General features: G+C 71.4%; 101 protein-coding genes, 2 tRNA genes and 1 riboswitch (1 of these 104 only partly in view). Of the genes, 40 read left to right on the top strand and 63 right to left on the bottom strand.

Annotated elements, in window-relative coordinates; translation table 11 throughout:
• The 4 genes from ACFYY1_RS09730 to ACFYY1_RS09715 form a co-directional block, all read right to left on the bottom strand.
• On the bottom strand, positions 1–1,533 hold the 5' portion of the coding sequence (locus tag ACFYY1_RS09730) for a glycoside hydrolase family 3 protein (RefSeq protein ID WP_388582932.1). The gene continues 9 nt to the left of window position 1, outside the view; only the first 1,533 of its 1,542 coding nucleotides appear in the window; the start codon lies at positions 1,531–1,533; its stop codon lies off the left edge, out of view.
• A 7-nt stretch (positions 1,534–1,540) separates the two neighbouring features.
• On the bottom strand, positions 1,541–2,371 hold the full coding sequence (locus tag ACFYY1_RS09725; protein ID WP_388582931.1) for a carbohydrate ABC transporter permease: 831 nt from the start codon (positions 2,369–2,371) through the stop codon (positions 1,541–1,543).
• Positions 2,368–3,360 (bottom strand): carbohydrate ABC transporter permease, encoded by a 993-nt coding sequence (locus tag ACFYY1_RS09720; protein ID WP_388582929.1) that lies wholly within the window; start codon positions 3,358–3,360, stop codon positions 2,368–2,370. The genes ACFYY1_RS09725 and ACFYY1_RS09720 overlap by 4 nt, the downstream gene beginning before the upstream one ends.
• A gap of 98 nt (positions 3,361–3,458) precedes the next feature.
• Complete coding sequence (locus ACFYY1_RS09715) at positions 3,459–4,742, bottom strand: extracellular solute-binding protein (protein WP_388582928.1); 1,284 nt, start codon at positions 4,740–4,742, stop codon at positions 3,459–3,461.
• 279 nt (positions 4,743–5,021) lie between these two features.
• Here ACFYY1_RS09715 and ACFYY1_RS09710 point away from each other — a divergent pair, with 279 nt between their 5' ends.
• The 5 genes from ACFYY1_RS09710 (at position 5,022) to ACFYY1_RS09690 (ending at position 11,766) form a co-directional block, all read left to right on the top strand.
• Positions 5,022–5,786 (top strand): GntR family transcriptional regulator, encoded by a 765-nt coding sequence (locus ACFYY1_RS09710; RefSeq protein WP_351078635.1) that lies wholly within the window; start codon positions 5,022–5,024, stop codon positions 5,784–5,786.
• A 225-nt stretch (positions 5,787–6,011) separates the two neighbouring features.
• Positions 6,012–6,266, top strand: a complete 255-nt coding sequence (locus ACFYY1_RS09705; RefSeq protein WP_388582926.1) for a DUF3311 domain-containing protein — start codon at positions 6,012–6,014, stop codon at positions 6,264–6,266.
• Positions 6,263–7,897, top strand: coding sequence for a monocarboxylate uptake permease MctP (gene mctP / locus ACFYY1_RS09700; RefSeq protein ID WP_388582925.1), 1,635 nt, complete (start codon positions 6,263–6,265; stop codon positions 7,895–7,897). The genes ACFYY1_RS09705 and mctP overlap by 4 nt, the downstream gene beginning before the upstream one ends.
• A 155-nt stretch (positions 7,898–8,052) precedes the next feature.
• A riboswitch (cobalamin riboswitch) is annotated at positions 8,053–8,194 on the top strand.
• A 141-nt stretch (positions 8,195–8,335) separates the two neighbouring features.
• A complete protein-coding gene (locus ACFYY1_RS09695; protein WP_388582923.1) occupies positions 8,336–10,747 on the top strand; it encodes a ribonucleoside-diphosphate reductase subunit alpha in 2,412 nt (803 codons plus the stop codon).
• Complete coding sequence (locus ACFYY1_RS09690) at positions 10,747–11,766, top strand: ribonucleotide-diphosphate reductase subunit beta (protein WP_266729798.1); 1,020 nt, start codon at positions 10,747–10,749, stop codon at positions 11,764–11,766. Before ACFYY1_RS09695 ends, ACFYY1_RS09690 begins: the two co-directional genes overlap by 1 nt.
• Here ACFYY1_RS09690 and ACFYY1_RS09685 read toward each other — a convergent pair.
• On the bottom strand, positions 11,763–11,975 hold the full coding sequence (locus ACFYY1_RS09685) for a hypothetical protein (RefSeq protein ID WP_388582921.1): 213 nt from the start codon (positions 11,973–11,975) through the stop codon (positions 11,763–11,765). The genes ACFYY1_RS09690 and ACFYY1_RS09685 overlap by 4 nt on opposite strands.
• Positions 11,976–12,056: 81 nt before the next feature.
• Between ACFYY1_RS09685 and ACFYY1_RS09680 the strand changes: the two genes are divergently transcribed.
• Both ACFYY1_RS09680 and ACFYY1_RS09675 read left to right on the top strand, forming a co-directional pair.
• Positions 12,057–13,031 carry a GlxA family transcriptional regulator gene (locus ACFYY1_RS09680; protein WP_388582919.1) on the top strand — a complete coding sequence of 325 codons (975 nt, stop codon included), beginning with the start codon at positions 12,057–12,059 and terminating at the stop codon, positions 13,029–13,031.
• 115 nt (positions 13,032–13,146) lie between these two features.
• Complete coding sequence (locus ACFYY1_RS09675; protein ID WP_388582917.1) at positions 13,147–15,063, top strand: family 20 glycosylhydrolase; 1,917 nt, start codon at positions 13,147–13,149, stop codon at positions 15,061–15,063.
• A 69-nt stretch (positions 15,064–15,132) separates the two neighbouring features.
• On the opposite strand, the gene ACFYY1_RS09670 is transcribed toward ACFYY1_RS09675, so the two are convergent.
• From ACFYY1_RS09670 to ACFYY1_RS09630, 9 genes are all read right to left on the bottom strand, one after another.
• Positions 15,133–15,864, bottom strand: coding sequence for a D-Ala-D-Ala carboxypeptidase family metallohydrolase (locus tag ACFYY1_RS09670; protein ID WP_388582915.1), 732 nt, complete (start codon positions 15,862–15,864; stop codon positions 15,133–15,135).
• A 236-nt stretch (positions 15,865–16,100) separates the two neighbouring features.
• Entirely contained in the window at positions 16,101–16,739 is a 639-nt protein-coding gene (def, locus tag ACFYY1_RS09665) for a peptide deformylase (protein WP_388582913.1), read from the bottom strand.
• 182 nt (positions 16,740–16,921) lie between these two features.
• On the bottom strand, positions 16,922–17,914 hold the full coding sequence (locus ACFYY1_RS09660; RefSeq protein ID WP_072483827.1) for a hypothetical protein: 993 nt from the start codon (positions 17,912–17,914) through the stop codon (positions 16,922–16,924).
• Positions 17,915–18,005: 91 nt separating this feature from the next.
• Positions 18,006–19,271 (bottom strand): HD-GYP domain-containing protein, encoded by a 1,266-nt coding sequence (locus ACFYY1_RS09655; RefSeq protein WP_388582911.1) that lies wholly within the window; start codon positions 19,269–19,271, stop codon positions 18,006–18,008.
• Positions 19,268–20,722: an HD-GYP domain-containing protein gene (locus ACFYY1_RS09650; protein ID WP_388582910.1), complete on the bottom strand. Its 1,455-nt coding sequence runs from the start codon at positions 20,720–20,722 to the stop codon at positions 19,268–19,270. The genes ACFYY1_RS09655 and ACFYY1_RS09650 overlap by 4 nt, the downstream gene beginning before the upstream one ends.
• Before the next feature lie 137 nt (positions 20,723–20,859).
• A complete protein-coding gene (gene rsrA, locus ACFYY1_RS09645) occupies positions 20,860–21,180 on the bottom strand; it encodes a mycothiol system anti-sigma-R factor (RefSeq protein ID WP_124716484.1) in 321 nt (106 codons plus the stop codon).
• On the bottom strand, positions 21,177–21,833 hold the full coding sequence (locus ACFYY1_RS09640) for a sigma-70 family RNA polymerase sigma factor (protein WP_266729806.1): 657 nt from the start codon (positions 21,831–21,833) through the stop codon (positions 21,177–21,179). The genes rsrA and ACFYY1_RS09640 overlap by 4 nt, the downstream gene beginning before the upstream one ends.
• A gap of 273 nt (positions 21,834–22,106) precedes the next feature.
• Positions 22,107–22,784 (bottom strand): alpha/beta family hydrolase, encoded by a 678-nt coding sequence (locus ACFYY1_RS09635; RefSeq protein ID WP_388582908.1) that lies wholly within the window; start codon positions 22,782–22,784, stop codon positions 22,107–22,109.
• Between the two features lie 25 nt (positions 22,785–22,809).
• Positions 22,810–23,625, bottom strand: coding sequence for an SOS response-associated peptidase (locus tag ACFYY1_RS09630; protein ID WP_388582906.1), 816 nt, complete (start codon positions 23,623–23,625; stop codon positions 22,810–22,812).
• A 78-nt stretch (positions 23,626–23,703) separates the two neighbouring features.
• Between ACFYY1_RS09630 and ACFYY1_RS09625 the strand changes: the two genes are divergently transcribed.
• The 4 genes from ACFYY1_RS09625 to ACFYY1_RS09610 all read left to right on the top strand — a co-directional run bounded on the left by ACFYY1_RS09625 (position 23,704) and on the right by ACFYY1_RS09610 (position 27,258).
• Positions 23,704–24,417, top strand: a complete 714-nt coding sequence (locus tag ACFYY1_RS09625) for a M50 family metallopeptidase (RefSeq protein WP_388582904.1) — start codon at positions 23,704–23,706, stop codon at positions 24,415–24,417.
• 90 nt (positions 24,418–24,507) lie between these two features.
• The gene (aroA, locus tag ACFYY1_RS09620) at positions 24,508–25,824 is read left to right on the top strand and encodes a 3-phosphoshikimate 1-carboxyvinyltransferase (protein WP_388582902.1); all 1,317 of its coding nucleotides are present in this window, start codon (positions 24,508–24,510) and stop codon (positions 25,822–25,824) included.
• Positions 25,825–25,827: 3 nt separating this feature from the next.
• Positions 25,828–26,844 (top strand): ribosome small subunit-dependent GTPase A, encoded by a 1,017-nt coding sequence (rsgA, locus tag ACFYY1_RS09615; protein ID WP_388582901.1) that lies wholly within the window; start codon positions 25,828–25,830, stop codon positions 26,842–26,844.
• A 90-nt stretch (positions 26,845–26,934) separates the two neighbouring features.
• Positions 26,935–27,258 (top strand): multidrug efflux SMR transporter, encoded by a 324-nt coding sequence (locus ACFYY1_RS09610; protein ID WP_114246542.1) that lies wholly within the window; start codon positions 26,935–26,937, stop codon positions 27,256–27,258.
• Here the strand turns inward: ACFYY1_RS09610 and ACFYY1_RS09605 are convergent.
• Entirely contained in the window at positions 27,188–27,871 is a 684-nt protein-coding gene (locus tag ACFYY1_RS09605) for a TetR/AcrR family transcriptional regulator (protein ID WP_388582898.1), read from the bottom strand. The genes ACFYY1_RS09610 and ACFYY1_RS09605 overlap by 71 nt on opposite strands.
• Before the next feature lie 140 nt (positions 27,872–28,011).
• On the opposite strand from ACFYY1_RS09605, the gene hisN reads away from it, so the two are divergent.
• Positions 28,012–28,812 carry a histidinol-phosphatase gene (gene hisN / locus ACFYY1_RS09600; RefSeq protein ID WP_376311987.1) on the top strand — a complete coding sequence of 267 codons (801 nt, stop codon included), beginning with the start codon at positions 28,012–28,014 and terminating at the stop codon, positions 28,810–28,812.
• A gap of 176 nt (positions 28,813–28,988) precedes the next feature.
• Positions 28,989–29,393, top strand: a complete 405-nt coding sequence (locus ACFYY1_RS09595) for a cyclic nucleotide-binding/CBS domain-containing protein (RefSeq protein ID WP_388582897.1) — start codon at positions 28,989–28,991, stop codon at positions 29,391–29,393.
• A gap of 75 nt (positions 29,394–29,468) precedes the next feature.
• On the opposite strand, the gene ACFYY1_RS09590 is transcribed toward ACFYY1_RS09595, so the two are convergent.
• Positions 29,469–30,920 carry a catalase gene (locus ACFYY1_RS09590; protein ID WP_388582896.1) on the bottom strand — a complete coding sequence of 484 codons (1,452 nt, stop codon included), beginning with the start codon at positions 30,918–30,920 and terminating at the stop codon, positions 29,469–29,471.
• A 161-nt stretch (positions 30,921–31,081) separates the two neighbouring features.
• Between ACFYY1_RS09590 and ACFYY1_RS09585 the strand changes: the two genes are divergently transcribed.
• From ACFYY1_RS09585 to ACFYY1_RS09570, 4 genes are all read left to right on the top strand, one after another.
• Complete coding sequence (locus ACFYY1_RS09585) at positions 31,082–31,501, top strand: Fur family transcriptional regulator (protein ID WP_388582895.1); 420 nt, start codon at positions 31,082–31,084, stop codon at positions 31,499–31,501.
• Between the two features lie 324 nt (positions 31,502–31,825).
• On the top strand, positions 31,826–32,536 hold the full coding sequence (locus tag ACFYY1_RS09580) for an ABC transporter ATP-binding protein (RefSeq protein ID WP_351262008.1): 711 nt from the start codon (positions 31,826–31,828) through the stop codon (positions 32,534–32,536).
• Entirely contained in the window at positions 32,533–33,396 is an 864-nt protein-coding gene (locus tag ACFYY1_RS09575) for an ABC transporter permease (RefSeq protein WP_388582893.1), read from the top strand. The genes ACFYY1_RS09580 and ACFYY1_RS09575 overlap by 4 nt, the downstream gene beginning before the upstream one ends.
• A gap of 103 nt (positions 33,397–33,499) precedes the next feature.
• A complete protein-coding gene (locus tag ACFYY1_RS09570) occupies positions 33,500–34,609 on the top strand; it encodes an ABC transporter substrate-binding protein (RefSeq protein WP_388583477.1) in 1,110 nt (369 codons plus the stop codon).
• A 52-nt stretch (positions 34,610–34,661) separates the two neighbouring features.
• On the opposite strand, the gene ACFYY1_RS09565 is transcribed toward ACFYY1_RS09570, so the two are convergent.
• The 4 genes from ACFYY1_RS09565 to ACFYY1_RS09550 all read right to left on the bottom strand — a co-directional run bounded on the left by ACFYY1_RS09565 (position 34,662) and on the right by ACFYY1_RS09550 (position 40,241).
• Positions 34,662–34,735, bottom strand: a tRNA-Met gene (locus tag ACFYY1_RS09565).
• Between the two features lie 100 nt (positions 34,736–34,835).
• Entirely contained in the window at positions 34,836–36,956 is a 2,121-nt protein-coding gene (locus ACFYY1_RS09560; RefSeq protein ID WP_388583475.1) for a tetratricopeptide repeat protein, read from the bottom strand.
• Between the two features lie 213 nt (positions 36,957–37,169).
• Positions 37,170–37,243 (bottom strand) — tRNA-Met (locus ACFYY1_RS09555).
• 52 nt (positions 37,244–37,295) lie between these two features.
• Positions 37,296–40,241, bottom strand: a complete 2,946-nt coding sequence (locus ACFYY1_RS09550) for a UPF0182 family protein (RefSeq protein WP_388583473.1) — start codon at positions 40,239–40,241, stop codon at positions 37,296–37,298.
• Positions 40,242–40,378: 137 nt separating this feature from the next.
• Between ACFYY1_RS09550 and ACFYY1_RS09545 the strand changes: the two genes are divergently transcribed.
• Positions 40,379–40,939: a PPA1309 family protein gene (locus ACFYY1_RS09545; protein ID WP_388582892.1), complete on the top strand. Its 561-nt coding sequence runs from the start codon at positions 40,379–40,381 to the stop codon at positions 40,937–40,939.
• A gap of 31 nt (positions 40,940–40,970) precedes the next feature.
• Here the strand turns inward: ACFYY1_RS09545 and ACFYY1_RS09540 are convergent, their stop codons facing one another.
• The 4 genes from ACFYY1_RS09540 to ACFYY1_RS09525 all read right to left on the bottom strand — a co-directional run bounded on the left by ACFYY1_RS09540 (position 40,971) and on the right by ACFYY1_RS09525 (position 44,226).
• Positions 40,971–42,059, bottom strand: coding sequence for a PDZ domain-containing protein (locus ACFYY1_RS09540; protein ID WP_388582890.1), 1,089 nt, complete (start codon positions 42,057–42,059; stop codon positions 40,971–40,973).
• Between the two features lie 143 nt (positions 42,060–42,202).
• Complete coding sequence (locus ACFYY1_RS09535) at positions 42,203–42,373, bottom strand: hypothetical protein (RefSeq protein WP_388582888.1); 171 nt, start codon at positions 42,371–42,373, stop codon at positions 42,203–42,205.
• Between the two features lie 128 nt (positions 42,374–42,501).
• Complete coding sequence (locus tag ACFYY1_RS09530) at positions 42,502–42,963, bottom strand: molybdenum cofactor biosynthesis protein MoaE (protein ID WP_266729826.1); 462 nt, start codon at positions 42,961–42,963, stop codon at positions 42,502–42,504.
• Positions 42,964–43,083: 120 nt separating this feature from the next.
• Positions 43,084–44,226, bottom strand: coding sequence for an SDR family oxidoreductase (locus tag ACFYY1_RS09525; protein ID WP_388582886.1), 1,143 nt, complete (start codon positions 44,224–44,226; stop codon positions 43,084–43,086).
• Positions 44,227–44,418: 192 nt separating this feature from the next.
• Here ACFYY1_RS09525 and ACFYY1_RS09520 point away from each other — a divergent pair, with 192 nt between their 5' ends.
• A complete protein-coding gene (locus tag ACFYY1_RS09520; protein WP_388582885.1) occupies positions 44,419–45,873 on the top strand; it encodes a zinc-dependent metalloprotease in 1,455 nt (484 codons plus the stop codon).
• On the top strand, positions 45,870–46,415 hold the full coding sequence (locus ACFYY1_RS09515) for an NUDIX hydrolase (protein WP_388582883.1): 546 nt from the start codon (positions 45,870–45,872) through the stop codon (positions 46,413–46,415). The genes ACFYY1_RS09520 and ACFYY1_RS09515 overlap by 4 nt, the downstream gene beginning before the upstream one ends.
• 81 nt (positions 46,416–46,496) lie before the next feature.
• On the opposite strand, the gene ACFYY1_RS09510 is transcribed toward ACFYY1_RS09515, so the two are convergent.
• From ACFYY1_RS09510 to ACFYY1_RS09495, 4 genes are all read right to left on the bottom strand, one after another.
• A complete protein-coding gene (locus ACFYY1_RS09510; protein ID WP_388582882.1) occupies positions 46,497–47,252 on the bottom strand; it encodes an AIM24 family protein in 756 nt (251 codons plus the stop codon).
• Positions 47,253–47,271: 19 nt separating this feature from the next.
• Complete coding sequence (locus ACFYY1_RS09505; RefSeq protein WP_388582881.1) at positions 47,272–47,949, bottom strand: AIM24 family protein; 678 nt, start codon at positions 47,947–47,949, stop codon at positions 47,272–47,274.
• An 11-nt stretch (positions 47,950–47,960) separates the two neighbouring features.
• Entirely contained in the window at positions 47,961–49,598 is a 1,638-nt protein-coding gene (locus ACFYY1_RS09500; protein ID WP_388582880.1) for a TerD family protein, read from the bottom strand.
• Between the two features lie 107 nt (positions 49,599–49,705).
• Positions 49,706–50,329, bottom strand: coding sequence for a M48 family metallopeptidase (locus ACFYY1_RS09495; RefSeq protein ID WP_388582878.1), 624 nt, complete (start codon positions 50,327–50,329; stop codon positions 49,706–49,708).
• Positions 50,330–50,549: 220 nt separating this feature from the next.
• On the opposite strand from ACFYY1_RS09495, the gene ACFYY1_RS09490 reads away from it, so the two are divergent.
• Both ACFYY1_RS09490 and ACFYY1_RS09485 read left to right on the top strand, forming a co-directional pair.
• The gene (locus ACFYY1_RS09490; RefSeq protein ID WP_388582876.1) at positions 50,550–51,695 is read left to right on the top strand and encodes a ThiF family adenylyltransferase; all 1,146 of its coding nucleotides are present in this window, start codon (positions 50,550–50,552) and stop codon (positions 51,693–51,695) included.
• A 41-nt stretch (positions 51,696–51,736) separates the two neighbouring features.
• A complete protein-coding gene (locus tag ACFYY1_RS09485) occupies positions 51,737–53,146 on the top strand; it encodes an ABC1 kinase family protein (RefSeq protein WP_388582874.1) in 1,410 nt (469 codons plus the stop codon).
• A gap of 39 nt (positions 53,147–53,185) precedes the next feature.
• Here the strand turns inward: ACFYY1_RS09485 and ACFYY1_RS09480 are convergent, their stop codons facing one another.
• The 5 genes from ACFYY1_RS09480 to ACFYY1_RS09460 form a co-directional block, all read right to left on the bottom strand.
• Entirely contained in the window at positions 53,186–53,407 is a 222-nt protein-coding gene (locus ACFYY1_RS09480) for a hypothetical protein (protein ID WP_388582873.1), read from the bottom strand.
• Positions 53,408–53,613: 206 nt separating this feature from the next.
• Positions 53,614–53,937 carry a hypothetical protein gene (locus ACFYY1_RS09475; protein ID WP_124717384.1) on the bottom strand — a complete coding sequence of 108 codons (324 nt, stop codon included), beginning with the start codon at positions 53,935–53,937 and terminating at the stop codon, positions 53,614–53,616.
• 32 nt (positions 53,938–53,969) lie between these two features.
• Positions 53,970–54,338, bottom strand: a complete 369-nt coding sequence (locus ACFYY1_RS09470; protein ID WP_124716511.1) for a WhiB family transcriptional regulator — start codon at positions 54,336–54,338, stop codon at positions 53,970–53,972.
• A 174-nt stretch (positions 54,339–54,512) separates the two neighbouring features.
• Positions 54,513–54,848: a hypothetical protein gene (locus ACFYY1_RS09465; RefSeq protein ID WP_266729838.1), complete on the bottom strand. Its 336-nt coding sequence runs from the start codon at positions 54,846–54,848 to the stop codon at positions 54,513–54,515.
• Positions 54,849–55,013: 165 nt separating this feature from the next.
• Positions 55,014–57,209, bottom strand: coding sequence for an ATP-dependent DNA helicase UvrD2 (locus tag ACFYY1_RS09460; protein WP_388582870.1), 2,196 nt, complete (start codon positions 57,207–57,209; stop codon positions 55,014–55,016).
• Positions 57,210–57,616: 407 nt separating this feature from the next.
• Between ACFYY1_RS09460 and ACFYY1_RS09455 the strand changes: the two genes are divergently transcribed.
• Positions 57,617–57,871, top strand: a complete 255-nt coding sequence (locus ACFYY1_RS09455) for a mycoredoxin (protein ID WP_388582868.1) — start codon at positions 57,617–57,619, stop codon at positions 57,869–57,871.
• A gap of 75 nt (positions 57,872–57,946) precedes the next feature.
• Here the strand turns inward: ACFYY1_RS09455 and nudC are convergent, their stop codons facing one another.
• The 5 genes from nudC to ACFYY1_RS09430 all read right to left on the bottom strand — a co-directional run bounded on the left by nudC (position 57,947) and on the right by ACFYY1_RS09430 (position 68,319).
• Positions 57,947–58,894, bottom strand: coding sequence for an NAD(+) diphosphatase (gene nudC, locus ACFYY1_RS09450; protein ID WP_383714851.1), 948 nt, complete (start codon positions 58,892–58,894; stop codon positions 57,947–57,949).
• Positions 58,895–58,938: 44 nt separating this feature from the next.
• A complete protein-coding gene (locus ACFYY1_RS09445; protein ID WP_388582866.1) occupies positions 58,939–60,333 on the bottom strand; it encodes a dipeptidase in 1,395 nt (464 codons plus the stop codon).
• A gap of 132 nt (positions 60,334–60,465) precedes the next feature.
• The gene (locus ACFYY1_RS09440) at positions 60,466–63,963 is read right to left on the bottom strand and encodes a UvrD-helicase domain-containing protein (RefSeq protein ID WP_388582865.1); all 3,498 of its coding nucleotides are present in this window, start codon (positions 63,961–63,963) and stop codon (positions 60,466–60,468) included.
• Between the two features lie 64 nt (positions 63,964–64,027).
• Complete coding sequence (locus ACFYY1_RS09435) at positions 64,028–67,483, bottom strand: ATP-dependent helicase (protein WP_388582863.1); 3,456 nt, start codon at positions 67,481–67,483, stop codon at positions 64,028–64,030.
• Between the two features lie 401 nt (positions 67,484–67,884).
• Positions 67,885–68,319 (bottom strand): MGMT family protein, encoded by a 435-nt coding sequence (locus ACFYY1_RS09430; RefSeq protein WP_388582861.1) that lies wholly within the window; start codon positions 68,317–68,319, stop codon positions 67,885–67,887.
• A 245-nt stretch (positions 68,320–68,564) separates the two neighbouring features.
• Between ACFYY1_RS09430 and ACFYY1_RS09425 the strand changes: the two genes are divergently transcribed.
• The 3 genes from ACFYY1_RS09425 to ACFYY1_RS09415 all read left to right on the top strand — a co-directional run bounded on the left by ACFYY1_RS09425 (position 68,565) and on the right by ACFYY1_RS09415 (position 74,853).
• Complete coding sequence (locus tag ACFYY1_RS09425; protein ID WP_388582859.1) at positions 68,565–71,366, top strand: lysylphosphatidylglycerol synthase domain-containing protein; 2,802 nt, start codon at positions 68,565–68,567, stop codon at positions 71,364–71,366.
• Between the two features lie 187 nt (positions 71,367–71,553).
• Positions 71,554–73,158, top strand: coding sequence for an alpha/beta hydrolase (locus tag ACFYY1_RS09420; protein WP_388582858.1), 1,605 nt, complete (start codon positions 71,554–71,556; stop codon positions 73,156–73,158).
• Positions 73,159–73,272: 114 nt separating this feature from the next.
• Positions 73,273–74,853 (top strand): alpha/beta hydrolase, encoded by a 1,581-nt coding sequence (locus tag ACFYY1_RS09415; RefSeq protein WP_388582856.1) that lies wholly within the window; start codon positions 73,273–73,275, stop codon positions 74,851–74,853.
• 77 nt (positions 74,854–74,930) lie between these two features.
• Here the strand turns inward: ACFYY1_RS09415 and moeZ are convergent, their stop codons facing one another.
• The 12 genes from moeZ to ACFYY1_RS09355 form a co-directional block, all read right to left on the bottom strand.
• A complete protein-coding gene (gene moeZ / locus ACFYY1_RS09410; protein WP_326767695.1) occupies positions 74,931–76,109 on the bottom strand; it encodes an adenylyltransferase/sulfurtransferase MoeZ in 1,179 nt (392 codons plus the stop codon).
• Positions 76,110–76,194: 85 nt separating this feature from the next.
• The gene (locus tag ACFYY1_RS09405; RefSeq protein WP_388582855.1) at positions 76,195–77,025 is read right to left on the bottom strand and encodes a spherulation-specific family 4 protein; all 831 of its coding nucleotides are present in this window, start codon (positions 77,023–77,025) and stop codon (positions 76,195–76,197) included.
• Complete coding sequence (locus ACFYY1_RS09400; RefSeq protein WP_388582853.1) at positions 77,013–77,978, bottom strand: NAD-dependent epimerase/dehydratase family protein; 966 nt, start codon at positions 77,976–77,978, stop codon at positions 77,013–77,015. The genes ACFYY1_RS09405 and ACFYY1_RS09400 overlap by 13 nt, the downstream gene beginning before the upstream one ends.
• Before the next feature lie 152 nt (positions 77,979–78,130).
• Complete coding sequence (locus ACFYY1_RS09395; protein WP_388582852.1) at positions 78,131–79,489, bottom strand: hypothetical protein; 1,359 nt, start codon at positions 79,487–79,489, stop codon at positions 78,131–78,133.
• 127 nt (positions 79,490–79,616) lie between these two features.
• Positions 79,617–81,461 carry a DUF3492 domain-containing protein gene (locus ACFYY1_RS09390; protein ID WP_388583471.1) on the bottom strand — a complete coding sequence of 615 codons (1,845 nt, stop codon included), beginning with the start codon at positions 81,459–81,461 and terminating at the stop codon, positions 79,617–79,619.
• A 190-nt stretch (positions 81,462–81,651) separates the two neighbouring features.
• Positions 81,652–83,244, bottom strand: coding sequence for a dipeptide ABC transporter ATP-binding protein (locus tag ACFYY1_RS09385; RefSeq protein WP_388582851.1), 1,593 nt, complete (start codon positions 83,242–83,244; stop codon positions 81,652–81,654).
• On the bottom strand, positions 83,241–84,230 hold the full coding sequence (locus ACFYY1_RS09380) for an ABC transporter permease (RefSeq protein WP_388582849.1): 990 nt from the start codon (positions 84,228–84,230) through the stop codon (positions 83,241–83,243). The genes ACFYY1_RS09385 and ACFYY1_RS09380 overlap by 4 nt, the downstream gene beginning before the upstream one ends.
• Positions 84,227–85,210, bottom strand: a complete 984-nt coding sequence (locus tag ACFYY1_RS09375) for an ABC transporter permease (RefSeq protein WP_388582847.1) — start codon at positions 85,208–85,210, stop codon at positions 84,227–84,229. The genes ACFYY1_RS09380 and ACFYY1_RS09375 overlap by 4 nt, the downstream gene beginning before the upstream one ends.
• Positions 85,211–85,212: 2 nt before the next feature.
• The gene (locus ACFYY1_RS09370; RefSeq protein WP_388582845.1) at positions 85,213–86,937 is read right to left on the bottom strand and encodes an ABC transporter substrate-binding protein; all 1,725 of its coding nucleotides are present in this window, start codon (positions 86,935–86,937) and stop codon (positions 85,213–85,215) included.
• A 226-nt stretch (positions 86,938–87,163) separates the two neighbouring features.
• Positions 87,164–87,259, bottom strand: a complete 96-nt coding sequence (locus ACFYY1_RS09365) for an Ms4533A family Cys-rich leader peptide (RefSeq protein ID WP_323138501.1) — start codon at positions 87,257–87,259, stop codon at positions 87,164–87,166.
• 168 nt (positions 87,260–87,427) lie between these two features.
• Positions 87,428–88,765, bottom strand: coding sequence for a DUF3152 domain-containing protein (locus ACFYY1_RS09360; RefSeq protein ID WP_388582843.1), 1,338 nt, complete (start codon positions 88,763–88,765; stop codon positions 87,428–87,430).
• An 8-nt stretch (positions 88,766–88,773) separates the two neighbouring features.
• Positions 88,774–89,739, bottom strand: coding sequence for an alpha/beta fold hydrolase (locus tag ACFYY1_RS09355; protein ID WP_388582841.1), 966 nt, complete (start codon positions 89,737–89,739; stop codon positions 88,774–88,776).
• Positions 89,740–89,848: 109 nt separating this feature from the next.
• Here ACFYY1_RS09355 and ACFYY1_RS09350 point away from each other — a divergent pair, with 109 nt between their 5' ends.
• From ACFYY1_RS09350 to ACFYY1_RS09335, 4 genes are all read left to right on the top strand, one after another.
• Positions 89,849–90,064: a hypothetical protein gene (locus tag ACFYY1_RS09350; RefSeq protein WP_356088467.1), complete on the top strand. Its 216-nt coding sequence runs from the start codon at positions 89,849–89,851 to the stop codon at positions 90,062–90,064.
• Positions 90,065–90,232: 168 nt separating this feature from the next.
• Positions 90,233–90,874, top strand: a complete 642-nt coding sequence (locus tag ACFYY1_RS09345; RefSeq protein ID WP_030915445.1) for a TetR/AcrR family transcriptional regulator — start codon at positions 90,233–90,235, stop codon at positions 90,872–90,874.
• 141 nt (positions 90,875–91,015) lie between these two features.
• Positions 91,016–91,243: a DUF3107 domain-containing protein gene (locus ACFYY1_RS09340; RefSeq protein ID WP_388582839.1), complete on the top strand. Its 228-nt coding sequence runs from the start codon at positions 91,016–91,018 to the stop codon at positions 91,241–91,243.
• A gap of 189 nt (positions 91,244–91,432) precedes the next feature.
• Positions 91,433–91,705, top strand: a complete 273-nt coding sequence (locus ACFYY1_RS09335) for a hypothetical protein (protein WP_388582838.1) — start codon at positions 91,433–91,435, stop codon at positions 91,703–91,705.
• 35 nt (positions 91,706–91,740) lie between these two features.
• Here the strand turns inward: ACFYY1_RS09335 and ACFYY1_RS09330 are convergent, their stop codons facing one another.
• Positions 91,741–92,475 (bottom strand): ferritin-like fold-containing protein, encoded by a 735-nt coding sequence (locus ACFYY1_RS09330; protein ID WP_388582837.1) that lies wholly within the window; start codon positions 92,473–92,475, stop codon positions 91,741–91,743.
• A 484-nt stretch (positions 92,476–92,959) separates the two neighbouring features.
• On the opposite strand from ACFYY1_RS09330, the gene ACFYY1_RS09325 reads away from it, so the two are divergent.
• Positions 92,960–94,816: a DEAD/DEAH box helicase gene (locus ACFYY1_RS09325; RefSeq protein WP_388583469.1), complete on the top strand. Its 1,857-nt coding sequence runs from the start codon at positions 92,960–92,962 to the stop codon at positions 94,814–94,816.
• 126 nt (positions 94,817–94,942) lie between these two features.
• Positions 94,943–95,794, top strand: a complete 852-nt coding sequence (locus ACFYY1_RS09320; RefSeq protein WP_388582835.1) for an alpha/beta fold hydrolase — start codon at positions 94,943–94,945, stop codon at positions 95,792–95,794.
• 26 nt (positions 95,795–95,820) lie between these two features.
• On the opposite strand, the gene ACFYY1_RS09315 is transcribed toward ACFYY1_RS09320, so the two are convergent.
• Positions 95,821–96,708: an NYN domain-containing protein gene (locus ACFYY1_RS09315; protein ID WP_266729865.1), complete on the bottom strand. Its 888-nt coding sequence runs from the start codon at positions 96,706–96,708 to the stop codon at positions 95,821–95,823.
• A gap of 221 nt (positions 96,709–96,929) precedes the next feature.
• Between ACFYY1_RS09315 and ACFYY1_RS09310 the strand changes: the two genes are divergently transcribed.
• Complete coding sequence (locus ACFYY1_RS09310; protein WP_266729866.1) at positions 96,930–97,082, top strand: hypothetical protein; 153 nt, start codon at positions 96,930–96,932, stop codon at positions 97,080–97,082.
• 76 nt (positions 97,083–97,158) lie between these two features.
• Here ACFYY1_RS09310 and ACFYY1_RS09305 read toward each other — a convergent pair whose 3' ends face one another.
• From ACFYY1_RS09305 to ACFYY1_RS09295, 3 genes are all read right to left on the bottom strand, one after another.
• A complete protein-coding gene (locus ACFYY1_RS09305; protein WP_388582832.1) occupies positions 97,159–97,764 on the bottom strand; it encodes a MarC family protein in 606 nt (201 codons plus the stop codon).
• 153 nt (positions 97,765–97,917) lie between these two features.
• A complete protein-coding gene (locus tag ACFYY1_RS09300) occupies positions 97,918–98,784 on the bottom strand; it encodes a PHP domain-containing protein (protein WP_388582830.1) in 867 nt (288 codons plus the stop codon).
• Positions 98,785–98,874: 90 nt separating this feature from the next.
• Positions 98,875–99,513, bottom strand: a complete 639-nt coding sequence (locus tag ACFYY1_RS09295; RefSeq protein WP_388582829.1) for a DUF6758 family protein — start codon at positions 99,511–99,513, stop codon at positions 98,875–98,877.
• 156 nt (positions 99,514–99,669) lie between these two features.
• On the opposite strand from ACFYY1_RS09295, the gene ACFYY1_RS09290 reads away from it, so the two are divergent.
• A complete protein-coding gene (locus ACFYY1_RS09290) occupies positions 99,670–100,902 on the top strand; it encodes an MFS transporter (RefSeq protein ID WP_388582827.1) in 1,233 nt (410 codons plus the stop codon).
• 85 nt (positions 100,903–100,987) lie between these two features.
• Here the strand turns inward: ACFYY1_RS09290 and ACFYY1_RS09285 are convergent, their stop codons facing one another.
• Entirely contained in the window at positions 100,988–101,572 is a 585-nt protein-coding gene (locus tag ACFYY1_RS09285; RefSeq protein WP_388582825.1) for a suppressor of fused domain protein, read from the bottom strand.
• A gap of 417 nt (positions 101,573–101,989) precedes the next feature.
• Between ACFYY1_RS09285 and ACFYY1_RS09280 the strand changes: the two genes are divergently transcribed.
• Together ACFYY1_RS09280 and ACFYY1_RS09275 are read left to right on the top strand one after the other, a co-directional pair.
• Entirely contained in the window at positions 101,990–103,105 is a 1,116-nt protein-coding gene (locus ACFYY1_RS09280) for a magnesium and cobalt transport protein CorA (RefSeq protein WP_388582824.1), read from the top strand.
• A 35-nt stretch (positions 103,106–103,140) separates the two neighbouring features.
• Complete coding sequence (locus tag ACFYY1_RS09275; protein WP_388582822.1) at positions 103,141–103,668, top strand: hypothetical protein; 528 nt, start codon at positions 103,141–103,143, stop codon at positions 103,666–103,668.
• A 51-nt stretch (positions 103,669–103,719) separates the two neighbouring features.
• On the opposite strand, the gene ACFYY1_RS09270 is transcribed toward ACFYY1_RS09275, so the two are convergent.
• Positions 103,720–104,481 (bottom strand): hypothetical protein, encoded by a 762-nt coding sequence (locus tag ACFYY1_RS09270; protein ID WP_388582820.1) that lies wholly within the window; start codon positions 104,479–104,481, stop codon positions 103,720–103,722.
• Between the two features lie 202 nt (positions 104,482–104,683).
• On the opposite strand from ACFYY1_RS09270, the gene ACFYY1_RS09265 reads away from it, so the two are divergent.
• The 3 genes from ACFYY1_RS09265 to ACFYY1_RS09255 all read left to right on the top strand — a co-directional run bounded on the left by ACFYY1_RS09265 (position 104,684) and on the right by ACFYY1_RS09255 (position 107,735).
• Positions 104,684–105,958: a magnesium transporter MgtE N-terminal domain-containing protein gene (locus tag ACFYY1_RS09265; protein WP_388582819.1), complete on the top strand. Its 1,275-nt coding sequence runs from the start codon at positions 104,684–104,686 to the stop codon at positions 105,956–105,958.
• Positions 105,948–106,505, top strand: a complete 558-nt coding sequence (locus tag ACFYY1_RS09260) for a DUF1003 domain-containing protein (RefSeq protein ID WP_388582818.1) — start codon at positions 105,948–105,950, stop codon at positions 106,503–106,505. The genes ACFYY1_RS09265 and ACFYY1_RS09260 overlap by 11 nt, the downstream gene beginning before the upstream one ends.
• 96 nt (positions 106,506–106,601) lie before the next feature.
• Positions 106,602–107,735, top strand: coding sequence for an Mrp/NBP35 family ATP-binding protein (locus tag ACFYY1_RS09255; RefSeq protein WP_388582816.1), 1,134 nt, complete (start codon positions 106,602–106,604; stop codon positions 107,733–107,735).
• A 63-nt stretch (positions 107,736–107,798) separates the two neighbouring features.
• On the opposite strand, the gene ACFYY1_RS09250 is transcribed toward ACFYY1_RS09255, so the two are convergent.
• From ACFYY1_RS09250 to sigE, 5 genes are all read right to left on the bottom strand, one after another.
• Positions 107,799–108,458 (bottom strand): hypothetical protein, encoded by a 660-nt coding sequence (locus ACFYY1_RS09250; protein WP_388582814.1) that lies wholly within the window; start codon positions 108,456–108,458, stop codon positions 107,799–107,801.
• 120 nt (positions 108,459–108,578) lie between these two features.
• The gene (locus ACFYY1_RS09245; RefSeq protein ID WP_388583467.1) at positions 108,579–109,064 is read right to left on the bottom strand and encodes a sec-independent translocase; all 486 of its coding nucleotides are present in this window, start codon (positions 109,062–109,064) and stop codon (positions 108,579–108,581) included.
• A 99-nt stretch (positions 109,065–109,163) separates the two neighbouring features.
• Positions 109,164–110,900 carry a S1C family serine protease gene (locus ACFYY1_RS09240; protein WP_388582812.1) on the bottom strand — a complete coding sequence of 579 codons (1,737 nt, stop codon included), beginning with the start codon at positions 110,898–110,900 and terminating at the stop codon, positions 109,164–109,166.
• 110 nt (positions 110,901–111,010) lie between these two features.
• On the bottom strand, positions 111,011–112,042 hold the full coding sequence (locus ACFYY1_RS09235; protein WP_388582810.1) for a zf-HC2 domain-containing protein: 1,032 nt from the start codon (positions 112,040–112,042) through the stop codon (positions 111,011–111,013).
• Positions 112,039–112,800, bottom strand: coding sequence for an RNA polymerase sigma factor SigE (gene sigE, locus ACFYY1_RS09230; protein WP_388582808.1), 762 nt, complete (start codon positions 112,798–112,800; stop codon positions 112,039–112,041). Before sigE ends, ACFYY1_RS09235 begins: the two co-directional genes overlap by 4 nt.
• A 182-nt stretch (positions 112,801–112,982) precedes the next feature.
• Between sigE and ACFYY1_RS09225 the strand changes: the two genes are divergently transcribed.
• Positions 112,983–113,648 (top strand): O-methyltransferase, encoded by a 666-nt coding sequence (locus ACFYY1_RS09225; RefSeq protein ID WP_388582806.1) that lies wholly within the window; start codon positions 112,983–112,985, stop codon positions 113,646–113,648.
• Positions 113,649–113,737: 89 nt separating this feature from the next.
• On the opposite strand, the gene ACFYY1_RS09220 is transcribed toward ACFYY1_RS09225, so the two are convergent.
• A complete protein-coding gene (locus ACFYY1_RS09220; RefSeq protein WP_003966491.1) occupies positions 113,738–113,905 on the bottom strand; it encodes a DUF3117 domain-containing protein in 168 nt (55 codons plus the stop codon).
• Positions 113,906–114,027: the final 122 nt, after the last annotated feature.

The following is a 114,027-nucleotide window of genomic DNA, read 5'->3' as shown; positions in this document are numbered from 1 at the left end:
CGGGCCGTCCGTGCCCCTGACGGCGATCTCCGCCGCCGCGAGGCCGCAGACCCGGGCCGCGCCGTGGGTGGCGATGTGCAGGGCGCCCCGGGGAGCCGCCTGCGGTACGCCCATCTCGACGACGACCGTGTCGGGTCGCTCGGCCACCAGGGCATCGAGCGCCTCGCCCATCCAGGCGTGCCGGTGGACGTCACGGACCACCACGACGACGCGCCGCTCCCCCGCGGCCCGCAGCACCGCGGCGGCGGGCGCCTCGGTCTCGCTGCTGTACGTGTCGGTCTCCGTGCCCGGCAGCAGCCGGCCCAGCTCCGCGGCGACGCCCCACGGGGTCTCGTCGCCGACGGCGATGTTCGAGGCGGAGGTGAACGCGGCGACGTACGCGGGCTCGGTGAGCGGGGCGGCGGATCCGGTCACCAGCACCGCCCGGCGGGCGGCGACCAGGCCGATGTCGGAGCCGATTCCGGTGCCGGGCGCGGTCCCCTCCTGCGTTGCCGCACCCGGCCCCGAACCGGTCCCCTTGACTCCCTGCGTCCAGGACGCGAGGGCGCGTACCCGTGCGGCCGCGTCCGCGAGCCGCTCCTCGGGGAGTTCACCGCTGCGCACCGCCCGGACCAGCGCGTCGCGCAGCCGCAGCACCGTGCCGTCGTCCTCCAGGCCGCCGCCGACGCACAGCGCGTCGGCCCCCGCGGCGATCGCCAGGACGGAGCCCCGCTCGATGCCGTAGGTCGCGGCGATGGCCTGCATCTCCACGGCGTCGGTGACGATCAGGCCGTCGTAGCCCAGCTCCTGGCGCAGCAGGCCGGTGAGGATCTGCGGGCTGACCGTGGCGGGGCGGTCCGGGTCGAGCGCCGGCAGCAGGATGTGCGCGCTCATCACGCACTTGGTGCCCGCCGCGATGGCGGCCCGGAAGGGCACCAGCTCACGGGCGTGCAGGGTCTCCAGGTCCACGTCGATGCGCGGCATCGCGTGGTGCGAGTCGATCGCGGTGTCGCCGTGCCCCGGGAAGTGCTTGGTGCAGGCGGCGACCCCGGCGGCCTGGAGGCCCTCGATGTACGCGGCGGTGTGCCGGGCCACGAGTCCGGTGTCGGCGCCGAAGGACCGTACGCCGATGATCGGGTTGCCCGGGTTGGAGTTGACGTCCGCGGAGGGCGCCCAGTTGAGGTTGACGCCGCATTCGGCGAGCCGACGGCCGAGCTCCTGGGCGACCGCGCGGGTCAGGGCGAGGTCGTCGACGTGGCCGAGGGCGAGATTGCCGGGGAACGAGGAGCCGGTGCGCACTTCGAGGCGGGTGACGTCACCGCCCTCCTCGTCGATGGCGACGAGGAGGTCCTCGCGCCCGGCCCTGAGCTGGGCGGTGAGCGCGGTCACCTGCTCGGGCGTCCGGATGTTGCGGCCGAACAGGGCGACGGAGGCGAGCCCTTCGTCGACCCGGCGCAGCACCCAGTCCGGGGCGGTGGTGCCGGTGAAGCCGGGCTGCAGGACGGCGAGCGCGTCGCGGGTGAGGGTGTCCGTGGCGGATATCAGGGTGGTCATGGCGGCGTTATCCCTTCACGGCACCGTCGGTGAGGCCGCTGACGGCCTTGCGCTGCAGGAAGACGAACAGGATGAGGATCGGGATGGCGAAGATCGAGGCCGCCGCCATGGTGGCGCCCCAGTCGTCGCCGAACTGGCTCTGGAACTGGGAGAGCCAGAGCGGCAGCGTCTTGGCCTCGGGGTCCTTGTTGAGGATGAGGACCAGCGGGAATTCGTTCCACGCGGTGATGAAGCCGAAGAGCGAGGTGGCCATCAGACCGGGGGCGAGCAGCGGCAGGATCACCTTGACGAACGCCTGCGGGCGGGTGCAGCCGTCGACCATGGCGGACTCCTCCAGTTCCTTGGGCACCGCGGCAACGTAACCGCGCAGCGTCAGGACCGTGAAGGGGAGGACCATCACCATGTAGAAGAGGGTCAGCGGGACCAGGCTGTTGAGCATGTCCGCGTCGCGGACCAGCATGTAGATCGCGATGACCATGACTTCCCACGGCGCCATCTGGGCGATCATGAAGACCAGGATCATGCCCTTGCGGCCCTTGAACCGCATCCGGGCCAGCGCGAACGACGCGAAGAGCGCGATGATCAGCGAGAAGGTCACGGCGAGCAGGGTGACGGTGAGCGAATTCCCGACCAGTTTCAGGAAGTTCGGTGCGTTGTACGCCGTCTTGAAGTGCTCGAACGTGACGTCGGTCGGGAACCAGACGGGCGTCTCGGTGATGATGTCGCCGGTCGGCTTGAACGCCGTGCTGAACATCCAGTAGACGGGGAAGACCAGGCCGACGAAGAGGATGATCGCCGTCGCGTTGGGCCAGATGCGGCCGAACAGTGAGCGCTTCACAGCTCGTCCTCCTCTTGCTTGAGAACGATGCGGAGGTAGTACGAGGTCAGCCCCAGCATGATCAGGATGGTCAGCAGCGAGATCGCCGCGCCCATGCCGTAGTGCTGGTTGCCGACGCCTTCGACGAAGGCGTAGACCGGCAGGGTCTCGGTGAGGCGGTTGGGGCCGCCCTCGTTGAGGGTGAAGATCTGCGGGAACGCCTTGAAGATCCAGATGACTTCGAGGAAGGTCGTGGCGTAGAGGAAGGGCCGCAGGAACGGGAACGTCACCGAGGTGAAGCTCTTCCAGACGCCGGCGCCGTCGAGCGAGGCGGCCTCGTACAGTTCCTTGGCGATCGTCGTGGTCGCCGCGTACAGGTTGATCGCCACGAACGGGATGGACTGCCAGACGATCAGCAGGGTGACCACGAAGAACGTGGAGAACTGCGATCCGGTCCAGTTGTACTCGGCCATCGAGTGCCAGCCGAGGTGGTCCAGCACGTAGTTGACCACGCCGAAGCGCGAGGCGAACAGCCACTGGAACACGGTGGACGCGGCCACGACCGGCATCGCCCAGGCGAGCACCAGGCCGATCATCAGGGTGAACCGCATCCTCTTGCCGAGGCGGGCGAGCAGCAGTCCGATCAGGGTGCCGAAGACCATGGTCAGGACGACGTTGACGCCGGTGAACACGATCGTGCGGAGCGTGACTCTCCAGAAGTCCTCACCGGTGAGGATCTCCTGGTAGTTCTTGAAGCCGTTCCACTCGGTGACATGCTGGATCAGCTGTCCCATATTGAGGTTCTGGAACGACAGCAGGACGTTCTTCACCAGGGGATACCCGAGGAAGAGCGCCGTCACCGCTAGTGCGGGGACCATCAACAGGTACGGCGCTGCGCCGATGCCCGGCTTCCGCTTGCTGCCCCCGTGCTGCCCGACGGGTGGTTTCCCGTCCTGCCCGCGGACTGCGGCCGTCCTGGCCACATCCGAGGGTTCGGTCTGCACTGCCATGCTCGCCATCTCTTCCAACAAAGCCCTACACGGAACGGTGCGTACAGCCGGGGCGGCGGGTCGGGACCCGCCGCCCCGGCGCGGGACGCGCTACTGCACTACTGCTGCTGGCTGAGGCGCTTGTTGAGCTCGCCCTCGACCTGCTTGGCGGCGTCGGCGGGCGACTTGCCCTGCAGAACCAATGTCATGTAGGTCTTGATCGGGTTCGGCGGGTTCTCGACCGGCGCCCACTCCGGGATCAGCGGCGTGGTGCCACCGGACTTGGCGGCGGCCGGACCGGCGGCCTCGGCGGCGGGCTGGCCGACGGTGTACTTCTGCATGGCGTCGTTCTTCGGGGACCAGCCGGCCTCCTTGATGAGCGCGCCGTCGTTCTCCTCGGAGAGCGCGATCTTCAGGAACTCCTTGGCCAGGTCCTGGTTCTTGCTGCCCGCGGCCACGGCGAGGTTCGAGCCGCCGAGGAAGACGCCCTCGGGCTTGTCGGCCGTCTCACCGGGGATGGTGAAGAAGCCGATGTCGTCCTTGAGCTTCGGGTTGGCCTTGATGGCCGTGCCGGCCTCGTAGCCCATCGCGATGATGGCGCCGGTCTTGCCCTTGGCGAAGACCTCGGCCTGCTGCGGGGTGGCCTCGTCCTTGTCCTTGGGGGCCTTGGAGAAGGCCTGGTACTGCTTGTAGACGTCCATGGCCTCGGCGACCTTCGGGTCGGCCAGGTTGGAGACGTACTTGTCGCCTTCCTTCTTGACCGGCGAGACGTCCTTGCCGACGAGCAGGCCGTCGAAGAAGTACCAGTTCTGGCCGGGCAGGTAGATCGGCTCGGCGTCGCCCTTCTTCTCGATGGCCTCGAAGGCCTTGAAGAGGTCGGCGCGGGTCTTCGGCGTCTCGGTGATGCCGGCGTCCTTGAAGACCTTCTTGTTGTACATGACGACGCGGTTGCCCACGTACCACGGCAGGGCGTACTGCTTGCCGTCGAAGACGGAGGGCTGGTTGACGCCGTCGGCCCAGGCGGAGCCGATCTCCTTCTTCAGGTCACCGAGGTCGGCGAGGCCGCCGGTCTTGGCGTACGCGGGGGTCTGGGTGTTGCCGATCTCCAGGACGTCCGGCGGGTTGGACTCGGAGAGGGCGGTGGTGACCTTCTGCTGGATGCCGTTCCAGTCCTGGACCTCGATCTTCAGCTTGGCCTTGGTCTTCTTCTCGAACTCCTCGGTGACCTTCTTGGTCCACCCGTCCGGGTTCGAGCCGGACATCGTCCACACCGTCAGGGTCTGGCCCTTGTACGCGTCCGGACCGGCCTTCTTGCCGCTGTCGCCGCCGTCGTCGGACCCGCACGCCGCGAGGCCGATCATCATGCCCGCGACGCCGATCGCCGCGATGAGCTTGCGCTTCACGCCAAACCCTCCTCAGGGATACTGCAACCCCGCCCACCGCGAAGACATTCGACGAGTACTGCTGGGGCTGGACCTGGTCTTTAATGGTTTAGACCAGTACGGGGAGCTTGGCCTAGACCTTTAGGGGTGTCAAGGGTGTATAAGAAGTGCACTCGCGTCCGTTATAGGACCGACACCTAAGGGAGGGCGACCAGCCGTGACCGGACCGTGCCACCATGTGAGCCGCGACAGACGGAGGAGCCGGTGACGGCAGCAACGCAAGCGCCGGGAGGGCGGACCATGGGTGCCGACGGGGGCAGTACGGAGAACGAGACGGGCGCGGCCACACGGACGGCGCGCGTCCCGAAGTACTACCGGCTGAAGCGACATCTGCTCGACATGACGGACACCATGCCGCCGGGCACCCCCGTGCCGCCGGAGCGGACCCTGGCCGCCGAGTTCGACACCTCGCGCACCACCGTGCGCCAGGCACTCCAGGAGCTGGTCGTCGAGGGCCGGCTGGAGCGCATCCAGGGCAAGGGCACCTTCGTGGCCAAGCCGAAGGTCTCGCAGGCCCTGCAACTCACCTCGTACACCGAGGACATGCGCGCCCAGGGCCTGGAGCCGACCTCCCAGCTGCTGGACATCGGCTACGTGACGGCCGACGACACCCTGGCGGGGCTGCTCGACATCACCGCGGGCGGCCGGGTGCTGCGGATCGAGCGGCTGCGACTCGCCAGCGGTGAGCCGATGGCGATCGAGACCACCCACCTTTCGGCCAAACGCTTCCCGGCGCTGCGCCGTTCGCTGGTGAAGTACACCTCCCTCTACACCGCGCTGGCGGAGGTGTACGACGTACGGCTGGCCGAGGCCGAGGAGACCATCGAGACCTCGCTGGCCACCCCGCGCGAGGCCGGGCTGCTCGGTACGGACGTGGGCCTGCCGATGCTGATGCTCTCCCGGCACTCGCTCGACGGGCAGGGCGAACCGGTGGAGTGGGTGCGCTCGGTCTACCGCGGCGACCGGTACAAGTTCGTGGCGCGCCTGAAGCGGCCCACGGACTGAGTCCGTACCCTCGATCGGCCCCCGTGGAACGCGTCACTCCGCGGGGGCCTTTCGCACACCTTGGTACGGACCAACACCCGCATATTTGGCCGGATTTCGAGCATGCATACCCACTCGGCCGACCGTTGCCGGACCGCAATGCGGACGGGGGGTGACGGTGACCGGAAACCTCCCCTAGATTTCCTGCGCATTACAAGGTGCTCAGCGAGGGGACGGAGTCGCCACATGCCAGCAGAACCCGAAGGAAAACCACCCACCGTCACACCGGTGCGGGTGGTCATCGCCCTCTGTCTCGTCGCGCCGTTCGTGGCGATGCTCTGGGTGAGTTCGTACGCGAAGGTGGACCCCACCTTCATCGGCATTCCGTTCTTCTACTGGTACCAGATGCTCTGGGTGCTGATCTCCACCGCGCTCACGATGGTCGCGTACAAGCTGTGGCAGCGTGACCAGCGCGCCCGCAAGGGAGGTGCGTCGGCATGAAGGACGGTGTGAACGGCGTCGCGCTCGGCGTCTTCGTCTTCTTCTTCGTGGCCGTCACGGTCATGGGCTTCCTGGCGGCGCGGTGGCGCAAGGCCGAGAACGAGGCCAGCCTCGACGAATGGGGCCTGGGCGGCCGTTCCTTCGGCACCTGGGTCACCTGGTTCCTGCTCGGCGGCGACCTGTACACCGCGTACACCTTCGTCGCCGTGCCCGCGGCGATCTACGCGGCGGGCGCGGCGGGCTTCTTCGCCGTGCCGTACACGATCCTGGTGTACCCGCTGATCTTCACCTTCCTGCCGCGGCTGTGGTCGGTCTCGCACAAGCACGGGTACGTCACCACCTCGGACTTCGTCCGCGGGCGGTTCGGCTCCAAGGGCCTGTCACTGGCGGTCGCCGTCACCGGCATCCTCGCCACGATGCCGTACATCGCACTCCAACTGGTCGGCATCCAGGCGGTGCTGGACGTGATGGGCGTCGGCGGCGGCGAGACCACCCACTGGTTCATCAAGGACCTGCCGCTGCTGATCGCGTTCGCGGTGCTCGCCGCGTACACCTACTCGTCCGGGCTCCGGGCGCCCGCGCTGATCGCCTTCGTCAAGGACGGGCTGATCTACCTGGTCATCGCGGTGGCGATCATCTACATCCCGATCAAGCTCGGCGGCTTCGACGACATCTTCGCCAAGGCGAACGAGGCGTTCTCGCAGACCAACCCGGCCACCGGCAAGCCGCGCGGCGCGCTCGCACCGGGCGAGGCGGGCCAATGGGGTTACGCCACCCTGGCGCTGGGCTCGGCACTGGCGCTGTTCATGTATCCGCACTCGATCACGGCGACGCTCTCCAGCCGCAGCCGGAACGTGATCCGGCGCAACACCACGATCCTGCCGCTGTACTCGCTGATGCTGGGCCTGCTGGCACTGCTCGGCTTCATGGCCATCGCCGCCGGGATCAAGGTGGACAACGGACAGCTGGCCATCCCGCAGCTGTTCGAGAACATGTTCCCGGACTGGTTCGCGGGCGTCGCGTTCGCCGCCATCGGCATCGGTGCGCTGGTGCCCGCCGCGATCATGTCGATCGCCGCGGCGAACCTGTTCACCCGCAACATCTACAAGGACTTCCTGAAGCCGGACGCGACCCCGGAGCAGGAGACCAAGGTCTCCAAGCTGGTGTCGCTGCTGGTCAAGGTCGGCGCACTCGCCTTCGTCCTCACCATGGACAAGACGGTCGCAATCAACTTCCAGCTGCTCGGCGGCATCTGGATCCTGCAGACGATGCCGGCCCTGGTCGGCGGCCTGTTCACCCGCTGGTTCCACCGCTGGGCGCTGCTCGCCGGCTGGGCGGTCGGCATGGTGTACGGGACGGTGGCCGCGTACGGGGTCGCCTCGCCGACCCAGAAGCACTTCGGCGGCTCGTCCAAGGAGATCCCCGGGATCGGCGAGATCGGCTACATCGGCCTCACCGCGTTCGTGCTGAACGTGGTGGTGACGGTGGTGCTCACCTTCGTCCTGAACGCCGTGAAGGCACCCGCCGGGACCGACGAGACCTCCCCGGCCGACTACACCGCCGACGCGGGCGACCCGGGTGTCGAGGCGGAACTCCCGCCGGCCACGGCGGGCGCTCCGGGCGGCCACTGACGACCGCGCCCCACGGCCTGCGGACGGCCCGTCGAGCCCCTTTCCCCAAGGGGTGCGACGGGCCGTCCGCCGTCTGTCCGAAAGGGCCGCAGAACGCATCCTGTGGTCCCGGCGTTTGCCGACCGACACAACATGTGGGGGCTGCCTCTTCGGGCAGCCCCCACATGTATGCTCGTCCTCGCTGTCGCCGCAGGGGAATCCGGTGCGAATCCGGAACTGTCCCGCAACGGTGTATTCAGTGCGCTTTTGTGCACCCCCGAGTCAGTCCGATGACCTGCCGGCAGCGCATCCGGCTCGACCGAACCGGATGCCCAGACGTCCGGGCCTCGCGGTTGGGCCGGTGGACGCCGTGCGAAGCGCTGCCCTGCTCCGGGTCCGCGCGCCCGCAGGGCTGCCCCGATCCCCGCCGGCCCCGAGCCGAGCGAGGGAGAGCACCACGTGACCATCGCGCCAGCCGATCCGGCATCAGTCGCCGCGTCCGCCGCAGCCGAGTCCGAGGCCGCCGCACAGGACGGACCGGGAACCGCACTGCTGCGGACCCTGACCGATCTGACCGCCGACCTGCCCGACACCGACCCCGGCCGGGTCGCCGCCGCCGCACTGCGCGGCCGCAGCGCCCGCGCCGACGAGGCCGAGCTGCGGGCGCTGGCCACCGAGGCCGCCGCGGGGCTGATCTCCGAGGACCCCGCCTACTCCCGGCTCGCCGCCCGGCTGCTGACCCTCGCCATCGCGGACGAGGCGGCCGGCCAGGGCGCGGTCTCCTTCTCCGCCTCGGTCGCCGTCGGCCACCGCGAGGGCCTGATCGCGGACCGGACCGCCGAGTTCGTCGCCCGGCACGCGGCCGCCCTCGACGCGCTGGTGGAGCGTTCGCTGGCCGACGGCGCGGACGACCGCTTCGGCTACTTCGGGCTGCGGACCCTGCACAGCCGCTATCTGCTGCGCCACCCGCACACCCGCCAGGTCGTCGAGACGCCCCAGCACTTCATGCTGCGGGTCGCGGCCGGGCTGGCCGAGGACGATTCGCAGCGCGCCCTGGACGAAGTGGCGGCGCTGTACGGGCTGATGAGCCGGCTCGACTACCTGCCCTCCTCCCCCACGCTCTTCAACTCCGGCACCCGGCACCCGCAGATGTCCTCCTGCTATCTGCTGGACTCCCCGCTGGACGAGCTCGACTCGATCTACGACCGCTACCACCAGGTGGCCCGGCTCTCGAAGCACGCGGGCGGCATCGGTCTGTCGTACTCCCGCATCCGCTCCCGCGGTTCGCTGATCCGGGGCACCAACGGGCACTCCAACGGCATCGTGCCGTTCCTGAAGACGCTCGACGCCTCCGTCGCCGCGGTCAACCAGGGGGGCCGCCGCAAGGGCGCCGCCGCCGTCTACCTGGAGACCTGGCACGCGGACATCGAGGAGTTCCTGGAGCTGCGCGACAACACCGGTGAGGACCAGCGGCGTACCCACAACCTCAACCTGGCGCACTGGATCCCGGACGAGTTCATGCGCCGGGTCGACGCGGACGGCGACTGGTCGCTGTTCTCGCCCGCCGACGTGCCCGGCCTGGTCGACCTGTGGGGCGACGAGTTCGACGCCGCGTACCGGGCCGCCGAGGCCCAGGGCCTGGCCCGCAGGACGATCCCGGCCCGTGAGCTGTACGGCCGGATGATGCGCACTCTCGCCCAGACCGGCCAGGGCTGGATGACGTTCAAGGACGCCTCCAACCGGACCGCGAACCAGACCGCCGAGCCGGGCACCGTCGTCCACTCGTCGAACCTGTGCACCGAGATCCTCGAAGTCACCGACGACGGCGAGACGGCGGTCTGCAACCTGGGCTCGGTCAACCTCGGCGCGTTCGTCGCCGACGGCGCCATCGACTGGGAGCGGCTGGACGCCACCGTCCGCACCGCCGTGACCTTCCTGGACCGGGTCGTCGACATCAACTTCTACCCGACCGAGCAGGCCGGCCGCTCCAACGCCAAGTGGCGCCCGGTGGGCCTGGGCGCCATGGGTCTTCAGGACGTCTTCTTCAAGCTGCGGCTGCCCTTCGACTCCCCCGAGGCCCGCGCGCTCTCCACGAAGATCTCCGAGCGGATCATGCTCGCCGCGTACGAGTCGTCCTGCGAGCTCGCGGAGCGCTCGGGCCCGCTGCCGGCCTGGGAGCGGACACGTGCCGCGCGCGGTGTGCTGCACCCCGACCACTACGACACCGAGCTGAACTGGCCGGAGCGGTGGGAGGCGCTGCGCGCCCGGGTCGCGAAGAGCGGGATGCGCAACTCGCTGCTGCTCGCCATCGCGCCGACGGCGACGATCGCCTCGATCGCGGGTGTCTACGAGTGCATCGAGCCGCAGGTCTCCAACCTCTTCAAGCGCGAGACGCTCAGCGGTGAGTTCCTCCAGGTCAACGCGTACCTGGTGGACGAGCTGAAGCAGCTCGGGGTGTGGGACGCGCGCACCCGTGAGGCGCTGCGCGAGGCCAGTGGCTCGGTGCAGGGCTTCGCCTGGATCCCCGAGGATGTGCGGGCGCTGTACCGCACCGCGTGGGAGATCCCGCAGCGCGGCCTGATCGACATGGCGGCGGCCCGTACGCCGTTCCTGGACCAGAGCCAGTCGCTGAACCTGTTCCTGGAGACGCCGACCATCGGCAAGCTCTCCTCGATGTACGCGTACGCCTGGAAGCAGGGGCTGAAGACGACGTACTACCTGCGCTCGCGCCCGGCGACCCGGATCGCCCGTGCCGCCTCCGGCCAGGCGGCGGCCGCCGCCCCCATCCCCGTACAGCAGGGCTCGGCGCCCGACGCGGACGCGATCGCCTGCTCCCTCGAAAACCCCGAGTCCTGCGAGGCCTGCCAGTAATGAGCTCCACCAACTCCGAGAAGAACCTGCTGGACCCGGGCTTCGAGCTGACCCTGCGGCCGATGCGCTACCCGGACTTCTACGAGCGCTACCGGGACGCGATCAAGAACACCTGGACGGTGGAGGAGGTCGACCTGCACTCCGACGTCGCCGACCTCGCCAAGCTGTCCCCCGGTGAGCAGCACATGATCGGCCGGCTGGTCGCGTTCTTCGCGACGGGCGACTCGATCGTCTCCAACAACCTCGTGCTGACGCTGTACAAGCACATCAACTCCCCCGAGGCGCGGCTGTACCTGTCGCGGCAGCTGTTCGAGGAGGCCGTGCACGTCCAGTTCTATCTGACGCTGCTGGACACCTACCTGCCCGACCCGGACGACCGCGCGGCGGCGTTCGACGCGGTCGAGGAGATCCCGTCGATCCGCGAGAAGGCGCAGTTCTGCTTCAAGTGGATGGATTCGGTCGAGAAGATCGAACGCCTGGAGACGAAGGCCGACCGCCGCCGTTTCCTGCTGAACCTGATCTGCTTCGCGGCGTGCATCGAGGGGCTGTTCTTCTACGGCGCGTTCGCGTACGTCTACTGGTTCCGCTCGCGGGGCCTGCTGCACGGTCTCGCCACGGGCACCAACTGGGTGTTCCGTGACGAGACGATGCACATGAACTTCGCGTTCGAGGTCGTGGACACCGTCCGCAAGGAGGAGCCGGACCTCTTCGACGACGAGCTCCAGCAGCAGGTCACCGACATGCTGAAGGAGGCCGTGGCGGCGGAGCTGCAGTTCGGCCGCGATCTGTGCGGTGACGGGCTGCCCGGCATGAACACCGAGTCGATGCGGCAGTACCTGGAGTGCGTCGCCGACCAGCGGCTCACCCGGCTGGGCTTCCCGGCGGTGTACGGCTCGGAGAACCCGTTCTCGTTCATGGAGCTCCAGGGCGTGCAGGAGCTGACGAACTTCTTCGAGCGCCGGCCGTCCGCGTACCAGGTGGCGGTGGAGGGCTCGGTCGCCTTCGACGACGACTTCTAGATCCTGGCCCAGCTTCGGAGGTAGGGGCGCCGCGCGGCCGTGACGGGCCGCGCGGCGCCCGCCGTTTGCGGGGGTCCGTCGCTCCGGGCCCGTTGTGCGGCGCGCAGCTCGCGGTCGATGCGGCGCTCACGGGCGAGCCCGGCGAGGGCGGGCAGCAGGAAGAGGGCGATAAGTGCGGCTATGCCCAGGACGTTCTGGAATGTGTTCATGGCTCTACTCTCGTTCGCGCGGGCACATTGCGGCAGTGGCAGGACTGTCATGGAGCATCGAATTACTGCCACACTGGCGCCATGCTGAAAAATGTCGCCGTTCTGCTGCTCGACGAGGTCCACCCCTTCGAACTCGGCGTGCTGTGCGAGGTCTTCGGACTCGACCGCAGCGACCAGGGACTGCCGGTCCACGACTTCGCCGTGGTCTCCGCCGAGGGCCCGGTGCTGCGGACCCACGCCGGTTTCACCATCAGTACGCCGCACGGCCTCGACCGGCTGGACGAGGCCGACCTGATCGCCGTACCGGCCGGCAGCCACTTCAGCGACCGGGAGTACCCCGAGGAGGTCCTCGACGCACTGCGCCGGGCCGTGGACCGGGGGGCCAGGGTGATGAGCGTCTGCTCCGGCGCGTACGTGCTCGGCGCGGCCGGGCTGCTGGACGGGCGCCGCTGCACCACCCACTGGCGCCACGCGGCGGCGCTGGCCCGCCGCTTCCCCCGGGCCGTCGTCCAGCCCGACGTGCTGTACGTGGACGAGGGCCAGGTCATCACCTCGGCGGGCACGGCGGCCGGGATCGACGCCTGCCTTCATCTCGTCCGGCAGGCGTACGGCCCGGACGCCGCCAACGCGCTCGCCCGCCGCATGGTGGTGCCGCCGCACCGGGACGGCGGCCAGGCGCAGTACATCGAGCGGCCGCTGCCCCGCACCTCCTGCGACACCGTCGGCGAGACGCTGGTCTGGATGGAGCGCCACCTCGACCAGGAGATGACCGTCGAGCAGCTCGCCGCCCAGGCCCACATGTCGCCGCGCACCTTCGCCCGCCGCTTCCAGCAGGAGACGGGCACCACTCCGTACCGCTGGCTGCTGCGCCAGCGGGTACTGCTGGCGCAACACCTGCTGGAGACATCCGATGAAACGGTGGACACGATCGCCGGGCGCACCGGGTTCGGGACCGCCGCCGCCCTGCGCCACCAGTTCGTACGCTCCTTGGACACCACGCCCAATGCGTACCGCCGCACCTTCCGTGGCCCGACCACGATGGCCGGCGCGGCCTGAGCTGCACATCATGCGTCACAGGTCTGACGTCGGGTCGATCGTCCAACTCTTCGCCACACCTGTCCATGGACCGCGACCCGGCCGACCCAAGAGGGTCATCGGCATGGACATGCAGATGACAAGACGAAGGACCATCGGGGCCGTGGTGGCCGCGCTCGCCGCCGCGCTGCTGCCCTGGCAGAGCGCGGCGGCCGGGGACACCGCCTCGGCCGCACCCCCGCCCGAAGTGCTGCCCTCGCTGCGGCAATGGCAGCCCGCGGAGGGCGAGTTCACGCTGGCCGACCGGGCACGCATCGTGCTGGACGGGGTGCGCGACAGCCGTACGACCGCCGACGCGCGCCGATTCGCCGGTGAGCTGGCCACCTCCGGGCGGGCCTCGGTGTCACGGGGTGCCGCGGCGGCCCGTACCGGCGATGTCGTACTGCGCCAGGACCCGTCCCTGAAGGGCTCGTTGGGCGCGGAGGGCTACCGGCTCGACGTCGGCGACCGGGTCACCGTCACGGCCGCGACCTCCACCGGTGTCTTCTACGGCTCCCGGACCGTCCTGCAGTTGCTGAACGACGACGGCAGGGCCGCACGCGGTTCGGCGACCGACGTGCCGGCGTACCGGGAGCGCGGCGTCGGTGTCTGCGCCTGCTACATCAACGTGTCCATCCCGTGGTTCGAGCGGCTGCTGAAGGACATGGCGTCCCAGAAGCTCAACCAGCTGTGGATCGAGGCCAAGGTCAGGAGCGACACCGACCCGGCGTCGGCGTTCTGGGGCTACTACACGAAGCCGCAGGTCCGCACCCTGGTCGCGCTGGCGAAGAAGTACCACGTCGAGCTGGTGCCGGAGATCAACTCCCCCGGCCACATGGACACCTATCTGGAGAACCACCCGGAGCTCCAGCTCAAGGACAAGGACGGCATCGCCTCCCCGCCCCGGCTCGACATCTCCCGGCCCGAGGCGCTCGCGTACTACACCTCGATGGTCGACGAGGCGCTGGAGGTGTGGGACACCCGTTCCTGGCACATGGGCGCGGACGAGTACATGATCGGCTCCTCGTACCCGAACTATCCGCAGCTGCAGACCGCCGCGACCGCGAAGTTCGGTGCGGACGCGACCCCCGACGACCTCTTCGTCGACTTCATCAACCAGGTCGACGAGCACGTGAAGGCCGGCGGCCGGTCGCTGCGCGTCTGGAACGACGGTCTGGCGGGCCGGAACGGCGTGGTCCCGCTGAACCGTGACATCACCGTCGAGCACTGGCTGGGCGGCGGCGCCATCCAGAAGCCGTCCTCGCTGCTCGCCGAGGGCCGCCCGGTCATGAACTCCGCCTACGCCCTCTACCTGGTGCGCGGCGGCTACACCACGCAGACCCGGAAGCTCTACGAGAGCGACTGGACCCCGCTGCGCTTCGAGGGCGAGACCCTGCCCGCGACGGCGGCGAACCTCACCGGGGCCAAGATCAGCCTGTGGCCGGACAGCGCCGCGGCCGAGACCGAGAACGAGGTGGAGGCGAAGACCTTCATGCCGCTGCGCTTCCTGGCACAGGCCACCTGGGGCGGCCCGAAGCCCAGCGGGACGTACGACGGGTTCGAGGCGCTGGCCAGACGGATCGGCCACGCGCCGGGCTGGTCGAACACCGACCGCACCCCGCTGGCCGACGGCACGTACCGGCTGACCGCCGGGGAGCGGGTCCTCGCCCCCGGGGCGGACCCGGGCGTCCTTCTGGTCCGCGACGGCGCGGCCACCTGGACGCTGACGGCGACCGCCGACGGGTACTACACGGTGCGCGCGGCCGGGACGGACCAGTGCCTGGACGCGGTGCGCGGCAAGAAGTACCTGGGTGCGCCGCTGGAGGTCGGGGCCGAGCTGTCGCTCGGCACCTGTTCGGCGACGGCGCGCACCCAGCGCTGGCAGCTGGAGCCCGGGGCCGGGGCGCTGACCCTGCGCAACGCCATCTCGCAGCTCTCCCTGACCCGGCGGGCCGCGGACGACGCCGCGGTCCAGACGACGGGCGGTACGCGGCTGACGGCGGTACGCGGCTGACGGCGAAGCCCACCCGACCGTCCCGCGCACAGGTGGGGCCCGCCGGTGCCGGCGGGCCCCACCCGCGTGTCAGATGCCGCAGCTGGGCGCGGACCAGAAGTGGCTGGGGCCCTGGTTCACGTGGACGTGGTCGTTGTGGTTCGGGTAACCCGGGCCGAGGATCCCGTTGAACCCGTGGTTACGGGCCTGCTGGGCCAGGGTGCAGAAGGCGATCCCGCCGAGGTCGGCCGCGTCGCCGTACAGATGACGGCTGTTCGACGCCCCGCCGACCGCGCTGTTGCAGGACGTGGAGCGGAAGCCGCTGTTGACGGTGATGGGGCGGTCGCCGAGCGCGTGGCGCAGCGCCTCCAGCTTCCACATGGTGCTCAGCGCGTTGGCCTTGGCGGTTCCCGCGGCGACGGCACCACCGGCCCAGGTGCTGTTGCAGTGGTTGAGTTCGGCGTACGTGAAGTGCGCCGGGGTGCAGTCGTTGTCCTGGAGCTCGTAGATCTTGGCCTGGGTGGCCGGGCCCGCGATGCCGTCGGCGGCGAGGCCGTAGGCGGCCTGGAAGCGCTTGACGGCGGCGGTGGTGGCCGGTCCGTAGGAGCCGTCGATGGCGAGTACGGAGTTGTAGCCGGGGTAGCCGGCCACCCGGATCTGGAGCTGGACGACATCGTTGCCGGTGGCGCCGGGGGACATCGTGCGGGTCCAGGTGTAGCAGCCGTCGGCCTGTGCGGTGCCGGCGGTCGCCATGGCACCACCCAAGGCGAAAGCCATGGTCATGACAAGGCCGAGCAGAAGTCGTGCGGTTCGTCTGAGCATGTGGGGCTCCCCGCTGTGACGGAAGTGTGGTGAGAGAGCTTGTCGGACGAGTCGACGCGCGTCAACCGCCCAGGTATGAACGGCAGTTGACGCGCGTCCCCGTGCGGAAACCGGCGCGGGGACCGGTGTGTCCCCGCGCGGAAACCTGGTGCGGAGACCGGTGTGGAAACCGCTGGGCCCGGCACCTCGCGATGCGTGCGAGGTGCCGGGCCCAGCAGTGAAGACCGGGTGCGCGCTCAGTCGTTCGGCACGACCTCGTAGCGCGGCGTGTTCTCCGCCATCTGCCGCAGCGCGTCCTTGCGGTCCCGCTTCGAGAGCCGGTCGATGTACAGGTAGCCGTACAGGTGGTCCGTCTCGTGCTGGAGGCAGCGGGCGAAGTAGCCGCTGCCCCGGACCTTGACCGGGTTGCCCTCGGCGTCCTGTCCGCGGACCACCGCGTAGTCCGGGCGGGCCAGCGAGGCGTACGCGGTCGGAACGGAGAGGCAGCCCTCGTTGGAGTCGTCCAGGATCCGGTCCTCGGGCGCCAGCTCTTCGAGCACCGGGTTGCAGATGGCGCCCACGTGCCGCACACCGTCGTCGTCCGGGCAGTCGTAGACGAAGACCTTGAGGTCGACGCCGATCTGGTTGGCGGCCAGGCCGACGCCCTCCGCCGTCCGCTGGCTCGCGAACATGTCGTCGATCAGCCGGCCCAGCTCGTCGTCGAACTCGGTGACGTCCTTGCACTCCTTGTGGAGCACCGGGTTGCCCACGACCGTGATCGGACGGGAGGTGCCGCGCTCGCGATGCGCCGCCTCGCGCGCCTCACAGTCCTCGGTGTCCACGACGAAACCCTCGTCGTCGACGCTGATCTGCTCGTCCGTCTCCTGCTGCGCCATGTCCGCCGTACGCCTTCCTCAAAACCTGAAACCCGGAAAACCTGAGAACCCGGAAATCTGAAACCTGAAACCCGGCCCTGGGCCCGAAGTCCGGCCCTGCCCGAGACCAGGCCGTCCGGCAGTTCCGGGGCCCGGGCACCCGAGCACCGCGACCCGGTGCCCGTACAGCCTACGGGCACCGGTCAGCAGACTTCTTCGAGATCCCGCCACTCGCGGCTGTCCGGGCTGTCCGCCACCCAGCCGTCCAGCAGACCGCGCACCAGCCCGGCCGGTGCCGCTATCCCGCACTCCCGCTCGGGCACCCACAGCTCACCGGCGGTGCGGTGGCCCAGCGGGCCCGGATGGCCCGGCTCGCTGTGGTCGTGCGGGTCGAGGTGCTCGCCGTCGCCCTCGTCGCTCTCCATGCGGCTCTCCGAGCAGGCCCGGCAGAGCAGTCGCACGGAGGACGACCAGTCCTCGGCGGCGAACCCGGCGTCGGACGCCAGCTGCTCCAGCGCGTCCCGGTCCGCCTCGGTGGCCGCTTCGAGCAGCACCACCCAGGTCGGCACGGGGGACGGCGCCCACAGCTCGATCTCGTCGAAGACCGGGTAGGAGGGCCCGGCCGCGGTGACCCGCTCGCCGTGCGGCACCCCGTCGTGCAGGACGACCTCACCCCAGCGGCGGCCGGACGACGGCAGCGGAATGGAGAGCACCTCCATCCGGGCCGGATCGAGCCTGCGGCCCCAGACGACCTCGGCCTCGCCCTCTGGCGACAGCCGCACCGCGGCGCTGCCCAGCTCCATGCCGACCGGCTCGCTGTTGGCCGCCGAGGTGTGCTGGCCGGCGCCCGGCACCTTCAGGCCGTACGCCTGCCAGGCCCGGCGGGCCAGCGGCCAGTCCTGCAGCGCGGTGGCGGCGATCCCGACGTTCCACCAGTCGGGAGCGCCGGATTCCTTGTCGAGCAGCGCGACGGCCCGCAGGCCGGCGGCTCTCGCCTGTTCCCAGTCGTGCCGGAACTTGTGCAGCAGCGCCAGGTTGAACCATGACTCCGAGAGCCAGGGTTCCAGGTCCGCCGCACGTGTCAGCAGCGCGCCCGCGTCCTCGTACCGGCCGTCGCCGATCAGCGTGAACGCGCGGTCCGTGGCCTGCCGCCAAGAGGCGGAGGGCCGATGCCGTACCTTCCCGAAGATCCTCACGATTCCCGCCTGTCCCGACTGGACACCCTCGTTTTCCGCTCTTCTTCGCATCCAACCATGCCGGGCCGGACGCCCGCTCATTACCCATGGGTTACCCGGGCAGGACCGGGGCCGGAGCGCCCCGGGCGAGGACCCTGGCCAGTGATTCCACGACTTCGGGCTGATAGTCGTGGGCGGTCCCGAGCCTGAGTTGTTCCAGCGCGCCCAGCGGCCCGATGAGACTTTCCCCGCACAAGTCGTCGTATGCGTTGACGGCTCTGACGATCCTGGCGGACAACGGCTGCTCGCGGTAGGGGTCGGCCTGCCGTTCCACGACGACGGCGACCTCGGGGTCCACCCCGGTCTGGCGGACCACGGCCCCGCCGAGCAGCGCGATACGGCGCTGGTCGGCGGCGGGCAGGGTGGCGGTCGCCCCGTCCGGGACCGGGTCGACCAGCGAGAGCTGGCCGATGTCGTGCATCAGGGCGGCGTGCTCCAGCACGGTCAGCCGGCTCCCGGAGAGCCCCAGCTCACGGCCGACGGCCCGGCAGAGCACGGCGACCCGGCGGGCATGCCCGTGCGGGGTGTACCCGGCGATCTCGGTGGACCTGGCGAGCGAGGCGATGGTCTGCCGGTAGGTGATGCGCACGGCGACGAACCGCCGGAACGAGACATGGGTCAGCAGCAGCGGTACGCACAGGACGGGCAGCGCCCACAGCCCGGCGACGGCCACCCCGAGGGCCATCACGACCCCGGTCGCGCAGACCGCCGGCCCGATGCCCAGGAGACCGCGCAGCTCGTCCCGCAGCAGCGGCGGGTAGGGGTGGCGGGTGCGCGCACGCAGCAGCAGCGCCGCGAGCACGGCGTCGCACAGGGCGGTCAGGGCGAGGATGAGCAGCAGGACGAGCACGTAGTACGGGCCCTCGCCGGACCAGCCCTCGGCGCGCCCGCTGTTGTACAGCGGCTGGAAGCACACGGCGGCGAAGGTGACGGTCAGCACGCGGCGGGCCACCCGGTCGGGGGCGGGCCCCGTGCCCCGGGCCACATGGGGCACACAGGCCACGAGGTTCGCCGCGACGAGCACGGCGACCACCTGGAGGACGCCGTGCCCGGTCGGTTCGCCGCCGCTGCGGCCCAGCAGGGCGTACGCGAGGGCTCCTGCGGCGCCGAGCGGCGCGGGCTCGCGCTCGCCGGGCAGCGCGCCCCAGCGGGCCAGTTCACCGATGGCGATGAGCACCCCGAAGGCGAGGGCGTGGCCGGGCTCGTGGATGCCGTTCCAGAGGGTGTGGCCGAGCCCGGCGGCGGCGGTCAGGGCCGCGGCGGCACGGACGGTGAGGACGGTGGCGGGCAGCCGGGTCCCGGCCCCGGTCCGGGTCATCGGCGGCGGTCCGCGGGCGACTGCGGTCCGGGCACCGCACCGAGCCCGTCCGCCGGGGGCTGCGGCGGCGGTACGCGGTCGAGCCCGCCGGACGGCCCGGGGCGGCCCGATGCGGCCTCTGCGCTCCCGCCCCGGGGCCCGGGAACCCCCGGCCCGTCCGCCGTCCCGGCCGTCGTCACCGCCGACCAGCCGTGCCGTTCGAGCCCGCGCGCCAGCGCCCGGACCATCCGCGGGTCGAACTGGGTGCCCGCGCACCGCTTCAGCTCCTCCAGCGCGGCCGGCACCGGCCTCCCCCGCCGGTAGGACCGGGTCGAGGTCATCGCGTCGAAGGCGTCCGCCACCGCGACGACCCGGGCGAACTCCGGGATCTCGCGCCCGCTGAGTCCGTACGGGTAGCCGCTTCCGTCGAGCCGTTCGTGGTGGTGCAGGATCGCGGCCCGCGCCTCGCCGAGGAAGCCGATGCCGCGGACGATCTCGTGCCCGTACTCCGGATGCAGTTCGATCACCTGTCGTTCCTCCGGCGTGAGCGGACCGTCCTTGCGGAGCACCCGGGTGGGGACGCCGAGCTTGCCGACGTCGTGCAGGATGCCGGCGAACCGGACGACCTCCAGGCGGCCGGGATCCATGCCCAGTTCGCGGGCGATGAGGACGGAGGCCCGCCCGACCCGTTCGCTGTGGCCCCGGGTGTACGTGTCCTTGATGTCGACGGCCTGCACCAGCGCCCTGATGGTGGCGCGGTGGGCGGCGTGCTCGCGGTGGTACTGGGCGAAGACCCAGCAGGAGATGTACATCGGCAGCAGGACGATCAGCGCGGACAGCGGACCGTACGGACCGCGCCACAGGACCGCCATCATCAGCCCGGCGAGTCCGTGCACCAGATGCGGTCCCAGCGAGCGCGGCAGCAGCCCGCTCCAGGCCCGCCGCAGGGGGAGCCGCTCGGCCACGGCCAGGATGGAGCCGTCCAGCCCGGTCAGCACGAGGCTGAAGGCCAGGGCGGCGGCGCAGGCGGGCAGGATCGCGTACGGCAGGTCGGGGAGCCGGCCGGGGCCGCCGAGCGTGGCGGTGCCGCCGAACAGTCCGTGGACCGACGAGGCCGCCCAGACCGTGACGGCGAGCTGCGCGGCCCGCCAGACGCGCCGTGCGGTGAACGGCGGCTGTTCGACCCGGCCGACGAGCGATCCGGGGACGGCGACGAGGGCGGCGGCGGCGGGCGGCAGCAGGAAGGCGGCCGCCAGCAGCAGCGGAAAGAACGATCCGGCGCGGATCGGCACGGAGCTGCCGGGGAAGGGGCGGCGCCCCGGGAGTTCACAGGCCAGATAGAGGCCGGTGAGCAGTGCGACGGTGACCCACGGGGTCCCGGCACCGCTCCGCAGCGCGGGAAGCACACAGCACAGGGCACCCAGCACGACCGCCGCGATGTACGCGCGCGCCGCCCCGCGTGTGGCTCTCACCCGCTCGGCCCGCCCCCCAACATGGTCAATGGAGGCGCCAGGCTAGCGAGTTGTGGAACCGGTCGAGCGTCAATGAGCCCGATTAGCACATTCGGGTGATTCGGTGGCGGCGGCCGGTACGCGCCGGCCGCCGGGTGTCACTCCTTGGCGGCGGTCGGCTGTCCGCTCTCGGCCGCCGTCACGTCCTGCTCGGGCACGGCCTGCCCGGAGCGGATCAGATCGATCCGGCCCATCACCTTGGACCGCAGATCACTGGGCACGTCGTCCTGGCCGCAGCAGCGCTTCACCAGCTTCTTGACGGCCTGTTCCAGGCCGTACTTCTCCAGGCACGGGGAGCACTCCTCGAAGTGCACCTCGAACTTGGTGCAGTCGCTGTCGGGCATCTCGTGGTCGAGGAACTCGTAGAGATGATCGAGGACTTCCGAGCAGTCCGTCTCGTGCGGCTCTCCGCAGCTCATGAGCCCGAGCCTTTCCGATCGTCCGACTCTCCGGCACCGGCCGGGACGAGCCCGCGCTCCCGGGCGTAGTCCTCCAGCATGCCGCGCAGCTGGCGGCGGCCCCGGTGCAGTCGGGACATCACCGTACCGATGGGAGTCCCCATGATGTCCGCGATCTCCTTGTAGGCAAAGCCCTCGACATCGGCGAGATACACGGCGATGCGGAACTCTTCGGGGATCGCCTGCAGAGCGGACTTCACGTCCGAGTCGGGCAGGTGGTCGAGTGCCTGCGACTCGGCGGAGCGCAGACCGGTCGACATGTGCGACTCGGCGCGCGCCAGCTGCCAGTCCTCGATCTCCTCGGCGGCGCTGCGCTGGGGTTCGCGCTGCTTCTTGCGGTACGAGTTGATGAACGTATTGGTGAGGATGCGGTACATCCACGCCTTGAGGTTGGTGCCCTCACGGAACTGGTGGAAGGAGCCGTAGGCCTTGGCATACGTCTCCTGCACCAGGTCCTCGGCGTCCGCGGGGTTGCGCGTCATGCGCAGCGCGGCCGAGTACATCTGGTCGAGGAAACCGAGCGCGTCCCGCTCGAAGCGCGCGTTGCGCTCGGCGGACGTCTCCTGTGCGCGGCCGTCGTCGGTCCCTGTGTCGGTCCCAGTGACCGGACCCACCTCCTCCAACGCTGTGACGGAGCCGAAACCGGACCCGCTCGAATCGGAGAATAGTCGACCTTGCTTCGATACGGGCTGTCGTTCCGATCCGCCCGGGGCCCGCTCGGGAGTGGTCCTGGCCGCGTGCAGCACCGTCCACTCCAGGTCAGCGGCGTTCGAGCGGCGCGGGCAGATGGTCGAACCCATGCGACGGACTCCCTCTCCACGTACGACGTTGATGAACCGATGTCACCGACAACAGTGGCCCCTCGCCCAACATTCCCGGGGTGCACGTCACACGAGGGCCGACAGCCAGCCGGTCACGGCGGCGGTCAGGATCCCCATCGCCTCGTCCTGTCCGAGGCCGGCCTTCTTCGGCACGGAGAACCCGTGGTCGGCGTACGGCACTTCGGCGAGCTCGTACTCCCCCGGAGGGAATTCGGCGGGCCGCCCGAACGGGTCGTGGCCGCCCTGCACCACGAGCGTGGGCACGCCGGAGCCGAGCAGCTCGTCCGCGCGGGACTTCTCCGGCTTGCCCGGGGGGTGCAGCGGGAAGCCGAGCGCGAGGACGGCGTGGGCGCCGAGCTCCGCGGCGGTCCGGCAGGCCACCCGGGCCCCGGCGCTCCGCCCGCCCGCCACGACGGGCAGTCCGGGCGCGGTGAGCGCGGGCCACAGCCCCCGCCACCCGGTGTCCAGGGTCTTCGGGGCGGGCGCCAGCCGCTTCCCGGCGACCCGCCACGGCTGCTCCACCAGGGCCACGGTCACCCCGTGGGCGGGCAGCGCGGCGGCCAGGGCCACCAGGTCGCGGGCCTCGATGCCGCCGCCCGCGCCATGGCCGAGGGCCAGCACCTGGCGGGCGCGGCCCGCCTTCGTCGTGCCCGTCGCGGGGAACCAGGTGATCCTGGCCGGTCCGGCGTCGGTGTCGACCGTTTCGGCCGCCTCGGGCCCGCGGCCCGTCTCTGCAGTACTCACGTGCCCCATCCTCCCCGCCGGGAGCTCAGAACAGGGTGCCCACTTCCGGCGCGGCCAGTTCTTCCAGCAGTTCGGGGCCGTTGTTGCGGACGTTGCTGACGGCCGTGGCCACCGGATAGGCCCGCATCAGCCCGCCCGGCGGCGGTGCGAGCAGCGCCTTCAGCTCCTCGACGTCGGTGCGCGCGGGGTCGAGCCAGTCGTCCCAGCGGTCCGGGGTCAGCATCAGCGGCATCCGGGGGTGGATGTCGGCGAGCGTGGCCGGGCCGTCGGCGGGGGCGACGGCGAGCGGGGTGGTCTCCGCCTCGGTCGTGATCACCGTGCACGTCACCCACCAGGCCATCGGGTGGTCGTCGGGCAGCGTCCGGTCGCGCCAGAACTCGTACAGCCCGGCCATCGCGAAGACCGATCCGTCGGCGGGGGTCACGAAGTACGGCTGCTTGCGCGGGCGCTTCTTCTTCCCCTTCTCCTCCAGCTGCCGTTCGTCCGCGCCGGTGACCCACTCGTAGTAGCCGTCGGCGGGCAGGATGCAGCGCCGGGAGACGAAGGGGCGGCGGAAGGACGGCTTCTCGTGGACGGTCTCCGCGCGGGCGTTGATCATCCGCGCGGCGCCCTCCGGGGACTTCGCCCAGGACGGCACGAGCCCCCATTTCAGCGCGCGCATCTGGCGAACCGGACGCTGGTCGTCTGCGTCTTTGAGAGGACGCTCCAGTACGGCGTAGACCTCCTTGGTGGGCGCCACGTTCCAATCGGGCGCCAGGGCCTCGGCCGGCTCCCACTTCTCGACCTGGAAGAGTCCGGTCAGGTCCTCGGGCCGCCGACTCGCTGCATACCGTCCGCACATGAGTGCCAGACTGCCACGACCGTCACACCGGCAGGACGCCGATACCGCAAGCCGACACCGCAAGGAGCCGCCCGCACCATGGACAGCACCGAACTGGGCAATCTGTGGGACCGCGTGTTCGGCACCCAGCCCGCCCCCGAGCAGTGGCTGGTGGTGGTCACCGGCACGCTCGCGCTGATCGCCGTCGTACCGAACCCGATATGGCGGCTGACCCGCAACGCGATCACCATCGCGCACGAGGGCGGCCACGGGCTGATCGCGCTGCTCACCGGCCGGCAGCTGTCCGGCATCCGGCTGCACTCGGACACCAGCGGCCTGACCGTCAGCCGCGGCAGGCCGACCGGGATCGGCATGATCCTCACCGCGGCCGCCGGCTACACCGCCCCGCCGCTGCTGGGCCTGGGCGGCGCGTGGCTGCTGGTCGACGGCAGGATCACCCTGCTGCTGTGGGTGGCCACCGCGCTGCTCGCGGTGATGCTGGTGATGATCCGCAACGTGTACGGGGCGCTGACGGTGATCCTCACCGGCTCGGCCTTCCTGCTGGTGTCCTGGCTGGCCTCACCCGCCTGGCAGTCGCTGTTCGCGTACACCGTGGTCTGGTTCCTGCTGCTCGGCGGCGTGCGCCCGGCCTTCGAGCTCCAGTCCAAGCGGCGTCACGGCGGTGCGCCGGACTCGGACGCGGACCAGCTGTCGCGGCTGACGGACGTGCCGGCCGCGCTCTGGCTGTTCCTCTTCCACGCGGTGTCGCTCTGCTCGCTGATCGGCGGCGGGCGCTGGCTGCTCGGCATGTGAGACATGCGGGGCCCGGCGGCGGCCGATGGCGGCGGCCACGCCCGCCGGACGGCTCCGACGACCTGCGCGAAGGCCGTTAAAGTGAGATCCATGACCGAAAGCTCCGTGCACCCCGCTCTCTGGCCCGCCCCGCATGCGACCGGGGCGGTCGACGCGACCGTCACCGTGCCCGGATCGAAGTCGGTCACCAACCGCGCGCTGGTCCTCGCCGCCCTCGCCGCCGAGCCCGGCTGGCTGCGCCGCCCGCTGCGCTCCCGCGACACCCTGCTGATGGCCGAGGCGCTGCGCTCGATGGGCGTGGGCATCGAGGAGGGCGTGGGCCCGGACGGCTCCGGCGAGGCGTGGCGGGTCATCCCGGCCCGGCTGCACGGCCCGACCACCGTCGACGTCGGCAACGCCGGTACGGTCATGCGCTTCCTGCCGCCGGTCGCCGCCCTCGCCGACGGCCCGGTCCGCTTCGACGGCGACCCGCGTTCGTACGAGCGCCCGCTGACCGGCGTGATCGACGCGCTGCGGGTGCTCGGCGCCCGGATCGACGACGAGGGGCGCGGCTCGCTGCCGATGACCGTGCACGGCAGCGGTGCGCTGGACGGCGGTCCGGTGGCGATCGACGCCTCCTCGTCCTCCCAGTTCGTCTCGGCGCTGCTGCTGTCCGCGCCGCGCTTCAACCAGGGCGTGGAGGTGCGTCACACCGGCGCCCGGCTGCCCTCCATGCCGCACATCCGGATGACCGTCGACATGCTGCGGGCGGTCGGCGCGCAGGTCGACGAGCCGGAGACGGGCGGCGAGCCGAACGTCTGGCGGGTCTCCCACTCCGCCCTGCTCGGCCGTGATCTGACCATCGAGCCCGACCTCTCCAACGCCCAGCCGTTCCTCGCGGCCGCGCTGATCACCGGCGGCCGGGTCACGATCCCCGACTGGCCCGAGCACACCACGCAGCCGGGCGACGCGCTGCGGGAGATCTTCACCACGATGGGCGGCTCCTGCGAGCTGACCGAGCGCGGTCTCACCTTCACCGGTTCGGGCCGGATCCACGGCATCGACGTCGACCTCGGCGAGGTCGGCGAGCTCACCCCGGGCATCGCGGCCGTCGCGGCCCTGGCCGACTCGCCCTCCACCCTGAGCGGCGTCGCCCATCTGCGGCTGCACGAGACGGACCGGCTGGCCGCGCTCACCAAGGAGATCAACGAGCTGGGCGGCGATGTCACGGAGACCGCCGACGGTCTGCACATCCGGCCCCGCCCGCTGCACGGCGGTACGTTCCGTACGTACGACGACCACCGGATGGCGACCGCGGGGGCGGTCATCGGCCTCGCCGTCCCCGGAGTGGAGATCGAGAACGTGGCGACGACCGCCAAGACCCTGCCGGACTTCCCGCAGATGTGGACCGGAATGCTCGGGGCCTGAGACATGCGCCGCTACGGCAAGAACCCCGACGAGGACGACATCCGGGTCCGCCCCAACCGCAAGGGCAACCGGCCCCGTACCAACATCCGCCCGAAGCACGAGGACGCCGAGGACGGCATGGTCCTCACCGTCGACCGGGGCCGTCTCACCTGCCTCGTCGACGGCCGCACGGTCATGGCGATGAAGGCCCGTGAGCTGGGCCGGAAGGCCGCCGTGGTGGGTGACACCGTCTCCCTCGTCGGTGATCTCTCCGGCGACAAGGACACCCTCGCCCGCATCGTCCGCATCGGTGAGCGCCGCTCGGTGCTGCGCCGGACCGCGGACGACGACGATCCGTACGAGCGGGTGGTCGTCGCCAACGCCGACCAGCTGGCGATCGTCACCGCCCTGGCCGATCCGGAACCCCGGCCGCGGATGATCGACCGCTGTCTGGTCGCCGCGTACGACGGCGGGCTCTCGCCGCTGCTGGTGCTCACCAAGTCCGATCTGGCCTCCCCGGACAAGCTGCTGGAGGCGTACACGCCGCTGGGCGTCCCGTTCATCGTGACCAGCCGCGAGGAGCTGGAGAACGGCGACGCGGCCGACCGGGTCCGCGAGCAGCTGAACGACCGGGTCACCGCCTTCGTCGGGCACTCCGGCGTCGGCAAGACCACGCTGGTCAACGCGCTGGTGCCGAAGGACCGGCGGCGTACGACGGGTGTGGTCAACGCGGTCACCGGGCGCGGCCGGCACACCACCACGTCGGCGCTGGCGCTGCCGCTGCCCGACTACCGGGGCTGGGTGATCGACACCCCCGGCGTGCGCTCCTTCGGGCTCAACCACATCGACCCGTCCCGGGTGATCCACGCGTTCCCGGACCTGGAGCCCGGCACCGAGGAGTGCCCGCGCGGCTGCACCCACGACAGCCGTGAACCGGAATGCGCCCTGGTCGCCTGGGTCGCGGACGGTCACGCCGATCCGGCCCGGCTGGACTCGCTGCACCGGCTGCTGTCCACCCGGGAACGGCGCGAGGGCGACTGACGGGGGCACGTTTGCGATCCGTCGTCACCGGTAAGTGCATAATCACATTCAGTGTGGCAAGGCGGTCACCGACGCGGGAGGGCACTGACGATGGCGTGGCTGCTGGTCGTGGTCGCAGGACTTCTGGAGACCGGCTTCGCCGTCTGTCTGAAACTCTCGCACGGCTTCACCCGGCTCTGGCCGACCGTCGCGTTCTGTGTCTTCGCGCTCGGCAGCTTCGGTCTGCTGACACTGTCGCTGAAGAAGCTCGACGTGGGCCCCGCCTACGCGGTGTGGACCGGCATCGGCGCGGCGGGCACCGCGATCTACGGCATGGTCTTCCTCGACGACGTGGTCTCCACGCTCAAGCTGGTCTCGATCTCCCTGGTGATCGTCGGGGTGATCGGTCTCCAGCTCTCGGGCTCGTCCCACTGACCGCGTCCGGCGCTCCCACCACCACGTGGCGCACCAGCGGTACCGGCTCTCCCCCGGCCCCCGACGGGGCGGGCACCAGCGCGTAGCTCAGGGCGAGCCGCAGCACGATCTCGCAGGTCGCGGCCAGTTCCTCCCGGTCGCTCGGTGGCCCTTCGCCGTCGAGTACGGCCACCGCGCGCTCACCGGCCATGCGGAGCAGTTCGGCGGGGGCCGGCGGCCCGGGACCGGCGTCGCGCGGGCCGGGCAGCGGGGACGCGTACCCGGCCGGCAGGGGTCCGGGGCGGGGTAACCGCTCGCTCCAGCAGCCGGTGAGCAGTGCCTTGACCAGTACGTTCGTGCGTACGGCCCGGACGGTCCAGGCGGCGGTGGCGGCCAGCCTGTCCGCCGTGCCGCCGGCCGATCCCAGCGCCTGCTCGATCCCGGCCAGATACCCGTCGGCGGCGTCCCGTACCAGGGCGCGGGCCAGGCCGTCCTTGCCGCCGAACTCGTTGTGGAGGGTCTGCCGGGAGACGCCCGCGGCGGCTGCCACGTCGACCATGCGTACCGATGTCCAGGGCAGGGTGGCCAGCGCCGAGAGGGCGGCGTCCAGCAGTACTTCCCGCGCTGTGGGCATCGTCGCCTCCCGCGCCGAGGGCTCCGCGTCCCAGCGTCGGCGCGCTCCCCGGGACTGTCAATGGTCCGCACGGCTGTCGGCGGTCGGCGCGGCTCCGGGGACGTATGGCTCTGTTCACCTTCGGTCGATACTGTGACCGCATGCCCGATTACCACGATGATCTGCGCCTTGCCCATGTACTGGCGGACGCCGCCGACGCGGCGACGATGGACCGGTTCAAGGCCCTCGACCTCAAGGTCGAGACCAAGCCGGACATGACGCCGGTGAGCGAGGCCGACAAGGCCGCCGAGGAACTGATCCGCGGCCACCTTCATCGGGCCCGCCCGCGCGACGCGATTCTGGGCGAGGAATTCGGGATCGAGGGCACCGGCCCGCGGCGCTGGGTCGTCGACCCGATCGACGGCACCAAGAACTACGTGCGCGGCGTGCCCGTCTGGGCGACGCTGATCTCGCTGATGGAGGCGGGCGAGGACGGGTTCCAGCCGGTGGTCGGCGTGGTGTCGGCCCCCGCGCTGAACCGGCGCTGGTGGGCGGCCAAGGGTGCCGGGGCATACACCGGGCGCAGCCTGACCTCCGCGACCCGGATCCAGGTGTCGAAGGTGGAGCGGATCGCGGACTCCTCGTTCGCTTACGCCTCACTGAGCGGCTGGGAGGAGCAGGGCCGGCTCGACGGATTCCTGGACCTGACCCGGGCCTGCTGGCGCACGCGTGGGTACGGGGACTTCTGGCCGTACATGATGGTCGCCGAGGGTTCGGTGGACATCTGCGCGGAGCCCGAGCTCTCGCTCTGGGACATGGCCGCCAACGCGATCATCGTCCAGGAGGCGGGCGGGAGGTTCACCAGCCTGGACGGGGTCTCCGGTCCGGGCGGCGGTAACGCGGCGGCCTCGAACGGGCTGCTCCACCACGAACTGCTCGGCTACCTGAACCAGCGGTACTGACCCGGATCGCCTCGCCGGACCGTGTTCCCGAGGGGTGTCGCGCGCCGTCGCGCGCCCCTCGGTGCGCTTCGCTCCCCCTTGTTCCGCCCACGTATCGGTGCAACTCTGAGAGTCCCCCCGCTTGTGAATTTGTGAATCGGCTCACGTGGCCGTTCACCAAGGAGGTGGCTCCCTTCATGCTCGTCCGTGACGCCATGAGCACGCTGGTCCTCACCATCGGGCCCGCCCACACGCTCCGCCAGGCCGCCCGGCTGATGTCGGTCCGCCGCATCGGGGCCGCGGTCGTCCTCGACCAGGACAACAGCGGGCTCGGCATCCTCACCGAACGCGACATCCTCAACGCGGTCGGCTCCGGACAGGATCCGGACGTCGAGACCGCCGCCACCCACACCACCACCGACGTGGTCTTCGCCTCGCCCACCTGGACCCTGGAAGAGGCCGCGGAGGCCATGACACACGGCGGGTTCCGCCACCTGATCGTGCTGGACGGCCACGGGCCCGTGGGCATCGTCTCCGTCCGCGACATCCTGCGCTGCTGGGCGCCCGTCAGGCGCCGCCACCACGCGGAACTCTTCGGCTGAGCGCGTCGTGAACGACCGGTGGGCCGGTCTCCCCCGAGGAGGAGACCGGCCCACCGTCGACGGCAGCCGCCCGGATCAGCCGCGAAGGGCCTGGACCGCGGCCTCCAGACGCTTGCCGAAGTCGCCGTCCGCCTGGCGGAAGTTGTTGATCGCGCGCTCGGCGATGTCGTCGCGCGAGACCTTGGCGATGAACCCGGCGAGGTTGTCGATCAGCCGGGCCTTCTCGTCCTCGGAGTAGAGCCGGTAGAGGTTTCCGGCCTGCACGAAGTCGTTGTCCTCGGCGTGGCTCGGGGCCGCGTGCGTGGCGACCTCGCCGGAGACGGTGGTGGGTTCCCACAGCGGGCGGTCGGTCTGGGCCGGACCGCCGAAGCTGTTCGGCTCGTAGTTCTTCGCGCCCTTGTGGCGGCCGTCGTACAGGTAGCCGTCCCGGCTGTTGGTACGCGCCTCGGTGGCGTGCGGACGGTTCACCGGCAGGTGGTCGGCATTGATGCCGACGCGGTAGCGGTGGGCGTCGCCGTACGCGAAGAGACGGCCCTGGAGCATCTTGTCGGGGGACGGACCGATGCCCGGCACGAAGTGCGCGGGGCTGAAGATCGACTGCTCGGTCTCCGCGAAGATGTTCTCCGGGTTCCGGTTGAGCTCCAGCTTCCCGATCTCGATCGGCGGGTAGTCCGCGTGCGGCCACACCTTGGTGAGGTCGAACGGGTTGAAGCGGTACGTGGCCGCCTCGGCCGCCGGCATGATCTGGACCTGCACCGTCCAGGACGGGAAGTCGCCGCGCTCGATCGCCTCGCGCAGATCGCGCTGGTGGCTGTCCGGGTCCTCACCGGCGAGCTTGTTGGCCTCGGCCTGGGTGAGGTTCTTGATGCCCTGGTCGGTCTTGAAGTGGTACTTGACCCAGAAGACCTCGCCGGCCTCGTTGTTCCACTGGAACGTGTGCGAGCCGTACCCGTTCATGTGGCGCAGCGTGGCCGGGATGCCCCGGTCGCCGAAGAGCCAGGTCACCTGGTGGGTGGACTCGGGCGACAGCCCCCAGAAGTCCCAGACGTTGTCCGCCTCCTGCGAGCCGGTGTACGGGTCGCGCTTCTGGGTGTGGATGAAGTCCGGGAACTTGATGGCGTCCTTGATGAAGAACACCGGGGTGTTGTTGCCGACGAGGTCGTAGTTGCCCTCCTCGGTGTAGAACTTCAGCGCGAAACCGCGGGGGTCGCGCACCGCGTCGGCCGAGCCGAGGTTGCCCGCGACGGTCGAGAAGCGCAGGAAGGTCTCGGTCTGCTTGCCGACCTCGGAGAGGAACTTGGCCCGCGTCCACTGCGAGACGTCACGGGTCAGCGTGAACGTACCGTACGCGCCGGCGCCGCGGGCGTGCACGATGCGCTCCGGAATGCGCTCGCGGTTGAAGTGCGCGAGCTTCTCCAGCAGCGACTGGTCCTGCACCAGGACAGGACCGCCGACGCCCGCGGTCTGGCTGTTCTGGTTGTCGGCGACCGGCGCGCCGGCCTCCGTGGTGAGCGGTCCCTGCGTCACGTGCGCCTCCTGCGTCGTTCCTGCACATTCGTCTCGAACTGCACAGCCTGTCCCTTGGCGTATGCCGTTGCCGATCCTACAATGGACTTAGTCCAAGTCAAGTGAACATCCAAAGTCACACCCGTTCGGGACCTGGTCCCTTCACTGTTAGGCTTGTTTCCATGAGTGACCTGTTGGAACGACTTCGCGGACGCGGCTGGCGCATGACCGCACAGCGGCGCGTCGTGGCCGAGGTCCTCGACGGGGACCACGTGCACCTGACGGCCGACGAGGTCCACGCGCGGGCCGTGGCCAAGCTGCCCGAGATCTCCCGCGCCACCGTGTACAACACGCTGGGCGAGATGGTGTCGCTCGGCGAGGTCATCGAAGTCTCCACGGACCGCCGGGCCAAGCGGTACGACCCGAACGCACACCGCCCCCACCACCACCTCGTCTGCGCGAACTGCGGCACGATCCGCGACGTGCACCCGTCCGGTGACCCGATGGCGGACCTGCCGAGCGACGAGCGCTTCGGCTTCACGGTGTCCGGCGTCGAGGTCACCTACCGAGGCATCTGCCCCAACTGCGCGGCGACCGGCTGAGCCGAACGAGCGACGGAAGACCCCAGTGCGAGCGTCATTCGCACCGGGGCCTTTCGCGTGCGTCCCCACGGGAACGAGACACCTCCCCGCCACCGGCACATGCGCACCCCCTTCCCGAATCTGACGGGTAGTCATATCGTCTGCGGCGATCACGTCCGCCCCGCGGCGGATCCGCACCTCGATACGCGCGAGGAGAGACCCGTGGGAGTTCCGCACCCGACCCCACCCACAACCGCAGCCGACCCCGAACCCGCCCCCGCAGCCACCCGTCCCAAACTCCGCGCCGACGCGCTCACCCGCTCGTTCGGGCGCGGCGCCAAGGCCCTGCCCGCCCTCGGCCCGCTCGATCTCTCCGTCGCACCGGGCGAGTTCACCTGCATCGTCGGCCCGTCCGGCTGCGGCAAGTCCACGCTGCTCAGGATCGCCGCCGGACTGCTCCGCCCCAGCTCCGGCGAGCTGTCCATCCGTACGGCCTCGCCCCGCCCGGCGGCGATGATCTTCCAGGACTACGGCATCTACGACTGGAAGACCGTGCTCGCCAACGTCCGGTTCGGCCTCGACATCCAGCGCGTACCGCGCAAGGAGGCCGACGCCAGGGCGCGCGACTGGCTGGCCCGGATGGGGCTCTCCGACTTCGCGGGGGCGTATCCGGCCACCCTCTCCGGCGGGATGCGGCAACGGGTCGCGATCGCCCGCGCCCTGGCCGTGGAACCCGAGATCCTGCTGATGGACGAGCCGTTCGCGGCGCTCGACGCCCAGCTGCGCACCATCCTCCAGGACGAGCTGCTCGACCTCACCCAGACCACCCGTACCACCACCCTCTTCATCACCCACAGCCTCGAAGAGGCGATCGTGCTCGGGGACAGGGTGCTGGTGATGTCCGCCAGACCGGGGCGGATCATCGCCGAGCGACGCCCGCCGTTCGGCCGGCCGCGCACCGGCGAAGTCCGGTCGGCACCCGAGTTCACCGCGCTGAAGAGCGAGCTGTGGGAGCTCCTGCGCGGCGAGGTGCGCAGGGAGGCGGTCCCGGCATGACCGTCACCGTGAACGCCACGAAGCCCGACGACGGCGTCCTGATCCGCAGACCGGGCCCGCAGGAACTGCATCCGGTACGCACCCACCGCAGGCGCCGCACCCTGGAGATCGCGCTCGCCGTCGCCGTACCGCTGTTCCTCGTGCTGCTCTGGCAACTGGCCGCCGCGCAGTCCTGGATCGACGCCCGGGTCTACCCCGCCCCCTCCACCATCCTGGCGGACGGCCTGGACCGGGCGGGCGCCGGTGAACTGTGGCCGGACGTGTGGGCCACGCTCAAGCGGGTGCTGGGCGGCTATGCGATCGGCACCGTCGCGGGATACGCCCTCGGCCTGCTGATGGGCTCGCTCTCCCTCGTACGGGCGGCGCTGGAGCCGTTGCTCGACGCCCTGTACGTCGTACCGAAACTGGCCCTGCTGCCGGTCTTCCTCAACATGTTCGGCCTCGGCGAGGGACCGCAGATCGCCCTGGTCGCCGCGACCGTCTTCTTCTTCGTCTGGATCTCCACCATGGCGGCCGTGCTCGCCGTCCCGGTCGGCCACCGTGACGCCGGTCAGGTCTTCGGCGCCTCGCCCTGGCAGATGTTCCGCCATGTGCTGCTGCCCGCCTCGCTGCCCGCGGTCCTGGTCGGGGCACGGATCGCGGCCGGAGTGGCGGTACTCGTCATCGTCGCCTCCGAACAGATCGCCGCGGCCGACGGCCTGGGCCATCTGATCTTCGACTCCCGGGCGCTGTTCCAGAACGACGTGATGTTCGTCGGCATCGTGTGCGTGGCGGTCCTCGGCGTCGTCTTCTCCGAAGTGGTGCGGATCGCCGGACGGCTGCTCACGCCGTGGGCCCCGCGCGACCGCGGCCGCTCCTGAACGGCTCCCCCACGCCCCTCGACGGGCCGGCGCTGAACGGCTCTCTCCACGCTCCTCGTACGGAGGCACTGTGCATAGCCACACCCTTTTCACCCGCACCGCCATGCTCGTCACGGCAGCTCTGCTCGGCGCGGCAGGCTGTGCCGGGCCCGACTCCGAGTCCGGCGACGGCGCCGCCGCACCGCGCACCGTCCGGCCCGTAGCGGGCTGCGGCGCCGGCAGCTGGACCGACCCGGCCGAACTCGCCCCCGACCGGAAGGCGGCCCGCTGCGACAAGGGCGCCCCGGCGGCCCAGCCCCTGGCGAAGCGGCGGAAGATCACCGTGGCCACCGGCACCCTGAGCGCGGAGTACGTCGCTCCGCTCCAGGTCGCGGTGGCGAAGGGCGAGTTCGCGAAGGAGGGGCTGGACGTCGAACTGAAGGTGCTGCCCACCCCGGACGCCCTGCCGCTGCTCGCCAAGGGCGACGTGGACGCCCAGTGGGCGGCTCCCGAGGCAGCCGTGATGAACGGCATCAATGGCGGCTTCGACATCAAGTGGGTCGCCGGGAACTTCTCCCCCGACCCCACTTCCAAGAGCGGCCTGTGGGTGCGCCTCAAGGACGGCGAGAGCGCCGATCACGTCGAGATGGCGGGCCGGAAGCTCGGCACCATGATCGGCAAGGGCTCCGTCATCGCGTACCCGATGGACACCTCCCTGAAGAAGCACGGCGGCGGCCTCGACAAGATCAGCTTCCAGCAGCTCGGTTCCGCGGATGTGCTGACCGCACTGCAGAACGGCGGCGTGGACTCCGCCTGGCTGCTCGACCCGATCTGGCGCAAGGTGGACGGCGACACGAAGTACGCGTTCCTGGGCGGCCAGCCCGTCGGTGAGCCGCTCGGCGGCCTGCTCTTCGGCCCGACCCTGCTGAACAAGGACCCGGACGCGGGTGTCGCCTTTCTCCGCGCCTACATCCGGACGGTGAACACCTACTTCGCCGGGGACTACAAGTCCGACCCCGCGTTCGTCACCGAGCTGGCGAAGCTGATGAAGACCGACGAGGCCACGCTGCGGTCGACCCCGTCGATGCGGATGGACTGGGAGATACGGAAGGGCACGACGGACCGGCTGCAGGAGGCGTACGCCGATTCGGGCGTCTCGAAGGGCGACCCGGTGCCGGAGTCGAAGGCCGTCGACCGGGCGATGTACTCGGAGGCGGTGGGCCACAAACTCTGACGCGATACACAGAGGGCCGGATCCTCTGAAAGGATCCGGCCCTCTGTTTCAGTAGCGGGGACAGGATTTGAACCTGCGACCTCTGGGTTATGAGCCCAGCGAGCTACCGAGCTGCTCCACCCCGCGTCGTTGTGTTTAGAACTGTACGTCACCGCTGTCGACCAGCGCAAATCGATTCCGGGGCGCCGGAGGTGCCCCACCCCCGGCGCCCCGGCCTGCCTCCGCCCTACGCGGTCAGCTCCTGGTGCAGCGCCTCCAGCAGCCGGGCCGCCCGCTCGGCGACCTCCGCCGGGCCCAGCTCGACCGCCCGCGCGCACCAGCGCTGCCCCTCGGTCAGCTCGCCGCGGCGGGCGGCCAGCAGGGCGAGGCGCAGGGCGGCCCGCCCGTGCCCGTCGTTCGCGGCCCGGCTCCACCACAGCGCGGCCTCGCGCTCACTGCCCTCGCGGGCGAGCAGCAGCCCGAGGTTGAAGGCACCGTTGCGGCTGCCCGACTCGGCGGCCTCCCGGTACCAGCGGGCGGCGCTGTCCACGTCGCCCCGGGCCGCCGCGAGCATTCCGACCCGTACCTGGGCACGGCGGTGCCCCTGCTCGGCGGCCCGCTCGTACCACTCCTCGCACTCGGTCTTCTCCGGCATCGGCTCCCCGAGCGCGGGGGGTCCGGGCGGTGGCTGCCGCGAGTCCAGCACCCCGGCCAGCCGGAAGGCGGCCTCCGCGCTGCCGCCGCCCGCCGCGCAGCGCAGATGGCGCTCCGCCTCCTGCTCCTCGCCCTGATGCAGCAGGGCCATGCCGACCTGGAGGGCGGCCTCGGTGTGGCCGGCCGCCGCGGCGCGCTCGTACCAGACCAGTGCCGCCCGGTCCTCGTCGCGCCCGGCGTACAGGATGCCGAGGTTGAACGCCGCGTCGACGCTGCCCGCCTCGGCCGCCTTGGAGAACCAGGGCTCGGCGCCGGTCGCGTCGCCCGCCTGGAGCAGGAGCACGGCCAGGGCGTTGGCGGCCTCGCGGTGGCCCGCGTACGCGGCACGGCGGTACCACTGCTCGGCCTGCGGCGTACGGTCCTGGGCCGCGCAGAGCAGGCCGAGGTTGTAGGCGCCGTTGACGTCGCCCGCGTCCATCGCTGCGCGGTACCAGCGCTCGGCGGTCTGCTGTTCGCCACGGGCGGCGTGCAGGGCGCCCAGGGCATTGGCGGCGTTCCCGTCGCCGTCCTGGGCCGCACGAAGCCACCACACGGCGGCGCTCTCCTCGTCGCCCGCGTCACGCAGCAGGAAGCCGAGCGCGCAGGCGGCGCGCGCCTCGCCCGCCTTCGCGGAGATGAGGTACCAGCGGCCCGCCTCCTTGGGCTCGCCGCGCTGTTCGAGGATGGCGCCGAGGTGCAGAGCCGCACGCCGGTGACCGCGCGCGGCGGCCTGCCGGTACCACTGCTCGGCCTCGCCCACCCGCCCGGTCGCCGGACCCGCAACCGGGCCGTCGTCCCTGCGGGCCACGGGCCGGCCGGTCGCGCCGGGACGGTCACCGGCGCCGGGGCCGAGACCGGGGTGACCGAAGGCGTCGTGCGGGTCGTCGGCGGCGTTGCGGTCCAGCATGCGCGCGAGGCGGTACGCGGCCTCCCGGTGCCCCTGCTCGGCGGCGGCGCGCAGCCAGCGCTCCGCGCCGACGTCGCTGCGGTGTTCCAGCAGGTCGGCAAGGGCGTACGCGCCCAGCGCGTGGCCCTGCTCGGCGGACTGCCGCAGCCAGTACTCGGCGCCGGGCTCGTCGCCGCGCTCGCGGTAGTGGCGGCCCAGCGCGTGCGCGGCGGCGGCGGAGCCCGCGACGGCGGCGATGCGCCACCAGCCGGCCGCGTCGTCGACGTATCCGCGCTGGTGGAGCAGGACGCCCAGGTTGTTGGCTGCGGCCCGGTCGCCGTCCGCGGTGGCCCCACGCAGATAGGGCTCCGCGCCGTCCAGGTCGCCGCGGCGCAGCAGCAGGGCGCCCAGGACGCTCATCGACGCGGTGTCCCCGGCATCGGCGGCGCGACGGTGACGCGCCTCGCTCTCGGCGCTCTCCGGGCTCTCGGCACTGCCGGGAGCCTCCGTGGCCCCGACGGCCCCGGTGTCCCCGGCATCCCCTGTGCCCCCGGCGCTTCCCGTGTTCTCTGTGAACTCCGTGCTCTCGACGGTCGCGGCACACCCCGCAGTCTCGGCAGTCTCGGTCGCCTTGATGATCTCAGGTGTCTCGGGTGTCTCCGATGTGTCAGTGGTCTCGTTGCTCTCCGTGACGGAAACGCCAAAAGCCGCATTCTCTGACCGATGAACGCGATGCTGCACAAACCGCCCTGTCTCCAACAGAGTTGCCCTGTCCCCCATAAATACCATCGTCGCACCGCCTGCCACCCGCGTACACCTGGTATAGCGCGGCCAGTTAGGTCACTTCAGCGTTTTGTCGACATGCCCACAGAGAGATAAGTCAAACACGTCCGGGGTCAACTCGTGCCCCGCGAACCGCACTTCACGCACCCTGCACAAGAAAGTCGCCGCGACACGACGAAGGCCCGGATCCTCGAAAGGATCCGGGCCTTGGTCTTTCAGTAGCGGGGACAGGATTTGAACCTGCGACCTCTGGGTTATGAGCCCAGCGAGCTACCGAGCTGCTCCACCCCGCGTCGTTGTGGTGAAACCGTACCACGACGCGGGGGCGAGCCTTTACCGGGTTACTCAGCCACCGCTGTCAGCACCGGACGGCTTGTCTTCCTTGTCGGCACCGTCCGCCTTGTCCGACGGCTTGTCCGCACTGTTCGCGCTGCCCGACTTGGGCTGGGCGGCCGCCGCACGCTGGAGCGCGTCCTGCAGATCCGCCTGGGCCTTGCCGTAGGCGGTCCAGTCCTGCTCCTTGAGGGCCGCCTCGCCCTCCGCGTAGGCCTTCTGCGCGTCCGCGATCGCCTTCTTCAGCGCCGCGTCACCGGTGGCAGGCGGCTCCGTGGTGCCCGGGGGCCTGGTGGTGTCCGGCGGAGTGGTGCCGTGGTCCGTCACCCCGAAGACCGCGTTGAGCGCCTCCCCGAGGCTGTTCTCGAAGACGGTCTTCGACCCGTACGAGGCGGCGACCTTGCGCAGCAGCGGATAGTTCTGCGTGCCACCGCGCGTGTACACCGGCTCGATGTAGAGGAAGCCCCCCTCCAACGGCACGGTCAGCAGGTTGCCGTACTCGATGTCGGAGTCGGTTCCCTTCAGGTTCCTCACGAACTCGGCGACGTCGTCGTTGCCGTTGAGCTCGCTCTGTACCTGTCCTGGGCCCTTCACCGTGGTGGTGACTCTCAACAGCCTTATCGTGCCGTAGTCCTTGCTGGCCGCATCGGCGTCCACCGCCATGAACGCCCCGAGGTCGGGCCGCCCCTTCGGCGTGAAGGTCGTCGTCAGCGAGAACTTCTGAGCCGTCTGGTCCGGCATCTTTATGCTCAGGTAGTACGGCGGGACGGCACCGGACTCCTTGTTGGTCGGGTCGTCCGGGACCTGCCACGCGTCACTGCCGCTGTAGAACTGCGCGGGGTTCGTGACGTGGTAGCGGGTCAGCAGTTCGCGCTGCACCTTGAACAGGTCCTGCGGGTAGCGCAGGTGGTCCATGAGCTCCTGCGGGATGTCCGCCCTGGGCTCCACCGTCCCGGGGAACGCCTTGCGCCAGGTCTTGAGGACCGGGTCCTCGGTGTCCCACTCGTAGAGCTTGACCTTGCCGTCGTAGGCGTCGACGGTGGCCTTCACCGAGTTGCGGATGTAGTTGACCTGGTTCTGCTGGGCGACGACCGCACGCTGGTTGGTGGTCAGCGAGTCGGCCGTGGTGTCACCGAGCGTCGTACGGGAGGCGTACGGGTAGCCGTTGGTGGTGGTGTACGCGTCGACGACCCACTGGATGCGGCCGTTCACCACGGCCGGGTAGGCGTCGCCGTCGATGGTCAGCCACGGGGCGACCGCCTCGACGCGCTCCTTGGGCGTGCGGTTGTAGAGGATCCGCGAGCCCTCGCCGATGGCCCCCGAGTAGAGGATCTGCGGCTCACTGAACGAGACGGCGTACGCGGCACGGTTGAACGCGTTGGAGAGACTGACCCCGCTGTCGCCCTTGTAGCTGGTGGTCTTCTCGCCGTCCTCCTCGTAGTCGAGCTCCTTCTGGGGCCCGCCGACGATGGAGTACTGCTCGGTCTTCTCGCCGTAGTAGATCTGCTGCTCGTACGTGCCGAGCTCACCCGACGTCGGCAGACCGGACTCGGTGAAGTCCGGGGAACCCTTCGGGTTCTTGCCCGTCGTCGTGCCCCGGGCCGCGATGGCGCCGTAGCCGTGGGTGTAGGTGAAGTGGTCGTTGATCCAGTTGCGCTTGGGGATGCCGTCGAGGTTGAGCTCGCGCAGACCGATGACCGTGTCCTGGTCCTTGCCGGCGGCGTCCTTGTAGCGGTCGACGTCCAGCGTCTTGGGGAACTGGTAGTAGTTCCTCTTCTGCTGGAGCTGCTGGAAGGCCGGGGAGACGACGTTGGGGTCCATCACCCGGTAGCTGGCGGCCTGGTCCGCGCTGGCGCGCAGCTTGGCGTCGTCGTCCGTCGTGCTCTTGCCGGAGTAGTCGTCGACCTGCGCGTCGTCGATGTCGTAGGCGTCACGCGTCGCTTCGATGTTCTTCCGGATGAACGGGGCTTCCTTGGCCTGCTCGTTCGGCTGGACCTGGAACTTCTGCACGATCGCCGGGTACAGCCCGCCGATCAGGATCGCCGAGAGCACCATCAGGCCGAAGCCGATCACCGGGAGCTGCCAGGTGCGGCGCCAGAGCGTCGCGAAGAACAGCATGGCGCAGATCGCGGCGATGCAGAACAGGATGGTCTTCGCCGGCAGATAGGCGTTGGCGTCGACGTACCGCAGGCCCGTCCAGTTGTCCGTGGCCTTGAAGTCGCTGGACTTCACGGCCAGGCCGTACCGGTCGAGCCAGTACGCCACGGCCTTCAGCGAGACGAAGACGCCGAGCAGCACCGACAGATGGCCGGTGGCCGCGCCGGTCGCCCGTGCTCCGGGGCTGGTGATGCGCAGCCCGCCGTACAGGTAGTGGGTCATCGCGGCGGCGATCAGCGAAAGCACCGTGGCCGCGAAGCCGAAGCCCAGCAAGAAGCGGTACCAGGGCAGATCGAAGGCGTAGAAGGACACGTCCAGATGGAACTGGGGGTCCTTCTGTCCGAACGCCACGCCGTTCACATACATCAGCCAGGTCCGCCACTGGCCGGAGGCGGATGCTCCGGCGATCAGACCGACGAGCGCGGTGATCGCGAGCAGCACCCACTTCTTGTGCGGGGCGAGGCTCATCCGGTAGCGGTCCAGGCTCTGCTGTTCCAGCGACATCGCGCTCAGCGGCGGCCGGAGCCGGTGCGCGAGCCAGATGTTCAGGCCGACGGCGACAGCCATCAGCAGTCCGAAGACGAGGAACAGCCCGATCTTGGTCCACAGAGTGGTGGTGAAGACGGACGAATAATCGACCGACCGGTACCACAGCCAGTCAGTCCAGAACCCGGCGAACATGACGAACACCATGGCGAGAACCGCCAGGACGCCCAGTGTCATGAGCAGGGTACGGGCACGCCGGGACGGGCGGCCGACTCTGATCCGTGGCCCGGTCGGGCCTCCGCCGCGGTCCGGCATCTGGAAAGCCAACGTGCGCACCTCGAAGTTCGCGGGTCGTGTGGAGCGGGCCCAGCGATCGTAGAGCCCACCTATGCAACTTACTGAGGCTTTACCTAGTTCCCGTTCCCGGGGCGGAAGGAGGCAGGATATTGACCATGCCCAACGTTTCCCCCTCAGGCCCTCCGATGGCCGCCAGTCCACTCACCGTCGCCGTGCTCGAAATCGACGAGTACATCTCCGGCCTCGGCTGGGACCAGCCGGCCCGGCTCTTCGCCCTGGTCGACACCGCCAAGCTGCGGGTCCAGGAGCCTTCTCTCGCCGCCCAGCTCGGACTGGACAGCGCCGAATCCCCGACTTCCTCCCTGACCCCCATCGAGCAGGACGAGCTTCCTCCGGGCACCGCCCTGGACGAGTTCCTCGCCACGATCGCCTGGCCCGACGCGGTGATCGGATGCGCGATGACGGTGGAGCGGCTGATGCTGCCGCCGTCCGCCGAGTCCTCCGTGCCCGAGGGCCTGAGCGACGCGCAGCTGACCAAGTGGGTCGCCAAGCACCCGGAGCGTCAGGAGGTCCGGATGACCGTGGCGGTCCTGCGGGACGGTACGCGTGAGTCGGCCGTACGGCTGCGTGCGAAGGACACCCCGAGCGAGGTGCGGACCGGTGCCGGTCTGGTGCCCGGACTGGCCGACGCCCTGGCCGCGACCTTCGAGGCCTGACCCCGTCGCGTCCGCCCCGCAGGGGGCGCGGTCAGCCTGCCGAGCAGCTCGGCAGCCCGGCCGTGTCCCCCGCCTGGATCTTCTCCAGCGACTTCTTCGCGTCGTCGATCGTCTTCACCCTCACCAGCGTGAGTCCGCTGGGGGTGTCGGAGGCGGCGGCCCTGCAGTTCTCGTCCGGCGTCAGGAAGTACCTGGCGCCCGCGTCGCGCGCGCCGACCAGCTTCATGTTGATGCCGCCGATCGGGCCGACCTTGCCCTTGTCGTCGATCGTGCCGGTGCCCGCGATGAACTTGCCGCCCGTGAGCTTGCCGGGGGTCAGCTTGTCGATGATGCCCAGCGAGAACATCAGACCGGCGCTCGGGCCGCCGACATCGGCGAGCTTGATGTCGATCCGGAACGGGAACGTGTGGTCCGTCCCGGCCTGGATGCCGACGATCGCGCGGTCCTCCTTGGGCGCCTTCGCGGTGGTGATGACGATCTTCCGGCTGCCCTCGGGCTCCTTGCCGGCCTTCTCGGCCGCCTGTGCCGTCCGGGCCGGGATGATCGTGAAGGTGACCTTCTCGCCGGGGTCGTGGCGGGTGACGAGCTTCGCGACGTCCTCGGGCTGCTCGACGGGCGCGCCGTCGACCTGCTCGATCACGTCGCCCGCGTGCAGCTTGCCCTGGGCGGGGCTGCCCTTGACGACCGTGGAGACCACGACGCGCGACGCCACTGGGATCTTCAGCTCGGTCAGCGCGGCCACCTTGGCGCTCTCCTGGGACTGGCTGAACTCCTCGGCGTTCTCCTGCGTCGACTCCTGCTCGGTCTTGCCGTCGGGGTAGAGCGTGTCGTGCGGTACGACCACGCTGTCATGGGCCAGCCAGCCGTAGACGGACTCGACGAGATTCATGTTGTAGTCGGCACCGGTGACTCTGACCGTCGTCATATTGAGGTTGCCGGACGTCGGGTACGTCTTGTGCCCGGAAATCTGCAGGACGGGTTCGCCGCCGACCTCGCCGAGGGTGTTCACGGTCGGCCCGGGAGACATCTCCGAATACGGCACTTTGATCAGCACGCCTGCGCAGAGCAGCGCGATGAGGATCAGGGTGGAGGCGAGCATCGTCGCGGTGCGGCGTGGCATGGAACGACAGTACGGGAAGGGTCTGTCAGTGCACCGCCGGGGCCGGTCCGTACGGGGCGGGGCGCCGGGCGCGGACTGGGCCCAAGGGCGCCGGCAGTCGGAGCCTCGATGCGAATTGGCAACTGCGTACGTGCGACGAGATGTCAGGCGACATCGGAACCGGAAGGCGGCTTTTCCATCGCCTCGCGGAATCTGGCATAGCCGGCGAGTTCGGAGACATCGCCGGTCGTTCGATTACGGGCGGCCCAGCTTCCCCATATCGCAGCGCCGAGCGCAGCGAAAAGCGGAATCAGCAACCAGGCAAGTGCTGCCATTACGACCTCCCTACCCCGTGAGCGACCGCAACTGACCGATCAGCAGATTAACCGTCTGGACAACCAACGCTCACGGCAGGGGTGGGGTTACGCAAATCGGTCCGGACGGCCTCCTGGCCGGCTTGCGCTCAGCAGGCGCCGACCCATTCCTCGGTGCCGTCCGAGAAGCGCTGGTGCTTCCAGATCGGGACCTCGTGCTTGAGGTCGTCGATGAGCTGCCGGCAGGCCGCGAACGCCTCGGCGCGGTGCGGGCAGGAGACGGCGACGACCACCGCGAGGTCCCCCACTTGGAGGTCACCCACCCGGTGGACCGCGGCCAGCGCCCGGACCGGGAAGTTCGCGACGACCTTCTCGGCCACCCGGCGCATCTCGTCCTGCGCCGAGGGGTGGCAGGAGTACCCGAGCGCGCCGACGTCCTGACCGCCGTCGTGGTTGCGCACCGTGCCCACGAAGAGCGCCGTGCCGCCCGCGGCATCGTCCCCGACGGCCCGGAAGACCTCGTCGACCGAGAGCGGGGTGTCGCGGATCTCCAGCAGCCGGACGGGGTCGTCCGCCGTCCGCTCGCCGGGGTGGTCGTAGGTGGGAGCCATGGGACCCATGGTGCCGTACGGCGCCGACAAGGCGGAATAGCGTTTTCCACCGGCGGGCCGCCCCCGGCCTTGGAGCCTTCTACAGAAGCTCCCGCTCGGACGGGCTCCCGCCGGGCGGCCTCAGATGCGGCGGCGGGCCTTGCGGGCGCGGCGGACCAGGGCGGCGGTGCCGAGCAGCGCCACGGTCGCACCGGCGGCACCCGCGGCGGTGGCGTCCTTGCGGCCGAGCCGGCGTCCGGCGACGGTGTGCCTGCCCTCCACCTCTTCGAGGAGGGCGGCGAGCACCTCCTCGTTGGTCCAGCCCGGACGCCACCCCACGTCGTGCAGCCGGCTCACACTGACCACCCAGGGGTGCATCGTGTACGCCAGATCGCCCGCCGGGGACGGGGTGAGGCCGATCCGGTGCAGCCGGGCCGCGGCACCCAGGGCCACGGCGGAGGGCAGCTCCATCCGGCGGACGCCACTGAGCTCCTCGACCTCCTCCTGCTCCAGCCAGCCGTCGCAGCCGACCGCGAACTCGCCGTCGATCTTCTCCAGCGCGGCGTACTCCAGGGCCGTGACCAGGTCGTCGACATGGCAGAACTGCCAGGTCGGACGCGATCCCGCGACGACCAGGAGGCGCGGCGACTCGAAGTAGCGGGTCAGCGCGGTGTCCGTACCACCGACCAGGACGGTGGGCCGGACCACGGTCACGTTGAGTCCGGGGTGGGCACGCGGCGCGCGGCGGCCGAGCCGTTCGATCTCCAGGAGGTCACCGACGCCGGTGGCCTCGGCCGTGGCGCGCAGCTCGGCGTCCTCGGCGAGCGGGACGTCGTTGTCGGGCAGCGCCCCGTAGACCATGGCCGAGGTGCACAGCACGACCCGGTGCACGCCGACCGCGGCGGCGGCCGTCAGCACGGTCTGGGTGCCGCGCACGTTGTAGGCGGTGCGGGCGGCGGGGTCGGTCTCCAGGTCGAGATCGAGTGCGAGATGCACCACGACATCCGCGCCGCGCAGCTTCTCCGCGATGGCAGGGTCGCGTACGTCGAGGATGTGCCAGGTCGCCTCGGAGACCTCCCCACGGCGTTCGTCGATGGCGATGACCTGCTTGATCTCCTCGCAGGCCGCGAGGCGTGCGGTGAGCAGCTCGCCCACGCCGCTCGCCGCTCCGGTGACCGCGACAACGGGGCCACGGTTCCTTGAGCGGCTCTTTTCTGGTTTGTTCTCGGTCGAGGGGGTGGACAGGTTTCGCGCTGCGCGAACCTGAGGATCTGGGGAACTCACCGGGCGTCTCCAGCGGTTGTCTTCAGTACGTACCCGTATGACGCGTGCGTACCAGGTGGCGTCCATCCTGCCGCAGGCCGGGAGCCGGCGGAGCACTGAGGCCCTGCGCGGGGTTTTGGTGTCTACGCTGGATGGTGATGTCGGGCAGTCGCCGTCGGTTCGAGCCGGCGGCCCTACGAGCCGAGGAAACCCGTGAGTGACACCCCATTCGGATTCGGCCTTCCGCCGGAGGAGCCGGAGAACGGCGACGAGGGCAAGAAGAAGGACCCCACCGGAGGTGGGCAGGGCTCGGGCGGGCCGGCGAACCCGTTCGGCTTCGGCCCCGGCGCGGGCGGGGACAACCCGTTCGCGGCGATGTTCGGCTCGATGAACCCCAATGACCTGGGCGCCGCCTTCCAGCAGCTCGGCCAGATGCTGAGCTACGAGGGCGGTCCCGTGAACTGGGACATGGCCAAGCAGATCGCCCGCCAGACGGTCTCGCAGGGCACGCCGGACGGCACGAAGGACGCCAGCGTCGGCCCGTCCGAGCGGTCCGCGGTGGACGAGGCGCTGCGCCTGGCCGACCTCTGGCTGGACGGCGTGACGTCGCTGCCCTCCGGTTCGGTCTCGACCGTGGCGTGGAGCCGTGCGGAGTGGGTGGAGGCGTCCCTTCCGGCCTGGCAGAAGCTGGTCGACCCGGTGGCGGAGCGCGTCGGTCTCGCGATGGGCGACGTGCTGCCCGAGGAGATGCAGGCGATGGCCGGCCCGCTGATCGGCATGATGCGGTCGATGGGCGGCGCCATGTTCGGCCAGCAGATCGGGCAGGCCGTCGGCGTGCTGGCGGGCGAGGTGGTCGGTTCGACCGACATCGGCCTGCCACTGGGCCCGGCGGGCAAGGCCGCCCTGCTGCCGCTGAACGTGGAGCGGTTCGGCAAGGACCTCAGCGTGCCGCAGGACGAGGTGCGGCTGTATCTCGCCCTGCGCGAGGCCGCGCACCAGCGCCTCTTCGCCCACGTCCCGTGGCTGCGCTCGCATCTGTTCGGCGCCGTCGAGGGATACGCGCGCGGCATCAAGGTCGACACCAGCAAGCTGGAGGACGTGGTCGGCCAGTTCGACCCGTCGCAGCCCGAGCAGCTCCAGGACGCCCTTCAGCAGGGCATGTTCCAGCCGGAGGACACGCCGGAGCAGAAGGCCGCCCTGGCCCGTCTGGAGACGGCTCTCGCGCTGGTGGAGGGCTGGGTCGACGCCGTGGTCCACGAGGCCGCGAAGTCCCGTCTGACCTCGGCGGACGCGCTGCGCGAGACGATGCGCCGGCGCCGCGCGTCCGGCGGCCCCGCCGAGCAGACCTTCGCCACGCTCATCGGTCTGCAACTGCGCCCGCGACGGCTGCGTGACGCCTCGCGCCTGTGGGCCTCGCTCACCGACGCACGCGGTCTGGACGGGCGCGACGCCCTGTGGGCGCACCCCGACATGCTGCCCACGGCCCAGGACCTGGACGATCCGGACGGCTTCGTGCACCACGAGCAGCTGGACTTCTCCGAGCTGGACAAGATGCTCGGCGAGGCCGCGAAGGGCCCGCAGGGCCCCGCCACGGACGACAAGGACACGCCCGGCACCGACGGGACCGGGAGCCGCGAGGACGACGGCAAGGGCGACACCGACCAGTGAGCCTGTACGACGACGCCGTTCTCGTACTGAAGGGGTACGAGAACCCGGACCCGGTCCAGGGTGAGCTGCGCCAGGGCTATCTCGACCATCTGGCACAGCACCCCGACGGCATGTGGAAGGCCTGCGAGGCGGGCCACCTGACGGCCAGCGCGCTGGTCGTCGACCCGGCGCGCGGCCGGGTGCTGCTCACCCTCCACCGCAAGCTGCGGATGTGGCTCCAGATGGGCGGTCACTGCGAGCCGCAGGACGCGTCGCTCGCCGCGGCGGCGCTGCGGGAGGCGACCGAGGAGTCCGGCATCACCGGCCTGACCCTCCTCGCGGGCGGCCCGGTGACGCTGGACCGCCACCCGATCCCCGCGCCCTGCCACTGGCACCTGGACGTGCAGTACGCGGCGCTGGCGCCCGCGGGCGCGACGGAGCAGATCAGCGAGGAGTCGCTGGACCTGCGCTGGTTCCCCTACGACGAGGTCGCGTCGGTGGCCGACGCATCGGTCGTACGGCTGCTGGAGCGGACCCGCGCCGAGCTGGAGCGGCGCCGCTAGGCACCACCTGCGACACGGGTGAGGGGCGGTCTCCGCGGAGACCGCCCCTCACCCGTGTCGCGCGTGCCGGTGCGCGGTGGCTCAGTTCCAGGCGTTGTTCTGGTTCTGACCGTGGGCGCCCTGCTGGCCCATGCCGTACTGGGCCCGGACGCCCTGGCCGATCTCGTGGTTCTGCGGGGGCAGCACCTCGCTCGGCTGCACCAGGGCGAAGCCCTGGCCGAGGAAGCTGAGCTCCCAGCCCTCGCCGGTGTTCCCGCGCCGCCGCCAGACGCCCGAGGAGTGCGTCTGGGCCTGCATCTGCACCCGCAGCGAGCTGGACCAGGCGACGATCGCGTCGGCGTCGGCGTTGACGTACTTGTCCGGCGTGACCTGCATCATCAGCGGCTGGCCCGAGGTCATCAGCGCGACCTTGCCGGTGCCGGAGATGTTGAGCTGGTACTTCCCGGTGCCCGAGATGCCGTACTGGCTGTCCACCGCGATGACCTCGGTGTGCAGCGAGGAGTCCAGCGCCAGGACGTAGGCACTGTCCACCGTGATGCCGTCGTGGTCGACGTCCACGACGTGGATGTACTGCGCGAGGTTGGCGAGGTAGACGGTGCCCTGCCCGGAGCAGCGCATCAGGTCCAGGCCCTCACCGGTGTTCGCGCGGGCGCGGCGCTGTCCGTGCGACTGGTACTCGCCGTCGAACTCCATCAGGCCCTGGTACGCGACCATGGCGCCCTTGCGGGCGAGGACGTCGTCGTGGCCGGTCAGCGAGACCCGCAGGAGCTGCGGGTTCTGGATGGTGTACCGGTCCTGGGACTGCTGTTCCGTGTAGCTGAAAAGCGGACTCTGCATGGTGTGTTCTCCTCCCCCGTCAGTTCCGGATCCGCAGGCGGTCGGTACTGTCCTCGCTCGGCTGTACGACGACGATGCCCTGGCCGGAGAACGCCATCTGGTACGCCTCGCCGCTGCCCCGCCCGATGAGCGAGGAGGCCTTGAAGCTGCGCTTGCCCTTCACCTTGAGGTTCGGGGACCACGCCACGAGGGCGTCCGGGTCGACGTAGGTCTCGTCCTCGCCGCGTCCGCAGTCGACGACGATCGGTGTGCCGCGCGAGGTGATGGCGACCCAGCCGGTGCCCGAGATGCAGACGTTCCACAGGCCCTGGCCGGCGAACTTGGCGAGGCCCTTGACCCGCTCCACGCCCCAGGTGAGATGACCGTCGAAGGCGAGGACATTGGTGCCGTTGACCGAGAGGGAGTCGTTGTTGAGGTTGATGACGACCACGTCGGCGCCGTAGTCGGCGAGGTAGAGCAGTCCGTCGCCGGAGCACTTCATGATCGGTGCGCCCTCGCCGGTGACCCACTGGGAGGCGATCTGGCGGACGGCGGGCGGGTTGGGTTCGTACTGGATGAAGCCCTCGTACGCGACCATCGAGCCGGTACGTGCGTAGAGGTCCTGACCGGTGGCCATGGCGACCTTGAGCATCGTGCGGCCGTGGTTCTCCATACGGGCCGTGACGGGTGTCGGGGCGTAGCCCGCGAGCTGGTTCATGACGGGCTCCCTCAGACCTCGTAGGGCTGGACGACGATGAAGTTGCCGGGCGCGCCCCGGAACTGGAGGTTCACGGTCTCCCCGCTGTGTCCCGGGTACGCGTTGCGGCGCAGCCGGACCTGGCTGGAGAGGATCACCTGGGACGCTGCCGACCAGGCCACGACGGCGTTGCAGTCGGCGAAGGTGGTCGGCGTGACGGGCAGGACGACGGGGACTCCGTGGGTCTTGACGACGACCGTGCCGGTGCCCTGGAACTGCATGGTGAACAGGGCGCCGCCGGGGATGCCGTGGCCCTCGATCCTGCGGACCTCGTGCTGCAGCGACTCGTCGAAGGCGAGGACGTTCTCCGCCGAGACGCAGATGCCGTCGCCCGTGAGCTCGATGGCGTGCAGATGGGAGCCGTCCTCGGCGAGGAAGACCTGGCCGCGGCCGGTGCAGCGCATCAGCTGCATTTCCTGGCCGGTGGCGTTGCCCACCATGCGGCCGGCGAAACCGGCGCCCTTGTAGCCGAAGTCGACCTTGCCCTGGTACATCACCATGCTGCCCTGGCGGGCGAGCACGGGCGTACCGCCCATGGTGAGGTCGACCCGCATGAGCTGCTGGTTCTGCGGGGTCCAGCGCTGGCCGGTGGGCGCCTCCTTGTACGGCTGGAGCGCCGCCTGGAGACCGGCACCGGTCTGCGGAACGCCTTGCGGCACACCCTGGGGCATACCGGGCGGCTGCATCCCGGGCGGCTGCTGGCCGTACGGGGCCGGGGCCTGCTGGCCGTAAGGGGCGGCGGGCTGCTGGCCGTACGGAGCGGCGGGGGGAACCTGGCCGGGGATCTGCCCGAACTGCGGCTGCTGCGGCGGCTGCCCGTACGGAGCGGGGGCGGGGGCGGGCGGCGGCACCGTGCCGCCCAGCGGTGCCAGCGGCGCCGCCATGGTCGGCGCGGCGTGCATCTGCTGCTGCGGCGTGGGAGCCGGCGCCGGGGCCGGCGGGGCTCCGAAGGACGGGGCCGGCTGCGGCGCCTGGGGCGCGGCCGGGGCTCCGAAGGACGGGGCGGGGGCCGGTGCGGCGGCCTGGGCGGGCGGGGCGAACGACGGTGCCGCCGCCTGCGGCTGGGGCGCGGCGGGCTCCTCCTCGGCGACCTCGCCGCCGAAGTTCTTCAGCAGCGCTTCGAGGCCGCCGTCGAAGCCCTGGCCGACCGCGGCGAACCGCCACACGTCCTTCAGATAGAAGTCGCCCAGCATCACCGCACGCTCGGTGGTGAACTCCGAACCGTTGAAGGCGTACCTGACGACTTCCTCGCCACCCGCGACGATCCGGATGTATCCGGGGCCGATCTGGGACATCTGTCCGGCCCCGTCGACCGTCGCGGTGAACGACAGCTTGTGGATGTTCGCCGGAATGCGGTCCAGGGTGACGCGGAACGACTCGGTGTCACCGGCCTGGGCGCCGAGGAGCTGAATGGACTCCTCGGGCGATTTAGGCTGATTGAAGAAGATGAAATACCGGTCGTCGGAGAGCTGCTCATTGGCATCGAGGCCGAAGCAGCTGATGTCAAAGGTCAGTCCCTGACCGGCGATCTGCACACCTACGTACAGATCCGTCCCCGGCGTGAGATCGCTGATCTTGGCCTTGTGGCCGCGTTGGAATTCCCTGGCCATGCGTAACGACCGTCCCCCATCCCGAATGTGAATGCGTCGCGCCAGGCTAACCGCAAAGTCCGGCATCGGGCTAAGCCGGTACACACCCGGTACAGAATCGGTGGACGTCACTCACCACGCGCGGCGGGCAGATGGGGCAGCCGGTCGGCCGCCACCACACCCTCCAGGTAGCCGCGTGCCCGCTCGGTACGGGGATACGCCTCCAGCAGCCGCCAGAAGCGCGGACCGTGACCGGGCACGAGCAGATGGGCCAGCTCATGGACCAGTACGTAGTCGACGACGTACTCGGGCATGCCCTGCAAGCGGTGCGACAGACGGATGCTGCCCTCCGCCGGGGTGCAGGACCCCCAGCGGGTGTTCTGATTGGTCACCCACCGCACCGAGGCGGGCCTGGCCCGGCCCTCGAAGTACTGGGCGGACAACCGCTCGGCCCGCTCGGCGAGTTCGCTGTCGCCGAAGACGCGTCTGCTCTCCTGCGCCGCGAGCTTGTCGAGCATCACGTCCACCCAGCGCCGCTCCTCGGCCTCCGACATCCGGGCCGGGATGAGCACGATCGTGCGGTCGCCCTCCCGGTACGCGGAGACCGTTCTGCTGCGGCGATTGCTCCTGCGGACCTCGACCGCGCTCGTTGCCGAGGCGCGGGGCGGACGGTCCGCCGCGCTGCGCTGCTGGGTTCCGGCGCTGCGCGTGGGGGTCTCCCCGGCGATTCCGGGTGACGGGTCGGCGGGCACGCCACGACGTTACCCGGTGACAGCGGGGGAAGTCCCGCCTCCGGGACTGTTCACGCTTGATCCACTCCACGGCATGCACCATTTGAACGACTAATACCCCATGCCTGTGGATAACTTTCCGCACGCTTCGACGCCTGCCTGCATTCTGACAACGGATCTCGCGAAGATCCCGTGCGGCGGCCCGCGCACAGGGATCAAGGAACACAGACCGGGGGTAGTCGTGCATCCGATGTTGAAGCCCGCACTGCGCCGCGCGTGGCGCGGCCGGGGCACCGTGCAATTCGGCGTGACGCGCGCCCATGCCGTGAAGTTCGGCCCGCTGGATATCGCCACGGGCAGTTTTCTGGAACTGCTCGACGGAACACGCGGCCTGCCACTGCTGCGCGAGGAGGCCCGCACGCTGGATCTGTCGGAACATCAAGTGGACACCTTGGTCCGTCGATTGGCGAGCGCGGGACTGATCGACGATGTGCGCGCCGCCGGCCCGGAGGCCGATGCGTTACGGAACCGGCCCGGCGCCCTGGACCGGCACCGCCCGGATCTGGCGTCGCTCTCCGTCGTCCATCCCGAACCGGGAGGCGGGATGCGGCGGCTGGCGGCCCGTCGGGCGATGCGGGTCCAGGTGCGGGGTGCCGGGCGGGTCGGTGCCGCGATCGCGGCGGTGCTGTCCGGGTCCGGGGTCGGCCGGGTGGAGGTCCTGGACGGCGGGCACACCGAGCCGTGCGACGTGTCGCCCGGCGGGCTTCCGCCGGCGTCCGTCGGGGAGCGCAGGGACACCGCCGCCCGGCAGTTGGTGCGCAGATCCGCCGCGGGTCCGGCTCCCCGCACGGCGGAGACGGCGGGGTCCCCGGCCGGTGGCGAGCCGGGGCTGTCGCTGATCGTGGTGGCCCCTCGCGACGGTTTCTCGGCATACGTCCCCGACCCCCGTACGGCCGAGCCGTGGATCGCTTCGGGGACTCCGCATCTCTACGCCGGAGTGCTGGAGGCGACGGGGGTCGTCGGGCCCCTGGTCCTGCCCGGGGGCACAGCCTGCGCCGGGTGCCTGGCGCTGGACCGCGCGGATCGGGACACGGACTGGACCAGGATGCTGTCCCAGTGGCAGTCCGGACGACGCACCGCCGTTCAGGCCTGTGACCTGGGCCTGGCGACGGCGGTCGCGGGGCTCGCGGCCGCCCACGCACTGTCCTTCCTGGACGGGGAACTGCCCGCGAGCACGGGGACCCGCTGGGAGGCCGCGCTGCCGCTGTTGGACTGGCGGGCCGAGCGCTTGGGCGCGCACCTCGGCTGTTCCTGTGGAGCGGCTGGGCACACTGACCGGGAGGGCTCCTCCGGGACCGGAGCGATGCAGGACACAATGGCCGGGTAACCGCCGCACGCGGTACGGCAGTCTGGGATTTGGAGGGGCTCATGTCTGATCTACCCCGGAAAGCGGTCACCCGTACCGCCAAGTTGGCCGCCCTGCCCCTGGGCTTCGCCGGCCGTGCGACGTGGGGTCTGGGCAAGCGGATCGGCGGGAGATCGGCGGAGCTGGTCGCCCGGGAGGTGCAGCAGCGCACCGCGGACCAGTTGTTCAAGGTCCTGGGCGAGCTGAAGGGCGGGGCGATGAAACTGGGACAGGCCCTGTCCGTCTTCGAGTCGGCGCTGCCCGAGGAGGTCGCCGGACCATACCGGGCGGCGCTCACCAAGCTCCAGGAAGCCGCGCCGCCCATGCCCAGCGATACCGTCCACGCGGTGCTGGAGGAGCGGCTCGGAGAGGACTGGCGGGAGTTGTTCCTCGAATTCGAGGACAAGCCGTCGGCCGCCGCGTCGATCGGCCAGGTGCACCGGGCGGTGTGGCACGACGGACGGAACGTCGCGGTGAAGGTGCAGTATCCGGGCGCCGGTCAGGCGCTGCTCTCGGATCTGACCCAGCTCAGCCGATTCGCCCGCCTGCTCGGCCCGTTGGTTCCCGGGATGGACATCAAACCGCTCATCACCGAGCTGCGTGACCGGGTCTCGGAGGAGCTGGACTACGAACAGGAGGCGTGGTCGCAGCAGGACCACGCCGAGGAGTTCGCGGACGACCCGGATGTCGTGATCCCCGGTGTGGTGCACCAGTCGGACCAGGTGCTGGTGACGGAGTGGATGGACGGTGTTCCGCTGTCCGACGTGATCTCGGAGGGCACTTCGGAGCAGCGGGACCGGGCCGGCCAGTTGCTGGCCCGCTTCCTCTTCTCGGGGCCCGCGCGCACCGGTCTGCTGCACGCGGACCCGCACCCGGGCAACTTCCGGCTGCTGCCCCCGGACGAGGAGACCGGCGAGGACGGGCAGTGGCGGCTCGGAGTGCTGGACTTCGGGACGGTGGACCGGCTGCCGGGCGGTCTGCCGCAGACCATCGGGGACTCCCTGCGGCTGACGCTGGCGGGTGAGGCGGAGGCGGTGTACGAGCTGTTGCGCGAGGAGGGGTTCGTCAAGGACACGATCGACCTCGACCCGGACGCGGTGCTCGACTATCTCCTCCCGATCATCGAGCCGGCTCAGGTGGAGGAGTTCACGTTCACCCGGAGCTGGATGCGCAATCAGGCGGCGCGGATCGCGGATCCCCGCTCCCCCGCTCATCAGCTCGGCAAGCAGCTGAATCTGCCGCCCGCCTATCTGCTGATACACCGGGTGACGTTGAGCACGATCGGGGTGCTGTGCCAGCTGAATGCCACGGTACGGCTGCGCGACGAGCTCGAATCCTGGCTCCCGGGTTTCCTCCTGGAGGACGAGGAGGAGACCGAGGTGCAGGAGATCGAGGTGCAGGAGTTGGCGGGCGACGCGACCTTGGGGGCGTAGGCCGGGGCACCGCGGCTGAACGCGTTGGCGCCGGGCCGGTCACCACCAGGCCGAGTCCAGCCGGCTCTCGATCGCCCTGATGTTGGTGCGGGCGCACTCTTCGCAGAAGTACTGGCGCCTGCCGTTCTCCACGGAACAGATCCAGGTCGGCGGTGCGGTGTCACCGTCGGCGGAGTTACCGCACAGGGCGCAGGTGACGACCGCGGCGTCGCTCTCGTTCTGCGCGGGTCGCTGAATCCGGTGATGGGTCTCCTCGTCCACCTCGTGACGATAACTCCGCAGCCGCCGTGCCGCGCGGCACCACACAGCACCGCCGCACGGCACGACCACCGCGGCACGACCGCGGGGCCGGTCCGTTGCGGACCGGCCCCGCGGAAGGGGTACTGACTGTGGGTACTGGTTGCTGCCGGGCAGAGAGCGGCTGCTCGGCGGCGGATGCTGCAGGTGGTGCTGGTGGTGCGGCCCTGCTAGTGCATGACCGCCATGGCCAGCGCGCGGCGGGCGCGCATCGAAGCGCGCTCGGCCCGGCGCTGCATACGGCGTGCGTTGACCAGGCGTACCGCCTGACGCTCCGTATCGGCCTCTCTCATGCGGTCGTGCATATGAGCACGAGCCAGGGCTTCTGGGATGAGTTGCATTTCGCGGGTCCTGTTCTGACGCGAGTCGTTCGCGCCGATGATCGTGACGTTCGGTGTTGCGGAGCCGACGGGCTCGTTGGTGGGGACGGACATTGCTGCCTGATTTCGGGGATCGTGGGTGTGGGGACGGTCGATGGTGCCGATGCGCTTCATGGGCTTGGGGGCCGTGGCCCCCAGTCCGGCGATCACGCCGCGACCGGGTTCTTGCGCGGACGACCACGCGGCCGCTTGCGAGCGACGACGACGCCCTGGATGAAGAGCTCACCGCCCCAGACGCCCCACGGCTCCCGACGCTCCTTGGCGCCGGCGAGGCAGGCCTCGACGAGCGGGCAGGTGCGGCAGAGGGACTTGGCGTACTCGACGTCGGCGGGCGACTCCGCGAAGAAGACCTCCGGGTCATAGGAGCGGCACGGGACGGGCACGCCGAGGTTCTCGATGGCGTCGTCGAGCGCGGTGAGCGCGGTGAGGGGGAACAAGGTGGAGTCCTCCGTGAGGCCGGGCGGCGGGATCGTGTCGGAAGGCGGTACGGACGGGGCGTGCGCTTCGAGTTGCACGGTGGGTGGTGTCCTCGTCTGGTCGTTCCGGCCTGGTTGGCCGGGTGGCGGCTGGTACCGGGTGTTGCTTGTCCCGAGGCTCCTTCGCGCTGTCTCGTCCGTTCGGACAAAACAAAAGGGCCGCGGATCCCGAGTGGGGTTCCGCGGCCCTGAAGGCGCCGGCCTGATGGTGAATCAGGCTGGATCACTCCAGGGTTCAGGCCCACGGAAGGCCCACATCGTGTGGTGGTGCATCGTCTGCTTCTTGGCGCCGGATTCCGCTCCCGCACCGACGGCCGCAAAGGCATAGGCCTGGGCCTGTCCCTTCGCTACTGCTGCTGCCGGTGCCTGAGCCGGTCGCTCATTGCGCTCCCGCACGGGGAGGCTCGCAGGGGACAGCGGACGGGCGACAGAAATGCCGGACAGACCGGTGCCACGGAGCGAGGACTCGGAAGAGCAGGCGAGGCCGAGCGAGCAGGCGGAGACGACCGAAAGATCGGTCATTTTGTTGGTCTCGATGATGCTGATCACTTCAATCGCCTCCTCTCGGCGTCTCGGGCGGACCGGCGGGCCGGTCCTACGTATTCGGATAAGTACAGCACAGGGCCAGGGCTTCAGAGAAGTCGCTGTTCCCGTGGTTAAGAACCTATGGTGACGACTGGGGCGGGCGCAAACTATTTTTTCGACGAGTTTTTCTCAGCTCTCGCCGGCCGCCTGCCCGAGTACTTCTTCCACCGTCTCACCTGCGCAAATGGCCAGGACGGCGGTCCCGAACCGGCCCAACTTCCGCGCGCCGACACCGGAGATCACTGCCAGTTCGCCCTCGCTGCCCGGTACGGCCTCGGCGATGGCCATCAGTGTCTTGTCCGTGAACACACAGAACGCGGGCTGCCCGATCTCCTTCGCCCTGACCGCCCGCCAGTCGCGCAGCCGCTCGTACAGCGCCTCGTCCATGTCGGAGGGGCAGTCCTCGCAGCGCATCAGTTTCATCTCGCCGGCGTCGGTGAGTGTCTTGCCGCAGACCCGGCACCGGGCGGGGCCGCGACGGCCGCGCTTGGCGACCGGTCCCGCCGGGCCCCGCTCGATCCCGCCGCCACCGGCCGTGCCGCGCGTGCCGAGCGGCACCGAGCCCGGACGCAGGCCGTTGAGGAACCGGCTCGGGCGTCGTCCGGCGCGGCCGCCGGGCGAGCGGGAGAGCGACCACGACAGCGAGAGGTGGAGGCGGGCCCGGGTGACACCGACGTACAGCAGTCTGCGCTCCTCCTCGATCTGCTCGTCGGTCTTGGCGTAGGCGATCGGCATCATGCCCTCGGTCAGACCGACCAGGAACACGGCGTCCCACTCCAGGCCCTTCGCGGAGTGGAGCGAGGCGAGGGTGACCCCCTGGACCGTGGGGGCGTGCTGGGCGGCGGCCCGCTCGTCGAGCTCCGCCACCAGGTCGGAGAGGGTGGCGCCCGGCCTGGCCCGCTCGAAGTCCTCGGCGAGCCGGACCAGGGCTGCCAGCGACTCCCAGCGGTCGCGCACCGCTCCCGAACCCGCGGGGGGTTCCTGGGTCCATCCCTTGGTGGAGAGCACCGCGCGCACTTCGGCGGGCAGCCCCTCCGCGTCGTCGAGCAGGGAGTCGTTGCCCCCGGCGCGGGCGGCGCCGCGCAGGGCGACTCCGGCCTCCCGCACCTCCGCCCGTTCGAAGAACCGCTCCGCGCCCCGCAGCTGGTACGGCACCCCCGCGTCCGCCAGGGCCTGCTCGTAGACCTCGGACTGGGAGTTGACCCGGTAGAGCACGGCGATCTCGCCGGCCGGGACTCCCGCGACGATCAGATCGCGGATCCGGCGGGCGGTGCCCTCGGCCTCCGAGGGCTCGTCCGCGTACTCCGTGTAGGCGGGCTCGGGGCCGGGCTCGCGCTGCGAGACCAGTTCGAGCCGGTGCTCGGCGGCGCGGCCGCGGGCCTGGCTGAGCAGCCCGTTGGCCAGGTGGACGACCTGGGGGGTGGAACGGTAGTCCCGGACCAGCTTGACCACCGTCGCGTTGGGGTGGCGGGTGCGGAAGTTCAGCAGGTGGTCGGGGGTGGCTCCGGTGAAGGAGTAGATCGTCTGGCTGGCGTCACCGACGACGCACAGGGTGTCCCGGTCGCCGAGCCAGAGGTCCAGCAGCCGCTGCTGGAGCGGGCTGACGTCCTGGTACTCGTCGACGACGAAGTGCTGGTACTGGCGGCGGACGTGGTCGGCGATGTCGTGGCGGTCCTGGAGGATGGCGACGGTGAGGAGCAGCACGTCCTCGAAGTCGATCACCGAGCGGTCGCGCTTCAGCTCCTCGTACGTCGCGTAGATCTGGGAGATCTCGGCCGGATCGCGCGGGGCGTCGCGCTGGGTCTTCGCGACCACGGCCGGATAGTCGCCGGGCACGGTCTGGGTGACCTTGGACCACTCGATCTCGCTGGTGACGTCCCGCAGCTCGTTGCGGTCGAGCCGGATGCGGCAGCGGGCCGCGGCCTCGGCGACCAGCTGGACCTTCCGTTCCAGCAGCCGGGGAAGGTCGCCACCGACCGCTTTCGGCCAGAAGTACTGGAGCTGGCGCAGGGCGGCGGAGTGGAACGTCCGGGCCTGGACTCCTCCCGCGCCGAGCTGGCGCAGCCGTCCGCGCATCTCGCCGGCGGCTCTGTTGGTGAACGTGACGGCAAGCACACTCGTCGGCTGGAGTATCCCGGCGCGCACCCCGTAGGCGATGCGATGGGTGATCGCACGCGTCTTGCCCGTACCGGCTCCGGCCAGCACACACACCGGGCCGTGCAGGGCCGTGGCGACCTCGCGCTGCTCGGGGTCCAGGCCGTCGAGCACGGCGTCGGCCGACTCGGGGACCTGTGGGAAGAGGGAGGAATGCGTTGCTGATGTCACCCCGCCATGCTGCCAGGTCGGGAGAGGCGGACGCGGAGGTTGTCCACAGGGGAGCTGTATCCGTCGTACTAATGCGGTCCGGCTGGTCCGGATGGCGGGGACCGGTTGGCGGGGACCGGTTGGCGGGGACCGGTTGGCGGGGACCGGCCGAGGGGGACCGGTTGGCGGGGACCGGCCGAGGGGGACCGGTTGGCGGGGACCGGCCGAGGGGGACCGGTTGGTGGGGACCGGTTGATGCGCCCTGGCTGATACGGCCTGGCTGATACGGCCCGGCTGTGGGAATGGTGGTTGCCTCGCGTACGTTCCCTCTCCGTGCGGTGACGCACGGTCCAGCTTCTCCGCATGCGGGACATGACGGATGAGACAGACGAGACATGAGACAGACGAGACAGAGGAGCACCGAGGACATGTCGGGCACTGTGACGATGTACAGCACCACGTGGTGCGGCTACTGCCGCCGGCTCAAGAGCCAGATGGACCGTGAGGGCATCGCGTACACCGAGATCAACATCGAGCAGGACCCGCAGTCCGCGGCCTTCGTCGAGAAGGCCAACGGGGGCAACCAGACCGTTCCCACCGTCCTCGTGGTCGGTTCCACGGGTGCCGAGGCCGTCATGACGAACCCGTCCCTGGCCCAGGTGAAGCAGGCGCTCGCCGCCTGATCCCGCCTCTCCCGCAGTGCGAGGACGCCCCCTCCGGTCGAGCACCGGAGGGGGCGTTCCCGTACGGGTCCGGGGTCAGCCGACGCTGCCCGGCTTCGGGAGCGGCTTGCCGTACCAGAGTTCGATCAGGCGCGCCGCGATCGAGATGCCGAACGGGGGCAGGATCTCGCCCGATTCGAAGGCGGCCTTCAGGTCCTCGCGGGAGAACCAGCGGGCCTCCTCGATCTCCTCGCCGTCCACATCGATCTCGGACGAGGTGGCCCGTGCCATGAAACCGAGCATCAGGCTCGACGGGAACGGCCAGGGCTGGCTGGCGATGTACTCGACCTCGCCGACCGTGACCCCCGCCTCCTCGAACACCTCGCGCGCCACGGACTGCTCGATCGACTCCCCGGGCTCGACGAATCCCGCGAGCGTCGAGAAGCGGCCCTCGGGCCAGTGCACCTGGCGGCCCAGCAGGGCACGGTCCTGGTCGTCGGTCACCAGCATGATCACCGCGGGGTCGGTGCGCGGGTAGTGCTCGGCGCCGCAGGCCGGGCAGCGGCGGATGTGGCCGGCCGCCGCGATGACCGTGCGTTCGCCGCAGCGGGAGCAGAAGCGGTGCAGGCGCTGCCAGTTCTCCAGGGCCACCGCGTGCACCATCAGGCCCGCGTCGCGCGGGCCGAGCAGCAGACCGGCTTCACGCAGTCCGGCCGGGCGGGCCGGCTGGTCCATGCGGCCGGGCAGGGAGTCCTTCTGGAGCGCGAAGTAGCTGACGCCGTCCTCGTCGGTGCCCAGGAAGTAGCGGTGGGTCTCGGTGACCGGGGCCTCGAAGGCCGGGGTCATGACGATCTCGGTACCGCCGTCGGCGGTGTCGTCGATCAGCACCTGGCCGCCGGAGACGACGAACACGCGGGTGGTCGGGTGGCTCCACGCGGCGGACAGCCATGCCTCGTCGAGGCGGTGGTGCGCGGCGCGGTCGATGCCGCTGGGCGCGGTGAGACCGATGGGCCGGTCTGCGGTGGCGTTGTCGAAGGTGCTCACAGGTGCTTCCTACTCCCCCGGGATGGATCGGGTGTTCAGAGGATTCAGCGGGGTGCGGCGGCCAGCTCGCCCCAGAGGTGCGCGGTCGTCTCCACACCCTTGAACAGGAGGCCGAGCTCGACCTTCTCGTTGGGGGCGTGCCAGCCGTCGGACGGTACGGAGATGCCCAGGAAGAGGACGGGCGCGCCCAGCACGTCCTGGAGGTCGGCGGCGGGTCCCGAGCCCCCTTCGCGGGTGAAGAGGATCTTCTGACCGAAGGCCCGGCCCATGGCGCGGGCCACGGCCTGCAGGGCGGGGTGGTCCAGCGGTGTCAGGCAGGGGCGGGTGGCCGGGGCGAAGGTGATGCGGTGCCCGACACCGGCCGGGACCTGTGCCTCGGCCCAGGCCCGGACCACCTGCTGGATGCGGTCGGGGTCCTGGCCCGCGACCAGCCGGAAGCTGAGCTTCACCAGGGCGGAGGACGGGATGATGGTCTTGCTTCCGGCGCCCTGGTAGCCGCCGCCGATGCCGTTGACCTCGGCAGTGGGGCGGGCCCAGATGCGTTCGAGCGTGGAGTAGCCGGCCTCGCCCGACGCCGCGCCGGATCTGGCGGTGCGCAGCCAGGTGGCCTCGTCGAAGGGCAGCTCCGCGAAGAGCGCGCGCTCGGTGTCGGTGAGTTCGGCCACACCGTCGTAGAAACCGGGGATCGCGACCCGGCCGTCCGCGTCGTGCAGTGCGGCGACGAGCCGGGCGACGGCGGTCGCCGGGTTGGGGACCGCGCCGCCGAACGAGCCGGAGTGGATGTCCTGCTCGGGGCCGTACAGCTCGATCTCGCACTCGGCGAGGCCGCGCATGCCGGTGCAGACCGTGGGGGTCGACTCGTCCCACATGCCGGTGTCGGAGACGATCACCGCGTCGGCGGCGAGCCGCTCGGCCCGCTCCTCGACCAGGGCCCGGAAGTTCGGCGAGCCGGACTCCTCCTCCCCCTCGATCAGGAGCTTGAGGCCGACGGCGGGGGCGGTGCGGCCGGTGGCGGCGAGGTGGGCCCGGACGCCGAGGGTGTGGAAGAACACCTGCCCCTTGTCGTCGGCGGCGCCCCGCCCGTACATGCGGCCGTCGCGGATCACCGGCTCGAACGGGTCGGTGTCCCAGCCGTCCTCGCGGGCGGCGGGCTGCACGTCGTGGTGGCCGTAGACGAGGACGGTCGGGGCGTCCGGGTCCTCGGACGGCCAGTGGGCGTAGACCGCCGGGGCGCCGGGCGTCTCCCAGATCTCGGTGACCGGGAAGCCGGTCTCCTTGAGCTTGGCGGACAGCCACTCGGCGCTGCGCCGTACGTCTGCGTCGTGCTCCGGCTGGGCGGATACGGACGGGATGCGCAGCCAGGCGGCGAGGTCGTCCAGGAAGGCTGTGCGGTGCTGCTCGGTGTACGTACGGACGGCGCTGTCCGGGGTGTCGCTCATGGCCTTGAGCCTAATGCCTCGCCCAGCAGGGTCTTCCCGCCCGCGGTACGGGGCCCTCGCCCCGCGCTGTGCGGGGCCTCGCCCGTTCGAGCACCCGGCACGCGTGCCACCGACGTCCCGGGACACACATGCCTAGGGGCTCTCGTCCAGCAGGATCCGTTCCAGCTCCGCCCGGCCCGGGAGGCGGGTGGGGTGGACGGTCTCGCCGCTGCGCACGTACAGGAACGTGGCGGTGACGTCGGTGAGCGGCAGGTCGTGCAGTTCCGCCCAGGCCAGGCGGTAGATCGCGAGCTGGAGGGGGTCGGCGGTGTTGGTGCGGGTGGTCTTCCAGTCGACGATCTCGTAGGTGTCCCCGGTGCGGTACACCGCGTCGATGCGGCCCCGGACGATCCGGCCGGCCAGGGTGATCTGGAACGGCGTCTCGACGCGGTACGGGGTGCGGCGGGCGTACGGGGTGCGCTCGAAGGCCTCCTTGAGTGCGGCGAGGTCGCGCTCGTCGGCGATCTCGGCGTCGCTCTCGTCGCCGCCGGGCAGCTCGTCGGGGCCGAGCATGGGCAGCGGCAGCTCCTCGAAGCGGGACTCCACCCAGGCGTGGAAACGGGTGCCCCGGCGGGCCGCCGGCTGCGGTGGCCTCGGCATCGGGCGGGCCAGCTCCTGGGCGAAGCCGTCGGGGTCGTCGGCCAGGCGCAGCAGCTGGGTGGCGGAGAGCGACGCGGGTACGAGGACGTCGCGCACGGTGGCGCGGGCGCGGCGCAGCTCGCCGGCGAGGGCATCGAGGTCGCGGTCCCAGGAGGCGAGGGTGCGGGCTTCCTCGGGGGTGAGACGGTGCGCCCGGGGGTGGTGTTCCCCGGGAGGGTGCTCGTCGGGGTGGTGTTCCCCGGGGTGGTGTTCCCCGGGGGGCTCGGGGGTACGGGCGGCGGGGACGTGCGGGGCGGGGGCAGGGCGGGGGGCCTGGGGACGTTCCGTGGACAGTGCGTCCCAGTCGTCGGCCTCGTCGGGGACCGCCTCGTCGGGGAACAGCTCGTCGGGGAACGTCTCGTCGGGGAACACCTCGTCGTCGTACGGCTCCGGGGCGGCGGGCAGCGCCTCGTACGCGTCCGGCACGCCCCCTGCCGTGGCCAGGGCCTCCAGGTGCGCCATCACCGTGTCCGCGGCGGCCCTGCGGCGGGTCAGCGCGGTGTCGTCGAGGGGAAGCGGCCACGCCTGGTCGGCGGACTGCCCTTCGAGCGCCGGGTTCTCCTCGTCCTCGGCCGGTTCGTCGGCCCAGACCTCGATCTCGCCGTGTCCGGCCGCGCAGTGCTCGTACAGCGCGTGCAGGAAGCCGGACGGGCCGCGCGGCTTCTTCTGGGACGGGCCCCACCAGTGGCCGGAGCCGAGCAGCAGGGTGCGGGGTCTGGTGAAGGTGACGTATCCCAGGCGGAGCTCCTCGATGTGCTGGTGCTCCTTCATCTCCTCCTTGAACGCCTTGAGCCCCTTGGCATCCCAGGAGGGGACGTCGGGGAGGGTCGCCCGGTCCCCGCGCAGGGCGTGCGGGAGAACCTTCGGCTGGGCGGTCCAGGCGTCGCGGGACTGGCCGCTGGGGAACTGGCCGGCGACCAGGCCGGGCACGGCGACGACGTCCCACTCCAGGCCCTTGGACTTGTGGGCGGTGAGGACCTTGACGGTGTTCTCGCCGCCGGGCAGGGCGTTGTCCAGGCCCTTCTCGTACTGGACGGCGGTGCGCAGGAAGCCGAGGAAGGCGAGGAGGGTGGCATCGCCGTCGACGGCTGCGAAGCGGGCCGCGACATCGAGGAAATTGGCGAGGGTCTCGCGACGGCGGGCGGCCAGGGCCTGCGGCGAAGCGGAGAGCTCGACCTCCAGGCCGGTGGTGGCGAGGACCCGGTGCAGCACGTCCATCAGCGGGTCGGCCAGCGAGCGGCGCAGGTCGCGCAGTTCGGCGGCGAGGCGGGCGAAGCGGATCCGGGCCTCGGTGGAGAACGGCAGCCCGTCGTCCTCCTCGCCGCCCGATTCGAGGAAGGTGTCCAGGGCGTCGGCGAGCGAGATCACCTCGGCCGGGTCGATGCCCTCGACGGCCTCGGCGAGCCGCCGGTCGGGGTCGGAGTCCTCGTCGTCGCCGTGGGCCGCGCGGTGGACCAGGAGCCGGGCCCGGCGGCCGAGCAGGGCCAGGTCGCGGGGGCCGATCCGCCAGCGGGGGCCGGTGAGGAGCCGGACCAGGGAGGCGTTGGCGCCGGGGTCCTGGAGCACCTCGCAGACCGCGACGAGGTCGGCGACCTCGGGCAGGTGCAGCAGCCCGGACAGGCCGACGACCTCGACCGGGATGTCGCGGGCCACCAGCGCGGCCTGGATCTCCGGGAAGTCGCCCGCGGTGCGGCACAGGACGGCGATCTCGCCGGGCGCCTTGTCGTTGCGCACCAGGTGGGCGATCGAGTCGGCGAGCCAGTCCATCTCCTCGGCGTGGGTGCGCAGGAGCGCGCAGCGCACGATGCCGTCGCGCTCGGCGCCGGGGGCCGGGCGCAGCGCCTCGACGCCCTCGTGCATGGCGCGCAGGGGCGCGGCGAGGCCGTTGGCGAGGTGCAGGAGCCGGCCGCCGCTGCGGCGGTTCTCGCTGAGGGAGTAGCGGGTGGCGGGGGCGCCGTCGGCGTGCGGGAAGTGGAGCGGGAAGTCGTCGAGGTTGGCCACGGAGGCGCCGCGCCAGCCGTAGATCGCCTGGCAGGGGTCGCCGACGGCGGTGACGGCGTGCCCGGTCCGGCCCTCGGGGCCGCTGCCGAAGAGGGCGGAGAGCAGCAGGCGCTGGGCGACGGAGGTGTCCTGGTACTCGTCGAGCAGCACGACGCGGAACTCGTCGCGCAGGATCGCGCCGACCTCCGGCCGGGTGAGGGCCAGCTCGGCGGAGAGCGCGATCTGGTCACCGAAGTCGAGGAGGTCGCGGCTCTTCTTGGCCTCCCGGTAGCGCCGGGTCAGCTGGAGCAGCTCGCGGCGGGCCTCGGCGGTCTCGGGGATCTTGCGCAGCTCGGCGTTGCTGAGCCGGGCCGATTCGAGCGTGTGCAGGAGGCCGGTGTCGTACTCGGCGAGCTGTTCGGGGCGTACGAGGTGTTCGGCGAGCTCGGCGTCGAGCGCCAGCAGGTCGCTGACGAGGGTGGGGAACGACCTGGTCAGGGCCGGGTAGGGGCCGGGGGCCTCGCGCAGCACGCGGGCGGCGAGCTGGTAGCGGGTGGCGTCGGCGAGGAGGCGGGTGGTGGGTTCGAGTCCGATGCGCAGACCGTGCTCGGTCAGGAGCCGGCCGGCGAACGCGTGGTACGTGGAGATGCTGGGCTCGCCCGGGGGGTTGTCCGGGTCGATGGCGTCGGGATCGGTGACGCCGGCCGCGATCAGGGCCTTGCGGACGCGCTCGGCGAGCTCGCCGGCCGCCTTGTTGGTGAACGTGAGCCCGAGGACCTGCTCGGGGGCGACCTGGCCGGTGCCCACCAGCCACACCACGCGGGCCGCCATCACCGTGGTCTTCCCCGACCCGGCTCCGGCCACGATCACCTGCGGGGCGGGCGGCGCGGTGATGCAGGCCGTCTGCTCCGGGGTGAACGGGATCCCGAGGAGCTCCTTGAGCTGCTCGGGATCGGTGATACGGGAGGACACCCCAGAAAGGCTAACCGGACGCACCGACAACCGGCGGCGGCGAGGAACCTCCGCCCCCGCTCACTCACTCCAGGACGTGGCGGCCCTCCGGCTGGGCGCTGCACGAGGCCCGGAAGGCGCAGTGGGTGCAGTGCTGGCCGGTCGTGGGGGTGAAGCGTTCGTCCAGGACCCGGCCGGCGGCGGTGGCCAGCAGGCCGGAGACCCATTCACCGGCGAGCGGTTCCTGCGCCTGCACCTTGGGCAGCGCGTCACCGCCCTCCTTCTTGGGGGCGGGCTGGCGCAGCTGTACGAGTTCGGCGCCGCCGGGCTCGGGGCGCCGGCCGTCGAAGACCTCGTCGACCGCGCCTTCGCGGACGGCCAGCTGGTACACGGCGAGCTGGGGGTGGCGGGCCACCTCGTCCTTGGTCGGGGACTGCTTGCCGGTCTTGAAGTCGACGACGTAGGCCCGGCCCTCGGCGTCCTGCTCGACGCGGTCCATGGAGCCCCGGATGCGCACCTCGTACTCCCCCGCCCCCAGCGTCACGTCGAAATCGTGCTCGCTCGCGGCGGGGGTGCGGCCGGTGCGGTCCATGACGTGCCAGCGCAGGAAGCGTTCAAGGGCGGCCCGGGCCTGTTCCTTCTCCTGCCGGGACTTCCAGGGGGCGTCGAAGACGAGCCCGTCCCAGACCGAGTCCAGCCGCTCCATCAGGACGGCGAGGTCGGCGGGGGTATGTCCGGAGGCCACCTCGTCGGCGAGTACGTGGACCACGTTGCCGAAGCCCTGCGCCGCCGTCGCCGGGGCGTCCGCCTTCACCTCGCGGCCGAGGAACCACTGGAGCGCGCAGGTGTTGGCGAGCTGGTCGAGCGCGCTGCCGGAGAGGGCCACGGGCTGGTCCCGGTCGCGGAGCGGGACGGCGGAGCGGGTCGGTTCGTACAGGCCCCACCAGCGGTAGGGATGGGCCGCGGGTACGAGCGGCTGGCCCTCGTCGTCGGTGAGGGCGGCGAGTCGGGCGAGGCGATGGGCGGCCTCCTCGCGCAGGGCGTCGGAGGCTTCGGGGTCGACGGTGGTGGCGCGGAGTTCGGCGACCAGCGCGGCGACGGCGAGCGGGCGGCGCGGCCGGCCGGTGACATCGCGCGGCTCGGCGCCGAGCTCGGCGAGGAAGCGGGACGGCTGGTCGCCGTCGTCGGCGGGTGCCTTCACCGCGGTGACGACGAGGCGTTCGCGGGCACGGGTCGCCGCGACGTAGAAGAGCCGGCGTTCCTCGGCGAGGAGGGCGCCGGGGGTCAGCGGTTCGGCCAGGCCGTCGCGGCCGATCCGGTCCGCCTCCAGCAGCGAACCCCGGCGGCGCAGATCCGGCCAGAGCCCCTCCTGCACGCCCGCGACGACGACGAGGCGCCACTCCAGCCCCTTGGAGCGGTGCGCGGTCATCAGGCGTACGGCGTCGGGGCGCACCGCGCGCCTGGAGAGGGTGTCGGCGGCGATGTCCTGGGCGTCGACCTCCTCCAGGAAGTTGAGCGCCCCGCGCCCGCCGGTGCGTTCCTCGGCGCGGGCCGCGGTGTCGAAGAGGGCGCAGACGGCGTCGAGGTCGCGGTCGGCGTTGCGGCCGCCCGCGCCGCCGCGCAGCGCGGCGCGCTCCAGCCGGCCCGGCCACGGGGTACCGGACCACAGTGTCCACAGGGCCTCCTCGGCGGTGCCGCCGCCTTCGAGGAGCTCGCGGGCCTTGCGCAGCAGTGCGCCGAGGCGCTGGGCGCCGCGGGCGTACGCCGGATCGTGCGCGACGAGCCGTTCGGGCTCGGCGAGCGCTCGGGCCAGCAGGTCGCCGGAGGGCGCCGGTACGCGGTTCCCGGCGGCCCGCTCCTCGTCACGCAGGGCCCGGCCGAGTCGGCGCAGGTCGGCCGCGTCCATGGAGCCGAGGGGGGAGGCGAGGAGGGTCAGGGCGGTCTCGGTGTCCAGCCAGGAGGGCATCTCCGCCGCGGAGTCCTCGGCCGCAGGGTCCTCCGCGACTCCCGCGACTCCCGCGACCCCCTCGACTCTCGTGACTCCCGCGGCTTCCGTGACTCCCGCGGCTTCCGCGACTTCCCCCGGCGAAGCCTCCTCCGCGCCCGGCGCACTACCGCGCAGCGCCGCCGTGGCGACCGCGCGCAGGGCTGTCAGGAGCGGGGCCACCGCCGGTTCGTGGCGCAGGGGAAGGTCGTCCCCGTCGACCTCCAGGGGCACGCCCGCCGACGTGAGGGCCCGGCGCAGCAAGGGAAGCGTGCGGCCGCCGGCCCGTACGAGCACCGCCATCTCGTTCCACGGGACGCCGTCCTCCAGATGTGCCCGGCGCAGCAGATCGGCGATGTTCTCCAGTTCGGTGGAGGCGGTCGGGTAGGTGTACGCCTCCACGCTGCCGCCCTCGCGTACCGCGGTGAGCTCGCGGTGGGCGCGGACCTTCGCCGCGGGCAGCCGGGTCAGCGGCATCCGCCGGGTGAGCAGCCGGGTGGCGGCCAGCAGTTGTCCGCCGGAACGCCGCGAGGTGGTGAGCACGCCGACCGGGGCCGGGGCGCCGTCCGCCCTCCGGAACGTCTCCGGGAAGTCGAGGATGCCGTTCACGTCGGCGCCCCGGAACGCGTAGATCGACTGGTCCGGGTCGCCGAAGGCGATCAGGTCCCGGCCGCCCCCCGCGCCCGGGGCGCTCCCCCGGTTGCCGGCCAGCGCGTGCAGCAGCCGTACCTGCGCCGGGTCCGTGTCCTGGTACTCGTCGACGAACACCGCGTCGTACTCCCCCGCGAGCAGCGCCGACACCTCGGGGCGCTCCGCGAGCAGCACGGCCCGGTGCACCAGCTCCGCGTAGTCCAGCACCCCCTGCGCGTCCAGCACGTCCAGGTACTCGGCGAGGAACTCGGCGGCGGCGCCCCAGTCGGGCCGGCCGGTGCGGCGGGCGAAGGCGGCCAGCGCGTCCGGCCCCAGGCCCAGCTCGCGGCTGCGGGCCAGCACCGCTCGTACCTCGTCGGCGAAGCCACGGGTGGTCAGGCAGGCCCGCAGCTCGTCGGGCCAGCGGATGTGGGCGAAGCCGTCCCGCTCCAGTTCGAGCTGGCCGGCGAGCAGGTCGCGGACGGTGACGTCCTGCTCCGGCCCGGAGAGCAGCCGCATCGGTTCGGCGAAGAGGTCGGCGTCCTGGTGGGCGCGGACCAGCGCGTAACAGAAGGAGTGGAACGTGGTGGCCTGCGGGCCGCGGGCGGCGCCGAGGCGGGCGGCCATCCGGTCGCGCAGCTCCACGGCGGCCTTGCGGCTGAAGGTGAGCACCAGGACACGGGCCGGGTCGCCGCCCCGGGCGATGCGCGCGGCGACCGCCTCGACGAGCGTGGTCGTCTTGCCGGTGCCGGGTCCGGCGAGCACCAGGAGCGGACCGCCGGGGTGATCAACCACCGCGCGCTGTGCCGCGTCCAGGAGAGGAGGGTCCACGGAGCCCGGCGGCGTGCGTACCAGCCGGTACGCGCCTCCGGCCCGCTGCCGTGTCTGACGGTGCGGACTGTGCCGGGTGAAGGAGGAGGAGCTCACGTGGTTCGCCGGTCCTGGTGGGTGTACTGATGCCGAGGGTGCCGAGGGTGCCGAGGGTGCGGTGCGTGCCGGGGGTGCGGTGCGCGCCGCGAACTTACGAAGCTACGCCAGCGGGGGCGCTGTGCGGGGCGAGTGCGCTGCGTGCCTCATCACGTTCCGGGGCGCGGGCGCCGTCGCGTGCCGGGGCATCGGCGCCGTCGCACGCCCGGTCCGGCGTCCGGTCGTGCTTTTCGTCACTCCGCGCGGTCACGGTCCCGTCGCGTCACATGCCACAGGCCCTGCCGTCGGTCACATTTCGCGCACTCCCGATCACCGCCTGCGCACCCTGGGTCACTTCCCGGAAGTCGGGTACGTCGTACGGCCCCGGCGCCGCCCGCTGTGCCGCCGGATGGCGGAAGCTGTCAGGTGTGAGCACCTCCGCCCTCGTCCCGGTCCGCGCCCCCGTCCGCGGTGACGCCGTCCCACCGCGCCCGCTTCATGTCGAGGCGCGGCAGGTGGCCCTCCGCGCCGCGCGACGCCTCGCGCAGCGGGGTGCCCTCCGCGCGGTAGTGGTCCAGCGCCCGCAGCTCGTGGCCGGGGAGGAGTGCCCCGTCGGCGCGCACCACGCGCCACCACGGCACCGCGGACCCGTACAGCGACATGGCCCGGCCGACCTGGCGCGGCCCGCCCTCGCCCAGCCACTCGGCGACATCGCCGTACGTCATGACGCGGCCGGGCGGGATCAGCTCGGCGACGTCGAGCACGCGTTCCACGTACTCCGGCAGTGCGTGGAACGTGCGGTCGTCGCCCGTCCCGTCGCCACCCGTCCCGTCGCCGCTCGTGCGGTGTTGGCTCATCCGGCCCATCCTGCCGTACGCCACCGACATCCCGGCCCGGTCCGTGTGCGTCCGGTCACAGGGCCTGCGAGCGGTCGCGAAGGGGCGTATCTTGCGCTTCCCATGTCCGTTCCCGTGTCCGCTCCCAGGTCCGTGCTGTGCACCCTGATTTCCCCCTGCGTCACCGGGCCGTGCCACCATCGTGCGGGCGGTGACCGGTGATACGAGAACACGAAGACCAATCAGAGGCGACGAAGGAGCAGGGCGTGCAGCCACCGAAGGCGGCGGACGCCCCTGACGCCGAGCCGCGGCCGGACGCTTCGCGCGCACCCGCCGCGAAGCCCGGCACCCGGCCCACGGAGCCCGGCACCGAGCCCACGAAGTCCGGCCCCGAGTCCGGAGGGCCCGGCACCGAGCAGGCGGAGCCCACCGGGCGCCTGACCGGTTCGACGCTCTCGTCCGTCGCCGCCGAGGAGCAGGCCGAACGCGTCTTCGGCGACGAACCGCTGCTCCCCGCCCGAGTGCACCGCCCCTCCGATCTGATGCGGCTCCTCATCGGGGTCCTGGCGATCGTCGTCCTGTTCTCGATCGCCGCGTTCGCCCACGGCACGACCACCGGTCTCGAACAGGACATCAACAAGGGCACCGGTCAGGCGCCCGACGTCCTGATCAAGACGGCCGGTCTCGTCTCCAGCATCGCCGTGCTGCTCGTCCCGGTCGCCTTCGCCATCGAGCGGCTGATCAAACGCGACGGGCTGCGGATCGCCGACGGGGTGCTCGCCGCCGTACTGGCGCACGGTGTGACGCTCGCCACCGACCTCTGGGTCGCCGATTCGGCCCCTGGCACCATCAAGGACGCCCTGACCCAGCCGCAGCCCGGTGCCGCGCTCACCGATCCCGTACACGGCTATCTCGCGCCGGTGATCGCGTACATGACGGCGGTCGGCATGGCGAGACGGCCGCGCTGGCGGGTCGTGCTGTGGGTGGTGCTGCTGCTCGACGCGTTCGCGATGCTGGTCGGCGGCTACACGACCCCGTTCTCGATCGTCCTCACCGTGCTGATCGGCTGGACCGTCGCGTACGGCACGCTGTACGCGGTCGGCTCGCCGAACGTACGGCCGACCGGTCAGCACCTGATGGCCGGTCTGCGCCATGTCGGCTTCCGCCCGGTCCGCACGATGCGCGCCGACGACACCCCGGACTCGGGCGACCAGAACGACCGGGGGCGCCGCTACCTGGTCTCCCTGGAGGACGGGCCACCCCTCGACGTCACGGTCGTCGACCGCGAGCAGCAGGCCCAGGGCTTCTACTACCGGGTATGGCGCAGGCTCACCCTGCGCGGCATCACCCAGCGCCGCTCCATCCAGTCGCTGCGCCAGGCCCTGGAGCAGGAGGCGCTGCTCGCCTACGCGGCGATCGCCGCCGGGGCCAACGCGCCCAAGCTGATCGCCACGTCCGAGCTCGGACCCGACGCCGTGATGCTGGTGTACGAGCACATCGGCGGCCGTTCGCTGGACGCGCTGGAGGACTCGGAGATCACCGACGAGCTGCTGCACGGCGCCTGGCACCAGGTGAAGGCGCTCCAGTCGCGGCGGATCGCGCACCGCAGGCTCACCGGCGACGCCATCCTGGTGGATCGTTCCGGCAAGGTGTTCGTCACCGATCTGCGCGGCGGCGAGATCGCGGCCGGTGATCTGGTGCTGCGGATGGACGTCGCCCAGCTGCTGACGACGACCGGGCTGCGGGTGGGCGCCGAGCGGGCCGTCGCCGGTGCGCTGGAGGTGCTCGGTCCGGACGCCGTCGCCGACTGTCTGCCGCTGCTCCAGCCGATCGCGCTGAGCCGCTCCACCCGGGCGGCGCTGCGCCGGCTCGCCCGGGAGCGCTCGCAGCGGGAGCGCGAGGCGGTGCTGGAGGCGTCGGACGCGGCCAAGCGGGCCAGGGCGCACGAACACGGGGCGGCCGGCGCCGACCGCAAGGCCGACCGCAAGGCGCTGCGCAACCAGAAACAGGCCGAGAAGCGCGCCCTGGACGACGCCCTGGACGGGGCCCGCGAGGAGGACCTGCTCTCCCAGATGCGGCGGCAGGTGCTGCTGATCCGGCCGCAGGCCCCGGTCGAGCCGGTGCGGCTGGAACGCATCAAGGCCCGCACCCTGCTCAGCTGCATCGCCGGTGCGATCGCCGCGTACTTCCTGATCTCGCAGGTCACCCAGGCCAATTTCGGCACGGTCGTCGAGCAGGCGGAGTGGGGCTGGGTGGCGGCCGCGGTCGGCTTCTCGGCGCTCAGCTACGTGGCGGCGGCGATGAGCCTGCTGGGTTTCGTGCCCGAGCGGGTGCCGTTCGGCAAGACGGTGCTGGCCCAGGTCGCCGGCTCCTTCGTGAAGATCGTCGCCCCGGCCGCGGTCGGCGGTGTGGCGCTGAACACCCGCTTCCTCCAACGGGCCGGGGTACGTCCCGGGCTCGCCGTGGCGAGCGTCGGCGCCTCGCAGCTGTTCGGCCTCGGCTGCCACATCCTGCTGCTGGCGGCCTTCGGCTATCTGACCGGCACCGAGCGGACGCCGTCCTCGCTCACCCCGTCCAGGACGGTGATCGCCGGGCTGCTGACCGTCGCCGTGCTGGTGCTGGTGGTGACGGCGGTCCCGTTCCTGCGGAAGTTCGTGGTGACGCGGGTCCGCTCGCTGTTCGCCGGGGTCGTGCCGCGCATGCTCGACGTGGTGCAGCGGCCGCAGAAGCTGCTGACCGGCATCGGCGGGATGCTGCTGCTGACCGGCATGTTCGTGATGTGCCTGGACGCCTCGATCCGGGCGTTCAGCGGTCCGGACGCGCCGCACCTCAGCTACGCCAGCATCGCGGTCGTCTTCCTGGCGGGCAACGCGCTGGGGTCGGCGGCGCCCACACCGGGCGGCATGGGCGCGGTCGAGGGTGCGCTGACGCTGGGGCTGATCGCGGTCGGCCTGCCGAAGGAGGTCGCGGCACCCGCCGTGCTGCTGTTCCGGCTGCTGACGCTGTGGCTGCCGGTGCTTCCCGGCTGGCTCTGCTTCAACCATCTGACCCGCAAGGGCGAGCTCTGACACCCCTTCAGCCACCGGCCGGGGCAGCTCGCACGGCCGGTCGGGGGACGGCCCGGGTGGCTCGGAAGGCGAGTCGGGGGAGGGTCCGGGTGGCCCGCGAGGCCAGTCGGGGGACGGTCCGGTCGCCCGCCACCCGCTTGGACCGGTGTTCCGTGCAGTGACCGGGTTCCCGCCCCACCATGGGGCCATGAGGACCTCCCCTGCCCTGCGCGCCGCCGCACTGGCCGCCGCCGTGACCGTGCTCCTGCCCATCACCGCCTGCTCGAAGAGCGGCGACAAGGAAGGCCCGGACGGGCCGCAGAGCTCGCCGCTCGCGGCGAACGCCGCCGAGACGAGCGGATCCGGCGACCTCACCTCCCAGAAGCTGACGTGGAAGCCCTGCCCCGCCCCGTCCGCCGCGCAGGGCGGTGGGACGGCGCCGACCCCGCTGCCCGGCGGCACCCCCTGGGAGTGCTCGTTCATGCGGGCCCCGCTCGACTACGCGAAGCCCGAGGGCACGACGATCGAACTGGCCCTGATCCGGGCCAGGGCCAAGAACCAGGACAAGCGGATCGGTTCCCTCATCTTCAACTTCGGCGGCCCCGGCGCCTCCGGTGTCGCCACCCTGCCCGCCTTCGGCGCCGACTACGACAAGCTCCGCGCCGGCTACGACCTGGTGAGCTTCGATCCACGCGGCGTGGGCCGCAGCGACGGGGTGGAGTGCGAGACCGACAAGCAGCTCGACGCCCGTCTTGAGATCGACGGCACCCCGGACACCCCCGCGGAGGTGAACACCCTCGTCAAGAGCACCAAGACCTTCGCGGGGGCCTGCGAGAAGAACTCCGGCGAGCAGCTCCCGTACGTCGGCACCACCGACGCCGCCCGTGACATGGATCTGATGCGCAAGGTGCTCGGCGACCAGAAGCTGTACTACTTCGGCATCTCGTACGGAACCGAACTGGGCGGCGTCTACGCCCACTTGTTCCCGAAGAACGTCGGCAGGGCGGTGCTGGACGCGGTGGTCGACCCGACCCAGGACTCCGAGCAGTCCTCGCTCGGCCAGGCCCGGGGATTCCAGCTCGCGCTGGACAACTTCACCCAGGACTGCGTCGACCGCGGCGACGCGTGCAAGCTTCCCGGTGCCACCTCGAAGGAGGTCGAGCAGGGGATCTCCGGCCTTCTCACGGGCCTGGAGAAGAAGCCGATCCCGGGGCTCGGCGCGCGTCAGCTGACGGAGACCCTGGCGACGACCGGGATCGCGGCCGCCCTCTACTCCAAGCAGACCTGGCCGCTGCTGGAGCAGGGGATCGACGAGGCCGACGGTGGCAACGGCGCGCTGCTGCTCGCCCTCGCCGACTCGCTGAACGGCCGTTCCGAGAACGGCCAGTACGACAACTCGATGGCCGCCAACACCGCCATCAACTGCGCCGACTCCAAGCAGCGGTTCACCGCGGACCAGACCGAGGCCAAGCTCCCCGAGTTCCGGTCCGCCTCGAAGATCTTCGGCAACTATCTGGGCTGGTCCCTGATGGCCTGCACCGGCTGGCCGGTGCCGGGCGCCTGGAACACCCCGGACGTCAGCGCCCCGGGCGCGGCCCCCATCCTCGTCATCGGCAACACCGGCGACCCGGCGACGCCGTACGAGGGCGCGAAGGCGATGGCCGACGCGCTGGGCGAGGGCGTCGGCGTGGAGATGACGTACAAGGGCCAGGGACACGGCGCGTACAACAGCGGCAACGCCTGCGTGCAGAAGGAAGTGGGCGGCTACCTGCTGGACGGAAAGGTTCCGGCCGCCGGGACCGTCTGCAAGTAGCAGGCCCGCCAGGGATTACGGGACAGCCCTTAGCATGGGCGGACTTTCTGTACCTCGTGCCGTACGTCGTGAGTACAGGCGTCGAGTACAGGCAACATCGGGGAGGACGCACACGTGGTCGCACACGCACGCGCCGGGGCTCTGGCCGGCGCCGCACTTCTGCTGACGGGTCTGCTCGCGGGCTGCGGCGGGGGTACGGACGACAAGTCGGCCGACCGGACGGGCCGCGATCCCGGGTCGTCGGCCGACCACCCGTCCACCGCGCCGGAGGGGCAGCCGGGCACCCCCCGGGTGCCCGCCGCCCTCACCTCCCAGCGGCTGGACTGGAAGGGCTGCGAGGCCCGCGCGGGCGAGAGCGCCCCCGGATCCGACTGGCGCTGCTCGACGGTCCGGGTGCCGCTGGACTACGCGAAGCCCGACGGCGAGACGATCGGGATCGCGCTGATCCGCAAGAAGGCCCAGAACACCAGCCGGCGCCTCGGTTCGATGCTGTTCAACTTCGGCGGCCCCGGCGGCTCGGGCGTCTCGATACTGCCGCGCGCCGCCGGCTCGTACGAGAACCTCAACTCCCGCTACGACCTGGTGGGCTTCGACCCGCGCGGGGTGGCCGGCAGCGAAGGGGTGAGCTGCCGCACCGACAAGGAGCAGGAGACCGCGTACCGGAAGGTCGACATGACCCCGGACACGGCGGCCGAGGAGACGGCGTTCATGAAGGACGGCGCGGACTTCGGCGCCGGCTGCGAGCGCCGCTCCGGCAAGGTCCTGCCGCACGTCGGTACGACGAACGCCGCCCGGGACATGGACCTGATCCGTGCGGTGCTCGGCGACAAGAAGCTCACGTACTTCGGGATGTCGTACGGCACCGAGCTCGGCGGTACCTACGCGCACCTCTTCCCCTCGAACGTCGGACGCACCGTGCTGGACGCCGTCGTCGACCCGACCGCGGACACGATCGGGCACGCCCGCAATCAGGCGACCGGCTTCCAGCGGGCGCTGGAGAACTACCTCAAGGACCGCGGCCAGGACCCGAAGGCGGGCACGCAGCGGATCGCGAAGCTGCTGGAGCGGATCGACAGGAAGCCGTTGCCGACCCGTTCGGGCCGCGAGCTCAACGAGTCGCTGGCCATCACCGGCATCGTCACGCCGCTCTACTCCAAGAGCAACTGGCCGTTCCTGACGCAGGCGCTGGACGAGGCCGAGAAGAGCGGCACCGGCACCATGCTGCTCCAGCTGGCCGACTCGTACAACGGCCGTGACGAGAAGGGCCACTACGACACCCAGAACCACTCGCAGCGCGCCATCTCCTGCGCGGACAGCAAGCTGCGGCCCACGGCGGCCGAGGCCAGGGCGCTGCTGCCGGAGTTCCGGAAGCTGTCCCCGGTGTTCGGTCCGTTCCTGGCGTGGGACACGGCCGGCTGGTGCGCGCAGTGGCCGGTGGAGGGTGAGCACGACAACCCGGAGGCGAGCGCTCCGGGCGCCGGTCCGGTGCTGGTCGTCGGCACGACCGGTGACCCGGCGACGCCGTACGAGGGTGCCCGGAAGATGGCGGACGAGCTGGGCAAGGGCGTGGGCATCCTGCTCACCAACAAGGGCGAGGGGCACGGCGCGTACGGCCAGAACTCCTGCGTGACGTCGACGGTGGACGCGTACTTCCTCGACGGGATGGTCCCGGACGACGGGAAGACCTGCTCGTAGCGTCCTCGTGGCGCCGGTGCGGCGTACGACGAAGGGGCCGGTCCGCAGCTGCGGACCGGCCCCTTCGGGCGTTGGTACTAGTACACCGGCTTCTCGGGCTCGATCTGGTTGACCCAGCCGATCACGCCGCCGCCCACGTGCACCGCGTCGGCGAAGCCCGCCGACTTGAGGACCGCGAGGACCTCGGCGCTGCGGACGCCCGTCTTGCAGTGCAGGACGATGCGCTTGTCCTGCGGGAGGTCCTGGAGGGCGTTGCCCATCAGGAACTCGTTCTTCGGGATCAGCTTCGCGCCCGGGATCGAGACGATCTCGAACTCGTTCGGCTCACGGACATCGATGATCTCGATCTTCTCGTCCGCGTCGATCCACTCCTTGAGCTGCTTGGGAGTGATCGTGGAGCCGAGCGCCGCCTCCTGGGCCTCCTCGGACACGACGCCGCAGAAGGCCTCGTAGTCGATGAGCTCGGTGACGGTGGGGTTCTCGCCGCAGACCGCGCAGTCGGGGTCCTTGCGGACCTTGACCTGGCGGTACTGCATCTCCAGGGCGTCGTAGATCATCAGCCGGCCGACCAGCGGGTCACCGATGCCGGCGAGCAGCTTGATGGCCTCGTTGACCTGGATGGAACCGATGGACGCGCAGAGCACCCCGAGCACGCCGCCCTCGGCGCAGGAGGGGACCATGCCCGGCGGGGGCGGCTCCGGGTAGAGGCAGCGGTAGCAGGGGCCGTGCTCGGACCAGAAGACGGACGCCTGACCGTCGAACCGGTAGATCGAGCCCCAGATGTACGGCTTGTTCAGCAGTACGGCCGCGTCGTTGACCAGATAGCGGGTGGCGAAGTTGTCCGTGCCGTCCACGATCAGGTCGTACTGGGCGAAGATGTCCATCACGTTGTCGGCTTCGAGCCGCTCCTCGTGAAGGACCACGTTGACGTACGGGTTGATGCCCAGCACCGAGTCCTTGGCGGACTCGGCCTTGGAGCGCCCGATGTCGGACTGACTGTGGATGATCTGGCGCTGCAGGTTCGACTCGTCGACCTCGTCGAACTCCACGATGCCGAGCGTTCCGACACCGGCCGCGGCCAGGTACATCAGGGCCGGCGAACCGAGACCGCCGGCGCCGACACAGAGCACCTTCGCGTTCTTCAGCCGCTTCTGCCCGTCCATCCCGACATCCGGGATGATCAGGTGGCGGGAGTACCTGCGGACCTCGTCGACGGTGAGCTCAGCAGCTGGCTCGACCAGGGGTGGCAGCGACACAGGAACCTCAACAATGCAGGTGGTCGGTTTCTACGTACTTCATCTACGTACGGTTGTTCTTGCCGTAACACTGCCACGCTCCTTCTCATTCCGAGATACCAGGTCCGATCCGCGAGACGATTTCGTCCCAGTACCTGGGCAGCGCCGCGAATGGATCGGTTTGCCCTTGTTGACCGTCTCGGTCCGTGAAGAAGATCGTGCCCGCGCCCTGCCAGCGGGCGATGCGCATGGCCTCGTCGAGGTGGGTGCGCGGGACGCCGTGGACGAAGTGCGCGAACCGCTCCGGCGGGTAGGAGGCGGTCCACTCCGCCACCTGCGACCAGCGGTAGTCCGTCCACGGTCCGCAGAAGGTGACCAGCTGGTCGGCGGCCTCCGCGTAGCCGGGGTGCGGATGGGTGCCGAGACCGAGCACCAGTGGCCCGCTCCCCTCCCCGTACGGCGGGTCGCCGTGCTCCAGGAGCGTGGCGAGTGTGCTGGTGAGACGGCGCACCGCCGGGAGCTCGGCGCGCCCGGCCGGGCAGCGGCCGAGATAGAAGCCGTCGACGCGGTACCAGTCGAGGAACGACTGCGCGTCGGCGATCAGTTCGCCGAAGGGCCGGCGGCCGAAGGCCAGGTCGAGATGGCCGAGCAGCCGGCCGCCCGCCGCGCGGACCGAGTCGCGCGGGTCCTCGCCGTGCACGGCCCGCTCGCGCGCGTTGCGGAGCCGGCCCGCGGCCTCCAGGCAGTGCGGATCGGGGCGGGCGCCGGGGCCGTCGTCGATGTTGAGGACGGCCCAGTGCAGCGGGGTTCCCGGGCGGGCCAGTTCGGCCCACTCGGCCGGTGCGAGCAGCGGGTGCGCGTAGCCGGGCACGCCGAAGCCGAGCCGCTCGGCGCCGCCCGTCCGGCGGGCCGTTCCAGTACTGGTCAGATACGGCACGCCGCCTCCATCCAGATGTCCGCGAGGGACTCCTCCAGGTTGATCCGGGGGCGCCAGCCGAGCCGGTCCCTGGCGGTGCGGACGTCGGCCTGCTGCCAGGCACCGCAGCCGTCCGGGTAGGGGGACGGGGTCGCCGAGAGGTGCTCGATGACCGATTCGGTCGAGCTGCGCGGGGCGCCGATGGGCAGCCGGGGCGGGGGCGCGTCGAGCTCGTGGAGTGCGCCCGCGTACCCGGCGACCCTGGCGAGGACGGCGGCCGCGTCCCGCAGGCGCACGGCGCGGCCGGTGCCGATGTTGACGACGCCCTGGGCGGCGGAGAGCGAGGCGGCGTGCACGGCGCGGGCGACATCGCGTACGTCCACGAAGTCGCGCTGCACGCCGAGGCCGCTGAGCTTCAGCTCGCCGTCGCCGGACTGCATGGCCCGGCGCATCGCCTCGGCGAGCCTGCCGAGCGGGGAACCGGCCGGGGTGCCCGGACCGACCGGGGAGAAGACCCGCAGCACCACCGCGTCGAGGCCGGAGCCGAGGACGAGTTCGGTGGCGGCGAGCTTGCTGACGCCGTACGGGCCGCCGGGGCGCGGGATCGCGTCCTCGGCGGTGGAGGAGCCGGGCTGCGAGGGCCCGTACTCCGAGGAGCAGCCGACCTGGACGAGCCGGGCCGTGCAGCCGCTGCGTCGCATCGCCTCGCAGACCGTGGCGACGGCGACGGTGTTGTGGCGGGTGAGATCGCGGGCCCCGCCGCGGGTGGCGCCCGCGCAGTTGACGACCACTCCGGGGTGGACGGCGTCCAGGAAACGGGTCAGCGCGCCGGGGCTCCCGCTGGCGAGGTCGAACCGTACATCGGCGTCGTCGCCGCGGCCGAGCGCCGTGAGGTGCACGGCGGGGTCGGCGAGCAGGCGGTCGGCCACGAACCGTCCGAGGAATCCGTTGGCTCCGAGCAGTAGCACCCTCATCGCGCGCCCCCTCGGCGCCGACGGCGAGCTGCCGGTGAAGGGGATTGGGGGGTCATGTCCGGTGTCTCCTTGAGAAGTGAGGTGAGGTTGTGGGGGCAATGACCCGCGGCGTCGGCTCCGCGGGGCGTGCAAGGACAGTGGTGCGGCTTTGGTTACGCGGCGGCCGGGCCTTCGTCGACCGGCCGGGCGGTGGTGGTGGCGGTGGTGGTGTGGGCGGACGCCCGGGAGAGGACGACGGTGGCGGCGATCAGCAGTCCGAGCGCTGCTCCCCCGCACGCGAGGGCGGGTACGGCTCCGGTGCCGGACGTCATGACGAGGAGGTCGACGGGGCGGGCGAGGAAGTGCAGATGGGGCAGCCGCCCGGCCAGGACCAGCGCGGGAGCCAGCGCCTCGACCGCGCAGGCGCAGGCGAGTCCGCCGGCGGCGAGCCCGGGGAACCCGTGCACGGTCAGCAGCCGGGCCAGCAGGAGCAGCACCCCGAGAGCGGCCGCCCCGATGAACGCCCCGCCGCCCCCGCACCCCAGGTGCGCGAGGTACAGCAGACCGGCGACGGCGCACAGATGAAGTGCGACGGCCCCGAACAGCAGGGGGCGCACCCCCGCGGCGAACTCCTCCAGCGCACGGCTGCCGATGAGCCGGCGGTGCGCGTGCACGGCGAAGAGGTGGGCGCACCAGGTGGCCGGGGCGAGGGCGAGGGCCAGGCCCAGCAGCGGCGCGGGGGTGACCGCCCAGGGGCCTTCGGGGCCGCCGCTGAGCACTTCGTCGAGCAGCGGTTCGCCGTACAGGACGTAGCCGAGGAGCCAGCAGCCGTACGCGTTGGCCGGGCCCGAGGAGCGGCCTTCGGCGTGCAGGGGGCCGCTGCGCAGGCTGAGCGCGAGCCCGGTGAGCGCGAGGAGCGCCCCGGCGAGGGCGATCGCGAGCCGGGCCCGGCCGTCGAGCGCCCCCTCGGTGAGTCCGAGTGCGGCGACGGTCGCGAGGCAGGCGGCGCCCGGCAGCAGCGCGCGGAGCGACCAGGCGGCGCGCGTCGCGATGTCGCGCTCCGGCGCGTCGGGGCCGGTCGTGGCCCGTGCCGCCACGCCGGGCACCCGTGCGAACAGTTCCTCGGCGAGCGAGAAGACATCGCGGTGCCGGTAGCGGGCGGCGGCGCGGTCGGTGACGCCCTGGGCTTCGAGCCCGGCGGCGACCTCCAGCGGGTCGACGGCCCGTTCGCACAGCTCGCGATGGCGGTACATCAGCGATTTCACGGGGTCGGCGGGGCCACGGCGCGAGGCGTTCAGCCGGCGCGCGGGCACGGGGCGCGCGATCTCGGGGGCGCGGGCGCCGGGGGCTGCGGGGGCTGCGGGGGCTGCGGGGGCTGCGGGGGCTGCGAGATCCTCCGGGGCCTCGGAAGTCCCGGAAGTCCCGGGGGGCTCCGCGAGCGGTTCGGAGACCAGGGCCCGGGAGCGGAGGTCCCAGCTTCCGCCGGTGCTCGGTGCGGCGGGTGCGTCGGACACCTCGGTCGGGCGGCCCATGCTGATTCCTCCGTGATCGTCGCCGGCCGGGCCGGACCCCTGCGGTCCGCCCGGTCCCGGCCCGGCCGACTCCTGTCCCTGCCCCTGCCCCTGTTCCGGTCCCTGTTCCTGCGCACGTGGTTCACGTTCACGCATCGCCGCCACCCGCTCCCCGCGCTCCCGCGCAGACGGCCCGGGGCCCGGCGGCGGCCCAGCTGGGCGTGCGGCCGCCCGGGGCGGCGCCCGAGGCCGTCCACGGACCCGGCACCCGCGCCTCCGGCGGGGTGGCGAACGGGCGCGGTTCCCCGTCGGCGTCCACCGCCTCGGCCTCCCTGCGCACCGGGGCGTGCGAGATCAGCTCCAGGTAGATGCCGCGGAACGCCGCGAGGTTCTGGTCGACGGTGAAAAGTTCGAGTGCGCGGGCGCGCGCCGCCGCTCCGAGCCGTGCACGGCGCTCGGGGTCCCGCAGCAGCGCGAGGCAGGCGTCGGCGAGCGCCCTGGGGTTGCGCGGGGGCACCACGAGCCCGGTGCCGCCGATGACCTCGACGACCGCGCCGACATCCGTCGACACCGTGGCCCGGCCGCAGAACATCGCCTCGACGAGACCGGTCGGGAAGCCCTCCATCACGCTGGACAGGACGACGACCCCGCCCGCCGCGTACGCGTCCGTCAGCTCGGGCACCTCGGCCCCGCCGAGGTCCTCGAAGGAGACCGGGTTGTCCCCGATGGCATGCGCGTCCGTGGCCTCGTCGGGGAACAGCTGGGCGGCGAGCGCCCGGCAGTGCGCGAGATAGGCCGCGCCTTCAACGACATCCGTGCCCCCCGCGCCCCGGGCCGGGGCGCCGATGATCCTCAGCCGGGCGTCCGGCTCGGCCTTCCGCACCTCCGCGAAGGCGTGCAGCAGCGCGATCAGGTCCTTGGCGGGTTCGATCGGCCCGACCCAGACCAGGGTGTCGTCGGGGCCGCTGTCGCCGCTCTCCCCCAGCTCCGTGAAACGGTCGGACTCCATTCCGGGATGGACGGTGCGCAGCTTCTCCCGCTCGGCGCCGCACCGCTCCTGCCAGCGGCGGGCGTGGGTGTTGCCCGGGGTGACGATCGCGGCCTGCCGGTACACCTCGGTGGCCAGCCGCCCGTGCAGGTTGGCGAGCAGGGCGCGCACCGGCGCGTTCAGCGTGGTGTCGGTCGCCGCGAGGTAGTGCGCCCGCAGCCGCACGCCGTGCTCGGTGACCAGCAGCGGCACCCCGAAGAAGCGTTTGGCCAGTAGTCCTGGGAGTGCGCCGGCGCCACCGGACGTCGCGTGACAGAGGTCGACCGCGCCGAGGCCCTCCTCGTCGTACCAGTCGAGCGAGAGGGGGCGGAGCACCCGGTCGAGCTCCCGGACGAAGTCGAGGAGGTCGGGAACGGTGGCGGTCTGGACGGTGCGCCCGGTGCCCGGGGCGCGGCAGGCCGCTTCGAGTACCCGCACGGCGGTTTCGGAGCGGAGGGCCGTGGTGAGTCCGCCGTGTTCGCGGGCCAGTTCGGCGAGTCCGTACAGGCCGTCCGTGAACTGCGCGTCGGCGACGGACGTACGCCCTTCGCCACCCGGTTCCCCCGTACTCGCGGCACCGTCCCCGCCGCTCCCCGCACCCCCCGCGCAGACCGCGCAGACCGCGCAGATCGAGGCCGCGAGCGCCGCGAAGTGCGCCTCGAAGCGCCGCCGTTCGCGCCGTCCGTACGGGCGGGCGCCACCGCCCGTCACCATCCGGGCGAGCAGCCCCCTGGGGGCCCGGGTGCCCCGCGCGTCGTCGTCGGCCGTCCAGAGCGGTGCCGTGCGCACCCGGCCGACCTGCGCCGGGAGCGGGACCCAGCCGCGCTCCTCCTGTTCGACGGAGCGGCTGAGTGCGAAGAGATCGAACTCGTGCTGCGTGAGCCCGCGCACCAGGCGGTCGCACCAGAGTCCGGACTCACCGCCGGCATACGGGTAGCCACCGTCGGTGAGGAGTCCGATCCGCACGAGCACACCCCCGATCTCCCTTGTGGGCGGCCGCCGTTGGAATGGCGGCTCACAGCGGGACGACCGTAAGCGGATACGCCGGTGGTGCGGCGGACGGTTGTCCGTCGCACCACCGAAAGGGGTGAACCGTCGTAACTTTCCCGCCCCAGTGGCGTTCTGTCGCGCTATGGGAGCGAGCGGTCACTCAGGGTCAGGCGGCGGCCAGCTCCTTGCGGGCCGCGCGGCGCACCGTCGCGAGCGCCGGATCGAGCGCCGGAACGGCCGCCAGCAGCTGCTTGGTGTACGGGTCCCGGGGGTTCCCGTACACCTGGTCCACCGCACCCTCCTCGACGATCCGGCCCTGCCGCATGACGGCGACCCGGTCGCTGACCTGCCGTACGACGGCGAGGTCGTGGGCGATGAAGACCAGGGCGAGCCCCAGTTCCCGCTGGAGTTCCGCGAGCAGGGCGGTCACCTGGGCCTGGGTCGTCACATCGAGCGCGGAGACCGCCTCGTCGCAGACGATCAGCTCCGGCTCGGCGGCCAGTGCCCGTGCGATCCCGACGCGCTGGCGCTGCCCGCCGCTGAACTCGTGCGGGTAGCGGTCGTAGCCGTCCGGGTCGAGCCCGACCCGGGTCAGCAGGTCCCGCACCCGCGCCCTGATCGCGGCCTCGTCGCGCTGCCCGGAGGCCCGCAGCGGGTCGGCGACCGATTCGCCGACCGAGCGGCGCGGGTTGAGGGAGGAGACGGGGTCCTGGAAGACCATCTGCACCCGGGCGTCACGGGTGAGCCGCCCCGAGGTGGGCTCCAGCAGTCCGACGAGCATCCGCCCGAGGGTGGTCTTGCCGCTGCCGCTCTCCCCGACGATGCCGAGGGTCTCGCCGCGCCGGACGATGAGGGAGACCCCGTCGACGGCGGCGAGCGCGGTCTTCCCCCTGCCGAACACCTGCCGCACGCCGTCGGCCTCGACGAGCACCTCGCCGCCGTCCGCCGCCGCGCCGTCCGTCACCTCGCCGGACGCGGCGCGCGGCTCCGTCACCCGGGGCACCGCCGCCAGCAGCGCCTTCGTGTACGGCTCGCGCGGCGCCACGAGCACCTCGTCCACCGGGCCGCGTTCCACCGCCCGGCCCGACCGCATGACCAGCACCTCGTCGACCGACTCCGCCGCCACGCCCACGTCGTGCGTGACCAGCAGCAGCCCCATGCCCGTCTCGCGACGCAGGTCGTGGAGCAGGTCGAGGATCTGGGCCTGGACGGTGACGTCCAGGGCGGTCGTCGGCTCGTCGGCGATGAGCAGCTGGGGCTCGCAGGCCAGGGCCATCGCGATCAGCGCCCGCTGCCGCATCCCGCCGGAGAACTCGTGCGGCCTGGCCCGGGAGCGCCGTACCGCGTCGGGGATCCCGACCCGGTCCAGCACCTCCACCGCCCGCGCCCGCGCCGCCCGGCGGGAGGCCCGGTTGTGCACCCGGTACACCTCGGCGATCTGGTCGCCCACCGCGTAGTACGGGTCCAGCGAGGACAGCGGGTCCTGGAAGACCATCGCGGCCTTCGCGCCCCGCAGGGCCCGCAGTTCCGCGTCGTCCGCCGCCGTCACGTCCACCCCGGCGACCCGGATCGAGCCGCCGACCTTCGCGCCGGTCCCCCGGTGCAGTCCCAGCAGGGCGTACGCCGAGGCGCTCTTACCGGAGCCGGACTCCCCCACGACGCCGAGCGCGCCGCCGGCCTCCAGCGAGAACGACAGCCCGTCCACGGCGCGCACGTCGCCGAACGAGATCGAGAGATCGGAGACTTCGACCAGGCTCATGCCAGTACCACCCGTCGGTCGGCCATCGCCTGCAGGATGTCGGCGACGGCATTGGCGAGGACCACGAAGAATCCGGTGACGAGCACCAGACCGACGACCACCGGAAGGTCCACGTGCTTCACGGCGTCGACGAGTTCACGGCCGACCCCCGGAATCCCGAAGAGCGACTCGGTGAGGACGGCGCCGCCGAACATCGAGCCGATGTCGAGTGCGCCGAGCGCGATCACCGGCGCCAGCGCGCCGCGCAGCGCGTGCCGCCCCACGAGCGCCCGTTCGCCGACCCCGTACGCCCTGAAGGTGCGCACATGGTCCTCGGCCAGGGTCTCCAGCATCGAGGCCCGGGTCATCCGGGCGTACGGGGCCGCGGACACCAGGGCCAGGGAGATCCAGGGCAGCAGCAGGTTCCAGGCCCACTGCTCCGGGTCCTCGGTGAGCGGTACGTAGTCCGGGAACGGCAGGATCCGGAGCGCCGTGACCAGGATGATGATCAGCAGCAGTCCGATGACGAAGACCGGGGTGGCCATGCCCGCCAGGGTGATCCAGGTCAGGACGCGCTCGGTCGGCCGGCCGCGCCGCCACACCGAGAGCAGTCCGGTGCCGACGCCGAGCAGCATCCACAGCACGAAGGCGCCGACGGCGAGCGAGGCGGTGGCCGGGAGCTTGGCCAGGATCAGCTCGGTGACCTGCTGGTCGCTCTGGTACGAGAGCCCGAGGCAGGGCGCCTGGCAGTGCAGCACGCCGGTGCCGGTCGAGTAGTCGCGCCCGGCGAAGAGCCCCTGGAGGAAGTGCGCGTACTGCAGGTACAGCGGGTCGCCCAGGTGCAGCTGTTCGCTGACCTGCGCCACCTGTGCGGGCGAGCAGCGCGGACCGCAGGCGATCTGCGCGACGTTGCCGGGGGCCACGTAGAAGGCGGCGTAGACGACGACGCTGAGGGCGAGCAGTACGAAGAGCGCTCCGCCGATCCGTCTGAGCAGGAACCACTTCACGCGTCGGCCTCCTTCTTCCGTCCGGTGCCGATCCGCAGCCGGGACTCGGCGCGCGGGTCGAGCGCGGTGCGTACGCCCTCGCCGAGGACGGTCAGCGCCAGCACGGTGACGAAGAGCAGCAGGGCGGGGATCAGCAGATAGGTGGGTGCCGCCTGGTACCAGGTGTCGGCGTCGCTGAGCATCTGCCCCCAGGACGGCGTGGGCGGCTTGATGCCCACGCCGAGGAAGGACAGGGCCGCCTCGACGACGATGTTCGACGGGAAGAGCAGCACCGCGTAGGTGATGACGGGCGCGGCCAGTGCGGGCAGCAGTTCGCGCCGGGCGATCTGCCAGGAGCCCCAGCCGCTGAGCCGGGCGGCGGCGACGTGGTCGCGCGATTTCAGTGAGAGCGTCTGGGCGCGCACGATCTTCGAGGTCCCGGACCAGCCGACCAGGCCGATGATCACGGCGATCAGGACCGGGCGGGGGAAGCTCGCGGGTACGACGGCGAGCGCGCCGAGCGCGATCACCATGACGGGCAGCGCGACCACGACATCGGTGACCCGGCTGAGCGCCTGGTCGACGAAGCGGTTGCCGAGCCCGGCCGCGAGCCCGATGGAGACGCCGATGAGCACCTGGAGCAGGGTCGCGGCGAGCGCGACGCCGAGCGAGACCCGGGCCCCGTACACGACGCGGGCGAACAGGTCGCGTCCGGTGAGCGGTTCGACGCCGAGCCAGTGCTCGGCGCTGATCCCGCCGAAGGAGCCGGCCGGCACCCCGCCGGTGGCGGAGTCGACGAGGTCGGGGTGGTACGTGGTGGGGTCCTGGCCCTCGATGCCCGCGAGCAGCGGTGCGGCGAGCGCGGCCAGGACCAGCAGGGCGACGATCGCGGCCGCCACGAGGGCCGCGCGCCGGGCGCGCAGCCGCCGCCAGAACGGATTGGCCCCGGAGGCGGGGACCTTCGCGGTCCCCGCCTCCTCGGCCGGAGTTGCCTCTGCCATGACTACTTGACCGCGACCTGCGAGATGTCGAGCACGCCGGTCCAGTCGCTGATCACGACGTTCTTCACGGCCTCGCCGTACAGGCGCTTGTAGACCGGGTGGAACAGCGGCACGGTCAGCGCCTGCTCACCGACCTTCTTGTCGAGCTCGCCCCAGCGCTTCGCGGCGGCGCCCAGGTCGGTCAGCTCGTTGATCTCGTCGATCTCCTTGTTGACCGCGGGATCGTTCAGCTGGCCGGAGTTGAAGTTGTATCCCGACCTGACGATCTGGCGCCCGTCGAAGATCGGCGCGAAGAACGGGCCGCCGGACGGCCAGTCGGCGCCCCAGCCGCCGAGGAAGAAGCCGGGCTCGCTCTTCACGTTGTAGACGGTGTCGGAGTAGTCGTTGGACTCCAGGCCCTGGAGCTCGACGGTGATTCCGGCCTTCTTCAGCGCCTCCTGGAGCGCGGTGGCGATCTCCGGGCTCGTCGCGAAGTCCTTGTCGTTGGAGTGCGTGAGGGTGACGGTCAGCCCCTTGGGGTAGCCGGCCTCCTTGAGCAGCTCCCTGGCCTTGGCCGCGTTGCCGTTCTTCCCGGCCGGGAAGTGGTCGTACGGCGTGTGGCCGAAGGCCGCCTGGTCGGGCAGGAAGGTGGTGGCGGGCTCGGCGAGCGAGGAGCCGCCGGCCGCGTTGACCACGGAGGAGCGGTCGACGGCGTACGAGATCGCCTGACGCACCTTCGGGTTGTCGAACGGCTTCACCTTCGGGTTGAAGGCGATGTAGTTGGTGTAGCCGAAGTGGCCGGTGCCGACGCGGGCGGCGAGCTTCTTGTCGCCGGTGACCTTGGCGAGTTCGGCCGGGCCCAGGTTGGTGTCGGTGGTGACGGCGGCGGCGTCGGCGCCCTGCGAGGCGGACAGGCGCTGGTTGATGACGGCGGAGTCGAGTCCGGAGCGCACGTCGATCCGGTCGGGGTAGGCCTTGCGCTCCTCGTCGGTCGCCGCCGACCAGTGCGGGTTGCGCTCCAGGATCAGGCGCTCGCCGTCGCCCTCGTTCTTGACGACCTTGTACGGACCCGAGGAGACCGGGTGCTCCTCGTACTTGGTGCCCGTGTCCTTGGCCTTGGGCACCGGGGTGGTCTGGGTCTGCGTGGCCAGGAAGGGGAATTCGCCCTCCGGCTTGTCGAGGTGGAAGACGATGGTCTTCGCGTCGGGCGTCTCGATCGAGTCGAGGCCCTTCTTGTCCTTGTACGGGCCCTGGTAGTCGGCTCCGCCGATCAGCCAGTCGCGCAGGTAGGGCGCGCCGCCGGAGAGCTCGGCGGCGAAGGAGCGCTCGATGCCGTACTTGATGTCGGCACTGGTGATCGGGGTGCCGTCCTCGTACTTCAGGCCGTCCTTGAGGGTGTACGTCCACACGGTGGCGTTCTTGCTGGGCGTGCCCAGGTCGGTCGCGAGGTCGGGGACGACCTTCGCGCCGGCGGCGCCGTCCTCCCGGTTGCGGGTGGTGAGCGTACGGAAGACCAGGGACGGGACGTTGCCGCCGCCGGAGGTGTAGAGCCGCGCGGGGTCGAAGTCCTCCTGCGGCTTGCTGTTGAGGACGGTGAGCGTGCCGCCCTTCTGCGGCTTGCCCGCCGCACCGGAGCTGCCGTCGCCGCCCTCGTTGTCCTTGGGGCCGCAGGCCGCGGCACCCGCCGCCACGACGAGTACTGCGGTGGCCGCGGCCACGCGGCGCGATATGACGGACGGTTGACGCATCGGAAGATGACCTCTCGGATGTACTGCCTGAGCAAAACGGGACGTAAGGGTTCCGCGCAGGCAGCGACGAGAGCGAGTGCACACAGCCGGTCGGCGGCTGGAGATGCCGACCGGTGACAACGAACTGCCGCGCCTGCGGAGGGAATGCGCCGGGCGCGGCGGTCATGCGTGGCGGCCCGGCCCGTTCAGGGCTCGGACGGCGGGCGGACGCGCGCTCGGGCAGGCGTCAGCAACAGTCGATGTCGGCGACACTGTGCCCGGTCACACCGATGAGCGCCAGCTCTATGACTGCGCGATCGGGGAGGACGGGGCCGTGTGACATGCCGAGAAATATGGATCACCGCCCAGGGGATGTCAACGCGAATTGAGACAGCGATCTCATCATGCGGACAGAGTGTGGGCGGACGTACGCCGCATCCGCGTACGGCCACGGAACCGGGCATGCCGAAGGGGCGGGCCCGTCGCACGCGCGGACCCGCCCCTTTCCGGATCAACTGGGCGGATACACCCAGGCGTTGGGGCGGCACTTGATCCCGTCGATGTTCAGCGACTTGGTCTGCTGCTGCATCACGGGAGCGAGGGTTCCGGCCGTGCCGCAACTCACATGGTTGTGGCCCAGCCGATGACCGACCTCATGGTTGATCAGCATCTGGCGGTAGGCGAAGAGTTTGTCCGGACCGAAGGTCGACGACCCCTGCGCCCAGCGGTAGGCGTTGATCATCACGCGCTCGGTCGCCGCGGAGTCGCAACTGACGTTGTCCTCCGTGGTGTCCAGACCGGACTTCTTGCACCACTCGCCGGTGGTCCCGGGGCTGGCCAGGGTGATGACGAAGTCGGGATCACCGGTGGAGATCCGCTCGAAGGTCATCGCCCCGTCGTGCGCCCAGCTGCGGTCGTCGTTGAGCGTCTCCTGGACGGCCCTGGCGAAGAGCCCGGCGTCGAGACCGAGGCCCTTCTCCACGTCGATCCGGTACTGGTACTTGTGCCCCCGGCCCGGGGCCTTCGCCTTTCCCGGAACCGTCTCGAACTTCCCGGACGCCGTCAGCTCCGGCGCGAGCGGATAGGCCTTGGCCATCTTCTGCTCGTACGTGAGCGGCTTGACCCGCACCGGCTCCGGGGTCGCCCGGTCGTCGGAACGGGAGGTGCCGTCGAGGCCGTCCCGGTCGACGCCCGCGGGCTGCGCGGCGGTGGTCCCGCCGCCGCCGTCGTCCTGGGCGACCTGCCCGGCCACGACCACCGCGAGCACGGTGGTCACCGCGGCGGCCGCGATGCCGGTGAAGGTGCGCCCCTTGGAGCCCTTGCCGTCCTTGCTCTCCTTGCCGGCGGCCGGGTCGGCGGCGGCGCCCGGCGGCTGCTCGTCCCACTCGCCGACCGAGGCGTACGGATCGGCGGGGCGGGCCGGCGGGGCGGAGGGCCCGCGCGGTGCGGGCGGCGCGGGCGGAGCGTCGAACGCCTCGACGAACTCGCGCCGCGGTCCCGGTATCAGCGGCCGGGTGCCGGTCTGCGGCTGCTGCCGGGGCGCCGTCTGCGGCTGGGCCGAAGCCTGCCGCCCCATGGTCCGCTGATCCTCGGCCCGGAACCGGGGCTGGGGCCCGGTCCCCCAGCCGCCACCCGGTTCGCGCTGCTCGGGGTGGCCGCCGCGGACGTGCCCGGCCTGCTGGAACGGGGCGTGCCCGTCGGGGCCGGACGGTGCGTCGGCCGCCCTGCGGCGCCGGCCGGTGCCGGGGCCCGGGGGCCTGACGCCCTCCCGGTCGCCGCCCGCGGACGCTGCGGCGGCCTCGCTGTCGGACCCCGGGGGTTTGGGGCCCTTTCGACTATGTCGTCCCACGCCCCGGATCAGCTCCCGCCGCGTTCGTCGAGCAGTTCCCGGAAGGCCTGGGCGACCACCTCCGGGTACTCCATCATCGCCACGTGCCCCGCGTCGGGCAGCGTCAGCAGCCGTGCGTCACGGAAGGCCGCGGCCGCCCTGCGCGCCATCCGGTACGAGACCAGCTGGTCCCGTCCGCCGTACACGAGCTGGGTCGGTGCGAGCACCCGCTCGGCCTGGCGCCACAGTCCGTGCTGGCCGCCGAGCGTGTACGCATCGACAATGCCACGTGCCGAGCGCGACATCGCGTCCCAGAAGTACGGCAGCTCCATGCGGCGCTCCATTTCGGCCACCGCCGCGCGGAAGCCCGCCTCGGAGACGCGCCCCGGATCGCCGTAACAGAGCGCCATCACGCCACGGGTGCGGTCCTCCGCGGACCACTCCCTGGTCAGCCGGGCGAACAGGCCGGCCACACCGGGCACGGCGAGCAGCCCCGTCGGCATGGCGGACCGCTGCACCCTGATCTCGGGGAGCGCGGGCGAGATGAGCGTGAGGGTGCGCACCAGGTCGGGACGGACCGCGGCGACCCGGGTGGCCACGGCACCGCCGAGCGAATTGCCGAACAGGTGGACCGGCCCGCGCTCGCCGGCGTCGAGGAACCGGATCACGGCGCGGGCGTGCCCGGTGACCGAGTAGTTCCCGTCGTCCGGCGGCGGGGAGTCACCGAAGCCGGGCAGGTCGACGGCCTCGCCGTCCACCACGTCCTGGAGCAGCGGCATCAGCGCCGACCAGTTCTGCGAGGAGCCGCCGAGCCCGTGCACGTAGAGCGCGGGCGGCAGTCCGGCCATCTGCGGAGGCCGGGACCGGACGGTCAGCGTCAGCCCGGGGAGCGCGACGGAGCGCAGCTCCTCCCCCTCCGCGACCCCGACGGTGCCCACCGCGGGGGACACCGCGGCGGCGACGGCACGGACGCCCGGCAGCTCGGTCGAAGACATGCGGCAATGTTACGAGACGATCACACCCCGATTCATGTGTTCGCGGTCACAGACCGCGTAGCGGCCCGCCGGGGTAGCTCCTAGGCTCGAAGCGAGGAAGGGAGTCACCATGACGGTCGACCCCAGCGACCCGGAGACCTTCGAGGACATCCAGCCGGACGAACCGGACCAGGAGACGCCCCGGGCCGACGCCGCAGAGCAGCGGGCCGACCTCCAGCAGCGGCGCGACGAACCGCTCACGGAGATCGACCGGGACAGTGCCAACGAGGCGGATGCGGCGGAGCAGGCCCGCGTCGTCGCACAGGATGAAGACGAATACCGCTGATACAACCTGATTTGTCCTGGTGGCCGAGGAATCTGTGGCTACCGCAGCCGTCCGGTCCATGAAATTCTGCGTCCGCGCCGCGCATAGCCGGGTTACCCAAAAGTACGATGGCTGTACGGCGCAGCGTGCACGGAAAAGCTGTGTCCGATCACAATTTTGGGAGGCGGCGTGACAGCCATCGAGCAGACCGAGGCGGCGCGCCCGCGAGGCACTCGCCTGCCTCGCCGCGCCCGACGCAATCAGCTGCTGGGCGCCGCGCAGGAAGTCTTTGTGGCGCAGGGCTACCACTCCGCCGCGATGGACGACATCGCCGAGCGGGCCGGGGTCAGCAAGCCGGTGCTCTACCAGCACTTCCCCGGCAAGCTGGAGCTCTATCTGGCCCTTCTCGACCAGCACTGCGAATCGCTTCTGCAGGCGGTCCGTACGGCGCTGGCGTCGACCACCGACAACAAGCTGCGGGTCGCCGCGACGATGGACGCGTACTTCGCGTACGTCGAGGACGAGGGCGGCGCCTTCCGGCTGGTCTTCGAGTCCGACCTGACCAACGAGCCGGCGGTGCGCGAGCGCGTCGACCGGGTCTCGTTGCAGTGCGCGGAGGCGATCTCCGACGTCATCGCCGGTGACACGGGCCTGTCCAAGGACGAATCGATGCTGCTCGCGGTCGGCCTGGGCGGTGTCTCCCAGGTGGTGGCCCGCTACTGGCTCTCCAGCCAGTCGGCCATCCCGCGCGACACCGCGGTCCAGCTGCTCACGTCGCTGGCCTGGCGCGGCATCGCGGGATTCCCGCTGCACGGCATCGATCAGCACTGACGCCGGCCCCCCGGCGCGGCCGCGCCCGTGTTCGCTGCGGGCGTTGCCCACCGGCCACTGGCGGCCCCCCTCAGCGGGCTAATGTGTGCGGGGTACGGCGCGGCTCACCGCGCAGGGACTGACCGTCGGAGGGACATAGCCGTGGAGGTCAAGATCGGGGTGCAGCACACGCCCCGGGAGATCGTTCTGGAGAGCGGGCTTTCCGCCGAAGAGGTCGAGAGCACGGTCGCCGAGGCGCTCACCGGTAAGGCGCAGCTGCTCAGCCTCACGGACGACAAGGGCCGCAAGGTTCTGGTGCCGGCCGACCGGATCGCTTACGTGGAGATCGGCGAGCCCAGCACGCGGCGCGTGGGGTTCGGCGCGCTGTAGCCCGGCACGCTCTCAGCAGTGACCGTGGCGGCGGCCCGGTGGGACTTCCCACCGGGCCGCCGCCCGTTTCTGCCCGTGCCGCCCGTTCTCCGTGTGAAGCCTGTGCCCAGGAGGGTTGCGTTCCGCGCCTCACGGGTAGGACCGCTAACGACCGATTTACCCGCCCCGCAACTCGCGAGGTGATCATCTGTGATCCTGGAACCGCTCGGCTCCGTAGTGCTCGGACTCGCCCTCGCCTGGCTGGCGTTCCGCTCCCTGCCGGACCGGCTCCCGTCCCGCCGTGCCGTCCTCACCACCGGCGCCCTGGGAGCCCTGTTCGGCTCGTATCTCATGCACTCGGTGCTGGGTCCGGGCCATGTCGTGGCCACGCTGGTCGGCGCGGCACTGGTCGGGGCCGTGACGCTCTCGCTGCTGATCCGGCCGCGGAGCAACCGTCGGCTGAGCCGATCAGCGGCGGCCTGACGGCCGGCCCGGCGGGCCGGCCCCCGATGATCCGGTTACGCGGCCAGTCCCAGCGCCGCCATCCGCTTGGTGTGCGCCTCGGTGATCCGCGAGAACATCCGGCCGACCTCGGCGAGGTCGAAACCGTCCGCCACACCGCCGACGAGCATCGTCGACAGCGCGTCGCGGTCGGCCACCACGCGCTGGGCCTGGGAGAGTGCCTCGCCCATCAGCCGGCGCGCCCAGAGCGCGAGCCGGCCGCCGACGCGCGGGTCCGCCTCGATCGCGGCGCGCACCTTCTCGACGGCGAAGTTCCCGTGCCCGGTGTCGTCGAGCACGGCGAGGACGAGGGAGCGGGTGTCCGAGTCCAGGCGGACGGCGACCTCCCGGTAGAAGTCACTGGCGATCGAGTCGCCGACGTACGCCTTGACCAGGCCCTCCAGCCAGTCCGACGGAGCGGTCTGGCGGTGGAAGTCGTCGAGCGCCTTGGCGAAGGGCTCCATCGCGCCGGTCGGCTCCACTTCGATCGCGGTCAGCCGCTCGGTGAGCCGCTCGAAGTGATGGAATTCGGCGGAGGCCATCTTTGCCAGCTCCGCCTTGTCGGCCAGCGTCGGCGCGAGTTTGGCGTCCTCGGCGAGCCGCTCGAAGGCCGCCAGCTCCCCGTACGCGAGTGCTCCCAGCAGGTCCACGACCGCTGCCCGGTATTGCGGCTCCGCGGACGCGGTGGCCCAGTCCTGGGCGGCGATTCCGGTGGGTTCGGAGGTTTCAGTGGCGTTGTCAGGCGTCTCCATGAAGCGCAGAATAGCCCGCCCGGCGGGGTGCGGAAGGGCCTGGCCAACCAGTGACATCACACCGTTCCGATGAATTCGCCCAACACACATGCGCGAATCCGGGGTACAGTGGTATTGCGCCTACTGAGTATTTTGGACGTACCGGTGGCGTGAAAATGGTGAAAACGAATGAGGATGCCCGGTCGGTGGCCCGATCGGCTCCGACCCGACAGCCCTCCACGCGGGTCGTACGACACGTACGACCGCAGATGAGGGGCCCCCTCAGCGGCACGAGCGCTCGAGCGACGGCAGTGGTCCCGCGCCACCCGGCCCATCCACGGCCGGATGACCAACCCCGGCACGGTACGACCCCCAGCGTTCGCCTCGGACCGCGTCTCACAGAAGAGGCAGCACCCTGACTACGTTTCGTGAACTCGGGATTCTTCCCGAGACGGCCGAGGCCCTTGAGGCCGTCGGCATCGTGTCCCCGTTCCCCATCCAGGAGATGACGCTCCCCGTCGCGCTCTCCGGCTCCGATGTCATCGGCCAGGCCAAGACCGGCACGGGCAAGACCCTCGGTTTCGGTCTGCCGCTGCTGGAGCGCGTCACCGTCCCCGCGGACGTCGAGGCCGGCCGGGCCGCGCCCGAGGAGCTGACCGAGGCGCCGCAGGCGCTCGTCGTCGTCCCCACCCGTGAGCTCTGCCAGCAGGTGACCAACGACCTGCTGACCGCCGGCAAGGTGCGCAACGTCCGCGTCCTCGCGATCTACGGCGGCCGCGCGTACGAGCCGCAGGTCGAGGCCCTGAAGAAGGGCGTCGACGTGATCGTCGGCACCCCGGGCCGCCTGCTCGACCTGGCCGGACAGCGCAAGCTCGACCTCTCGCACGTCCGGGCGCTGGTGCTCGACGAGGCCGACGAGATGCTCGACCTGGGCTTCCTGCCCGACGTCGAGAAGATCATCACAATGCTTCCGGCGAAGCGCCAGACGATGCTGTTCTCGGCGACCATGCCGGGCGCCGTCATCGGTCTCGCGCGCCGCTACATGTCGCAGCCGACGCACATCCGCGCCACCTCGCCCGACGGCGAGGGCGCGACCGTCGCGAACATCTCGCAGCACGTCTTCCGGGCCCACTCGATGGACAAGCCGGAGATGGTCTCCCGCATCCTGCAGGCCAACGGCCGCGGGCTCGCGATGATCTTCTGCCGCACCAAGCGCACGGCGGCCGACATCGCCGAGCAGCTGGAGAAGCGCGGCTTCGCGTCCGGCGCGGTCCACGGCGACCTCGGCCAGGGCGCCCGCGAGCAGGCGCTGCGCGCGTTCCGCAACGGCAAGGTGGACGTGCTCGTCTGCACCGACGTCGCGGCGCGCGGCATCGATGTCGAGGGTGTGACCCACGTCATCAACTACCAGTCGCCCGAGGACGAGAAGACCTACCTGCACCGCATCGGCCGGACCGGCCGCGCGGGCGCCAAGGGCATCGCGATCACGCTGGTCGACTGGGACGACATCCCGCGCTGGCAGCTGATCAACAAGGCGCTGGACCTGAAGTTCAACGACCCGGTCGAGACCTACTCCACCTCGCCGCACCTCTTCGAGGAGCTCGACATCCCGGCCGGCACCAAGGGTGTCCTGCCGCGCGCCGAGCGGACCCGGGCGGGTCTGCGGGCCGAGGAGATCGAGGACCTCGGCGAGACGGGCGGCCGCGGCCGCAAGTCCGCCGCGGCTTCGGCGCCCGCCGTCCGCGAGGAGCGCGCACCGCGCACGCCGCGTCAGCGACGTCGCACCCGGGGCGGCTCCGCCGTCTCCGAGGCGGCGTCCACCGCCGCGGTGCCGGCCCCGTCCGCCGAGACCGCCGAGACCGGCGACGCCCCGGCACAGCCGCGTACGCCGCGCCGCCGTCGCCGTACCCGTGCGGGTGGAGCGGAGGCCGCTGCCGAGGCCGTGGTGAGCGCGGTGGAGGCCGTGGTCGAGGTCGTGGTGGAGCCGAAGGCCGCCAAGGCCGCCCCGGTCGAGCCCGTTGCCGAGGCCAAGCCGCGCCGCCGCCGCGCCCGCGTGGTCAAGCCGGCCGAGGACGAGGTCGACTTCCAGATCGCCCCGTTCTCCGAGCCCGTGGCCGAGACGAAGACGGTGACCAAGCCGCGTCGCCGCCCCCGTGTCGTCAAGCCGGCCGAGGACGAGGTCGACTTCCAGATCGCGCCGATCTCCGAGCCCGTGGCCGAGACCAAGCCGCGTCGCCGCACCCGTGCGGCCGCCAAGCCGAAGACGGAGACCGTGGCCGAGGCCCCGGCCGCCGAGGAGGGCGAGGCGAAGCCGCGCAGGCGCCGGGCGCCGCGCGCGGCCGCCGCCAAGACCGAAGGCTGAACCAAAGGCTGAGCAGCAGCCGACCTGCGCCGGACGGGCCCGAGGACATCCTCGGGCCCGTCCGGCGTTCGCGCGCCCGCGCACCGCCCCCGGGCCGGGCCGCGGCTCAGGCCCTACCCTCGTCCCATGAGCCGGCCGCACACCTTCACCCCGCCCCCCTGCGCCCACGCCCGCCAGCTGCGCACCTCGCGCGGCGACTTCGCCGTGCTGGACGCCTCGCCGCCCGGTGCCGTGCGCGGCACCGCCCTCCTGCTGCCCGGATACATGGGCAGCAAGGAGGACTTCATGGCGCTCCTGGAACCGCTCTCGTCCGCCGGGTACCGGATCGTCGCCGTGGACGGCCGCGGCCAGTACGAGAGCGACGGGACGGACCGTCAGGAGGATTACGCGCAGGGCGAGTTGGCCCGCGATGTACTCGCGCAGGCCACCACGCTCGGCGACGGGGGCGCGAGCACCGTGCATCTGCTGGGGCACTCGCTCGGCGGGCAGATCGCCCGCGCCGCCGTGCTGCTCGACGCCTCGCCGTTCCGTTCCCTGACGCTCATGTCGTCGGGGCCCGCCGAGGTCGTCGAGGCCCAGCAGCTCAAGGTGAAGGTGCTCAGCGACGCGCTCGCGACGCTGAGCATGGCCCGGGTGTGGGACGCGATGCGCGCCCTCGACCCGCCGGAGGAAGCGGCGACGGCGAACGGAGCGGCGCTGCGCCGGCGCTGGCTGCGCCACCGGCCCGCCCAGCTGATCGCCACCGGCCGCCAGCTGGTGACCGAGCCGGACCGGGTGGCCGAACTCGCCGCCCTGCCGCTGCCGGTCCATGTGCTCTCCGGCGAGCGCGACGACACCTGGCCGGTGCCGCTGCTCGACGAGATGGCGCGGCGGCTCGGTGCGCAGCGCACCCGGATCGCGGGGGCCGAGCACTCCCCCAACACGGACCGCCCGGAGCAGACGGCGGCCGCGCTGGCCGCGTTCTGGGACAGTCTGTAAGCAAGGCAATGCAGGGCCGCGGCGGCTCAGTACTGCGACTGGAGGTGCTGCCAGAAGCCGTCGCGCAGCGCCCGGCGCAGATGCGCGTGGCCGCGCAGCGAGTGCTGGAGCAGCCGTTCGGCCTCGACCAGCAGGTCCTGGTCGACGGAGCCCGGCAGATACGGGTGTCCGGGCAGCAGGTCGGCGAGGGACTCGCGGCCCCGGGCGGCCAGCCAGGCCGCGGCGATCTGCGCGCCGACGAAGCGCACGTCCTCGCGCGCGGGTGCGGGGGTGTCGTCCTCGTAGGTGGTGACGGGGCGTCTGGTGACGTAGGGACGGCAGAAGTCCAGGTCGAAGGTGCGCTGGCTGTCGACCTCCCAGAGCAGTGGTTCGGCCTGGTTGCGCCCCTCCCCCGCCTCGATGCCCCACAGGTGCACCCGGGCCCCGTACCCCTGCGCCGCCTCCACCGCGGAGACCAGGTCCTCGTCGCCGCCGACCAGGGCCGCGTCGCTGATGGCCCGGTGCCGGGCGAGCGATTCGAGGTCGGTGCGGATGAGTGAGTCGACGCCCTTCTGCTGGTTGTTGGCGTTGAGGTTGCCGAGCCGGACCTTGACGTCGGGGAGTTCGGCGATGGACTGCTGCTCGGTGGTGTGGATGCGCCGCCTGGCTCCGTCGTACCAGTACACGCGCAGCAGCCTGCTGTCCGCGAAGATCGTGCGGGCCTTGTCGATGAAGGCCTCGATCAGTCCTTCCGCGTCGAGGTCGAAGGAGCGGCGGTCCTCGGTGCCGGTGACGAGCAGTCCGGCCGCGGCGTACACATAGCCCGCGTCCACGAAGATCGCGTGGGTCGAGGGGGTCTTCGACACCTCGGCGAGCATGCGCTGGAGCAGCTCGTTGGTGCGGTCCAGGCGCTCGCGGATCTCTGCCTCGTTCATTCGGGCCTCGTCGTGGACCTCGTCGCCCGTGCGTACTCGATGACCTGCTGATACTTAGACATCCAAAAAATTTCCTTAGCGTAGGGAATGTTTGCAGGTAGCAAGCCGTTGTACATCTCGTGGAGCGCGGGACAGTGATGTCCGGTGCTCTCATCCTTGCGGACGGGACACCCGTCCTCCCAGTAGTTCTCCAGCAGGAGGATCAGACGAAGGGAAGCCCTATGCGCTTCGAGATCATGCGACTCGACGACGTCGACGGTACCGCCGTGGACAGCACCGTCGTGGACGCCGCCTCCGTCAACCGGATCGTGCAGCAGGCCGCAGCCGTGGGCCAGCGCATCTACATCCGCCCGGCCGAAACCTCGGCCTCGTAACGCACGCCGACGTACAAAGACGTGGCGCCCCCGTACGGAAGGTCCGTACGGGGGCGCTGTGGCGTCGGGAGAGCCGTCAGGCGCTCTGGATGACCTGGGTGACGCCGTTGATGATCTGCTGCACGGCGATGGCGGAGAGCATCATTCCGGCGAGCCTGGTCACCAGCACGACACCGCCGTCCTTGATGACCCGGATGATCAGCAGCGAGTAGCGCATGGTCAGCCAGAGCACGATGTGCATGGCCACGATCGCCGACCAGACCGAGATCTGACCGGCCACGCTGTCGGCGTGCTGCACCGCCAGGATCACCGACACGATCGCGCCGGGCCCGGCGAGCAGCGGCATGCCCAGCGGCACGAGCGCCACATTGACGTCCTTGGTCTGCGTCGGCTCGTCGGTCTTGCCGGTGAGCAGATCGAGTGCGATCAGCAGCAGGAGCAGTCCGCCCGCGATCATCAGGGCGGGTACGGAGACATGCAGGTAGTCGAGGATCTGCTGGCCGAGCACGCCGAAGACGGCGATCACGCCGAAGGCGACGGCGACCGCCTGCAACGCCATTCTGCGCTGCATCTTGGCGGGGCGGCCCGCGGTGAGCGCGAGGAAGATCGGGGTGATCCCGGGGGGATCCATAATCACAAAAAGCGTGAGAAAAAGGGATCCGAAGACAGCGACGTCGAACACAGTGAGCCTTGCGAGAAGAGAGAAACGGCCTGAAGGAGCGCACCCCGAAGCCATGACGGCGGCCCGACGGCCGGGTGCGCGGAAGTGGAACGTGAAGGTGGAGGGACGGCGGTACGCATACGGGTCCGTGCTCCGGCCCCGACGCGTGCGTCGTTAAGCGGGGCCCCGCCCGCCGGCGCCCGGCACCGGGAAGGCTCCCGTGGCGCGCCGGGTGATCTCGCCGTAGATCTCGGGGTCGGTGGTGTACTCACCGAGCCCGACGGTCTTGCGACTGCCGTGGTAGTCGCTGGACCCGGTCGTCAGCAGCCCCAGCTCGCCGGCGAGCCCGCGCAGCCTGGCCCGGGTCGGCTCGTCGTGGTCCATGTGGTCGACCTCGATGCCGTCGAGTCCCGCGGCGGCGAGGAGCGCGATGGAGGACTCGGGCACCACTTCGCCGCGCTTGACGGCGGCCGGGTGCGCGAAGACGGTGACGCCCCCGGCGGCCTTGACCAGCCGTATCGCGTCGAAGGGGTCGAGCTCGTGCTTCTCGGCGTAGGCACGTCCGCCGTCGGCGAGCCATTCGGGCGTGAAGGCGTCGGAGACGGTCCCGACGACGCCGAGCTCGACGAGCGCGGTGGCGATGTGCGGCCGGCCGACCGATCCGTCCCCGGCGATCCTGGCGACCTGCTCCCACTCGACGGGCACACCGAGCTCCTGGAGCTTGCGCACCATGGTCCGGGCGCGCGGCACCCGGTCGTCCCGTACGAGCTCGCGTTCGCGGGCGAACTCGGGCTCGTCGGGGTCGAAGAGGTACGCCAGCATGTGCAGGCCCACACCGTCGATCCGGCAGGAGAGCTCGGCGCCGGTGACGAGGGTGAGCCCCTCGGGAAGGGCTGCGGCCGCGGCGGCGTGGCCGCGCACGGTGTCGTGGTCGGTGAGCGCGACGACGTCCAGGCCCGCGGCGGCGGCGTTCGCCACCAGCTCGGCGGGGGTGTCCGTGCCGTCCGATGCGGTGGAGTGGGTGTGCAGGTCGATGCGCACGACGCGTACTCCAGTGCTCGGGGCCGGACAAGGGGACGTTCCAGGATAACCGCCGTTTCGTCCGGCGCCCGCCCCCCTCTCCGGGAGCCCTCAGCCGAGCAGGCGCGGGGTGAGCGCCCCGCAGGGCACGAGCTCCATCTCGCCCCCGGCCTCGCGCAGATCGGCGAGCACCAGCTCGTCGTACATCAGGAGCCCCGACTGCTCGGGCCAGACGATCGCCCAGAGCCAGAGCCCGCGCGCCTCGCCCGCGAAGACCGCCCGGTCCGCGGGGGCGCCCTTGACGTTCCACAGCGGGGTGGGGCGTCCGGCGGCGAGCATCTTGACGTCCGGCGGGCCGTCGACGTCCAGATGCGGGCCGGGGTCGGGGCCGTCGATCCCGGCGTAGCGCGCGCCCAGCCCGACTCCCAGGTCCTCGGTGACGAGCAGCAGTTCACCGATGCCGCCGACGGGGCCGGGGCCGGAGCAGGCGACGGCGGTGGCCCGGCCGCCGCTGCGGTCGTCGCCCGCGCTCGCCACTCCGGTGAACAGCCAGCCCACCGGGAGCGGCCAGGGCATCCACACCGGGACCTCGGCCCGGCGCACCACCACCCCCAGCGCTTCGACGCTGGGCGGGACGACCGGCTGGAGCGGTTGCACGCTGCCGTGCTCGGCACACTGCCAGGTGTCGGCGAACAGACCGGGCGCCCTGACCCGGCCTCCGCACTTCGGGCAACTGGGTTCGCCCCTCATAGCGACCAACGGTCCTCCAGGACCGTCGCCGCGTCAAGCAAGATCACCCTTCCGCGCCGCGGCTCCACCTGCGGAAATAGATGTAACTTGCACTCATTAGGTTCTCTAACTTATTCTATGTATATCGCAACTATCTAGCGGAGAGCGAGAAGACCCATGCAGGGAGAGGATCCGTTCGATCAGGGCGCGGGCAGCATCCTGCGCCAGCCGAAGGCCGTCTGGGCCACGGCGGGCGCCTCCGTCGTCGCGTTCATGGGAATCGGCCTGGTGGACCCGATTCTGCCGTCCATCGCCAAGGGCCTGGAGGCGACGCCCAGCCAGGTGTCGCTGCTCTTCACCTCGTACTTCCTGATCACCGCCGTGGCGATGCTCGTCACCGGTTTCGTGTCCAGCCGGATCGGCGGCCGCAAGACGCTGCTGGCCGGCCTCGCGCTCGTCGTCGTCTTCGCCGCGCTCTCCGGTACCTCGTCGTCCGTCGGCGAGCTCGTCGGCTTCCGGGCCGGCTGGGGGCTGGGCAACGCGCTCTTCGTGTCGACCGCACTGGCCGTGATCGTCGGCGCCGCGGCCGGCGGCAGCTCGGCGGCGATCCTGCTCTACGAGTCGGCGCTCGGCCTCGGCATGGCCTGCGGGCCGCTGGTCGGCGCCCTGCTCGGCGACGCCAGCTGGCGCTACCCGTTCTTCGGCACGGCCGCGCTGATGGCCATCGGCTTCATCTGCATCACGGCGTTCCTGAAGGAACAGCCCAGGCCGGCCAGGAAGACCTCGCTGCTCGACCCCATCAAGGCGCTCGGCCACGGCGGTCTGGCCTCGGTGGCGACCTCGGCGTTCTTCTACAACTACTCGTTCTTCACGATCCTGGCGTTCACCCCGTTCGTACTGAACATGACGCCGTACAAGTCGGGCGCGGTGTTCTTCGCCTGGGGCCTGCTGCTCGCGGTCTTCTCGGTGCTGGTCGCCCCGCGGCTCCAGGAGCGCTTCGGCTCGCTGAAGGTGCTCGGCGCCTCGCTGGTGCTGCTCGCCGCCGACCTCCTGGTCCTGGGCTACGGCAACCACACCACCGCCATCGTCTGCACGATCGTCTCCGGCGCCTTCATCGGCATGAACAACACCGTCTACACGGAGCTGGCGCTCGGCGTCTCCGACGCCCCGCGCCCGGTGGCGAGCGCCGGCTACAACTTCGTCCGCTGGTTCGCCGCGGCAGCCGCCCCGTACCTCGCGCCGAAGATCGAGGAGTGGAGCGACATCCACATCCCGTTCGTGGTCGCCGCGGTCACGGCCGTGGCCGGTGCGGTCGTCGTCTGGGTCCGGCGGTCGGCGCTGACCCACGAGGCGGTGGAGCTGGAGCCCGTCCACGCGACCGAGGACGGCGTCACGGTCTTCGCCGACTGACCCTCCCCCACCCCCGCACCGCCCCGCCCGCGGCTCCCCCTCCTGGCCGCGCGGCGGGGCCTTCCCGTGCCTCCGGCGGCGCGGGTCAGTCCAGGGGTACGGAGCCGCGCAGCGGATCGCGCAGGTCCGTGCCGCGGGAGAGCCACCGCTCCTGGAGCTCCTGCGCACCCCTGACCCGCTTCCACGCGGCCTCGTTGTGCGTCATCGGCAGCAGCGGCAGGAACCGCACCGGATCCATCGGCTCGTCCAGCTCCAGGTCCTCCACCAGGCCGCCCGGCTCCGCGACCAGCACCGAGCTGAACGGCGCCCCGGGCCACAGTGGTTCGCCGACCTCCAGCGAGGCACCCGGCGCCACGATCACCCCCTCGACCTGCGGGGAGGCGGCGAGCACGGCGAGCGGGCGGAGCACCTTGTCGGTGTCGGCGACCCCGGCGCGCACGGAGAGGACCAGTTCGGCGCGCGGCCCCTTCACCGGGTCCGCCAGCACCGCGGTCGGGTCGGCCATCGGCTGCGCGGACATGCCGAGCGTGGCGTAGCGCACCACATCGCCGTCGACGAAGCGGAGCACCTCGATGCGGTCCGTACCGAGGAACGTCACCGCCGCGCGCGCGTCCGGTTCACCGAGGGCCGTCCGCAGCCGGGCTTCGACCAGAGCAAGAATTTCTCCCATCCCGCGAGCATAGGACGCGTATGGAACGGGCAAAGTAAGGGATTGGCCGTCTGTCGGCTGATAGTCTTGGCCGCTGGTCGGGGCAGCACGCAGAAGCGTCGCTCTCAGCCCCGACGACACGTCATCCCCCAAGGGGGACCGGCTGGAGGAGGTGGGGCTGCAATGGATCGAAGTCGATCGTGCAGTACCAACCGCTCTTCCGCCCTCCACCTCTCTCGGTGATCTGAAGCCTCCCGAGCCTCCCGGCCGAGGCCCATGGCTTTGCGCACGACGGAAGAGCACTCCTTTCTTTGCCTGTCTGTAGCGAACGCCGTCATCGCGCCGCCGCGGTGCCGCCCGCTTTGCGGACGTGAGCACACGTCCCCATTCCGGGCTGTTCCACGTGCCCGACGACGGCCCTCCGTGAAGGAGCCAGCCATGTCGATGATCCGCGACCTGCGCGCCGTCGTGCGCCCGTCCCTGCGCAAGAGCACCGCCCTGCACAACGCCTACGACACCACCCGTGACCCCTCCGCCTCCAGCGCGGTCGTCGACTGCGCGGTCTACCGCGACGGCCGGCGCCTGGAGAGCGGCACCTGCCGCACGCCGCACGAGGCGATGCTCCAGGTGCGGGAGGAGGGCGGTTTCGCCTGGATCGGCCTGCACGAGCCGACCGAGGAGGAATTCGCCGGTATCGCCCGGGAGTTCGGGCTGCACCCGCTGGCCGTCGAGGACGCCGTCCACGCCCACCAGCGGCCGAAGCTGGAGCGGTACGACGACACGCTCTTCACCGTCTTCAAGACCATCCACTACGTCGAGCACACCGAACTCACCGCCACCAGCGAGGTGGTCGAGACCGGCGAGGTGATGTGCTTCACCGGCCGGGACTTCGTCATCACCGTGCGGCACGGCGGCCACGGCTCGCTGCGCGCGCTGCGGCACCGGCTGCAGGACGACCCCGAACTGCTCGCCAAAGGTCCGTCCGCGGTGCTGCACTCCATCGCCGACCACGTCGTCGACGGCTACATCGCGGTGGCCGGCGCCGTCCAGGACGACATCGACGAGGTGGAGATCGAGGTCTTCTCCACCCCGGCGAAGGGCAGCTCGCGCGGCTCGGAGGCGGGCCGGATCTACCAACTGAAGCGTGAGGTCCTGGAGTTCAAGCGGGCGGTGGCGCCGCTGCTGCGGCCGATGCAGCTGCTGAGCGAGCGGCCCATGCGGCTGATCGATCCCGACATCCAGAAGTACTTCCGTGACGTCGCCGACCACCTGGCGCGGGTGCACGAGGAGGTCGTCGGCTTCGACGAGCTGCTGAACTCGATCCTCCAGGCCAACCTGGCGCAGGCGACCGTCGCGCAGAACGAGGACATGCGCAAGATCACGTCCTGGGCGGCCATCGTCGCCGTACCGACGATGATCTGCGGCGTCTACGGCATGAACTTCAAGCACATGCCCGAGCTGGGCTGGCGGTACGGCTACCCGATGGTGCTGGGCGTCATCGGGGTGGTCTGCTTCTCCATCCACCGCACGCTCAAGCGCAACGGCTGGCTCTGATCCCGGCTCCGGTGCGCCTCCCATAGAGTTCGGGCATGACTGCTGCTGCACCTGAGGTGTCACTGGGCCGGGCCCTCGTCGAGGAGGCCACCAAGAAGTCGGGCCTGATCTGGGTACGGGGCACCGGCCCCGCACGGGCGCTGTGGCACGTATGGCACGAGGGCGCGGCGCATCTGGTCGGGGACGGCCCCGGCGAGCAGCCACTGCCGGCCGGGCTCGCCGACGGCTCCGCCGCCGAGGTGACCGTGCGCAGCAAGGACAAGGGCGGCCGGCTGGTCGCCTGGACGGCCGCCGTGACGGAGCTGGCCCCGCACTCCGAGGAGTGGGAGGCCGCGGTCGCCGAGCTCAAGGGCAAGCGGCTGAACGCACCGGACGCCGAGCGGATGACGGAGCGGTGGGCGCGCGAGTGCCGGGTACTGCGGCTGACGCCGGGCGGGTTCCGTACCGAGCTGCCGGACGGCTCACTGGCCGCGGCGCCGCTGCCGACGTCCGCGACCACGCGCCGGCCGGTGCCCGCGGGGCTGCCGCGGCTGCTGAAGCAGGGGCGCGGAAAGAAGGGCTGACCGCGGACGGGGCCGGGCGGCGCGGGTCCGCCGAGCAGCGCCGGTCCGTGCTCAGGACGAGGTCTTGGGCAGCTGCTTCCCGTAGTCGACCGTGTCCACCTGCGGCGGGGCCTGCAGGGCGAAGTCCTTGCCCCAGTCCGACAGGGTGACGGTGCCCCCGCCACCGCCGCGCGCGAAGCGCAGCGGATACGCCTTGCCCTCCAGCGAGACGTCGAGCGTGCCGCCCTCGCCCTTGCCGCCCATGATCTGGACGGTCCGGGTCGCGCCGACCTTCACGCGGTCCCCCTTGTTGAGGGTGCCGTGCAGCGTGAGCATCCCGTCGAGCAGGGTCTTCTTGTCCGTGAAGCCGCGCAGCTGCTTGTACGTGGGGTCGTCCTCGGGCACCTTCACGTACTTGTTCTGGAGCTTGTCCGCGGCCGCGCCGCCCGCCGCGCTGTCGGCGCCGGACTCCTCGTCGTGGTTCCAGAACCCGGAGTCCGCCTTCAGATAGAGCTCGTCACCGATCCGCAGCAGTTCGAAGGTGCTGTCCTTCGAGACGACGGAGCCGGTGCCGCCCTTCTCCTTGAGCTGCATGTTGAGCTTGTACGTGCCGCCCTTGCTGACCAGCGTCCCGGCGAGGCGCACCGCGTCGGCGGAGTCCGCCGCGCTCTGTGCCTTCTTCTCGATCTCCGTGGCGCTCAGCTTGCCGACGCCGTTGGTCCCCTCGTCCGGATCCTCGCCGCACGCCGTGAGGGCGGTGGCCAGCCCCGCACAGAGCAGAACGGCGAGAGCGGTCCGGCGTCGGGCCCGGACGGGCGGAACGGAAGAGGTCACGGGCGCACTGCCTCTCATCTGCATCGCGGGGTGGCAGACCGCAGCGTACCTGTGCCGTACGCGCCCTCCCGCAGGGAGCCGTACGGACGGCTCCACCGGGGCAACCCGGAGCGGTACGGGCTAGCCTGATCCCGTCATAACGGTTGATTGACTGCCAAACGGACCGGCCGGCTAAGTCGTACCCGGAAGAAGGAGGCGCACCATGGCGGCAGGCGCCCCCCGGGTGTTCGTCTCCCACCTCTCCGGTGTCCCGGTCTTCGACCCCAACGGCGACCAGGTGGGCCGCGTCCGCGATCTGGTGGCGATGCTCCGGGTCGGCGGCAGGCCGCCCCGGCTGCTCGGGCTCGTCGTCGAAGTGCTCAGCCGCCGCCGGATCTTCCTCCCGATGACCCGGGTCACCGGGATCGAGTCCGGCCAGGTCATCACCACCGGCGTGGTCAACATGCGGCGCTTCGAACAGCGGCCCACCGAACGCCTGGTGCTCGGCGAGTTCCTGGACCGGCGGGTCCGCCTGGTGGAGACCGGCGAGGAGGTCACCGTCCTCGACGTCTCCATCCAGCAGCTCCCGGCCCGCCGCGACTGGGAGATCGACAAGTACTTCGTGCGCAAGGGCAAGGGCGGGGCGCTGCGCCGCAAGGGCGAGACCCTGACGGTCGAGTGGTCGGCGGTCAGCGGGTTCTCGCTGGAGGAGGTCGGGCAGGGCGCCGAGACCCTGGTCGCCACGTTCGAGCGGCTGCGCCCGACGGACGTGGCGAACGCGCTGCACCATCTGTCGCCGAAGCGGCGGGCCGAGGTCGCCGCCGCGCTCGACGACGACCGGCTCGCCGACGTCCTGGAGGAGCTGCCCGAGGACGACCAGGTGGAGATCATCGGCAAGCTCCAGGAGGAACGCGCCGCCGACGTCCTGGAGGCGATGGACCCCGACGACGCGGCCGACCTGCTGTCCGAGCTGCCCGAGGAGGACAAGGAGCGGCTGCTGACGCTGATGCGGCCGGACGACGCGGCCGATGTGCGGCGCCTGATGTCGTACGAGGAGCGGACCGCGGGCGGGCTGATGACCACCGAGCCGATCATCCTGCGGCCGGACGCGACGGTGGCCGACGCCCTCGCCCGGGTCCGGCAGGCGGACCTGTCCCCGGCGCTCGCCGCCCAGGTGTACGTGTGCCGGTCGCCCGACGAGACGCCGACCGGCAAGTACCTGGGCACCGTGCACTTCCAGCGGCTGCTGCGGGATCCGCCGTACGCCCTGGTCAGCTCGATCGTCGACAGCGATCTCGTCCCCCTCACGCCGGACACCCCGCTGCCGGCCGTGACGAGCTATCTGGCCGCGTACAACCTGGTCTCGGTGCCCGTCGTGGACGAGAGCGGGTCGCTGCTCGGCGCGGTGACGGTCGACGACGTGCTCGACCACCTGCTGCCCGAGGACTGGCGGGAGACGGACTTCCACGGCGCGGAGGGGGTGGCCGATGGCCGCTGAGGACCGTTCGAAGGCCGCGCCGGTGGGGGCCTCGGGCATCGTGCGCCCGCCCCGTTCCCGGCTGGACCAGCCGAAGGACCCGCGCCGGCGGATGCTGCCCGACTACGACCCCGAGGCGTTCGGCCGGTTCTCCGAGCGGATCGCCCGCTTCCTGGGCACCGGGCGGTTCATCGTCTGGATGACGCTGGTCATCATCGTCTGGGTGGTGTGGAACGTCTTCGCGCCCGCGCACCTGCGGTTCGACCAGTACCCGTTCATCTTCCTGACGCTGATGCTGTCGCTCCAGGCCTCGTACGCGGCGCCGCTGATCCTGCTCGCCCAGAACCGGCAGGACGACCGCGACCGGGTCACCCACGAGCAGGACCGCAAGCAGAACGAGCGCTCCATCGCGGACACCGAGTACCTCACCCGGGAGATCGCGTCGCTGCGGATGGGGCTCGGCGAGGTCGCCACCCGCGACTGGATCCGCTCCGAACTGGAGGACCTCGCGAAGGACCTGGACGACCGGCGGGCCCTGTTCCCGGCCGAGAGCGACGAAGACCGCTGACGGGGGCTACTCACGCGTAGCGGCAGGCGCCGTGACGCCCTCCCGTCGCCCACCACCGCCCTCCAGGAGCGCTGCGCGCACCCGTACTATCGATGTATGGCTACGGAAGACGCGGTGCTTGAAGCACTGGCGACAGTGAACGACCCGGAGATCCACCGCCCGATCACCGAGCTCGGCATGGTGAAATCGGTCGAGATCGATGCTGACGGTGCGGTCGCTGTCACGGTCTATCTCACGGTCTCAGGCTGCCCCATGCGCGAGACGATCACCAAGAACGTGACGGACGCGGTCGCCCGCGTCGAGGGCGTCTCGCGGGTCGACGTCACGCTCGACGTGATGAGCGACGAACAGCGCAAGGAGCTCACGTCCTCGCTGCGCGGCGGCACGGCGGAGCGCGAGGTGCCGTTCGCCAAGCCCGGCTCGCTGACCCGGGTCTACGCGGTCGCGTCCGGCAAGGGCGGCGTCGGCAAGTCGTCGGTGACGGTGAACCTGGCGGCGGCGATGGCGGCCGACGGACTCAAGGTCGGCGTCGTGGACGCGGACATCTACGGGCACAGCGTGCCGCGGATGCTCGGCGCGGACGGCAAGCCGACCCAGGTCGAGAACATGATCATGCCGCCGTCCTCGCACGGCGTGAAGGTCATCTCCATCGGGATGTTCACCCCGGGCAACGCCCCGGTGGTGTGGCGCGGGCCGATGCTGCACCGCGCGCTCCAGCAGTTCCTCGCCGATGTGTACTGGGGCGACCTCGACGTCCTGCTGCTCGACCTGCCGCCGGGCACCGGCGACATCGCGATCTCGGTGGCGCAGCTCGTGCCGAACGCCGAGATCCTGGTCGTCACGACCCCGCAGCAGGCGGCGGCCGAGGTCGCCGAGCGGGCCGGTTCGATCGCCGTGCAGACCCACCAGAAGATCGTCGGTGTCGTCGAGAACATGTCGGGCATGCCGTGTCCGCACTGCGACGAGATGGTCGACGTGTTCGGTACCGGCGGTGGCGCGAAGGTCGCCGAGGGCCTGACGAAGACGGTCGGCGCGGAGGTTCCGGTGCTGGGCTCCATCCCGATCGACGTACGGCTGCGCGAGGGCGGCGACGAGGGCAAGCCGGTCGTCCTGTCCGACCCCGACTCCCCGGCCGGCAAGGCGCTGCGCACCATCGCGGACAAGCTGGGCGGCCGTCAGCGCGGCCTGTCGGGCATGTCGCTGGGCATCACCCCGCGCAACAAGTTCTGAAACGACGGAGCGGTGACCGGCCCCGGGCCGGTCACCGCTCCGTGCTTCGCGCACTTCCCCGTGCTACGCGTATGCCGTGATGTCGCCGATCACCGAGAAGCCCAGCCCGTACGCGCTCATCCCACGCCCGTACGCTCCGATGTGCAGCCCGCCGGGCGCCGATCCCGCCAGCACCCAGCCGAACTCGGACTCGCGGTAGTGGAACGGGACGGGGACGCCGTCCACCGGCAGTGACAGCGCCGACCAGGCGGGGCCGTCCAGGTCGTCGGCGAGTTCGAACGCCGTCTCCGTCTGCTGGTCCAGCCAGTCGTCGCGCAGCGCGTGGTCCATCTGCGGCGGCCAGGTGCAGGCGAGCAGACCGGACCCGGCCAGCCAGGCCGCGGAGGACACCGTGGTCGCGTCCAGCACTCCCGTGCCGTCGCCGCTGCGCCGCACCGGGCTGCTGGCCATCGACACGACGACGGCGAACCGTTGCTTCTCGGCACCGGCGTCGGCCCGGACCGACGGCTCGTCACCATGGCCGATGGAACCGTGCTGCACCGTGCCGTCCGCCGCGGTGCCCACCTGCATCAGCCGGCGCGGCCCGGTGAAGGCCTCGTCCAGTCCGTACCAGGGGAACGTGGCCGCCAGATAGCCGTCGACAGTACGCCGGGCCTCCGGCATCCCCTCTGCCGTGCCTGTGCTCGGCGCATCTTCCGCGCCCACCCGACTTGTCGTCTCCATCTGCCCGGCCGCCTCCTCGATCCGTTGGGTCCGGAGCGGCCCGCCCCCCAGCGGGCGTACTCACAACCGGACAGATGGAGAATAGCCATACCCTCCGGACGAGCCCGGATTGGCGGGGGGTCAGGTGGCGTCGGCGTCGAACGGCGGCCGGTCGTCCTTCGCGGGCCGGTCACTCTTCTTGAGCAGGTCCGGAGCGCCGGCGGAGCCATTGGCGGCGGTGATCGCGGCGCCGCTCGACACGCTGCTCCGGGAGTCCTCGGAGTCCGCTTCCTTGCTCTCCCGGCCGTTCACCGCGTCGGTGACCTCGGCCAGATCCTTGCGGAGGTCGAAGCTCTCGCGGATCTCCTTCAGCCCCAGGTCGTCCTTGCCGTCCATGAGCTGCTTGCGGACGAACGTCTTGGGGTTGAGGTCCTCGAACTCGAAGTCCTTGAACTCCGGGCCGAGCTCCGTACGGATGTCCTCCTTGGCGCTCTCCGAGAAATCACGGATCTTGCGGATGAAGCGCGAGGCGTCCTGGATAACCTTCGGCAGCTTGTCCGGGCCGAAGATCAGCACGCCCAGAACCGCGAGCGTCACCAGCTCGAGTGCGCCTATGTCATTGAACACCCTGTTGCCCTTCGTGTTCTCCGAGACCATGTCGGTCGAGGTCCGGACCCGGCCCACGGTACCCGCCGGAACTGTCCGCGCGGTAGCGTGCCGGGCCCGTCAGGTGCCGCTCGCGGAGCCGAGTGTCAAAGAGATGGACAGGTCTTTACCACCGCGGGTCAGCTTGAGGTCCAGACGGTCGCCCGGACGGTGCGCGCGGATCTTCACGATGAGTTCCTCGCCGCTGTGCACGCGCCGGCCGCCGACCTCGGTGATGACGTCCCCGGGCCTGATCCCGGCCTTGGCCCCGGGCCCGCCCGGCGTCACCGCGGGCTTTCCGGCCGCGCCCTTCTCCCCGACCCTGGCGCCGTCCCCGGCGTACTTCATGTCGAGGGTGACACCGATCACCGGGTGGGTGGCCCTGCCGGTGTTGATCAGCTCCTCGGCGACCCGCTTGCCCTGGTTGATCGGGATGGCGAAGCCGAGGCCGATGGAGCCCGCCTGCCCGCCCTCCTCGGACGCACCGCTGTCGGCGGCCCGGATGGCGCTGTTGATGCCTATGACATGGGCGTCGGTGTCGACCAGCGGACCGCCGGAGTTGCCGGGGTTGATCGGCGCGTCGGTCTGCAGCGCGTCGACGTAGCTGATGTCGCTGCCGTCGCCCTTCTCGCCGCCCGCGGTGATCGGCCGGTCCTTGGCGCTGATGATGCCGGAGGTCACGGTGTTGGACAGGTCGAAGGGGGCGCCGATGGCCACCACGGGGTCGCCGACCTGCACGTTGTCGGAGTTGCCCAGCGGCAGCGGCTTGAGGCCGGAGACACCGGTGACCTTGACCACGGCCAGGTCGTAGCCGCTGTCCTTGCCGACGACCTCGGCGCGCGCGGTCTCGCCGCCGCTGAACGTGACGGTGATCTCGCCGGCCTGGCCGGCCGGGGCGACGACGTGATTGTTGGTGAGGATGTGGCCGGAGCCGTCGAGGACGAAGCCGGTGCCGGTGCCGGACTCTCCGGCGCCGCTGACGTGGAGGGTGACCACGCTGGGCAGGGCGCTGGCGGCGATGCCCGCGACGCTGTCCGGGGCGCGGCCGCCGCTGCTGCGTCCTGCCTGCGGGAGCTCGACCTGGGTGAGGCCGCCGTTGCGCTCCATGTAGGACCCGATGCCACCGCCGATGCCGCCCGCCACCAGCGCGAGCAGTACCGCGCCGACCAGGAGCGAGCCGCGCCGGTTCTTCTTGCGGCCGGTGTCGGCGCCGAGCGGCGGGCCCGGGTTGGTGAGCGGCTGCCTGGGTGCGCCCCAGGGGTCGTACTGGAGCCACTGTGTCGTCCCGTGCGGCTGCTGGGACTGGGGCTGGGTCTGGGGCTGCTGAGGTGTGTGGGGCGGCGGGGGCGTGAAGCCCGCGGGAGCGGGTGAGGCCGGGGCCGGCGGTGCGGGGATGGGCGACGTGGGGATGCCCGCGCCGTTCGTCCCCGCGTACTGCGGGGGTACGGGGGTGCCGTGCGCCGGGGTCGGGACCGGCCGCTGGACGGGGGGTGCGGGCGCCCAGGGGCCGGGCCCGCCGTAGGGCGGAGTGCTGTACTCGTCGGGCTGGTGCAGCGGCGTCGCCGGCCGCGCGGCCGGCACGTCGGGAACCGGGGCCGGGGTCGGGGTCGGGGCCGGGACGTCGGCCGTATGCGTCCCGGGCTCCGCCGTGCGGTTCTCAGCCGCCGTCTCCACCGCTTCCGTCGCTTCCGTCGGGGCAGCCGCGGGAGCCGCGTCCGCTACGGGGGACGGCTCCTCCGGCGCTGTGCGGGGGGTGCGTCCCGGCGTCGGCCGGCTCCACCACTTCGCCTTCGGCCCGGTGGACTTCCCGTCTTCCATGCTCTCCCCGCAACTGCCGCAACTGGCCTCTGCACGCCCCGAGAGGGGCGTCCCTCCCGGAACTGCTCCCGGAATTCAACCAGGTTTGCGAATGCTTGCGCAGACCCCGGTCAGCGCCGGGCGGAAAGCGGCAGACCAAGATCGTCGGGGGTGGGGAGGGCCGAGGCCGACGACTGCGCCCAGGGCGGCGGTGACGACTGCGTCCCGGACGGTGGCGCGGAGGGCGTCGGGGACTGCGCGGCAAGCCGCCCGAACACCTGGGCGAAGAGCGGGGTGGTGCCGGTCGGGCGTATCAGCGGTGGCGCGGACATATTGGTCAGGACGGGGGTGGCGTAGGGATTCCCCGCGAGGCTCGCGGTGGAGAGCACCACGGGAGTGCCGGAGGGCGCCGCCGGTGCGACGCTCGCCGCGGTCGACGGGGCGACGGCGATCGGGCGCTCGCCCGATCCCCGCGTGGCGAGCGTGCCGTGGCCGCCGGTGGAACGCCGGCCGGCCGGGCTGCCGCTCTCGCCGCGCGAAGGCACGTCGAGCGGGGTCACCGCGTTTCCGCCGCCCGTGGCCCGGGCCGCGGTGCTGGGGCCCGGACCCGTCGGCAGGGCACCGCCGAGAGCGATGGCCGCCAGCGAGACGGCGCTGGCCGCCGCGAAGGCGAATCTCCGGCCCCGCCAGGGCGACCGCTCGCCCTCCCGGCCCACCTCATGGATCCGGAATCCGGAACGGGAGGACCCGCCCGGCAGCACGGCCGTCGAGCCGTGCGGGGTCGGGAGGAAGCCGAAGCCGCCGAACGGCCGGCTCCCCGGCGAATCCGGGCGGCTGCCGGACGGCTGGATCACGGGGAAGAGCCCGTCGCCGAAGCGCCCGGAGCCGCCGAATGGTCTGTCCGGGCCGTCGTCGTCACCCCCCGGCCCCCCGGGAAGGCCCTGCAGCCGGGCGAGGAACCCCTCGGACGGCGACGGCGGGGCGGACTGGGCGAAGACACTCTTCAGGCGCCGCTGCGCCGCGGCCTCGGCCTTGCACTTGGCGCAGGTCGCGAGGTGGGCGAGCACCCGCTCACGGGCGTCGTGTTTCAGCTCGCCGTCGACAAGCGCGGCAAGGCGGTCCCCCAGGTGTTGTTCCGCGGGGGTCGGACCTGTGCCGCTCACGCCGTTCCGCCCTCCCCCGCCAGGATCGCGCCCGCCAGCGAGCGCTGCTCGGCACGGGCCTCGGGCGAGCGGTGCTTCAGAGCCTTGCGCAGGTGCGAACGGCCGCGGTGGATACGGCTGCGCACGGTGCCGAGCTTCACGCCCAGCGTCGCGGCGATCTCCTCGTACGAAAGACCCTCGATGTCGCAGAGCACGACGGCGGCACGGAATTCGGGCGCGAGGGTGTCCAGCGCCTGCTGGACGTCCGCGTCGAAGTGGGTGTCGTTGAAGGCCTGCTGCGGGGACGGCTCACGGCTCGGCAGCCGCTCGGCGGCGTCGTCGCCGAGGGAGTCGAAGCGGATCCGCTGCTTACGACGGACCATGTCCAGGAACAGGTTGGTCGTGATGCGGTGCAGCCAGCCCTCGAAAGTGCCCGGCGTGTAGGTCGACAGCGACCGGAACACGCGGACGAAGACCTCCTGGGTGAGGTCCTCGGCATCGTGCTGGTTGCCCGTCAGCCGGTAGGCCAGGCGGTAGACCCGGCCGCTGTGCGTGCTGACGATCTCTTCCCATGAGGGCGGCGTCCACGCCTGGGAGTCCGCATCTGAGGCGAAGGTCGCGGTCGGAGCGGAGTCGTTGGAAGAACGGTCAGCAATGTAGGTCACGGATTTCGGCTCACCCGCCGACCTGAGAAAGCGCCGCAGCACTCCTCCCCGATCCACAGGCGCAGCCGCACCTCCCCTATCGGCTCTGGTGGTGTCCAGTGGAGTCCCTACCATAGCCACCTCGCCCGTTAGCTCCGGATAAGCCTTTTTCCTGCTGGGGCCGGGGATCGCCCCGGGAACCTCCGGCCCGTGGCTCCCGGACCCGATCCGCGGGCCGATTCCACAGGCTCTCCCCTGCCTCTCCATAACGCCCGGTCCCATCTGCGGGTTCCCGGGCGCAGCGGATACAGTCACCGTTGCGCCAACTACGGGGACAGGAGAGGGTCATTACCGCCAACCGGCAGACGAGCTGGGCGTTCGCCGACGCCTTTGTCGCCGAGGACGAAGCACTGCACTGGGCCAGGGACCGGGCCCGGGAGACGGGGCTTCGCTCGGTGTCGCCAGGTACCGGCGCCGCGCTGCGCCTGCTCGCTGCCACGACGGACGCGAAAGCGGTGGCCGAAATCGGTACCGGGACCGGCGTGTCCGGTCTCTATCTGCTGCACGGGATGCGGCCCGACGGCGTGCTGACCACGGTCGACCCGGAGCCCGAGCGCCAGCAGTTCGCCCGCGAGGCGTTCCGGGCCGCCGGGTTCGCCGCCAACCGTGCCCGCTTCATTCCCGGCCGCGCCCTGGACGTGCTGCCCCGGCTCGCGGACGGCGGATACGACCTCGTGTTCTGTGACGGCGACCGGCTGGAGAGCCTGGACTGTCTCGCTGAATCGTTGCGCCTGCTGCGCCCCGGTGGCCTGGTCTGCTTCGAGGGCGTCTTCGCGGACGGCCGTACGGTCGATTCCGCGGCCCAGCCCGCGGAGGTGCTACGGCTGCGGGAGCTGCTGCGCGCGGTGCGGGAGAGCCAGGAGCTGCAGTCGACGCTGCTGCCGGTGGGCGACGGGCTGCTGTGCGCGGTGCGCAGGGGCTGAGGCCCTCGCGGACGTGAACGGTCGTGGACGCAGCACTGCCCCGGCACGGACTCCGTGCCGGGGCAGTGCTGAAGTGTGGGCGCCTCTGCTCAGCCGACGACCTTCTTGAGGGCATCGCCGAGTGCATCGGCCTCGTCCGGAGTCAGCTCCACGACAAGCCGACCGCCGCCTTCGAGCGGAACGCGCATGACGATGCCCCGCCCCTCCTTTGTCACCTCGAGCGGGCCGTCGCCCGTCCGCGGCTTCATGGCCGCCATGCTCGTTCCCCTTCCTGAAACCAGCTCATCGCAACCGGCGGCCCCATGACAGGCGCTGTGTCACCGGCATCGAACACATTGCTTCCAGGCCATTATCCCGCATCACAGACCCCAATGACCAA

It is taken from the genome of Streptomyces sp. NPDC001890 (assembly GCF_042891445.1).
Lineage (GTDB): Bacteria > Actinomycetota > Actinomycetes > Streptomycetales > Streptomycetaceae > Streptomyces.
This window is presented reverse-complemented; position numbering and strand designations above follow the sequence as displayed.

Bases quoted from the DNA above. Each gene is read 5' to 3' on its own strand.
- ACFYY1_RS09720 (WP_388582929.1), bottom strand. From the start codon at position 3,360: ATGGCAGTGCAGACCGAACCCTCGGATGTGGCCAGGACGGCCGCAGTC.
- ACFYY1_RS09710 (WP_351078635.1), top strand. From the start codon at position 5,022: ATGGGTGCCGACGGGGGCAGTACGGAGAACGAGACGGGCGCGGCCACA.
- ACFYY1_RS09705 (WP_388582926.1), top strand. From the start codon at position 6,012: ATGCCAGCAGAACCCGAAGGAAAACCACCCACCGTCACACCGGTGCGG.
- mctP (WP_388582925.1), top strand. From the start codon at position 6,263: ATGAAGGACGGTGTGAACGGCGTCGCGCTCGGCGTCTTCGTCTTCTTC.
- ACFYY1_RS09690 (WP_266729798.1), top strand. From the start codon at position 10,747: ATGAGCTCCACCAACTCCGAGAAGAACCTGCTGGACCCGGGCTTCGAG.
- ACFYY1_RS09685 (WP_388582921.1), bottom strand. From the start codon at position 11,975: ATGAACACATTCCAGAACGTCCTGGGCATAGCCGCACTTATCGCCCTC.
- ACFYY1_RS09680 (WP_388582919.1), top strand. From the start codon at position 12,057: ATGCTGAAAAATGTCGCCGTTCTGCTGCTCGACGAGGTCCACCCCTTC.
- ACFYY1_RS09675 (WP_388582917.1), top strand. From the start codon at position 13,147: ATGACAAGACGAAGGACCATCGGGGCCGTGGTGGCCGCGCTCGCCGCC.
- ACFYY1_RS09670 (WP_388582915.1), bottom strand. From the start codon at position 15,864: ATGCTCAGACGAACCGCACGACTTCTGCTCGGCCTTGTCATGACCATG.
- def (WP_388582913.1), bottom strand. From the start codon at position 16,739: ATGGCGCAGCAGGAGACGGACGAGCAGATCAGCGTCGACGACGAGGGT.
- ACFYY1_RS09655 (WP_388582911.1), bottom strand. From the start codon at position 19,271: ATGACCCGGACCGGGGCCGGGACCCGGCTGCCCGCCACCGTCCTCACC.
- rsrA (WP_124716484.1), bottom strand. From the start codon at position 21,180: ATGAGCTGCGGAGAGCCGCACGAGACGGACTGCTCGGAAGTCCTCGAT.
- ACFYY1_RS09630 (WP_388582906.1), bottom strand. From the start codon at position 23,625: ATGTGCGGACGGTATGCAGCGAGTCGGCGGCCCGAGGACCTGACCGGA.
- ACFYY1_RS09625 (WP_388582904.1), top strand. From the start codon at position 23,704: ATGGACAGCACCGAACTGGGCAATCTGTGGGACCGCGTGTTCGGCACC.
- aroA (WP_388582902.1), top strand. From the start codon at position 24,508: ATGACCGAAAGCTCCGTGCACCCCGCTCTCTGGCCCGCCCCGCATGCG.
- rsgA (WP_388582901.1), top strand. From the start codon at position 25,828: ATGCGCCGCTACGGCAAGAACCCCGACGAGGACGACATCCGGGTCCGC.
- ACFYY1_RS09610 (WP_114246542.1), top strand. From the start codon at position 26,935: ATGGCGTGGCTGCTGGTCGTGGTCGCAGGACTTCTGGAGACCGGCTTC.
- ACFYY1_RS09605 (WP_388582898.1), bottom strand. From the start codon at position 27,871: ATGCCCACAGCGCGGGAAGTACTGCTGGACGCCGCCCTCTCGGCGCTG.
- hisN (WP_376311987.1), top strand. From the start codon at position 28,012: ATGCCCGATTACCACGATGATCTGCGCCTTGCCCATGTACTGGCGGAC.
- ACFYY1_RS09595 (WP_388582897.1), top strand. From the start codon at position 28,989: ATGCTCGTCCGTGACGCCATGAGCACGCTGGTCCTCACCATCGGGCCC.
- ACFYY1_RS09585 (WP_388582895.1), top strand. From the start codon at position 31,082: ATGAGTGACCTGTTGGAACGACTTCGCGGACGCGGCTGGCGCATGACC.
- ACFYY1_RS09575 (WP_388582893.1), top strand. From the start codon at position 32,533: ATGACCGTCACCGTGAACGCCACGAAGCCCGACGACGGCGTCCTGATC.
- ACFYY1_RS09570 (WP_388583477.1), top strand. From the start codon at position 33,500: ATGCTCGTCACGGCAGCTCTGCTCGGCGCGGCAGGCTGTGCCGGGCCC.
- ACFYY1_RS09560 (WP_388583475.1), bottom strand. From the start codon at position 36,956: ATGGTATTTATGGGGGACAGGGCAACTCTGTTGGAGACAGGGCGGTTT.
- ACFYY1_RS09550 (WP_388583473.1), bottom strand. From the start codon at position 40,241: ATGCCGGACCGCGGCGGAGGCCCGACCGGGCCACGGATCAGAGTCGGC.
- ACFYY1_RS09545 (WP_388582892.1), top strand. From the start codon at position 40,379: ATGCCCAACGTTTCCCCCTCAGGCCCTCCGATGGCCGCCAGTCCACTC.
- ACFYY1_RS09540 (WP_388582890.1), bottom strand. From the start codon at position 42,059: ATGCCACGCCGCACCGCGACGATGCTCGCCTCCACCCTGATCCTCATC.
- ACFYY1_RS09535 (WP_388582888.1), bottom strand. From the start codon at position 42,373: ATGGCAGCACTTGCCTGGTTGCTGATTCCGCTTTTCGCTGCGCTCGGC.
- ACFYY1_RS09530 (WP_266729826.1), bottom strand. From the start codon at position 42,963: ATGGCTCCCACCTACGACCACCCCGGCGAGCGGACGGCGGACGACCCC.
- ACFYY1_RS09510 (WP_388582882.1), bottom strand. From the start codon at position 47,252: ATGCAGAGTCCGCTTTTCAGCTACACGGAACAGCAGTCCCAGGACCGG.
- ACFYY1_RS09505 (WP_388582881.1), bottom strand. From the start codon at position 47,949: ATGAACCAGCTCGCGGGCTACGCCCCGACACCCGTCACGGCCCGTATG.
- ACFYY1_RS09500 (WP_388582880.1), bottom strand. From the start codon at position 49,598: ATGGCCAGGGAATTCCAACGCGGCCACAAGGCCAAGATCAGCGATCTC.
- ACFYY1_RS09485 (WP_388582874.1), top strand. From the start codon at position 51,737: ATGTCTGATCTACCCCGGAAAGCGGTCACCCGTACCGCCAAGTTGGCC.
- ACFYY1_RS09475 (WP_124717384.1), bottom strand. From the start codon at position 53,937: ATGAAGCGCATCGGCACCATCGACCGTCCCCACACCCACGATCCCCGA.
- ACFYY1_RS09455 (WP_388582868.1), top strand. From the start codon at position 57,617: ATGTCGGGCACTGTGACGATGTACAGCACCACGTGGTGCGGCTACTGC.
- ACFYY1_RS09445 (WP_388582866.1), bottom strand. From the start codon at position 60,333: ATGAGCGACACCCCGGACAGCGCCGTCCGTACGTACACCGAGCAGCAC.
- ACFYY1_RS09430 (WP_388582861.1), bottom strand. From the start codon at position 68,319: ATGAGCCAACACCGCACGAGCGGCGACGGGACGGGTGGCGACGGGACG.
- ACFYY1_RS09420 (WP_388582858.1), top strand. From the start codon at position 71,554: ATGAGGACCTCCCCTGCCCTGCGCGCCGCCGCACTGGCCGCCGCCGTG.
- ACFYY1_RS09400 (WP_388582853.1), bottom strand. From the start codon at position 77,978: ATGAGGGTGCTACTGCTCGGAGCCAACGGATTCCTCGGACGGTTCGTG.
- ACFYY1_RS09395 (WP_388582852.1), bottom strand. From the start codon at position 79,489: ATGGGCCGCCCGACCGAGGTGTCCGACGCACCCGCCGCACCGAGCACC.
- ACFYY1_RS09385 (WP_388582851.1), bottom strand. From the start codon at position 83,244: ATGAGCCTGGTCGAAGTCTCCGATCTCTCGATCTCGTTCGGCGACGTG.
- ACFYY1_RS09375 (WP_388582847.1), bottom strand. From the start codon at position 85,210: ATGGCAGAGGCAACTCCGGCCGAGGAGGCGGGGACCGCGAAGGTCCCC.
- ACFYY1_RS09370 (WP_388582845.1), bottom strand. From the start codon at position 86,937: ATGCGTCAACCGTCCGTCATATCGCGCCGCGTGGCCGCGGCCACCGCA.
- ACFYY1_RS09365 (WP_323138501.1), bottom strand. From the start codon at position 87,259: ATGTCACACGGCCCCGTCCTCCCCGATCGCGCAGTCATAGAGCTGGCG.
- ACFYY1_RS09355 (WP_388582841.1), bottom strand. From the start codon at position 89,739: ATGTCTTCGACCGAGCTGCCGGGCGTCCGTGCCGTCGCCGCCGCGGTG.
- ACFYY1_RS09350 (WP_356088467.1), top strand. From the start codon at position 89,849: ATGACGGTCGACCCCAGCGACCCGGAGACCTTCGAGGACATCCAGCCG.
- ACFYY1_RS09330 (WP_388582837.1), bottom strand. From the start codon at position 92,475: ATGGAGACGCCTGACAACGCCACTGAAACCTCCGAACCCACCGGAATC.
- ACFYY1_RS09325 (WP_388583469.1), top strand. From the start codon at position 92,960: ATGACGCTCCCCGTCGCGCTCTCCGGCTCCGATGTCATCGGCCAGGCC.
- ACFYY1_RS09320 (WP_388582835.1), top strand. From the start codon at position 94,943: ATGAGCCGGCCGCACACCTTCACCCCGCCCCCCTGCGCCCACGCCCGC.
- ACFYY1_RS09315 (WP_266729865.1), bottom strand. From the start codon at position 96,708: ATGAACGAGGCAGAGATCCGCGAGCGCCTGGACCGCACCAACGAGCTG.
- ACFYY1_RS09310 (WP_266729866.1), top strand. From the start codon at position 96,930: ATGCGCTTCGAGATCATGCGACTCGACGACGTCGACGGTACCGCCGTG.
- ACFYY1_RS09295 (WP_388582829.1), bottom strand. From the start codon at position 99,513: ATGAGGGGCGAACCCAGTTGCCCGAAGTGCGGAGGCCGGGTCAGGGCG.
- ACFYY1_RS09290 (WP_388582827.1), top strand. From the start codon at position 99,670: ATGCAGGGAGAGGATCCGTTCGATCAGGGCGCGGGCAGCATCCTGCGC.
- ACFYY1_RS09285 (WP_388582825.1), bottom strand. From the start codon at position 101,572: ATGGGAGAAATTCTTGCTCTGGTCGAAGCCCGGCTGCGGACGGCCCTC.
- ACFYY1_RS09280 (WP_388582824.1), top strand. From the start codon at position 101,990: ATGTCGATGATCCGCGACCTGCGCGCCGTCGTGCGCCCGTCCCTGCGC.
- ACFYY1_RS09275 (WP_388582822.1), top strand. From the start codon at position 103,141: ATGACTGCTGCTGCACCTGAGGTGTCACTGGGCCGGGCCCTCGTCGAG.
- ACFYY1_RS09265 (WP_388582819.1), top strand. From the start codon at position 104,684: ATGGCGGCAGGCGCCCCCCGGGTGTTCGTCTCCCACCTCTCCGGTGTC.
- ACFYY1_RS09260 (WP_388582818.1), top strand. From the start codon at position 105,948: ATGGCCGCTGAGGACCGTTCGAAGGCCGCGCCGGTGGGGGCCTCGGGC.
- ACFYY1_RS09255 (WP_388582816.1), top strand. From the start codon at position 106,602: ATGGCTACGGAAGACGCGGTGCTTGAAGCACTGGCGACAGTGAACGAC.
- ACFYY1_RS09250 (WP_388582814.1), bottom strand. From the start codon at position 108,458: ATGGAGACGACAAGTCGGGTGGGCGCGGAAGATGCGCCGAGCACAGGC.
- ACFYY1_RS09240 (WP_388582812.1), bottom strand. From the start codon at position 110,900: ATGGAAGACGGGAAGTCCACCGGGCCGAAGGCGAAGTGGTGGAGCCGG.
- sigE (WP_388582808.1), bottom strand. From the start codon at position 112,800: ATGGTAGGGACTCCACTGGACACCACCAGAGCCGATAGGGGAGGTGCG.
- ACFYY1_RS09220 (WP_003966491.1), bottom strand. From the start codon at position 113,905: ATGGCGGCCATGAAGCCGCGGACGGGCGACGGCCCGCTCGAGGTGACA.